The organism is Rhizobium sp. H4 (assembly GCF_003013335.1).
Lineage (GTDB): Bacteria > Pseudomonadota > Alphaproteobacteria > Rhizobiales > Rhizobiaceae > Rhizobium > Rhizobium sophoriradicis.
Window position 1 is genome coordinate 394742 of the sequence record NZ_PSOW01000001.1, and the last position, 110047, is coordinate 504788.

113 protein-coding genes and 5 pseudogenes (2 of these 118 cut by a window edge) are annotated in these 110047 nt (G+C 62.5%); 47 read left to right on the forward strand and 71 right to left on the reverse strand.

Annotation, left to right across the window (positions count from 1 at the left end):
• The 3 genes from C4N04_RS02015 to C4N04_RS31720 all read left to right on the forward strand — a co-directional run.
• Positions 1 to 608 carry the 3' portion of a uracil-DNA glycosylase gene (locus C4N04_RS02015; protein WP_077994845.1) on the forward strand. Its footprint begins 283 nt before the window's first position, so 608 of the gene's 891 nt are visible here — the last part of the coding sequence; its start codon lies off the left edge, out of view; the stop codon is at positions 606 to 608.
• 132 nt (positions 609 to 740) lie between these two features.
• Positions 741 to 932 (forward strand): hypothetical protein, encoded by a 192-nt coding sequence (locus C4N04_RS02020; protein WP_077994844.1) that lies wholly within the window; start codon positions 741 to 743, stop codon positions 930 to 932.
• A gap of 96 nt (positions 933 to 1028) precedes the next feature.
• A complete protein-coding gene (locus C4N04_RS31720; protein WP_164519028.1) occupies positions 1029 to 1175 on the forward strand; it encodes a hypothetical protein in 147 nt (48 codons plus the stop codon).
• Here C4N04_RS31720 and C4N04_RS02025 read toward each other — a convergent pair whose 3' ends face one another.
• Together C4N04_RS02025 and C4N04_RS02030 are read right to left on the reverse strand one after the other, a co-directional pair.
• Positions 1176 to 2048 carry a hypothetical protein gene (locus C4N04_RS02025; RefSeq protein ID WP_010060498.1) on the reverse strand — a complete coding sequence of 291 codons (873 nt, stop codon included), beginning with the start codon at positions 2046 to 2048 and terminating at the stop codon, positions 1176 to 1178. It lies immediately after the preceding gene.
• A gap of 233 nt (positions 2049 to 2281) precedes the next feature.
• Entirely contained in the window at positions 2282 to 3220 is a 939-nt protein-coding gene (locus C4N04_RS02030; RefSeq protein WP_106795332.1) for a DMT family transporter, read from the reverse strand.
• A gap of 219 nt (positions 3221 to 3439) precedes the next feature.
• Between C4N04_RS02030 and C4N04_RS32565 the strand changes: the two are divergent.
• The 3 genes and pseudogenes from C4N04_RS32565 to C4N04_RS02050 all read left to right on the forward strand — a co-directional run.
• Positions 3440 to 3595 (forward strand): annotated as a pseudogene (locus C4N04_RS32565) (chemotaxis protein); the annotation flags it as partial.
• 183 nt (positions 3596 to 3778) lie between these two features.
• On the forward strand, positions 3779 to 6427 hold the full coding sequence (gene pepN / locus C4N04_RS02045; protein WP_106795333.1) for an aminopeptidase N: 2649 nt from the start codon (positions 3779 to 3781) through the stop codon (positions 6425 to 6427).
• Positions 6428 to 6619: 192 nt separating this feature from the next.
• On the forward strand, positions 6620 to 8929 hold the full coding sequence (locus C4N04_RS02050; protein WP_077994840.1) for a PAS domain-containing sensor histidine kinase: 2310 nt from the start codon (positions 6620 to 6622) through the stop codon (positions 8927 to 8929).
• Here the strand turns inward: C4N04_RS02050 and C4N04_RS02055 are convergent.
• The 12 genes from C4N04_RS02055 to C4N04_RS02110 all read right to left on the reverse strand — a co-directional run bounded on the left by C4N04_RS02055 (position 8926) and on the right by C4N04_RS02110 (position 23271).
• Entirely contained in the window at positions 8926 to 11883 is a 2958-nt protein-coding gene (locus C4N04_RS02055; protein WP_106795334.1) for a bifunctional [glutamine synthetase] adenylyltransferase/[glutamine synthetase]-adenylyl-L-tyrosine phosphorylase, read from the reverse strand. The two genes, C4N04_RS02050 and C4N04_RS02055, sit on opposite strands and share 4 nt — an antisense overlap.
• A 135-nt stretch (positions 11884 to 12018) precedes the next feature.
• The gene (locus C4N04_RS02060; RefSeq protein WP_077994838.1) at positions 12019 to 13431 is read right to left on the reverse strand and encodes a HAMP domain-containing sensor histidine kinase; all 1413 of its coding nucleotides are present in this window, start codon (positions 13429 to 13431) and stop codon (positions 12019 to 12021) included.
• Complete coding sequence (locus C4N04_RS02065) at positions 13428 to 14174, reverse strand: response regulator transcription factor (protein ID WP_038692383.1); 747 nt, start codon at positions 14172 to 14174, stop codon at positions 13428 to 13430. The genes C4N04_RS02060 and C4N04_RS02065 overlap by 4 nt, the downstream gene beginning before the upstream one ends.
• Before the next feature lie 74 nt (positions 14175 to 14248).
• Positions 14249 to 15835 carry a Do family serine endopeptidase gene (locus C4N04_RS02070; protein WP_077994837.1) on the reverse strand — a complete coding sequence of 529 codons (1587 nt, stop codon included), beginning with the start codon at positions 15833 to 15835 and terminating at the stop codon, positions 14249 to 14251.
• A 205-nt stretch (positions 15836 to 16040) separates the two neighbouring features.
• The gene (locus tag C4N04_RS02075; protein ID WP_077994836.1) at positions 16041 to 16502 is read right to left on the reverse strand and encodes a cytochrome c-type biogenesis protein; all 462 of its coding nucleotides are present in this window, start codon (positions 16500 to 16502) and stop codon (positions 16041 to 16043) included.
• Positions 16503 to 16681: 179 nt separating this feature from the next.
• A complete protein-coding gene (locus C4N04_RS02080) occupies positions 16682 to 18676 on the reverse strand; it encodes a heme lyase CcmF/NrfE family subunit (RefSeq protein WP_096771069.1) in 1995 nt (664 codons plus the stop codon).
• Positions 18673 to 19134: a cytochrome c maturation protein CcmE gene (gene ccmE, locus C4N04_RS02085; protein ID WP_106795335.1), complete on the reverse strand. Its 462-nt coding sequence runs from the start codon at positions 19132 to 19134 to the stop codon at positions 18673 to 18675. Before ccmE ends, C4N04_RS02080 begins: the two co-directional genes overlap by 4 nt.
• Positions 19131 to 20261, reverse strand: a complete 1131-nt coding sequence (gene ccmI, locus C4N04_RS02090) for a c-type cytochrome biogenesis protein CcmI (protein ID WP_077994834.1) — start codon at positions 20259 to 20261, stop codon at positions 19131 to 19133. The genes ccmE and ccmI overlap by 4 nt, the downstream gene beginning before the upstream one ends.
• Before the next feature lie 98 nt (positions 20262 to 20359).
• Positions 20360 to 20785, reverse strand: coding sequence for a membrane protein (locus C4N04_RS02095; RefSeq protein WP_038687820.1), 426 nt, complete (start codon positions 20783 to 20785; stop codon positions 20360 to 20362).
• 118 nt (positions 20786 to 20903) lie between these two features.
• Complete coding sequence (locus tag C4N04_RS02100; RefSeq protein ID WP_038687818.1) at positions 20904 to 22307, reverse strand: HAMP domain-containing sensor histidine kinase; 1404 nt, start codon at positions 22305 to 22307, stop codon at positions 20904 to 20906.
• A complete protein-coding gene (locus tag C4N04_RS02105) occupies positions 22297 to 22968 on the reverse strand; it encodes a response regulator transcription factor (protein ID WP_009994275.1) in 672 nt (223 codons plus the stop codon). Before C4N04_RS02105 ends, C4N04_RS02100 begins: the two co-directional genes overlap by 11 nt.
• Before the next feature lie 54 nt (positions 22969 to 23022).
• Complete coding sequence (locus tag C4N04_RS02110) at positions 23023 to 23271, reverse strand: hypothetical protein (protein WP_009994276.1); 249 nt, start codon at positions 23269 to 23271, stop codon at positions 23023 to 23025.
• Positions 23272 to 23595: 324 nt separating this feature from the next.
• On the opposite strand from C4N04_RS02110, the gene C4N04_RS02115 reads away from it, so the two are divergent.
• Entirely contained in the window at positions 23596 to 24819 is a 1224-nt protein-coding gene (locus tag C4N04_RS02115) for an MFS transporter (protein ID WP_199852436.1), read from the forward strand.
• Positions 24820 to 25016: 197 nt separating this feature from the next.
• Here the strand turns inward: C4N04_RS02115 and C4N04_RS02120 are convergent, their stop codons facing one another.
• A complete protein-coding gene (locus C4N04_RS02120) occupies positions 25017 to 25322 on the reverse strand; it encodes a Dabb family protein (protein WP_039618754.1) in 306 nt (101 codons plus the stop codon).
• A gap of 20 nt (positions 25323 to 25342) precedes the next feature.
• Positions 25343 to 26028: pseudogene (locus C4N04_RS02125) on the reverse strand (hypothetical protein).
• Positions 26029 to 26184: 156 nt separating this feature from the next.
• On the opposite strand from C4N04_RS02125, the gene C4N04_RS31725 reads away from it, so the two are divergent.
• Positions 26185 to 26349, forward strand: coding sequence for a hypothetical protein (locus C4N04_RS31725; RefSeq protein WP_009993710.1), 165 nt, complete (start codon positions 26185 to 26187; stop codon positions 26347 to 26349).
• A 9-nt stretch (positions 26350 to 26358) separates the two neighbouring features.
• Here C4N04_RS31725 and C4N04_RS02130 read toward each other — a convergent pair whose 3' ends face one another.
• The 4 genes from C4N04_RS02130 to C4N04_RS02145 form a co-directional block, all read right to left on the reverse strand.
• Entirely contained in the window at positions 26359 to 26919 is a 561-nt protein-coding gene (locus C4N04_RS02130) for a TetR/AcrR family transcriptional regulator (RefSeq protein ID WP_077994832.1), read from the reverse strand.
• Between the two features lie 20 nt (positions 26920 to 26939).
• Positions 26940 to 27401 carry a nuclear transport factor 2 family protein gene (locus C4N04_RS02135; RefSeq protein ID WP_038687812.1) on the reverse strand — a complete coding sequence of 154 codons (462 nt, stop codon included), beginning with the start codon at positions 27399 to 27401 and terminating at the stop codon, positions 26940 to 26942.
• 77 nt (positions 27402 to 27478) lie between these two features.
• On the reverse strand, positions 27479 to 28411 hold the full coding sequence (locus C4N04_RS02140; protein ID WP_009993136.1) for a pyridoxamine 5'-phosphate oxidase family protein: 933 nt from the start codon (positions 28409 to 28411) through the stop codon (positions 27479 to 27481).
• A 35-nt stretch (positions 28412 to 28446) separates the two neighbouring features.
• Positions 28447 to 29058: a glutathione S-transferase gene (locus C4N04_RS02145; protein ID WP_077994831.1), complete on the reverse strand. Its 612-nt coding sequence runs from the start codon at positions 29056 to 29058 to the stop codon at positions 28447 to 28449.
• 150 nt (positions 29059 to 29208) lie between these two features.
• Between C4N04_RS02145 and C4N04_RS02150 the strand changes: the two genes are divergently transcribed.
• Positions 29209 to 30102, forward strand: a complete 894-nt coding sequence (locus tag C4N04_RS02150) for a LysR family transcriptional regulator (protein WP_077994830.1) — start codon at positions 29209 to 29211, stop codon at positions 30100 to 30102.
• Positions 30103 to 30105: 3 nt separating this feature from the next.
• Here the strand turns inward: C4N04_RS02150 and C4N04_RS02155 are convergent, their stop codons facing one another.
• The gene (locus C4N04_RS02155; protein ID WP_037113541.1) at positions 30106 to 30474 is read right to left on the reverse strand and encodes a DUF983 domain-containing protein; all 369 of its coding nucleotides are present in this window, start codon (positions 30472 to 30474) and stop codon (positions 30106 to 30108) included.
• Between the two features lie 213 nt (positions 30475 to 30687).
• On the reverse strand, positions 30688 to 32091 hold the full coding sequence (locus tag C4N04_RS02160) for a PLP-dependent aminotransferase family protein (protein WP_106795337.1): 1404 nt from the start codon (positions 32089 to 32091) through the stop codon (positions 30688 to 30690).
• 215 nt (positions 32092 to 32306) lie between these two features.
• On the opposite strand from C4N04_RS02160, the gene C4N04_RS02165 reads away from it, so the two are divergent.
• Both C4N04_RS02165 and C4N04_RS02170 read left to right on the forward strand, forming a co-directional pair.
• Positions 32307 to 33212, forward strand: coding sequence for a S1C family serine protease (locus C4N04_RS02165; RefSeq protein ID WP_010059187.1), 906 nt, complete (start codon positions 32307 to 32309; stop codon positions 33210 to 33212).
• 114 nt (positions 33213 to 33326) lie between these two features.
• Complete coding sequence (locus C4N04_RS02170) at positions 33327 to 33707, forward strand: VOC family protein (RefSeq protein ID WP_106795338.1); 381 nt, start codon at positions 33327 to 33329, stop codon at positions 33705 to 33707.
• Between the two features lie 90 nt (positions 33708 to 33797).
• On the opposite strand, the pseudogene C4N04_RS02175 reads toward C4N04_RS02170, so the two are convergent.
• Positions 33798 to 34142: pseudogene (locus tag C4N04_RS02175) on the reverse strand (LysR family transcriptional regulator); the annotation flags it as partial.
• 161 nt (positions 34143 to 34303) lie between these two features.
• On the opposite strand from C4N04_RS02175, the gene C4N04_RS02180 reads away from it, so the two are divergent.
• The 3 genes from C4N04_RS02180 to C4N04_RS02185 all read left to right on the forward strand — a co-directional run bounded on the left by C4N04_RS02180 (position 34304) and on the right by C4N04_RS02185 (position 36225).
• Positions 34304 to 34702 carry a hypothetical protein gene (locus tag C4N04_RS02180; RefSeq protein ID WP_096764237.1) on the forward strand — a complete coding sequence of 133 codons (399 nt, stop codon included), beginning with the start codon at positions 34304 to 34306 and terminating at the stop codon, positions 34700 to 34702.
• A 38-nt stretch (positions 34703 to 34740) separates the two neighbouring features.
• Positions 34741 to 34887: a hypothetical protein gene (locus C4N04_RS31730; RefSeq protein WP_170961464.1), complete on the forward strand. Its 147-nt coding sequence runs from the start codon at positions 34741 to 34743 to the stop codon at positions 34885 to 34887.
• Positions 34888 to 35127: 240 nt separating this feature from the next.
• Complete coding sequence (locus C4N04_RS02185) at positions 35128 to 36225, forward strand: fatty acid desaturase (RefSeq protein WP_039618733.1); 1098 nt, start codon at positions 35128 to 35130, stop codon at positions 36223 to 36225.
• 6 nt (positions 36226 to 36231) lie between these two features.
• On the opposite strand, the gene C4N04_RS02190 is transcribed toward C4N04_RS02185, so the two are convergent.
• Positions 36232 to 37146, reverse strand: a complete 915-nt coding sequence (locus C4N04_RS02190) for an SDR family oxidoreductase (RefSeq protein WP_106795339.1) — start codon at positions 37144 to 37146, stop codon at positions 36232 to 36234.
• An 88-nt stretch (positions 37147 to 37234) separates the two neighbouring features.
• On the opposite strand from C4N04_RS02190, the gene C4N04_RS02195 reads away from it, so the two are divergent.
• Entirely contained in the window at positions 37235 to 37813 is a 579-nt protein-coding gene (locus tag C4N04_RS02195) for a TetR family transcriptional regulator (protein WP_038687795.1), read from the forward strand.
• Here C4N04_RS02195 and C4N04_RS02200 read toward each other — a convergent pair.
• The 4 genes from C4N04_RS02200 to C4N04_RS02215 all read right to left on the reverse strand — a co-directional run bounded on the left by C4N04_RS02200 (position 37800) and on the right by C4N04_RS02215 (position 40479).
• A complete protein-coding gene (locus C4N04_RS02200) occupies positions 37800 to 38426 on the reverse strand; it encodes an exopolysaccharide biosynthesis protein (RefSeq protein WP_096764256.1) in 627 nt (208 codons plus the stop codon). The two genes, C4N04_RS02195 and C4N04_RS02200, sit on opposite strands and share 14 nt — an antisense overlap.
• A gap of 25 nt (positions 38427 to 38451) precedes the next feature.
• Positions 38452 to 38754: a hypothetical protein gene (locus C4N04_RS02205; protein ID WP_096764235.1), complete on the reverse strand. Its 303-nt coding sequence runs from the start codon at positions 38752 to 38754 to the stop codon at positions 38452 to 38454.
• Between the two features lie 42 nt (positions 38755 to 38796).
• Positions 38797 to 39780, reverse strand: a complete 984-nt coding sequence (locus tag C4N04_RS02210) for a TerC family protein (protein WP_038687791.1) — start codon at positions 39778 to 39780, stop codon at positions 38797 to 38799.
• A 222-nt stretch (positions 39781 to 40002) separates the two neighbouring features.
• Complete coding sequence (locus C4N04_RS02215) at positions 40003 to 40479, reverse strand: YcgN family cysteine cluster protein (protein WP_096771093.1); 477 nt, start codon at positions 40477 to 40479, stop codon at positions 40003 to 40005.
• 215 nt (positions 40480 to 40694) lie between these two features.
• Between C4N04_RS02215 and C4N04_RS02220 the strand changes: the two genes are divergently transcribed.
• The 3 genes from C4N04_RS02220 to C4N04_RS02230 all read left to right on the forward strand — a co-directional run bounded on the left by C4N04_RS02220 (position 40695) and on the right by C4N04_RS02230 (position 44328).
• The gene (locus C4N04_RS02220; RefSeq protein WP_039618723.1) at positions 40695 to 42878 is read left to right on the forward strand and encodes a transglycosylase domain-containing protein; all 2184 of its coding nucleotides are present in this window, start codon (positions 40695 to 40697) and stop codon (positions 42876 to 42878) included.
• Positions 42879 to 43199: 321 nt separating this feature from the next.
• Positions 43200 to 43787 (forward strand): DUF1214 domain-containing protein, encoded by a 588-nt coding sequence (locus C4N04_RS02225; RefSeq protein ID WP_009994723.1) that lies wholly within the window; start codon positions 43200 to 43202, stop codon positions 43785 to 43787.
• Positions 43780 to 44328 (forward strand): hypothetical protein, encoded by a 549-nt coding sequence (locus C4N04_RS02230; RefSeq protein ID WP_009994722.1) that lies wholly within the window; start codon positions 43780 to 43782, stop codon positions 44326 to 44328. The genes C4N04_RS02225 and C4N04_RS02230 overlap by 8 nt, the downstream gene beginning before the upstream one ends.
• Before the next feature lie 13 nt (positions 44329 to 44341).
• On the opposite strand, the gene C4N04_RS31735 is transcribed toward C4N04_RS02230, so the two are convergent.
• Complete coding sequence (locus tag C4N04_RS31735) at positions 44342 to 44509, reverse strand: hypothetical protein (RefSeq protein WP_183747672.1); 168 nt, start codon at positions 44507 to 44509, stop codon at positions 44342 to 44344.
• A gap of 976 nt (positions 44510 to 45485) precedes the next feature.
• Here C4N04_RS31735 and C4N04_RS02235 point away from each other — a divergent pair.
• A complete protein-coding gene (locus C4N04_RS02235; protein ID WP_179363885.1) occupies positions 45486 to 46535 on the forward strand; it encodes a DUF2336 domain-containing protein in 1050 nt (349 codons plus the stop codon).
• A gap of 8 nt (positions 46536 to 46543) precedes the next feature.
• Here the strand turns inward: C4N04_RS02235 and C4N04_RS02240 are convergent, their stop codons facing one another.
• The 4 genes from C4N04_RS02240 to C4N04_RS02255 all read right to left on the reverse strand — a co-directional run bounded on the left by C4N04_RS02240 (position 46544) and on the right by C4N04_RS02255 (position 51001).
• Positions 46544 to 46888, reverse strand: coding sequence for a DUF1491 family protein (locus tag C4N04_RS02240; RefSeq protein ID WP_038687782.1), 345 nt, complete (start codon positions 46886 to 46888; stop codon positions 46544 to 46546).
• A 61-nt stretch (positions 46889 to 46949) separates the two neighbouring features.
• A complete protein-coding gene (locus C4N04_RS02245; RefSeq protein WP_106795340.1) occupies positions 46950 to 48398 on the reverse strand; it encodes a methyl-accepting chemotaxis protein in 1449 nt (482 codons plus the stop codon).
• Between the two features lie 133 nt (positions 48399 to 48531).
• Positions 48532 to 49488 (reverse strand): peptidoglycan-binding domain-containing protein, encoded by a 957-nt coding sequence (locus C4N04_RS02250; protein WP_096764233.1) that lies wholly within the window; start codon positions 49486 to 49488, stop codon positions 48532 to 48534.
• Positions 49460 to 51001: a HAMP domain-containing sensor histidine kinase gene (locus C4N04_RS02255; RefSeq protein ID WP_106795341.1), complete on the reverse strand. Its 1542-nt coding sequence runs from the start codon at positions 50999 to 51001 to the stop codon at positions 49460 to 49462. The genes C4N04_RS02250 and C4N04_RS02255 overlap by 29 nt, the downstream gene beginning before the upstream one ends.
• Before the next feature lie 453 nt (positions 51002 to 51454).
• On the opposite strand from C4N04_RS02255, the gene C4N04_RS02260 reads away from it, so the two are divergent.
• Together C4N04_RS02260 and C4N04_RS02265 are read left to right on the forward strand one after the other, a co-directional pair.
• Positions 51455 to 51949: a DUF5330 domain-containing protein gene (locus tag C4N04_RS02260; RefSeq protein ID WP_039618715.1), complete on the forward strand. Its 495-nt coding sequence runs from the start codon at positions 51455 to 51457 to the stop codon at positions 51947 to 51949.
• Positions 51950 to 52341: 392 nt separating this feature from the next.
• Complete coding sequence (locus tag C4N04_RS02265) at positions 52342 to 52764, forward strand: SufE family protein (RefSeq protein ID WP_009987486.1); 423 nt, start codon at positions 52342 to 52344, stop codon at positions 52762 to 52764.
• 367 nt (positions 52765 to 53131) lie between these two features.
• Here C4N04_RS02265 and C4N04_RS02270 read toward each other — a convergent pair whose 3' ends face one another.
• The 9 genes from C4N04_RS02270 to C4N04_RS02315 all read right to left on the reverse strand — a co-directional run bounded on the left by C4N04_RS02270 (position 53132) and on the right by C4N04_RS02315 (position 60485).
• A complete protein-coding gene (locus C4N04_RS02270; protein WP_010060045.1) occupies positions 53132 to 53563 on the reverse strand; it encodes a MucR family transcriptional regulator in 432 nt (143 codons plus the stop codon).
• Between the two features lie 440 nt (positions 53564 to 54003).
• Positions 54004 to 54336 (reverse strand): monovalent cation/H(+) antiporter subunit G, encoded by a 333-nt coding sequence (gene mnhG, locus C4N04_RS02275; RefSeq protein ID WP_096771101.1) that lies wholly within the window; start codon positions 54334 to 54336, stop codon positions 54004 to 54006.
• Positions 54333 to 54686 (reverse strand): cation:proton antiporter, encoded by a 354-nt coding sequence (locus C4N04_RS02280; RefSeq protein ID WP_106795342.1) that lies wholly within the window; start codon positions 54684 to 54686, stop codon positions 54333 to 54335. Before C4N04_RS02280 ends, mnhG begins: the two co-directional genes overlap by 4 nt.
• The gene (locus tag C4N04_RS02285) at positions 54683 to 55156 is read right to left on the reverse strand and encodes a Na+/H+ antiporter subunit E (protein ID WP_106795343.1); all 474 of its coding nucleotides are present in this window, start codon (positions 55154 to 55156) and stop codon (positions 54683 to 54685) included. Before C4N04_RS02285 ends, C4N04_RS02280 begins: the two co-directional genes overlap by 4 nt.
• On the reverse strand, positions 55153 to 56703 hold the full coding sequence (locus C4N04_RS02290; protein WP_106795344.1) for a Na+/H+ antiporter subunit D: 1551 nt from the start codon (positions 56701 to 56703) through the stop codon (positions 55153 to 55155). The genes C4N04_RS02285 and C4N04_RS02290 overlap by 4 nt, the downstream gene beginning before the upstream one ends.
• A gap of 250 nt (positions 56704 to 56953) precedes the next feature.
• Positions 56954 to 57331, reverse strand: a complete 378-nt coding sequence (locus C4N04_RS02300; protein ID WP_038687763.1) for a Na+/H+ antiporter subunit C — start codon at positions 57329 to 57331, stop codon at positions 56954 to 56956.
• Positions 57331 to 57771 (reverse strand): Na(+)/H(+) antiporter subunit B, encoded by a 441-nt coding sequence (locus C4N04_RS02305; protein ID WP_039618707.1) that lies wholly within the window; start codon positions 57769 to 57771, stop codon positions 57331 to 57333. Before C4N04_RS02305 ends, C4N04_RS02300 begins: the two co-directional genes overlap by 1 nt.
• 4 nt (positions 57772 to 57775) lie before the next feature.
• Entirely contained in the window at positions 57776 to 60142 is a 2367-nt protein-coding gene (locus C4N04_RS02310; protein WP_106795345.1) for a putative monovalent cation/H+ antiporter subunit A, read from the reverse strand.
• 127 nt (positions 60143 to 60269) lie between these two features.
• Positions 60270 to 60485, reverse strand: coding sequence for a hypothetical protein (locus C4N04_RS02315; protein ID WP_010056887.1), 216 nt, complete (start codon positions 60483 to 60485; stop codon positions 60270 to 60272).
• A gap of 188 nt (positions 60486 to 60673) precedes the next feature.
• Here C4N04_RS02315 and msrB point away from each other — a divergent pair, with 188 nt between their 5' ends.
• From msrB to C4N04_RS02330, 3 genes and pseudogenes are all read left to right on the forward strand, one after another.
• Positions 60674 to 61087 (forward strand): peptide-methionine (R)-S-oxide reductase MsrB, encoded by a 414-nt coding sequence (gene msrB / locus C4N04_RS02320; RefSeq protein WP_008528859.1) that lies wholly within the window; start codon positions 60674 to 60676, stop codon positions 61085 to 61087.
• A gap of 52 nt (positions 61088 to 61139) precedes the next feature.
• Entirely contained in the window at positions 61140 to 61373 is a 234-nt protein-coding gene (locus C4N04_RS02325; protein ID WP_106795346.1) for a hypothetical protein, read from the forward strand.
• Between the two features lie 14 nt (positions 61374 to 61387).
• Positions 61388 to 61685, forward strand: a pseudogene (locus tag C4N04_RS02330) (DUF982 domain-containing protein).
• A 109-nt stretch (positions 61686 to 61794) separates the two neighbouring features.
• Here the strand turns inward: C4N04_RS02330 and C4N04_RS02335 are convergent.
• The 6 genes and pseudogenes from C4N04_RS02335 to C4N04_RS02355 form a co-directional block, all read right to left on the reverse strand.
• Positions 61795 to 63174: a DegQ family serine endoprotease gene (locus C4N04_RS02335; RefSeq protein WP_106795347.1), complete on the reverse strand. Its 1380-nt coding sequence runs from the start codon at positions 63172 to 63174 to the stop codon at positions 61795 to 61797.
• A 96-nt stretch (positions 63175 to 63270) separates the two neighbouring features.
• Positions 63271 to 63636 carry an SPW repeat protein gene (locus tag C4N04_RS02340; RefSeq protein WP_038687753.1) on the reverse strand — a complete coding sequence of 122 codons (366 nt, stop codon included), beginning with the start codon at positions 63634 to 63636 and terminating at the stop codon, positions 63271 to 63273.
• The gene (locus C4N04_RS31510) at positions 63630 to 63977 is read right to left on the reverse strand and encodes a DNA-directed RNA polymerase subunit omega (protein ID WP_158775526.1); all 348 of its coding nucleotides are present in this window, start codon (positions 63975 to 63977) and stop codon (positions 63630 to 63632) included. Before C4N04_RS31510 ends, C4N04_RS02340 begins: the two co-directional genes overlap by 7 nt.
• A gap of 108 nt (positions 63978 to 64085) precedes the next feature.
• Positions 64086 to 64430, reverse strand: a pseudogene (locus C4N04_RS02345) (NADH dehydrogenase ubiquinone Fe-S protein 4); the annotation flags it as partial.
• Positions 64431 to 64496: 66 nt separating this feature from the next.
• Positions 64497 to 65006 (reverse strand): Hsp20/alpha crystallin family protein, encoded by a 510-nt coding sequence (locus C4N04_RS02350; protein ID WP_038687750.1) that lies wholly within the window; start codon positions 65004 to 65006, stop codon positions 64497 to 64499.
• A gap of 88 nt (positions 65007 to 65094) precedes the next feature.
• Entirely contained in the window at positions 65095 to 65571 is a 477-nt protein-coding gene (locus tag C4N04_RS02355; protein WP_038687748.1) for an Hsp20 family protein, read from the reverse strand.
• A 214-nt stretch (positions 65572 to 65785) separates the two neighbouring features.
• Here C4N04_RS02355 and C4N04_RS02360 point away from each other — a divergent pair, with 214 nt between their 5' ends.
• Positions 65786 to 66007, forward strand: a complete 222-nt coding sequence (locus C4N04_RS02360) for a hypothetical protein (protein ID WP_096764224.1) — start codon at positions 65786 to 65788, stop codon at positions 66005 to 66007.
• 36 nt (positions 66008 to 66043) lie between these two features.
• Here C4N04_RS02360 and C4N04_RS02365 read toward each other — a convergent pair whose 3' ends face one another.
• From C4N04_RS02365 to groES, 5 genes are all read right to left on the reverse strand, one after another.
• Positions 66044 to 68251, reverse strand: coding sequence for an amylo-alpha-1,6-glucosidase (locus tag C4N04_RS02365; protein WP_106795349.1), 2208 nt, complete (start codon positions 68249 to 68251; stop codon positions 66044 to 66046).
• 15 nt (positions 68252 to 68266) lie between these two features.
• Complete coding sequence (locus C4N04_RS02370) at positions 68267 to 69361, reverse strand: glycosyltransferase family 4 protein (protein ID WP_106795350.1); 1095 nt, start codon at positions 69359 to 69361, stop codon at positions 68267 to 68269.
• An 88-nt stretch (positions 69362 to 69449) separates the two neighbouring features.
• On the reverse strand, positions 69450 to 69872 hold the full coding sequence (locus C4N04_RS02375) for a hypothetical protein (RefSeq protein ID WP_106795351.1): 423 nt from the start codon (positions 69870 to 69872) through the stop codon (positions 69450 to 69452).
• A 94-nt stretch (positions 69873 to 69966) separates the two neighbouring features.
• Entirely contained in the window at positions 69967 to 71595 is a 1629-nt protein-coding gene (gene groL, locus C4N04_RS02380) for a chaperonin GroEL (protein ID WP_077994808.1), read from the reverse strand.
• A gap of 51 nt (positions 71596 to 71646) precedes the next feature.
• Positions 71647 to 71961, reverse strand: coding sequence for a co-chaperone GroES (gene groES, locus C4N04_RS02385; protein ID WP_009985402.1), 315 nt, complete (start codon positions 71959 to 71961; stop codon positions 71647 to 71649).
• A gap of 280 nt (positions 71962 to 72241) precedes the next feature.
• Here groES and C4N04_RS02390 point away from each other — a divergent pair, with 280 nt between their 5' ends.
• Positions 72242 to 72514 carry an aspartate-semialdehyde dehydrogenase gene (locus tag C4N04_RS02390; protein ID WP_106795352.1) on the forward strand — a complete coding sequence of 91 codons (273 nt, stop codon included), beginning with the start codon at positions 72242 to 72244 and terminating at the stop codon, positions 72512 to 72514.
• A gap of 57 nt (positions 72515 to 72571) precedes the next feature.
• Here the strand turns inward: C4N04_RS02390 and C4N04_RS02395 are convergent, their stop codons facing one another.
• From C4N04_RS02395 to C4N04_RS02410, 4 genes are all read right to left on the reverse strand, one after another.
• Entirely contained in the window at positions 72572 to 73273 is a 702-nt protein-coding gene (locus tag C4N04_RS02395) for a pentapeptide repeat-containing protein (RefSeq protein WP_038692370.1), read from the reverse strand.
• Positions 73274 to 73460: 187 nt separating this feature from the next.
• Positions 73461 to 73976 carry a GNAT family N-acetyltransferase gene (locus C4N04_RS02400; protein WP_106795353.1) on the reverse strand — a complete coding sequence of 172 codons (516 nt, stop codon included), beginning with the start codon at positions 73974 to 73976 and terminating at the stop codon, positions 73461 to 73463.
• Between the two features lie 111 nt (positions 73977 to 74087).
• Positions 74088 to 74756 carry a hemolysin III family protein gene (locus C4N04_RS02405; RefSeq protein ID WP_038687739.1) on the reverse strand — a complete coding sequence of 223 codons (669 nt, stop codon included), beginning with the start codon at positions 74754 to 74756 and terminating at the stop codon, positions 74088 to 74090.
• 162 nt (positions 74757 to 74918) lie between these two features.
• Positions 74919 to 75338: a universal stress protein gene (locus tag C4N04_RS02410; protein ID WP_038687737.1), complete on the reverse strand. Its 420-nt coding sequence runs from the start codon at positions 75336 to 75338 to the stop codon at positions 74919 to 74921.
• A 282-nt stretch (positions 75339 to 75620) separates the two neighbouring features.
• Between C4N04_RS02410 and C4N04_RS02415 the strand changes: the two genes are divergently transcribed.
• Positions 75621 to 76481, forward strand: a complete 861-nt coding sequence (locus C4N04_RS02415) for a VOC family protein (protein WP_106795354.1) — start codon at positions 75621 to 75623, stop codon at positions 76479 to 76481.
• 9 nt (positions 76482 to 76490) lie between these two features.
• On the opposite strand, the gene C4N04_RS02420 is transcribed toward C4N04_RS02415, so the two are convergent.
• A complete protein-coding gene (locus C4N04_RS02420; protein ID WP_106795355.1) occupies positions 76491 to 76874 on the reverse strand; it encodes a hypothetical protein in 384 nt (127 codons plus the stop codon).
• 217 nt (positions 76875 to 77091) lie between these two features.
• Between C4N04_RS02420 and C4N04_RS02425 the strand changes: the two genes are divergently transcribed.
• Together C4N04_RS02425 and C4N04_RS02430 are read left to right on the forward strand one after the other, a co-directional pair.
• Entirely contained in the window at positions 77092 to 78261 is a 1170-nt protein-coding gene (locus C4N04_RS02425; RefSeq protein ID WP_010057635.1) for an AI-2E family transporter, read from the forward strand.
• Between the two features lie 19 nt (positions 78262 to 78280).
• Positions 78281 to 79573 (forward strand): FAD-dependent oxidoreductase, encoded by a 1293-nt coding sequence (locus C4N04_RS02430; RefSeq protein ID WP_106795356.1) that lies wholly within the window; start codon positions 78281 to 78283, stop codon positions 79571 to 79573.
• Positions 79574 to 79801: 228 nt separating this feature from the next.
• Here C4N04_RS02430 and C4N04_RS02440 read toward each other — a convergent pair whose 3' ends face one another.
• Positions 79802 to 80590 (reverse strand): polysaccharide deacetylase family protein, encoded by a 789-nt coding sequence (locus C4N04_RS02440; RefSeq protein ID WP_106795357.1) that lies wholly within the window; start codon positions 80588 to 80590, stop codon positions 79802 to 79804.
• Positions 80591 to 80681: 91 nt separating this feature from the next.
• Positions 80682 to 81071 (reverse strand): DUF930 domain-containing protein, encoded by a 390-nt coding sequence (locus C4N04_RS02445; RefSeq protein WP_010059182.1) that lies wholly within the window; start codon positions 81069 to 81071, stop codon positions 80682 to 80684.
• Between the two features lie 245 nt (positions 81072 to 81316).
• Between C4N04_RS02445 and C4N04_RS02450 the strand changes: the two genes are divergently transcribed.
• Positions 81317 to 83425 carry a S9 family peptidase gene (locus C4N04_RS02450; protein WP_106795358.1) on the forward strand — a complete coding sequence of 703 codons (2109 nt, stop codon included), beginning with the start codon at positions 81317 to 81319 and terminating at the stop codon, positions 83423 to 83425.
• A 199-nt stretch (positions 83426 to 83624) separates the two neighbouring features.
• On the forward strand, positions 83625 to 84143 hold the full coding sequence (locus C4N04_RS02455; protein ID WP_106795359.1) for a DUF1697 domain-containing protein: 519 nt from the start codon (positions 83625 to 83627) through the stop codon (positions 84141 to 84143).
• A 6-nt stretch (positions 84144 to 84149) separates the two neighbouring features.
• Here the strand turns inward: C4N04_RS02455 and C4N04_RS02460 are convergent, their stop codons facing one another.
• Complete coding sequence (locus C4N04_RS02460; RefSeq protein WP_106795360.1) at positions 84150 to 84779, reverse strand: TetR/AcrR family transcriptional regulator; 630 nt, start codon at positions 84777 to 84779, stop codon at positions 84150 to 84152.
• 218 nt (positions 84780 to 84997) lie between these two features.
• Between C4N04_RS02460 and C4N04_RS02465 the strand changes: the two genes are divergently transcribed.
• Together C4N04_RS02465 and C4N04_RS02470 are read left to right on the forward strand one after the other, a co-directional pair.
• Positions 84998 to 85945, forward strand: a complete 948-nt coding sequence (locus tag C4N04_RS02465; RefSeq protein WP_106795361.1) for a homocysteine S-methyltransferase family protein — start codon at positions 84998 to 85000, stop codon at positions 85943 to 85945.
• A 21-nt stretch (positions 85946 to 85966) separates the two neighbouring features.
• Positions 85967 to 86194 (forward strand): hypothetical protein, encoded by a 228-nt coding sequence (locus C4N04_RS02470; protein WP_010044445.1) that lies wholly within the window; start codon positions 85967 to 85969, stop codon positions 86192 to 86194.
• A gap of 16 nt (positions 86195 to 86210) precedes the next feature.
• Here the strand turns inward: C4N04_RS02470 and C4N04_RS02475 are convergent, their stop codons facing one another.
• Entirely contained in the window at positions 86211 to 87662 is a 1452-nt protein-coding gene (locus C4N04_RS02475; protein ID WP_106795362.1) for an MFS transporter, read from the reverse strand.
• Positions 87663 to 87899: 237 nt separating this feature from the next.
• On the opposite strand from C4N04_RS02475, the gene C4N04_RS02480 reads away from it, so the two are divergent.
• Positions 87900 to 89402 carry a protein adenylyltransferase SelO gene (locus tag C4N04_RS02480; RefSeq protein WP_106795393.1) on the forward strand — a complete coding sequence of 501 codons (1503 nt, stop codon included), beginning with the start codon at positions 87900 to 87902 and terminating at the stop codon, positions 89400 to 89402.
• 174 nt (positions 89403 to 89576) lie between these two features.
• Positions 89577 to 91916 (forward strand): glucose/quinate/shikimate family membrane-bound PQQ-dependent dehydrogenase, encoded by a 2340-nt coding sequence (locus C4N04_RS02485; RefSeq protein ID WP_106795363.1) that lies wholly within the window; start codon positions 89577 to 89579, stop codon positions 91914 to 91916.
• Between the two features lie 161 nt (positions 91917 to 92077).
• Here the strand turns inward: C4N04_RS02485 and bla are convergent, their stop codons facing one another.
• From bla to dmeR, 3 genes are all read right to left on the reverse strand, one after another.
• A complete protein-coding gene (bla, locus tag C4N04_RS02490) occupies positions 92078 to 92968 on the reverse strand; it encodes a class A beta-lactamase (RefSeq protein ID WP_106795364.1) in 891 nt (296 codons plus the stop codon).
• 83 nt (positions 92969 to 93051) lie between these two features.
• Positions 93052 to 94065, reverse strand: coding sequence for a CDF family Co(II)/Ni(II) efflux transporter DmeF (dmeF, locus tag C4N04_RS02495; protein ID WP_106795365.1), 1014 nt, complete (start codon positions 94063 to 94065; stop codon positions 93052 to 93054).
• 18 nt (positions 94066 to 94083) lie between these two features.
• A complete protein-coding gene (dmeR, locus tag C4N04_RS02500) occupies positions 94084 to 94356 on the reverse strand; it encodes a Ni(II)/Co(II)-sensing transcriptional repressor DmeR (RefSeq protein WP_039618663.1) in 273 nt (90 codons plus the stop codon).
• Positions 94357 to 94635: 279 nt separating this feature from the next.
• Between dmeR and C4N04_RS02505 the strand changes: the two genes are divergently transcribed.
• Both C4N04_RS02505 and C4N04_RS02510 read left to right on the forward strand, forming a co-directional pair.
• Entirely contained in the window at positions 94636 to 95130 is a 495-nt protein-coding gene (locus C4N04_RS02505; protein WP_106795366.1) for a GNAT family N-acetyltransferase, read from the forward strand.
• Positions 95131 to 95296: 166 nt separating this feature from the next.
• Positions 95297 to 95926 (forward strand): glutathione S-transferase, encoded by a 630-nt coding sequence (locus tag C4N04_RS02510; RefSeq protein ID WP_106795367.1) that lies wholly within the window; start codon positions 95297 to 95299, stop codon positions 95924 to 95926.
• Between the two features lie 62 nt (positions 95927 to 95988).
• Here the strand turns inward: C4N04_RS02510 and C4N04_RS02515 are convergent, their stop codons facing one another.
• The 3 genes from C4N04_RS02515 to C4N04_RS02525 form a co-directional block, all read right to left on the reverse strand.
• Positions 95989 to 96903, reverse strand: a complete 915-nt coding sequence (locus tag C4N04_RS02515) for a cytochrome c (protein ID WP_106795368.1) — start codon at positions 96901 to 96903, stop codon at positions 95989 to 95991.
• Between the two features lie 110 nt (positions 96904 to 97013).
• A complete protein-coding gene (locus C4N04_RS02520) occupies positions 97014 to 97454 on the reverse strand; it encodes a cytochrome c (RefSeq protein ID WP_077994789.1) in 441 nt (146 codons plus the stop codon).
• Between the two features lie 273 nt (positions 97455 to 97727).
• Entirely contained in the window at positions 97728 to 98762 is a 1035-nt protein-coding gene (locus C4N04_RS02525) for a LacI family DNA-binding transcriptional regulator (protein WP_106795369.1), read from the reverse strand.
• A 159-nt stretch (positions 98763 to 98921) separates the two neighbouring features.
• On the opposite strand from C4N04_RS02525, the gene C4N04_RS02530 reads away from it, so the two are divergent.
• The 6 genes from C4N04_RS02530 to C4N04_RS02555 all read left to right on the forward strand — a co-directional run bounded on the left by C4N04_RS02530 (position 98922) and on the right by C4N04_RS02555 (position 104988).
• On the forward strand, positions 98922 to 100496 hold the full coding sequence (locus C4N04_RS02530) for a sugar ABC transporter ATP-binding protein (protein ID WP_077994787.1): 1575 nt from the start codon (positions 98922 to 98924) through the stop codon (positions 100494 to 100496).
• Positions 100496 to 101506 (forward strand): ABC transporter permease, encoded by a 1011-nt coding sequence (locus C4N04_RS02535; protein WP_009994160.1) that lies wholly within the window; start codon positions 100496 to 100498, stop codon positions 101504 to 101506. The genes C4N04_RS02530 and C4N04_RS02535 overlap by 1 nt, the downstream gene beginning before the upstream one ends.
• 100 nt (positions 101507 to 101606) lie before the next feature.
• Positions 101607 to 102530 (forward strand): sugar ABC transporter substrate-binding protein, encoded by a 924-nt coding sequence (locus C4N04_RS02540; protein ID WP_009994161.1) that lies wholly within the window; start codon positions 101607 to 101609, stop codon positions 102528 to 102530.
• Positions 102531 to 102636: 106 nt separating this feature from the next.
• A complete protein-coding gene (locus C4N04_RS02545; RefSeq protein ID WP_106795370.1) occupies positions 102637 to 103641 on the forward strand; it encodes a Gfo/Idh/MocA family oxidoreductase in 1005 nt (334 codons plus the stop codon).
• A complete protein-coding gene (locus C4N04_RS02550; RefSeq protein ID WP_106795371.1) occupies positions 103638 to 104597 on the forward strand; it encodes a sugar phosphate isomerase/epimerase in 960 nt (319 codons plus the stop codon). Before C4N04_RS02545 ends, C4N04_RS02550 begins: the two co-directional genes overlap by 4 nt.
• Positions 104598 to 104700: 103 nt before the next feature.
• The gene (locus C4N04_RS02555) at positions 104701 to 104988 is read left to right on the forward strand and encodes a MurR/RpiR family transcriptional regulator (RefSeq protein ID WP_009995877.1); all 288 of its coding nucleotides are present in this window, start codon (positions 104701 to 104703) and stop codon (positions 104986 to 104988) included.
• Positions 104989 to 105054: 66 nt separating this feature from the next.
• Here C4N04_RS02555 and C4N04_RS02560 read toward each other — a convergent pair whose 3' ends face one another.
• Positions 105055 to 105690, reverse strand: a complete 636-nt coding sequence (locus tag C4N04_RS02560; RefSeq protein ID WP_039618653.1) for a LysE family translocator — start codon at positions 105688 to 105690, stop codon at positions 105055 to 105057.
• A gap of 130 nt (positions 105691 to 105820) precedes the next feature.
• Here C4N04_RS02560 and C4N04_RS02565 point away from each other — a divergent pair, with 130 nt between their 5' ends.
• Positions 105821 to 106513 (forward strand): YafY family protein, encoded by a 693-nt coding sequence (locus tag C4N04_RS02565; RefSeq protein WP_077994785.1) that lies wholly within the window; start codon positions 105821 to 105823, stop codon positions 106511 to 106513.
• 384 nt (positions 106514 to 106897) lie between these two features.
• On the opposite strand, the gene C4N04_RS02570 is transcribed toward C4N04_RS02565, so the two are convergent.
• Positions 106898 to 107743, reverse strand: a complete 846-nt coding sequence (locus C4N04_RS02570) for a metallophosphoesterase (RefSeq protein ID WP_106795372.1) — start codon at positions 107741 to 107743, stop codon at positions 106898 to 106900.
• 131 nt (positions 107744 to 107874) lie between these two features.
• Entirely contained in the window at positions 107875 to 108477 is a 603-nt protein-coding gene (locus tag C4N04_RS02575; protein WP_004672907.1) for a superoxide dismutase, read from the reverse strand.
• A gap of 212 nt (positions 108478 to 108689) precedes the next feature.
• Here C4N04_RS02575 and C4N04_RS02580 point away from each other — a divergent pair, with 212 nt between their 5' ends.
• From C4N04_RS02580 to C4N04_RS02590, 3 genes are all read left to right on the forward strand, one after another.
• Positions 108690 to 109016, forward strand: coding sequence for a hypothetical protein (locus tag C4N04_RS02580; protein WP_010059667.1), 327 nt, complete (start codon positions 108690 to 108692; stop codon positions 109014 to 109016).
• A gap of 195 nt (positions 109017 to 109211) precedes the next feature.
• Positions 109212 to 109865, forward strand: coding sequence for a class I SAM-dependent methyltransferase (locus C4N04_RS02585; protein WP_106795373.1), 654 nt, complete (start codon positions 109212 to 109214; stop codon positions 109863 to 109865).
• 58 nt (positions 109866 to 109923) lie between these two features.
• On the forward strand, positions 109924 to 110047 hold the beginning of the coding sequence (locus tag C4N04_RS02590) for a sulfite exporter TauE/SafE family protein (protein ID WP_106795374.1). The gene runs 608 nt beyond the window's last position; the window shows 124 of its 732 coding nt (coding positions 1-124); its start codon is at positions 109924 to 109926; the stop codon falls past the right edge of the window.

Here is a 110047-nt window from a genome sequence, read left to right on the forward strand (position 1 = left end):
TGCAGCAGGCGCGTTTCGTCGCCGAAAGCGCGCGCTCGCTTAGCGAACTGAAGACCGCGCTCGAAGCCTTCAACGGTTGCAATCTCAAGCACAGCGCCCGCTCGACCATCTTTGCCGACGGCGACGCCGAAAGCGGCATCATGGTGATCGGCTCGGCCCCGAGCGCCGAAGACGACCGAGAAGGCCTGCCTTTCTCGGGTAAGTCCGGCCAGTTGTTCGACAAGATGCTGGCGGCGATCGGGCTCGATCGCTCTAGCGTTCTGCTGACGCAAGTCATTCCCTGGCGCCCGCCAGGTAACCGGGCGGCATCGGCGGCCGAGATCGACATCTGCCGGCCCTTCATCGAACGACAGATTGCGCTCGCCGAACCGCAGGTGATCCTGCTGCTCGGCAATTTCGCGGCGCGATTCTTCTTCGGGGAAAACGATACGATTCACGGCCTGCGGGGCCGCTGGAAGGACATCGTCATCGCCGATCGTGCCATTCCGGCCATCGCCAGCCTGCATCCCCAGGATCTGTTGACCGCACCCGTCAACAAGCGGCTCGCCTGGAACGATCTTCTCGCCTTTCAGGCAAAACTCAAATCCCTCTCTCTGCTCAGAAATTAGTCGACGTTGAAGAATTTGTGAAGCGCGCCATGCATTTTTCGCATTGCTGCATCGCGTCAGCACGCATTGTAGAATCTATGCTGCACTGCAATATAGGCCTGTGTCTTGGGAGGAATCACAGGAACCAAGGCCATGAACAAGAGATTTCGTCCTATGCATTCCGGGTTTGAAACCCTTCGCCTTGCCGGCGACCAGCTTCGCTTCACACATGGCTACAGCCGCTTCGGTTTCGCCACGAACGAACAGATGATCGCCCGCGGTACCGGCATCAACAGCCGCACGGCGCGCCCGAACGCCATTTTCTCGGACTTCCAGCAATACTGAGCGGCGGCCGCTACAGCGCCGCGCATCTCGCCAGACGCGCAGATGATGCTGTAGCGCTTTGAATCTGCTGCCTTTTAAATGTCAGAGTAACCCACCATGTCAACGATCCTGCTATCGCTTCTGCGCAACATCGACACCTTCGAGCATATCCGCGTCGCTGTCTGCGCCGCGCGCGAATATGAGCGCGAGTTGTCGGTAAAGCCGGCCAATGCCGGCCCGGTCTCAGCAGCGATCGTGTTGTGATCACACCGTCAGTGGGTCGATCCGGGCCGTTGCCCATTCGAAGGCTTCGTCGACATAGGCGAACTTGACCGCCTGCCAGGCGCAATATTCCTCGACGAAATGCCGCGATAGCCAGAGATGCGCCTTACGCGGCTCATCATACCAGCCGACGCAGCCACGCTGTGCCGCCTTTGCCAGAAGGCGCTGCAGGTGCGTGCGCGACATCATGAAGTCGGCGGCAAGCGCACGGGTTTCGACGCGGCCGACGAGAAACTTGCCCGCCTCGGCGTCTTCCGTTTCCATCCTGGCGATGAAGTTGTCGACGACGAGGCCGCCGGCTTCCGTCCAGAGAAACAACGCCACCTGCGCCGGCGGCTCCCGCCACGCGGCATCTTCCAGGCAGTGGCGTGCAATGCGCGGCTGAACGAGCCTCATCAATGACGGGTTTGCCTGGAAAACCGCCGCCCGTTCACCGCCGTCGAGCAGATCGAGCGCGGCGAGATTGGCATGAATCCACGCCGACATCGCCTGGAGGCTGACATTGGCAGGCTCGAAATGGCGCGGCCGGCGCCGCTCGTCGCCCGGCGTATGGGTGATGAAGCGGTAGGTAAAGAGTTCTTCGATGAAGGCGAGCACGGTGTTGCGGCTCGCCACCTTGTGGGCGGTGATGCGGCCGGTCAGCCCAACTGCTGTAAGACCCGAGGTCGGGTCGCGCGGATCATATTCCAGATGGAGGGCATAGGCGGTCTGGGTCAGCAGCCAGCGCTGGTGGGAGGCGAGCAATCGCGCCAGACGCGGGCCGGCATCGAACATGCCGCGCGTCTGCCCGGCCAGAAAGCGAATACTCGTCAGAAAGGCGCAGTTCCCCGCCAATTGCTCCGCCGTGAACGCCATTATGCTTTTCTCCACCTCCGCTCGCAGACCAGCGTTCGGAGCAGTAATATCGAAAGCCGCGGTGGCAGCGGCCTGTCAGCCATGCACAGCGTTGAATAAATGATCGTATCTCATGTTCAACAACCATATTCCTGGGATCGACGCCATCCTAAGAATTGACCATTCCTTCGCCCCCGAGCAGCAGGTTTCGCGCGGCCGCAATCGCCGCGTTAAAATCCAGCCTGCCGTGAAGCTCAGGCCTGCGGCGTCGTCGCCTTGCGCGCCTCGCGCTGTTCGATGCCCAGCTGATGCTCGCGATAGATGATGAAGATACCGGCAGCAACGACGATGACCGTGCCGGTGAGCATGGTAAGGCTCGGCACGTCGCCGAAGACGAAGTAGCCGACGACGCCGCCAAGCAGGATCGACGTATACTCGAACGGCGCAATGGTGGAGACGTCGGCGTGGCGGTAGCTTTCGGTCAGCAGGATCTGCGCCACACCACCGCAAAAGCCGACAGCGACGAGAAAAAGTGCCGACGGCCACGGCAGGATGTGCCAGCCGAAAGGAAGCGAAGCCAGCGAGAAGACCGACGCGGTGAGCGAGAAATACAGCACGATCGTCGCCGTCTTCTCCTCCTCGACGAGGCGGCGCACCTGGATCATCGCCATGCCGCCCAGAACCGCCGAGAACAGCACGCAAAGCGCGCCGACGGCCTGTTCAGTTTCCATGCCGCCGTCTCGAAACAGCGTCAGCTTTGGCCAGGAGATGATGGCAACCCCGGCTATGCCGACCAGAACGGCGCTCCAGCGATAGATGCGCACGGTCTCGCCGAGAAAAACCGCGGCGAAGATCACGGCGACGAGCGGCAATGCGTAGCCGAGCGCGATCGCCTCCGGCAGCGGCAGATGCAGGAGGCCGTAAAAACCGAAAGCCATCGACAGTATGCCGATCGTGCCGCGCTTCAGGTGCCCGACCGGATTGGTGGTTTGAAAGGCGGCGCGCAGCTGTCCGATATAGGCGAGATAGGCCATGATCGGGAAGAGCGCGAAGAAGGACCTGCAGAAGGTGACCTGACCCGGCGGAATATCCGGGCCGGCCAGCTTGATGAAGGTCTGCATGGCGAGGAAGACCACGACCGATGAGACTTTCAGCGCAATGCCTCTCATCGGGTTTCTGAGAACCGAGTGCATGATCCTGGCTCTAATGCTGACTTGAACGAAGGGGAAACGCGTTCGACTCGGGAACGCAGCAGGTGACGCCCCATCGTAGCGAAAGAAAATCCCGCTGCATAATCCTTAAATCGGAATCGACGTCAGGATGACGCGGGAGTTCAAGGCTTACGGCATGCTTTGCGCGTCTGGAGAGGCCGGCATTCTCGTCGGCAAATCCTCGAGCAAAACCGGCAAATTCGGGCAAAAGGCAGCTACTACGACAATAGCGTTTCGATCGTCGCCTTCGCGCGCACCCTCGGCTACGAGGATTACGACGGGCTCGGCTGGACGGCGGCGTGGTGCAGCAGACCGCAAGCGACGCGTACGATCAAGGCCGCGCTCAATCAGAAATAGCAGACCTACTTCTGGCCCGCGCGTCCATCCGTTTCGAACAGGATATTTAGCCCGTAAACTTCGTGTTCGCGGGCAATTTGCTTTAACTTTGGTTCAGACTTTAATGTAATCATGCCCGGCAATTTAGGCAGAGCGCCCGCCTCTGTATCCGCGGTCGTCAAATAACGGTCTTCAGGAAACACCATGCGAACAGATACCGGCCAGGTCATTCATCTGGCAGATTACCGTCCCACCGACTTCGTGCTGGAACGCGTGGACCTGACCTTCGAACTCGACCCGACGGAGACCAAAGTCGAAGCCCGTCTCATCTTTCACCGCCGCCCGGGCGCCGACACTACAGCGCCGATCGTGCTCGACGGCGACGAGCTGACGCTGGCGGGGCTGCTGTTCGACCAGGTGGAGCTCGATCCCTCGCGTTATGAGGCAACGCCGGAAAGCCTGACGGTGCGCGACCTGCCGGAAAGCGCCCCCTTCGAACTGACGATCACCACGATCATCAATCCCGAGGCCAATACCCAACTGATGGGCCTCTATCGCACCGGCGGCATCTACTGCACGCAGTGCGAGGCGGAGGGCTTCCGCCGCATTACCTATTTCCCCGACCGGCCCGACGTGCTTGCGCCGTTCACTGTCAACATTATCGCCGACAAGGAGACCAACCCGCTACTCCTGTCGAACGGCAACTTCCTCGGCGGCGCCGGCTATGGCCCCGGCAAGCATTTCGCCGCCTGGTTCGACCCGCATCCGAAGCCCAGCTATCTCTTCGCTCTCGTCGCCGGTGATCTCGGCGTCGTCGAAGACACCTTCACCACCATGTCCGGCCGCGAGGTGGTGCTGAAGATCTATGTCGAGCACGGCAAGGAGCCGCGCGCTGCCTATGCCATGGATGCGCTGAAGCGCTCTATGGCATGGGACGAAGAGAGGTTCGGGCGCGAATATGATCTCGACATCTTCATGATCGTCGCCGTCTCCGACTTCAACATGGGCGCGATGGAGAACAAGGGCCTCAACGTCTTCAACGACAGATACGTCCTTGCCGATCCCGAGACCGCGACCGATGCCGACTACGCCAATATCGAAGCGGTCATCGCGCACGAATATTTCCACAATTGGACCGGCAACCGCATCACCTGCCGCGACTGGTTCCAGCTGTGCCTCAAAGAAGGCCTGACGGTCTATCGCGACCAGGAATTTTCCTCCGACCAGCGCTCGCGCCCGGTCAAGCGCATCGCCGATGTGCGCCATCTGAAGTCCGAGCAGTTTCCGGAGGATGGCGGCCCGCTCGCCCATCCGGTGCGGCCGACGACATATCGCGAGATCAACAATTTCTACACGCGGACCGTCTACGAGAAGGGCAGCGAAGTGACGCGGATGATCGCGACGCTGCTCGGCAGAGACGGCTTCAAGAAGGGTATGGATCTCTATTTCGACCGCCATGACGGCCAGGCGGTGACGATCGAGGATTTCGTCAAATGCTTCGTGGATGCGAGCGGACGGGACCTCACGCAATTCTCGCTCTGGTACCATCAGGCCGGCACGCCGCTCGTCACCGCATCGGGCAGCTATGATCCGGCGGCCGGCACCTTCACGCTGTCGCTCGAACAGATGACGCCCGCTACACCCGGCCAGTCGAGCAAGGAACCGATGTATATCCCGCTCAGCCTGGCGCTCTTCGGCGAGAACGGCGGCAAGATCGCGCCGAGCTCGGTCGACGGCGCCGAATATGCCGGCGAGGTGCTGCACCTAACCGGACGCACGCAGACGGCGGTGTTTCATGGAGTCGGCTCGCGCCCGGTCGTGTCGATCAACCGCAGCTTCTCGGCACCGATCAACCTGCATTTCGATCAAAGCCCGGCCGATCTCGCCCATCTCGCCCGCCATGAGACGGATCATTTCGCCCGCTGGCAGGCGCTGACCGATCTGGCGCTGCCGAACCTTCTGAAGGCTGCCCGCGACGCGCGCGAGGGCAAGCCGGTCGTCTGCGAGCCGACCTTCGTCGAGACGCTGATTGCGGCGGCCGCCGACGAAAGCCTCGAGCCGGCCTTCCGCGCCCAGGCGCTGGCGCTGCCGAGCGAATCCGATATTGCCCGCGAACTCGGCGGCAACAACGATCCCGATGCCATCCATGCCGGCCGGCAAGCGATCCTCAAACAGATCGCCGATGCCGGAAAGGAAGTCTTTGCCGACCTCTACGCGGCGATGGCGACCTCTGGCGGCTTCAGCCCCGATGCCAAGAGCGCCGGCCTGCGGGCGCTGCGCAATAGTGCGCTGACCTATCTCTCGCACGCCGAACAGACACCTGCGCGCGCCAAGGCAGCCTTCGACGCAGCCGACAACATGACCGACCTCAGCCATGCGCTGACGATCCTCGCCCATCGTTTCCCCGACAGTGCGGAGACAAGCGAGGCGCTGGCCGCCTTCCGCGATCGCTTTGCGGAAAACGCGCTCGTCATCGACAAATGGTTCACGATCCAGGCCGGCATTCCAGGCGTCAAGGCGCTGGACCGGGTGCGCGGCTTGATGGAGAACCCGCTTTTCAAGCGGACCAACCCGAACCGGATGCGGGCTCTGGTCGGAACCTTCGCCTTTGCCAATCCGACCGGTTTCGGCCGGGCCGACGGCGAAGGCTATCGTTTCCTCGCCGGTCAAATTCTCGAAATCGACGGCCGCAACCCGCAGCTCGCAGCTCGCATTCTCACCTCGATGCGCTCCTGGCGCTCGCTGGAGCCGACACGCGCCGATCACGCCCGCTCCGCGCTGATCGAGATCGAGCGGGCGCCCGACCTTTCCACCGATGTGCGCGATATCGTCGAACGCACGCTCAAGGGGTGATTTGCCTGGACCGGCCGGCGCGCACCACGCGGCGGCCGCCTCGCCCGGTGGTTCGAATCGCCCGAAAAACACAAAAATATAAATAGTTAACGGATTTTTACCTTTGCCTCTGGACAAGGCGAATCACCCATGATTCTCTAGGTCAGGTTCGAGCGAGCGGCGCGCGAATCACACGAGGGACAAGGCGAAGAGATGATGGACGTGCGGCGGGCAACCGTGGCCGGAGGACGGCTGCGTGTCGATTTTGACGGGCTGAAAGCCTGGCGAGACAGCCTATCCGGTCACCCGACATCGGAACCGCTCCTGCGTCATCTGCCGAAGGCAGAGCTGATCTTGAAGCGCGCCATTCCGGCATTGATCATCGCCTTCCTCACCGTCGTCGCCGCCTCCCATTTCTTTGGCATGATGAGCGAATATAGCCGGCTGGAGGCTTCCGCCCGCCATGCCACCGCGCTTTCGGCGGCGACGGCGTCGGCCGTATTTGCCGATACGGCCGACATTTTCGACAGTGGCGATATCGCGCAAGCGCAGGCCCGCCTCTCCAGGTACCTGCCGCAGGACCGGCTTGATAACGGCGCCTTCGTGCTGCTGGTGCAGGCCAGCGGCAAGGTTTTTGCCGCAACGACCGCCGGGCTTTCGCATGTCGGCAGCAATGTCGGCGATTTCTTCCCCGAGGTCTCGGCGATCCGGCGTTTCGGCGATCGGGCCGGCGTCATCGAAACGACTATCGGCGGCGTGCCGCACTATGCCGAGATCACGCTGATGGGCAATGCCGGCGGCTTCGTCGTCGCCGCCACCTCGCTTGAGGAGGTCGGCAGGCTCTGGCGCGAGGAGCTGGCGCTCAATGTCACGCTGTTTGCCGGCATCTCCTCGATCCTGCTCGTCATCCTCTATGCCTATTACACGCAGGTGAAGCGCGCCCGCGACGCCGATGACATCTTCCTGGAATCGAACCTGCGCGTCGAGACGGCGCTGTCGCGCGGCCGTTGCGGCCTTTGGGACTTCGATTTCGAAAACCGGGAATTCTTCTGGTCGCGCTCGATGTACGACATGCTCGGCCTGCCGGGCTCCGACAAGACGATGGGCTTCGGCGAAGCCGCGCGGCTGATGCATCCCGATGATGGCGGCCTCTACGAGATCGCCCGCGCCATCGCCAAGGGCCATTCCGGCCAGGTCGACCAGATCTTCCGCATGCGCCATGCCGGCGGCCACTATGTCTGGATGCGGGCGCGTGCTCAGGTGATCCGCAGCAATTCCGGCCGCATGCACCTGATCGGCATCGCCATGGACGTGACCGAACAGCACCGGCTCGCCCAGCGCTACGCGGAAGCCGATCAGCGCTTGGCCGACGCTATCGAATGCACCTCTGAGGCCTTCGTGCTCTGGGACAAGAACGACCGGCTCGTCATGTGCAACACGCATTTCCAGCAGGCCTACGGGCTGCCGGACAGCGTGCTGGTGCCCGGCACCGAGCGTTCGATCGTCAATGCCGCCGCCGCCCGCCCAGTCATCGAGCGGCGGATCGCCGATGCCGACGGCTCCGGCTATTCGCGCACGACGGAGGTGCAGCTCGCCGACGAGCGCTGGCTGCAGATCAACGAGCGGCGCACCCGCGACGGCGGCAAGGTGTCGGTCGGAACCGACATCACGCTGATGAAGCGCCATCAGGAGCGGCTGCGGGAATCCGAACGGCGGCTGATGGCGACGATCGGCGATCTTTCCGCCTCGCGCCAGACGCTGGAAATCCAGAAGGCCGAGCTGTCGACGGCCAACGCCAACTATCAGGCGGAGAAGGAACGCGCCGAGGCCGCCAACAAGGCAAAGTCGGAATTCCTCGCCAACATGTCGCATGAGCTGCGCACGCCGCTGAACGCCATTCTCGGCTTCTCTGAAATCCTGCAGAACCAGATGTTCGGGCCGCTCGGCTCGTTGAAATACAACGAATATGCCCGCGATATCCATGACAGCGGCAAACATCTGCTCAACGTCATCAACGACATCCTCGACATGTCAAAGATCGAGGCCGGCCATCTCCGGCTGCATTGCGAGCGCATCGACCTCGTGCCGCTGATCGAGGAAAGCCTGCGCTTCACCGCCATTCCGGCGGCGGAAAAGAACATCGTCATCGACCAGCGCATCTCCTCCGGCCTGACGCTGACGGCCGACCGCCGGGCAATGAAACAGGTGCTGCTCAACCTGCTCTCCAATGCGGTCAAGTTCACCGATAATGGCGGCCGCATCGCGGTGCGCACACGCCGCGTCGACGGCGCCGTCACCGTCACCATCGCCGACACCGGCATCGGCATCCCCCGCTCGGCGCTGTCGAAGATCGGCCAGCCCTTCGAACAGGTTCAGAGCCAGTACGCCAAGAGCAAGGGCGGTTCCGGCCTCGGGCTTGCCATCTCGCGTTCGCTGACCGCGCTGCATGGCGGCCGCATGAAAATCCGCTCGCGCGAAGCGGTGGGCACGGTGATCTCGCTGCGCATCCCGGACGACGTTTAGGCTTTGACCACACTCAGAAAAATCTTCCGAACCGCCTTCGAGAGCCGTTTCACTTCCCCCTCGAGCGTCCTGATATCGGGGCAGTCGCCGGCACGGCAGACGAGTTCGATGAGGCCGGCAGGCGCGTCGTTCGGATCGAACTCACCGTCGATGCAGAGACGAATCAATTGCGACAGGCTGGTATAGAGCGCGAAGGCTTCAAGACAGGTGTCGAGATCGTCCGCGGCCAGCAGCCGGTCGCCGAGCAACTTCAGAGCCTCGCCGGTGCTCTTGCCGCTGACAGCAACGCCGACGCCCCTGGTTGGCGCGATCAACACCAGATACTGGGCGATGAATTCGAGATCGATGACACCGCCGGGGATATGCTTCAGGTCCCACGGGCCCGAAGGCGGCTTTTCCTTGTCGATCAGTTCGCGCATCTCGGCCACGTCATGTGCCACCTTGACGATATCGCGATCGGCCGACAGCACCTCGCGGATGACATGCTCCGCTTCGGCGATCAGGCTGTCATCGCCTGAGATCAGCCGGGCGCGGCTGAGCGCCATATGCTCCCAGGTCCAGGCCTCCTCGCGCTGATATTTGCCGAAGGCATTGATGCGGGTGGCGACCGGCCCCTTGTTGCCGGAGGGACGCAGCCGCATGTCGACCTCATAGAGCACGCCTTCGGCCGTCGGCGCCGACAGGGCGGCGATCAGCCTCTGGGTGATGCGGGTGAAGTAGCGCGTCGCGTCGAGCGGCTTCGGCCCGTCGGATTCGGCGGCGGCGGCGTCATAATCATAAAGCAGGATCAGGTCGATGTCGGACCCCGCGGTCAGCTCGAAGCTGCCGAGCTTGCCCATGCCTGATATGGCGATGCGGCCACCGGGATAATCGCCGTGCGCCGCCCGCATCTCGCTTGTCACGGCATCGAGTGCGGCTGATATGATGAGATCGGCGAGATGGGTGAAGGCGCGGGCGGCCATTGCGCCGTTGATTGCGCCGGTGAGCAGGCGGATGCCGATCAGGAAGCGCTGTTCGGCGGCGAAGATACGCAGCCGGTCGAGCACCTCCTCATAATGGCGCGCCTGGACGAGCGAGCCGTTCAGACGCTCGCTCAGATAGTCGCGCGTCGGCAGTTCGGCCATCAGGCCTGGATCGAGCATGCCGTCGAAGACATGCGGCTCGGCGGCGATCACCTCGGCAAGCCGCGGCGCCGAGGACATGATGTTGACGATCAGCGACAGCAGCGCCGGATTGCTGCTAAGCAGCGAGAAGAGCTGGATGCCCGAGGGAAGGCCGGAGATGAAGCTGTCGAAGCGCAGCAGCGCCTCGTCGGCGCGCCTGCTTTCGCCGAAGACGCGCAGGAGCTCCGGCGCCAGCTCCGTCAGCCTTTCACGCGCCTCCACCGATTGCGTCGCGCGGTAGCGGCCGTAATGCCAGGTGCGGATGATGCGGGAAATGTCCGACGGCCTGGTGAAGCCGAGCTTCTTCAAGGTCTCCAGCGTATCCGGATCGTCGCCCTGGCCGGTGAAGACCAGGTTTCCGGTTTCGGTGGAAAGCCTGCTCTCCTGCTCGAAGAGGCGGGCATAACGCCGCTCCACCGTCTTCAGCACGCCGACCAGGCGTTCGGAAAAGCTCGGCGTGTCGGTAAAGCCCATCATGAAAGCGATACGCTTGAGATCAGCGTCGGTCTCCGGCAGAAGATGGGTCTGCTCGTCGCGCACCATCTGGATGCGATGCTCGACGTCACGCAGGAACCAATAGGCCTCCGTCAGCTCATCGCGGGTCTCGGCGTCGATCCATTTCGCCTTGGTGAGCTCGCCGAGCGTCTCCTCCGTCGACCGGCCGCGCAGCGCCGGCATGCGGCCGCCGGCGATCAGCTGCTGGGTCTGGACGAAGAATTCGATCTCGCGGATGCCGCCGCGGCCGAGCTTGACATTATGGCCCTTCACCGCGATCGCGCCATGGCCCTTATGCGCGTGGATCTGCCGCTTGATCGAATGGATATCGGCGATCGCCGCGTAATCGAGATATTTGCGGAAGACGAAAGGCGAAAGCCCGCGCAGGAACTCCCCGCCAGCGGCGAGGTCGCCGGCCACTGCGCGCGCCTTGATGAAGGCCGCCCGCTCCCAGTTCTGGCCCCTGCCCTCGTAATAGATCATCGCCGCATCGACCGGAATCGCCAGCGGCGTCGAGCCGGGATCGGGGCGCAATCGCAAATCGCTGCGGAAGACATAACCATCCGCGGTGCGCTCCTGCAGGATGCGCACTAGCCGGCGCATCATCCTCGGGAACACCTCGATAGCGTCATCTGGGTCGGGCACGATGCCGGCCTGTTCGTCGAAAAAGACGACGAGGTCGATATCGGAGGAATAGTTGAGCTCGCAGGCGCCGAGTTTGCCCATGCCGAGCACGATCAGCCCCGAGCCCTCGCTCGGCTTTGCCGGATCCCGCAGCCTGACTTTTCCGCTTTCATGCGCCGCCAGCAGCAGATGGTCGATTGCAGCGGCGACAGAGGCTTCGGCGAGCTCGCTCAGCCAGCCGGTCGTGGCCCGACCATCGACGATGCGCGAGAGATCGGCGAGTGCGACGAGGAAGGCAGCCTTGCGCTTGATGATGCGCAGCCTGCTCATCACCACCGATTCCGCCGGCGTCGCCCCCTCGCCGTCCGGCCGCCAGCAGTCTCGCGCTTCAGCGATCAGCGCTTCGATCTGCGGCTCCAAGGGTTGCGTGATGGCGCCGGCGAGGATGGCCGGGTCGAGATTGACGATTTCGCGCAGGTAGGGCGACAGCGTCAGCACGGCGGCGATGAAATCGCGCAGCCCCCCTTCGCTCTTCAGCATCGCGGCGACTGACGGCTCGCTTTTGCCGGCCTGCTGAAGATCGCTCAGCGCCAGCTTCAACTCCGTCTGGCTCAGCGGACGCAGCAGCCCTTCGGCGACGTCCTTCAGGCCATGCGTCGATTTCGTCAGCATAGGCTCTCCCTGGCTTTGGAGCGGAGGAAACGGCCGCCAGAATCACGGCCCCGCCGCTCGATCGGGATTAAACTAGGGTCTCGGCGCCAAACCGCCAATACGCGATTCAACCGATCGTGTTTCCGCACAAGTGGTTCAGGCAGCCTTGGCCGGGAAGATCATGCTGACGGTCAGTCCGCGCTGTTCCGGCTTGTCGGGATTGGTATCGGAGAGCTCCAGCCGGCCGTTGTGCAGTTCCATCACCGCCTCCACCAGCGAAAGTCCGAGCCCCGTGCCCGGTTTCGAGCGGCTTTCGTCGAGGCGGACGAAGCGCTTCACCACGTCGTCGCGCCGATCGGCCGGTACACCCGGCCCGTGGTCGGCCACCGACAGGCAGATGCCATCCGGGCGGCGGGCAAGCTTCAGCGACACCTCGCCCGCCCCTTTAGTATCGGAGGAGTATTTGATAGCATTGTCGAGCAGATTGAAGATCGCCTGGCCGATCAGCTCGCGATTCCCCTGCACCTCGATTCCGGGTTCGACGCTGGCGCTCAAGCCAAGTCCGGCCTCCTCTGCCGCCGGCTCGTAAAGCTCGGCGCTGTCGGAAACAATGGCCGACAGCTCGACCGGCGACATCTCCGCGGCGACCGATCCAGCCTCGACGCGGGAGATCATCAGCAGCGCGTTGAAGGTGCGGATCAGCTGGTCCGATTCGGAAATGATGCCTTCGAGCGCTGCGCGCCGCGTATCGCCGTCAGTCATATCGAGGGCGTCGGCGGCCTTATTGCGCAGCCGCGTCAGCGGCGTCTTGAGATCGTGGGCGATGTTGTCGGAGACCTGCCGCAGACCTTCGTTCAGCTTCTCGATGCGTTCGAGCATGGTATTCAAAGACATCGACAGCCGGTCGAATTCGTCGCCGGAGCCGCCAACCGGCAGGCGCTGCGACAGATCGCCTGCCATGATCTTCTTGCTCGCATCCGACATACGGTCGATGCGTTTCAGCGCGTTGCGGCCAATGCCGAACCAAATGATGATCGCGCCTAGACCCATGATCGCCAAAGCGACCATCAGCGCCTGGCGCACCAGCAACCGGAAACGCTCTGGATCGCCGAGGTCGCGGCCGACGAGAATTCTCAAGCCGTTGTCGAGCACGAAAATATTGGCGATCGCCTTGTGCCGGCGCTCGACACCTCCACCGTCCGTATAACGCTGATAGGCGAAGGGGGCCGAGATCCAGCCGACTTCCTCGAAGACACCCGGCTGCACTGAAGCGACATTGCCGGCGAGAATATCGCCCGAGGGACCGGCGATGATGTAGAGATTGGCCCCGGGCTGGCGGGCGCGCCGCTCCATGGTGCGCAGCAGAAGGTTCATACCGCCGGTGTCATAGGCGCGCTGCACCTGCTCTACCTCCTGCCTGACGGCATCGCGGATCTGGCCCGTCAGCAGCCGTTCCGACATCGCCGTCACATAGAAGACGAGCGTCGCGGCGCAGATTGCGAAAAGCAGAATGTAAAGTGCCGAAAGTCGGACTGCAGTGGACTTGAAGAGAACCCTGAAGCGGCTCATCCCTCGTCCTTGATCATGTACCCCGCGCCCCGGATGGTTTTCAGGAGCGGCTGGCTGAAGTCCTTCTCGATCTTCGAGCGCAGGCGCGAGACATGGACGTCGATGACGTTGGTCTGCGGGTCGAAGTGATAGTCCCAGACGTTTTCGAGCAGCATGGTGCGGGTCACCACCTGGCCGGCATTCTTCATCAGATATTCGAGCAGGCGGAATTCACGCGGCTGTAGCGGGATTTCCTTGCCGCCGCGGCGCACTTCATGGGAGAGCCGGTCGAGCTCGAGGTCGCCGACGCGATAGATAACGTCCTGCTCCGGCGTACCCTTGCGGCGGCCGAGCACCTCGACACGGGCCAGCAGTTCGCTGAAGGCATAAGGCTTCGGCAGGTAATCGTCGCCGCCGGCACGAAGACCGGTCACCCGGTCATCGACTTGGCCAAGCGCGGAGAGGATGAGCACCGGCGTATGAATGCCCTTGCGGCGCAGCTCACTGATGACGGAAAGACCGTCGCGGCGCGGCAGCATGCGGTCGATGACGATGACGTCATAGGTATTTTCCGATCCCATGAACAGGCCGCTCTCGCCGTCGCTGGCATGGTCGGCGACAATGCCCGCCTCGCGAAAGGCTTTCGTAAGGTAGGCCGCGGCTTCGAGATCATCTTCGATGATGAGAATCTTCATGCGGCCGACATTACCCACCGGCTGCGTTTCGGCAAGGCTCAAAGCATCTGGCTGCGGAGCGGCGCTCATCGGGATCATCCTTCAAAAATCAGAACAATCGAGCCGCGCGGAGTTTCCTCCGCACGGCTCCCGTTTTTCGCGGATCAGCCCTGGCCGTTGATCGGCAGAGCGACGAAACGGCTTCCTTCGCTCGACTGAATCTGGAAGAGCGCCCGGGTGCGGCCGTCCTTCTTGGCCTGGTTCAGCACCTTGACGACATCGGCGGGGGTGGAGACTTCCTGGTTGTTGACCGAGGTGATCTTCTCGCCTTCCTTGATGCCCTTGTCGGCAGCGTCGGAGTCCGGGTCGATGCCGGTGATGGCCAGGCCTTTGCCGTCATCGGAAGGGCCGACCGTCAGGCCGAGATCGGCGAGCGCCTTCTCGGACGCCGGCGCCTCGGGCTGCTGCGGCTGGTTGTTGTCATCGGCGCTAGCATCCTTCTGGTCGGCGGGCAGAGTGCCGAGTTCGACCTGGAGAGACTGCGCCTTGCCGGCGCGCCAGACCGAAAGTTCAACCTTGCTGCCCGGCTGCATCGCACCGATGCGGCGGCTGAGATCGCGCGCATCCTTGATGGTTTCGCCATTCAGGGCGGTGACGACGTCGCCGGCCTTCATGCCGGCCTTATCGCCCGGTGATCCCGCCTGCGGGGCGACGACCAGGGCGCCGCTCGGCTCGGAAAGGCCGATCGATTCAGCGATGTCCTTGGTCACCGGCTGGATTTGGACACCGAGCCAGCCGCGTGAAACCTGGCCGTCCTTCATCAGATCGGCGACGACATCCCTGGCAGTCGAGGCGGGAATGGCGAAGGCGATGCCGACGCTGCCGCCGGACGGCGAGAAGATCGCCGTGTTGATGCCGACGACTTCGCCGCTGAGGTTGAAGGTCGGACCGCCTGAGTTGCCGCGGTTCACGGCCGCATCCACCTGCAGGTAATCGTCATAGGGGCCGGAGCCGATATCGCGGCCGCGGGCCGAGACGATGCCTGCTGTGACCGTGCCGCCGAGGCCGAAGGGGTTGCCGACGGCGACGACCCAGTCGCCGACGCGGACATTGTTGTCGTCGGCCCAGTTGACATAGGTGAACTTCTTGCCCTTGCCGTCGACCTTCAAGACGGCGAGGTCGGTGCGCGGATCCTTGCCGATCAGCTTGGCATCGAGTTCGGTGCCGTCATTCATCACGGCGACGAAGGCCTGACCGTCGGAAACCACGTGGTTGTTGGTGACGATGTAGCCATCCTCGGAGATGAAGAAGCCGGAGCCCTGAGCGACCGGACGCAGACGGCCCTTGCCGGGGCCATTCGGACCGCCGGGGCCATTCTGGCCAAAGCGCCGCTGATGGCCTTGCTGGTCGTTCGGATCCTGGCCGAACTGGCGGAAGAAGCGCTTCAGCGGATGATCGTCAGGCAGATCATCGAAGCCGCGGCCGTTGAAATCGAAGGAGAAGCCGTCATTGTTGTCGGCGACGGGATTGACCCGGTTTTCGACGCGAACGGACACGACGGCGGGCGACACGGCATCGACGACATTGGCGAAGCTCGGAACGGCAGGCGCCTGAACCTTGACGGCTTCGGCATAAGACCGGGTGATTTCGAGCGGAACGCCGGTCGCGAGCACAGCGGCTGCGATACCGGCGACGGTAGAAGCCTTGAGCACAGTGGCGAGGGACGGACGTCCGTTGAAATTCTTCAGCATTGGAGCACCTTCTCTTGTTCTTGGATCTTCAGACCGGCAGCGCCGGATCAGTCGATGCGTCAAGATATAGGATGGCGCACCTTACTGCGAACTGTCCGGCCAATGAAAAATTGGTAATGTTTGGAATATTTCTGGCCGTTACTGCGCCCGGCCCTTCCCTGGGGTGTCCAAAGGATTCGGAAATATTCACCGGCTCGACGGGTTGTTATTTCTTTAGAAGCTCGTTCAGCCTCGCCTGTTCTTCCGGCGTCAGCTTGCTTCCCGTCGGCTTGCCGACCCTCTTGCGGGCAAAGATGACCAATGACAGACCGCCGGCGAGCACCAGCAGCACCGGCGCGCCCCATAGCAGCACGGTCTTCGGATTGAATCGCGGCTTCAGCAGCACGAATTCGCCGTAGCGCGAGACGATGTAGTCCAGCACTTCCTCGTCGCTGTCGCCGTCCTTGATGCGCTCGCGCACCAAGAGGCGCAGGTCTTTCGCCAGTTCGGCATTGGAATCGTCGATCGACTGGTTCTGGCAGACCATGCAGCGCAGTTCGGCCGAAAGGGTTCGGGCGCGCGCCTCCAGCGCCGGATCGGCCAGCACCTCGTCGGGATTGACGGCGAAGGCGGAGAAGGGTGTGAAGAGGGTGAAGAGAATGACGAGGAGCTGTGAGAGAAGCCGCATTCCCCTTCTCCCCTCGGGGAGAAGGTGCCCGACAGGGCGGATGAGGGGGCGGCCACTCGAAGCAAAAACGACCTTTCGCTTGCGCTCAAGCTCCTCACGGCTCTGCCGCTCGGCCCCCTCATCTGCCCTTCGGGCATCTTCTCCCCGGTGGGGAGAAGCGGAAAAGAGGTGCGAGCGCATCATTCCGCCGGCTCCATGGCAGGGGCCGCCGGTCTTGCCTTCGCCTTACGGCGCGGGGCGCCGACGCGCAGGCGGCGGTCGGAGAGCGAGACGAGGCCGCCGGCGGCCATGATCAGCGCGCCGCCCCAGATGCACAGGATGAACGGTTTCCACCAGATGCGCACGACGATACCGCCGTCCTTGGTGGCGTCGCCCAAGGAAACGTAGAGCTGGCTAAGGCCGAAGGTCAGGATGCCGGCCTCCGTCGTCGGCATCTGGCGGGCGGTGTAGAGCCGCTTGGCCGACCAGGTGTCGGCGACCGCGACACCGGCGCGGCGGATGCTGAAGTGGCCGCGCTCCTCGGTGTAGTTCGGCCCGGTCGCCGGCTGCATGCCGTCGAAATGCAGGCTGTAGCCGCCGGCATCCGTCGTCTCGCCGGGTTTCATCTCGATGACGTGCTCGGTCTGGAACGTCGTCACCGCGACGATGCCGAGCACGCTGATGCCGAGCCCGGCATGGGCAAGGGCGGTGCCGAAGGCCGAACGCGGCAGGCCGGTCAGACGCCGCCAGGCGACGTTGGCCGCCACCTTGCCGATGCCGGCGCGATACCAGAGATCGGCGATTGCGCCGAGAACCAGGAACAGGCCTGCGGCGAGCCCCAGCACGGAGAGTACCGGCCCACCATGTTGGAGATAGAAGAAGATCAGCGCGGCCGCGAAGGCGAGACCCGCCACAACATAGAGCCGCTGCAAAACGCCGAGCAGATCGCCGCGCTTCCAGGCCAGCAGCGGCCCGAAGGGCACGATGACGAGCAGCGGCGCCATCAGCAGGCCAAATGTCAGGTTGAAGAAGGGCGGCCCGACGGAGATCTTGTCGCCGGTCAGCGTCTCCAGGAGCAGCGGATAGAGCGTGCCGGTGAGCACCGTGCCGCAGGCGACCGTCAGGATCAGATTGTTGAGAACCAGGGCGCCCTCGCGCGAAATCGGCGCAAACAGTCCGCCGGCCGCAAGCTTCGGCGCCCGCAAGGCAAACAGCGACAGCGCCCCGCCGATAAAGATCAGCAGGATGCAAAGGATGAAGACGCCGCGGGAGGGATCGCTGGCGAAGGCATGCACCGAGGTGAGCACGCCGGAACGCACCAGGAAGGTGCCCATCAGCGACAGCGAGAAGGTCAGGATGGCGAGCAGCACAGTCCAGATCTTCAGCGCCTCGCGTTTTTCCATGACGAGGGCCGAATGCAGAAGCGCTGTGCCGGCCAGCCACGGCATGAACGAGGCGTTTTCCACCGGATCCCAGAACCACCAGCCGCCCCAGCCGAGCTCGTAATAGGCCCAGTAGGAGCCCATGGCGATGCCAAGCGTCAGACAGGTCCAGGCGGCCAGCGTCCAGGGCCGGACCCAACGCGCCCAGGCGGCGTCGATGCGGCCTTCGAGAAGAGCGGCAACGGCAAAGGAGAAGCAGACGGAAAAGCCGACATAGCCGAGATAGAGCAGCGGCGGGTGGATGGCGAGCCCGACATCCTGCAGCACCGGATTGAGGTCGCGGCCCTCGGCCGGGGCCGGATCAAGCCGCAGGAAGGGATTGGAGGTCAAAAGGATGAACAGGGTGAAGGCGAGCGAGATCCAGGCCTGCACGGCCAGAACATTGGCCTTCAGCGTCTCCGGCAGGTTGCGGCCGAAGACGGCAACCAACGCGCTGAATAGCACCAGGATCAGCAGCCAGAGCAGCATCGATCCCTCGTGATTGCCCCAGACGCCGGAATATTTGTAGATCAGCGGCACCAGCGAATGCGAATTCTCCCAGACGTTCTCGACCGAGAAGTCGGAGACGACATGGGCATAGGTCAGCACGGCAAAAGAGAAGGCGACGAGTGTAAACATCGCCAGCGAGCCTGATGTCGCCACATCCATCATCGCCCGGTCACGGCGGCGGGCGCCGATCACAGGCACGCTCGAGACGATCAGCGCCGTCGCCAGCGCCAGCACCAGGGCGTAATGGCCGATCTCGATGATCATGGCGTCGCCTTCGCCTCCTGGCCTTCCTGCCACAGACCCCGCGCCTTCAGCTTGTCGGCCACTTCCTTCGGCATATAGGTCTCGTCATGCTTGGCCAACACCGTGTCGGCGACAAAGACGTTGCTGCCTGAGGCAAACATGCCTTCGGTGACCACACCCTGGCCCTCGCGGAACAGATCCGGAAGGATGCCGGTATATTGGACCTTGACCGCATTGGCGCTGCCGTCGGTGACTGCAAATTCCACCGTCGAGCCGGCGCCGCGCACGACGCTGCCCGCGCCCACCAGGCCGCCGAGCCGGATGCGGGTCTCCGGCGCCACCGGCGTCTTCGCCAGATCCGCCGGCATGTAGAAATAGGCCACAGACTGGCTGAAGGCGAACATCACCAACAGCACCGCGGCAAGGATGAAACTCATCCCGCCCCCGATCACCGCAAGGCGCTTCTGCTTGCGCGTCATTGGGTCATACCCTCCGTGGCTATGCCAAGTTCACTGGCAAGCGCCAGCAATTGCCGACCTTGTTCCCCCGGCGGCGGAAAGGCCGCAAGCCCGCGCTTCAGGGCGTCGGCTGCGCGATCCTTGTCGTTCATTACGGCGTAGGAGCGGACGAGCCGCATCCATCCCTCGAAATTGTTGGGTTCGGCGCTCAGCTTGGCGTCGAGGCTTTCGACCATGCCGCGGATCATCTGCTGGCGGTCGCCGGCGCTCATGTTTTCGGCCGCCGCCACGTCTTCCGACGTTGGGCCGCTAGGCGCCGAAGGCTGGGCAGCCGCGCCGCCGTTCTTGGAGATATGTTCAGTGACCAGCGGCAGCCAGGGCGCATCGGCAGGCGATTGCTGCGCCAGCGCTTCGAAGGCCCGGCGCGCCTCGTCGGCTCGCCCCGCCTGCTCCATGCTGAGGGCGATATAGAAGCGGGCACGCGGATTGTTGGGTTCAAGCGTCAACGACTGTTCCAGCGCTTGGCGCGCCTCTTCGGTCACCACGCCTTCGGAGACCGCTATCAGCGTCTCGGCGAGGCCGTCGAGCCGGATCGGGCTCGGGCCGAGAAGCCGGATCGCATTGCGGTAGGCGACCTCAGCATCATTGACCCGCATCGTGCGGACATAGATCGGCGCCAGCACGTCCCAACCCTTCCCGTCATCGGGATTTTCGGCCAGATGCCGTTCCGCCTTGGCGATCAGCACCGCCACGTCATTGCCGGGATTTTCCAGCCGCGCTTCGAGCGGCTGCGAGGGCAGACCGGGCCTGCCCATCGTCACATAAAGACAGAGCCCGAGCACCGGCAGGATCAGGAGAACGAAGGCTTCGGTGACACGGTGATGGCGCGCGGGCTTCGGCGTTCCCTCCGGCTCGCCGGCGGAGACGGCGATCAGCCGCCGGCCGATTTCGGCCCTGGCATAATCAGCCTCCTCAGCTGTGATCAGCCCACCGGCAAGATCGCGGTCGAGTTCGCGCAGCTGGTCGCGATAAACTGCCGCCTCGCCGGCACGACTGTTCTCCGCCGCCTTCGCTCCACGCAGAAGGGGGTAAAGCAGGATGACGGCGACGGCTGCCGTCAGAACGGCAACGAGAATCCAGAACAGCATACCGGCCCAAATACGTGAAGCGTGGCGCTATTCCAACTGCCAAAGCCGGAATGACGAAGATTTGAGGCTATTCGCCGCAATTTAGCTTGGAACGAGCCTCACCCGAGCGGCGACCAGCTACCGTCGTCGTTGCGGCAGGCAGCGCCACGCGCCACGCTGTCCTTGCCGTCGACCGTCAGCGTATGGGTATATTGCCGGCAATTCTGCGAGCCGACCTGATAGGGTGCTGCCGCCACCACCTTGCCGGTGACGTCCTTGCCGCTCCAGACCACCGGCTGGCCGACTGCTGCCCCTTCCAACGCCCGATATTCCGCCTCGAGCGCCCGTTGCTTGTCGCTATCGCTCAAGCTGACGCCGCTGCGCCCGACGATGCCGCCCTGCAGCGCGGTGATGAAGGCGGCCGATGCCGAAGGTTTGCTGGAAAAAATGCCGCGCGAAGCAGCCCCCTTCGTCGTCGTGCAGCCGGTGAGCGCGACGGCGAGAAGCAGGATGGAAACGATCATCCCTTGCGAGCGTAGAATCATTGCGTCGAACCACGATCAGAGGTCAATTTCAGCCGATCGAAGTGCAGCGTCCCCGTGTCAGCATTAAGGCAAAGCATGCTATGCGTTTGCCAGTATCTTTGTGACATCAAGCAGTTGGTCATGCAACATCCTTTGTGACGCCGGGCAGGATAAGCTTCGCCTTCAGCCCGCCCCACTCGCCGCGGGACAGCTCGAGGCGCCCCTGGTATTCGTTTGAAATCTCAGTGACGATCGACAGGCCGAGCCCGGTTCCCGGCTTGCTTTCGTCGAGCCTGCGGCCGCGCTTCAGCGCCTCGCGGATCTGGTCGGGCTCCAGGCCCGGCCCGTCGTCCTCGACGGCGAGCTCCACCCAGTGGCGGCGGGCGCTGGCCTCTGCCCCTTTCACGTCCTCGCCGGCCTCGACGGCGGAGAGCCGCACCCTGCTCTTGGCGAAACGCGCCGCATTCTCCAGGAGATTGCCGACCGTCTCCTCGAGATCCTGCTGTTCCATGGCGACGGCCAGATGCGGCGGCGAAACGACGAGATCGAATTCGGTCTCGACATTCAGCCGGCGCATGACGCGCACCAGCCGCTCGAGCGCCGGCTCGGCATCGGTGCGCGCCAGCACGGATTCGCGCTGGGCGGCGATGCGGGCCCGGTTGAGATAGGACTGCACCTGCCCCTGCATCGATTCCGCCTGACTGCGCACCAGTTCGCCGTGGGATTTTTCGAGAACGCGCGCCTCGTTGAGGAGAACGGCGATCGGCGTCTTCAGCGAATGGGCGAGATTACCGACCTGCATGCGCGCCCGCTCGACGATGCGCCGGTTGCTGTCGATCAGCGCATTGACCTCGTTGGCGAGCGGCAGGATTTCGCGCGGGAAGTCGCCCTTCAACTGCTCGCTTTCGCCGGCACGGATGCGCTCCAGGGCGGCGCGCGCCTTGTCGAGCGGCTTCAGGCCGTAGAGAATGGCGAGCGCATTGACGATCAGGCTGCCGACGCCGAAACCGGCAAGCGCCAGATAGAGGCTGTGGGAAAAGGTGCGCACATCGTCCTCGACGACGTCGACATTGCCGGTGACGCGGAAGCGCGCCGCGCGTCCGTCGGTATCGAGCACCACTTCGGTTTCGGCGACCTGCACCCGGTTGCCGGAGGCGTCCGTCACCTGGTAATAACGCTCGTAATTCTTGTCGAAGGGCGCCTCGACGACGGAGGGAACCGGAATGAGCGCCGAGCCGAGCGAGGGCGAGACCAGCGGCGCTGTCGTATAAGTGCCGAGCGGCTCCACCACCCAGTACCAGCCGGTCTTCGGCTGGGCAAAACGCAGATCGCCGAGCTGCGGGCTGCCGCTCAACGCCCCCTGATCGCCGATCGTCACCGAATTGATGACGTTATAAAGCTGGGCCCGCAACAGATCCTGAAAACCGCGTTCGGCGCTCTTGCGGTAGAGCGTCGAGATGAGCAGGCCGATTACCACCAGGGCCACCGTCGACCAGACCGTGGTCAGCAGCAGCACACGTGCGGTGAGCGACTTAATTCGCATGTTTCGGCGCTTGGATGCGGTAGCCGAGACCGCGCACCGTTTCGATCAGGTCGACGCCCATCTTCTTGCGCAGGCGGCCGACGAAGACCTCGATCGTGTTGGAGTCGCGGTCGAAATCCTGGTCGTACATGTGTTCGACCAGCTCCGTGCGCGAGACGACCTCGCCCATGTGATGCATGAGATAGGCGAGCAGCCGATATTCGTGCGAGGTCAGCTTCAGCGGCGTGCCGTTAACCGTCGCCTTCGAGGATTTGGTGTCGAGCCGAACGGGTCCGCAGATGATCTCGGAGGAGGCATGCCCGGCCGCACGCCGGATCAGCGCCCGGATGCGCGCCAGCACTTCCTCGACATGGAACGGTTTGGTGACGTAATCGTCGGCACCGGCGTCGATGCCGGCGACCTTGTCGCTCCAGCGGTCGCGCGCCGTCAGGATCAAAACCGGCATGCCGCGGCCGGCGCCGCGCCATTTTTCGAGCACGGTAACGCCGTCCATCTCAGGCAGGCCGATATCGAGGATGATGGCATCATAGGGTTCGGTATCGCCGAGGAAATGTCCCTCCTCGCCGTCGAACGCCTGGTCGACGACATAGCCCGCCTCCTTCAGCGTGTCGGTCAGCTGCCGGTTCAGGTTGACGTCGTCTTCGATTACCAGGATGCGCATCGGTCCGCCTTCGTCCGCTTCAAATCGATCATGTTCTGAATAGACCGATTCCGCCTACATCGGAACCTTTACCGTCACCTTGCGCGGGCGCTGGCCGTTGCCCGACACCAGAACGGTGATGATGCAACTATCGCCCACCGGTTGCACCGATAAGAGCTGGCCACCCGTCTGCTCGACGACCTGGGCGGCAGCGGCGCTGCAATCGCCTGTCACACGCACGACAAGAGTGCCTGTGGCGTCCGGTGAGGGCGCCGATACCACCAGTCCGGCGGCCACTATTGCGACGCTCAGAGGAAAGGCCATGTGTTATGCTTTCAAGGGTAATTCCAACTTGATGCGACTATGTACTCACGCGACCTGAATGGCAAATGAATGCGCTGTAATGCCGGGTGTTTAGAACCGTTCTCGACTGTTGGCGGCAGCAGGTGTCAGCTGCTGAAAACCGATGCCGCGGCCGCTTTTTGCGCATGGGAAAAGTCTTCCCCAGGCGCATACGGAGGGCTGGGCGCGGATGCTTGGGTCAAGCCCGCGCGCGGCGGGCTGCCGGAAATTGCAATCACAGCTTTTACCGGCTGATTGAACCTGTTATGTCCTTGCGGCTCCCGCATTCAGGCCATTTCAGCACCAATGCCAAACTCCTTCCGCTTCCGCTCGGCGCAGACGGTCTTCGTGCTCGCCATCACCCAGGTGATCGGCTGGGGTACGACCTTCGACATGCTCGGGGTGATGGGCCGCATCGTGGCGCCCGACCTCGGCATGGCGAACGAGGTGGCGTTTGCCGGCCTGACGATCATGATGTTGGTCAGCGCCATCGTCGGCCCGGCGACCGGCCGCTGGCTTGGCCGTTACGGCGCCGCCCGGGTGCTTTCGGCGGCTTCCCTGACCTTTGCCCTCGGCCTCTGCCTGCTGGCAGCCGCCAACGGCGTCATTCTCTACGCCGCCGCCTGGATCGTGATCGGCGTCGGCGGCGCGCTCGGCCTGTCGGCGCCCGCCTATACCGCCGTCGTCGAGCGCGAGGGGATGGACGGCAAGCGCGTCATCGCCGTCCTGATGCTGTTCACCGGGCTTTCGAGCGCCATCTTCTGGCCGATCCTCAGCCTGCTCAACGAAGCCGTCGGCTGGCGCCTCACCTTCCTCATCTGCGCAGGCCTGCAATTCTTCATCTGCCTGCCGCTGCATCTTTTCGCCCTGCCGAAGCCGATCGCCGCGCATGTCGTCGGCGGCGCGGCCGAAATCGCGCCGGTGCCGCTGTCGAAGGCGGCCGGGCGCAAAGCCTTTCTGCTGATCGCCGCGACGACGACCCTTACCACCTTCGTCACCTTCGGCATCTCGCCCTCGCTGCTCGAGATCTTCCGCCAGTCGGGCGCCGCGCCGGCCTTGGCGCTGCAGCTCGGCTCGGCCCGCGGCGTGCTCGGCATTTCGGCGCGCTTCCTCGACATGCTGCTCGGCCGGCGCGGCAATCCCATCCTCAGCGCCGCCATGGGCATCGGCCTGATGCTGATAAGCTTCCTGATGATGCTGCTCGCCAGTCCGTCGACGCCGCTGCTCGTCACCTTCGTTGTGCTCTACGGCTTCGGCTCCGGCGTCATGGCCGTCGCCCGCGCGCTTCTGCCGCTGGCGGTGTTTTCGCCGCGCGAATTCGGCCTGCAATCGGCACGGCTGTCGCTGCCGCAGAACCTTGCCAATGCGATCGCCCCTGTTGTCTTCACTGCCATCCTCGACCGCGCCGGCCCCGGCCCGGCGCTTTTCGCCGCTGCCGTTCTCGCCGCCTTGTCGCTGATTCTGGTGCTGATGCTGATGACGCTGGTGCGCGGTACGCGGGCATCGCAGCCAAGCCCGGCCGCCTCATGACGCTTGGAATGGACGCCCTCTTCCGCTGACGATGGACCGTGCGTTTGACGAATCTTTTGAATCGCTTGCCGCCGATTTTGCGAAGATTGGATCCGGTGGCTCACGGCTGCATCAACATCCAGCGCGGCGAATCCGGAAAGCTGTTTATCCCTTTGAAATTTAACCCAAACACGTCCGGCAGCCGACGGCCTGCCGGTTCAGAGCGGCCGCGTCACCGCTGCGCGGCTGTCGTAGTCCGCGGCAATGCGCTTTTCCCGCAGCGGCCGCACACGCTCGATCGAGCGCTGATAATCGGGATGCGCCTTATAGGCAGCGAGAGCCGCTTCATCGTCGAATTCACCGTAGACGACAAGATCGATCTCGGTACCCAGCTGATCGGTCTTCACATTGGTGCCGATTTCCAGCAGCCGCGCGTGCGGAATGGCGGTCAGGATCGACAGTCCGGCCCTCACCTCCTCCAGATGTTCCTCCTGCACTGTGAAGAAAACGATATGGCGGATCACGCGGAAGCTCCTGTCAGATTTCAGAGGGTCGCCCGCGCGATAACACGCGGACCCCGGGCCTTCAACCGCACGCCCCGACCTGCGCGGCATCAGGACGCATCGCCGCATGGAAGGCCCTGGCGTAGCCCGCGAGCTTCTCGGCCCGGTCGGTGCCGTTGACGATGCGGCGCGCATTGACCCAGTCCTCGGTCGTCGCGTTCAGGTGATCGGCAAGTTTGTGTCCGGTAAAGCTGCCCTGCAGCATGCCTTCGATCAGGATGGTCACCGCCGCATCCATCTCCATCGCCCGATCAGGATCGGCAACGAGGTCGATGCCCGTCAGCACGCTCATCGCCTCGTAATTCCGCCTATGGGTGAGCTGCACCAGGCCACGCCCGAGCCAGCAGCGGCCATCCTCGTCCGGCCGCCAGTAGGGCGCCTTTACCCAGGAGAGCCTGCCGGCGGCAAAGGCCGCCTCCAGGATCTCGACGGCGCGAGTATCGCTTTCAGCCAACGTCTCGCGGACCGGCTGCATCGTATAGGCGGTCTCGTGGTAAGCGGTTGCGAGGATGTAGGCCAGCCACCGGCGGTCGGCCCGCGCAAACCGCTTTTCCCAGGCATCGAGAATCGCCGCAATACCCTCTACCTGAGGATGAGTTAGCCCTCCTTTAAAGAGCTCCTGGCACACCGCATCAAAAAAGAACATCCGATCCATGTGGACAACCATACCGCGCTTCCCGGCAATCTCGTGGTTAAAACCGTCTTAATCGATTAAAATCAACTTAATCGTTTGAAGTGCCTAAGCCCCTGATTTACACGGCTTTTATCTTGTGCAATTCATTTCCTTGCCCTGAAGCCTTACCACCACAAGAGGAGACTTCCGATGCAGACGCCTGCCGCCAATACCCAGACCACCATTCCCCAGCACGTCGTCGACCAGATGGAAAATGAGTGGCGCCAGATTCGCCTTGAGCGCGAGAACACCCCGCCCGACCCGGCAGCCTCAACCGCAACGCCGAGAGATACAGGCAAAGCGGCGCGGATGTAAGGTCTGCCCTCATCGCGTCGCAGCCTCAAGCCGCTTCGCCAACGTTTCCAGCGACCGGGTGAAGACCGCTTCATCTTTGAGCGCGCGCGACAGTACCAGCGCCCCTTGAATGCCGCAGATGCCTTCCTCGGCCAGCGTCTGCGCCTCCCGCTCGGCACAGCCTGCCCGCATCAGCGCCGAACGCAACGCCTCGATCCAGCGGATAAAATAGTCGCCGATCGCAGACGAAAACCGCTCACGGGTGTCGTCGAGCGCGAAGGCGCCGACGAGGCAGATGCGGCCGCCGGAGCGGAAATAGTCACCCACGTTGAGCCACATCGCCGCGATCGCCTGACGGGCATCGTCATTTCTGAGCGGCCGATAGACCGCCTGCTCGAACCAGGCGTCGATATCGGCGAGCACGGCGCCGGCCATCTCCTCCTTACCGCCCGGGAAGAAGTGATAAAGGCTGCCCTTGCCGATGCCGGTGCGTTCGGTGATGCGGCTGAGCGTGGCGCCCTCGTAACCGAGCTCGCGGAAGGTTTCCGCGAGCAGCGGCACGATGTCGGTGCGTTCATAGACGGTCTTCACCGGCCTGAATTCATCCTGTTCTAGAGGCCGAGCTCGGTCAGGCCGGGATGATCGTCCGGCCGTCGGCCGAGCGGCCAGTGGTATTTGCGCTCCGTTTCCCGGATCGGCAGATCGTTGATGCAGGCAAAACGGCGCTGCATCAAGCCGGCCGCATCGAATTCCCAGTTCTCATTGCCATAGGAGCGGAACCAGTTGCCGCTGTCATCGTGCCATTCATAGGCAAAGCGCACGGCAATGCGATTGTCGGTGAAGGCCCAGATCTCCTTGATCAGCCGGTAGTCCAGTTCCTTGGCCCATTTGCGGGTGAGAAAAGCGACGATCTCGGCGCGGCCGGTAATGAATTCGGCGCGGTTCCGCCAGCGGCTGTCCGGCGTGTAGACGAGCGAGACGCGCTCGGGATCGCGGCTGTTCCAGCCGTCCTCGGCGAGACGAACTTTCTGCGTGGCGGTCTCCAGGGTGAACGGCGGAATGAGGCTGGACATGATATCTCCTGTACTGAGTAGTTTCGAGTTTACCGATCGGTACCGGTTTTACAAGTCTTGTCGGGCGGCGATCGAGCTCAGACATCGGTGCGCCGGTTCCACCGCAGCGGCAGGGCATCCGGGCGCAGCACGATATCCTCCGGCGTGAAACGCCACAGCCTTTCCGCCCTGGGAAAGGCGGCGATGTCAGGCGAATCGAGCAACACCTCGACCCGTCCCGTCATCTGCAGCATGTCGCCGGTATCGAAATCGATGAAGACCAGCCCGGCCTTCGGATTGACCAGGAAATTGCCGAGCGTGTTGAAGAAACGATTGCCGGCAAAGTCGGGAACGGTCAGCGCGCCATCGGCGCCGAGATGCACGAACCCGGCATAGCCGCCACGATGGGAGACGTCGACCTGGCGTTCGCCATTCTCGCGGTCGACATAGGAAGCGACGAAAAACGTATCGGCATTCTCGACCATCCGCCGCGCGCGCTCGTCGAACTCATGGGACCGCAGCGGCGGCAGCGCTGTCGGCAGAGCGGGATCGCGAACGAAGGCGGCGGCGCGAGGCTGGATATATTGCGGGCAATTGCCGAAGCTCTGGCCGACGCGCAGGCGGAAACCATCGGCATCCGTCCTGCTGATGGCGCCGTTCAACCGGTTGCGCCGCCGGGTCTCGAGCTGAATGCCGAGCATCGCGATGGCGGCGCCATCCTCCATCCCGGCATCGGCAGGATCGGCCGACTCGCGCGGCAGGCGGACCTCAAGCGTCTCCGGGTCCGGCGAGGACATGAAACCCGGCTGCGCGGCCCGCACCGTCGCCCAGACGTCGCCCTTCGCATCGACCGTGCCGAGCACGACGAAAGGCAGCATCGGAAAGAAGGCGCGGTGCTGCTCGGGCATCGCCTTGCGGACGAAATTCCGCCCCGGCCCGTCCATCCGCTCGACGACGCCGACGCTGCGCTGCATTGCGAGTTCACCCTGATGCCAGGGCGATGGCGCATCCTCTCTTGACTTCTCCAGCATCACGGCCTCCTTTCAGGCACGATCGGGACGGATCTTTATGCGGCCAGTCCGATCTTCGTCTTGCGGAAGCTGACGAAACCCGGCAGCGCCTCGATGCGGGAAAGCCAGGCGCGCACGGCCTGATAGGGCGCGGTGTCGACATTGCCCTCCGGCGCATTGGCGATGTAGCTGTAAAGCGCGATATCGGCGATCGTCGGATTGTCGCCGAGCAGGAAGGCGCGGCCCGTGAGCTCCGCCTCGACCAGCGTAAGAATGCGGTGCGCCCGGGCAATCACCTCGTCGGCATGAAAATTGACGCCGAAGACAGTGACGAGACGGGCGGCGCAAGGCCCGTAGGCGATCTCGCCCGCGGCGACCGAGAGCCATTTCTGGATCCGTGCCGCCGCCAACATGTCTACCGGCAGCCAGTCGGTGCGGCCAAATTTGCGTGCGAGATAGACGAGGATGGCGGCGGAATCGGGAATGACCGCTCCATCGTCGTCAAGCACCGGCACCTGGCCAAAGGCATTGAGCTTCAGGAACTCAGGAGCCTTGTGAGCGCCGGCGGCCAAGTCGACCTCGACCAGTTCGTAAGGCACGCCGAGCAGCGACAGGAACAGGTGAACCCGGTGGGAATGGCCGGACAGCGGATGATGGTAGAGTTTCATGACGGTTCCTTTGTCTGATGGGGCGGGAACAAGGCCTCGGCCTTGCCGGCGATGGCCGTTCGAACCACCTGCAGGGAATTTACTGCCTTCCAATGAACTGCAGTAGGATGCTAATCTGGAAGGCATGTTCTCAATTGATGGAAGGATAAAATGGACCGCCTCGACGCCATGAGCGTGCTTCTTGCCGTCGTCGAGCAAGGCAGCCTGTCGGCCGCCTCGCGGCATCTGCGTTCACCGCTGGCGACGGTCAGCCGCAAGGTCTCCGAGCTCGAGGCGCATCTCGGCGCCAAGCTGCTGCAGAGAAGCAATCGGAAGATCACATTGACCGAGGCCGGACGCTCCTATGTGGAGGCGGCGCGGGAAATTCTCGACCGGGTGGAAGAGGCGGAACGGACGGCCGCCGGCGAATACAGCGCGCCGAAGGGCGAGCTGACGATGACCGCGCCGATCGTCTTCGGGCGGCTGCATGTCCTGCCTGTCGTGGTGGATTTCCTGAAGGCCTATGCCGAGATCAATCTGCGGCTGATGCTCGGCGACCGTCTGTCGAACCTTGTCGAGGATCATATCGACCTGGCGCTGAGGATCGGCACCCTGGCCGACAGCAACCTGATCGCCACGCGGCTCGGCGCGATCCGCCGCACCGTCTATGCCAGCCCGGATTATCTCGCGCGGCACCTGGCACCCCGGCAGCCGGGCGATCTCTCCGCACATGACTGCATCACCTTCGAGAACATGGCCGCGACTCGAAGCTGGAGCTTCACGGAGGGGAAGCGCGATCTTGCCGTGCCGATCCGCTCACGGCTCGCGGTCAACACCGCCGAGGCCGCCGTCGATGCGGCCGTCGCCGGTCTCGGCGTCACCCGCGTGCTCTCCTATCAGGCCGCCCGCGCCGCAGCGGCGGGCCTGCTGGTGCCGCTGCTCGAAGATTTCGAACCGCCGCCGGCGCCGGTGCAGCTCGTCTATCCCTCGCAGGGGCTGGTGCCGCTGAAACTGCGGGCGCTCATCGATTTCGCCACGCCGCGCCTGCGCGCGACGCTGAAATAGGCTCTAGGCGAGTTTGCCCTCTTCCGCCTTGTAGAAATATTGGCTGGCGACCAACCAGCCTTTCAGGGGCCTGAGTGGCGGAATGCAGGTGGCGAGCATGAAGGGGCCGGTGACCAGAAGCTGCACCCAGATCGGCGCCGAAAACGCCACCTCCAGCCAGACGCCAAGCAGGACGCTCGGTATGCAGGCGAAGCAGATGACGAAGAAGGCCGGGCCGTCGGCCGGATCGGCGAAGGCATAATCGAGGCCGCAGACCTCGCATTGCGGCTGCAGCGTCAGAAAGCCCTTGAACATATGGCCCTGGCCGCAACGCGGGCAACGTCCCCTGACGCCGGTCTGCATCGGAGGAAGCGGGGGATATTCGGTGTCCATGATAACCTCGTCTTCTCTGGCACGCGGCTCAATGCCGATCAATGCCACATAAATGCATGCATCCAATATAAATACATTACGCATCAATCACCAGTCAAATTGCCAGAATGCCGCAGATCCCCGTCGGCTGGCGACCGGGCAAACCGCAGACATCACATCATCGAAGGGACCAGACCAGCAGCGGGCCTGAGGGCAAGTTGAAAGCTGCCGGGATTAGAAGAACGACGCCGCCATTTCCGGCGGGCCTTCCAGCGCATGGGTCATGAATTCCAGTGCGCCGTGCAGTCTCTCCCGAGTGATCGGGCCGCCGAGGCAGACCCGCACCGCTTCCGGGGCGGCGCCCTCGACGGTGAAGGCATCGCTTGCCACGACGCCGATGCCGGAGGAACGCATATGACTGCCGAAGGTGGAACGGGTCCAGCCATTGGCGAGCGGCAGCCAGATGTTGAAGCTGATCGGATCGGCGCGGTAGCTGCCGGCAGGCAGGATGGCGGCGACCATCTGCTGACGGGCGGCGGCCTCGGCGCGGATGAAGCGCAGGATCGCATCGGCCGTGCCGTCCTCTATCCAGCGGGTGGCGAGTGCCACTGTCAAAGGCGAGGCCATGACGTTGTTGGCGCGCATAGCGCTGACGAAGGGCCATACGGCCTTGCTGTCGGGCGCCACGACATAAGCAAGGCGCAGGCCCGCGCCGAGGGATTTCGCCAGGCCGCCAATATGCCAGGTGAGGTCCGGCGCTAATGCCGCAAGCGGCGCCGGACCTTGCTGGGGAATGAAGCCATAGGCATCATCCTCGACGATCGGCAGCTGATGTTTGCGGGCGACGGCCGCGATTTCCTCGCGCCGACCGGTTGAAATGGTCAGTGTCAACGGGTTCTGAAGTGTCGGATTGAGATAGAGCGCCTTCGGCTTCAACCGTTCGCAGGCGCTGGCAAGGGCATCCGGCAGGATACCGTCCTCGTCCATCGGCACGCCGGCGAGGTTGAGCCGCAGCTGGGCGGCGATCGAGCGCATGCCGGGATAGGTGATGATTTCCGAAAGCACCGTCTCGCCCGGCTTTGCCAGCAGGCCGAAGATCGCCAACAGGGCCGGATGCGCACCCGGCGTGACGAAGATCCGCTCCTGCGAAGGCGTGAGCCCACGGCGGCCGAGCCAGACGGCGGCGGCGTCCTTATCGATGCCGGAGCCGCCGAAACCCTGGTAGCGCAGTAGCGGGATGAGACTTGCGGCCACCGCCGACATGGCCTCTCGCATGCCCGCGATCAGTTCCGGATCGTCTGGTTCCGGCGGCATGTTCATCGAGAAGTCGACGATCGATGCGCGGCGCGGATCGGGCGCCGCGTCAGGCGCGAAGTCCTGCTGCGCCTTGCCCACGCGGCCGGTGATGAAAGTGCCCCGGCCGACATGCGACTCGACAAGACCGCGCTTCTGCGCCTCGACATAGCCTCTGGCCACGGTGGTGAAATCGACATTCAGCCGCTTGGCGAGGTCGCGTTGCGGCGGCAGCCGGTCTCCGACCGCCAGATGGCCGCTGCGCAGATCCATTTCGATCAGATCGGCAATCGCCATGTAACGCGGGCTGCTGCTCCGGCTGAGATCGGGATGCCAGTCCTTCATGTCATGATCCCCGTCTGATTCCTGATAGGATTGACTGTATATTGTTGCGCAGCACCGCTGTCACCCCCAGATATTCCGGTCGCCTTCCCACGGCTTGGCATAGGGCTGCGGAAATTCCAGTCGCGCCAACCTTGCCGCCGCCCCTTCACCTTCTTACCTATTAAGGAGGCGCGCCGGCTTCCGGTCTCGCGCGGCGGCGCCCTCGGGATAAAAGCATGAATATCGATCCGATCCTGCGGTCCGTCGTGGCCGTCCGTTCCTCCATCCCAGAAGATGCCTTCACGGCGGAGACGCTGGGCACCGTCCGGGAGGGCAGCGGCGTCGTCATTCGCGACAACGGGCTGGTGCTGACCATCGGTTATCTCATCACCGAGGCTGAGGAGGTCTGGCTGACGACCCAGGACGGCCGGGTGGTTCCCGCCCATCCTCTTGCCTATGATCAGGAAAGCGGCTTCGGCCTGGTGCAGGCGCTCGGCGTTCTCAACGCCCCGGCGGTGGATTTCGGCGATGCGGCCGCCGCCAGGCCCGGCGATCCCGTCGTGCTTGCCGATGGGATCGGCGAGTTCGTCCAGGCAAACATCGTCGCCCGGCAGGAATTCGCCGGCTATTGGGAATATCTGCTGGACGAGGCGATTTTTACCGCACCGGCCCATCCCGCCTGGGGTGGGGCAGCGCTGATCGGCGCCGACGGCAAGCTGCTCGGCATCGGTTCGCTGCGCCTGCAGATGAGCCAGGACGGCGAGGTCGCCGACATCAATATGGTCGTGCCGATCGATCTGTTGCCGCCGATCCTCGACGACCTCTTGAACCGCGGTCAGGTCAACAAGCCGCCGCGGCCTTGGCTCGGCGCATTCTCCGCTGAGAGCAATGGCGGCGTGGTGGTGATGAGCGTCGCCGAAGGCGGTCCGGCCGCCGAGGCCGGTCTGCGTCAGGGCGATATCATTTCCGAGATCCGTGACGAAGAGGTTGACGGCCTTGCCGATTTCTACCGCAAGCTCTGGAGCAGCGGCCCGGCCGGCGCCGAGATTCCGATGCGGATTCTGCGCAACGGCCGGGAGGCCTGGCTGCGCGTCAAATCCGCCGACCGCAACAGCTTTCTGAAAAAGCCGCAACTGCAGTAAAGTCTTACCGGCCGAGTGCACGCGGCCGGACCTCCAAACGGATTCCACTCTTCTTTTGGCCGTTGAAAGATGCTGCTGTTCAATTAGTCTTGGGATGAACGGAGTTTGCAGACCATGTTCGATCATGTCTCCATCGGTGTCAAAGACCTCGAAAGAGCCCGCCGTTTCTATGATGCAGCGCTGGCGCCGCTCGGCTATGAGCGCCTCTCCAATTCCGATGGTGTGATCGGCTACGGTCCTGATGAGGTCGGCCTCTGGGTGATACAGGCCGAGCATCCCGTTGTCGCCGACATACAGTCCGGGCTGCATTTCTGCTTCGTCGCTCCGAACGAGGCCGCTGTCGACGCCTTTTACGCCGCCGCTATCGCATCCGGCGGCACCGACAATGGCGAACCGGGTATCCGGCCGGATTACGGCCGCTTCTATTACGCCGCCTTCGTCATCGATCCCGACGGCTACCGCCTCGAAGCCTATTTTCACAAGGGTGAGATATAGCAGGTTCCGAATTTCGAGCAATCCGAACGAAAAACCGCTTCACACTTTCCTGGAATTGCTCAGGCCGCGGCTCTTGAAATCGCCACGCGGCAGCAGGCGGGCGGCAAGCGGGCCGAAGAAGGCCGATTCGAGATTGTCGCACATGCCGATGCGGAACTCGCCCTGCCAGCTTGCCGGATCGAATTCGGCCTGCGGGCGGATGGCGCGTTCGATGCCCGACAGCGCATCCTCGATCGCCGGAGCAATGGACAGGGCGCGCAGCGTCGGCTGCAGGCCGCGACCGACACGCACGAACAATTCATCGTCCAGCGCCTCGCGCAGGCGGCGCAAGGCAGCCGACAGGCCGGGCTGGCCGAGCAGCAGCCGTTCGGCGGCGCGGCTGACATTGCGCTCCTGCATTAGCACCGAAAAAGCCAGCAGCAGGTTCGCCGTCACCCTGCTTGCAGCCGCAGGTCCGAGGACATCGGCCGTCCGGAGGCCCACCTATCAGGCGGCGGAATGACCGTTGCGCCCGCACCTTATCGGTGCGGGCTCTTCATAAGCAAAAACGAATATTCGCAACGAGAACCCCATTGCCTTGCCTCGGCGAAAGGCGCATGGTTTCGCCGTCGGCAGCCATTGTCCGGGCGCTGCCGACTGAGGGTTTTCATACCTTCGCCCCGACGAAAGGAGGACCGATGTCTTCCACTTCCAAAAAGCCGTACCTGACCTCGTCCGATCTCGACATGCTTCAGTCCGTACTCGACAATGCGGGCTACGAGGCCAGGATCGCGATCGACGGCGGCAAGGGCTGCAATGTCGCAGCGGTGCTGCTGATCAAGCTGTTTCAGGAGGGCGTAACGTCGCCCGCCAAGCTTTCGCAGGCACTCGAACACTACTTCGGCAAGCTGAAAACGCCGGCGAAACCAGCCACTCCGGTTTACGACCGTTATGCGATCCAGGGATTGCCCAGCGACAGGCGTAAGACAAACCTCAAACCCGACGCGCGAAGCTGAAAACGCGCTTTGTATTCGTCTGAATAGGAGATCGATCGATGGCAAAAGGTCAGTTGAGAAGCAATCGCGAGGCTCGCAAACCTAAGAAGGACAAGCTGGCGCCGAAGATGGCCGGCACGTTCGCAGGCCAGATGAAGGCCGCGACCCAGGCCGCTCCACACGGAAGCAGCGCGCCGAAGAAATAAGCGCGCGTCGAGCCCTCGGGTGGATCGCCCGTGGCCGCTTTCATGACAAACGCAGTCGGGATCGATTTGCGTATTGGGTGATGTGTGGCTAAAAGCGGCGGCGCGTCCTGCCGGGACGCGGGATCAGCGATGATCGTGTTTTCGAAAAAGCCGGAAGGTGCCACAGAGCATGACTCTTGTTCATATAATCAACCGCGTCGACGCTCCGTCGAGCGTCGCAGCCTTTTCCGGCGATATTTCGTGATCGAAGGCGCGCGCCGCTTCGAGAGCGAGGAAATCCGGCTTGCCGCCTTGGACGAGCCTTGTGAAAATCCGCAGAAACAACCGACAGCACTTTTCGCCGAAAAACCTTGGTTGAAGATCCTTGCAGGATATCGCCAGCCGAGGGCCACACGCAGTGCCTTTGAACTGGCCGTGACAGCTATTCCCTTTGCGCTGTTCTGGGCCGCCGCATGGGCGGCCGTTCGTTACGGCTTTTTGCCGGGCCTAATCCTCGTCGTTCCAGCAGCCGCTTTCCTGCTCAGGCTGTTCATGATCCAGCATGATTGCGGCCACGGCTCATTTTTCGCCCGCCGCCGCCTCGACGACTGGGTCGGGCGCGCGATCGGCATCCTGACGCTGACGCCTTACGACTATTGGCGTCGGGCGCATGCGGAACATCACGCCTCGGCCGGAAACCTCGATGAGCGCGGCGTTGGCGACATCGAGACGCTGACGATCGCCGAATATAACGCGCTGTCGCGCCGAGGACGGCTTGCCTACCGGCTCTACCGGCACCCAGCCGTCATGTTCGGGATCGGGCCGGCATGGCTGTTCATCTTCAAGCAGCGCCTGCCTTTCGGCATGATGCGCTCCGGCCCCCTGCCCTGGATCTCGACCATGGCGACCAACCTTGCCATCGCCCTGGTCGCCGCCCTATTGATTTGGGCGGGTGGTATCGTCCCCTTCCTGCTGGTCCACTTGCCGACCGTGCTTCTGGCGGGAGCCGCTGGTGTCTGGCTATTCTATGTTCAGCACCAGTTCGAGGAAACGCACTGGTCGAAGAAACCGGACTGGCAGTTCCAGCATGCGGCGCTTCACGGCGCCTCGCACTACGACCTGCCGCCGGTGCTGCGCTGGATCACCGGCAATATCGGCATTCACCATGTGCATCATCTGGCGAGCCGAGTGCCTTATTATCGGCTGCCGGAGGTGCTGCGGGACCATCCCGAGCTGGCCGGAATCGGCCGCATCACGCTCATGGAAAGCCTGCGCTGCGTCAAGCTGGTGCTCTGGGACGAACAGACAATGCGGCTGGTGTCGTTTCGTGAAGCGGCGCGGCTCAGAGCCGCAAACTAAAAGCGCTCAGCGGTAGCCGGTCACATCCGCCGGCTTGCCCGGCTCCTGCACTTCCACCAGGTAGCGCCAGCAATCCGGCCGGGAACCGTCGATGTCGTCGAAGCCGTAGATCTTGGCCACACCGCCGCTCGACAACGACTGGCCGTTCCAGCGAGCACGATCGGCATCGGCGGCGATGGCCGCTACCGCGCGGCCGACGAAGCGCGGCGTTTCGGAAATCGCGAAATGCGGCTGGACCTTCGTCGCGTCGCGCCAGTTCGCCTCGCTGACGCCGTAGGCATCCAGCATCATTTCGGAGCGCAGCCAACCTGGCGTGATCGAAATGGCGGTGGCGCCGTGTTTTCCCAGGTCCTGAGCATGCGTCCAGGCCATGCGGGTTACGCCCGTCTTGACAAGATCGTAGAAGGGCGAAAGCCGGTAATGCGTGGCGTTGTATTCCGCCGTACCGTCGGTCACCTCGACCAGCAGGCCGCCCGGCCGCTCGATCATCGGCGGCAGGGCGTAGTGGGCGGTGATCAGATGCGTTTCGATGCCGAGCCGCAGCATGCGCAGGCCCCTGTCGAGCGAATGCTCCCAGACTGATTTGTCCCATTCGAACAGATTCTCGCCGCCCCAGATGTCGTTGACGAGGATATCGAGCCGACCGGTTTCCGCCCGGATGCGGGCCACGAGCGCCTCGACCTCCGTTGCGACGAGATGATCGACCTGCACGGCAATACCATTGCCGCCTGCCGCGGTCACCAGCTCGGCCGTCTCCTCGATCGTCTCCGGCCTTCCATATTCGGATTGCTGCGTGCGCGTCGTTCGCCCCGTGACGTAGACGGTGGCACCGGCCGCGCCGAGTTCCACCGCGATGCCGCGGCCGGCGCCGCGTGTCGCACCGGCCACCAAAGCCACCTTCTCTCGCAAGTCCGCTGTCACGTTCCATCCTCCAAGGTAGAATTGAAAAACGCCTCTTGTATATAAACGAATGTTCGTTCATAAATAAGGCAGATGCAAGAGGAATTTCATGCCGCGCCGCCGCACGCTTTCCGATGAACAGCTTCTCGCCATGGTGCTGGCGCTGATCCATGCCGAGGGGCCGGATGCGGCGACCTTTGCGGCGGTGGCGAAGGCAAGCGGCCTGTCCGGCTCGACGCTGGTGCAGCGTTTTACGACGAAAGCGGCGATGCTGCGCGCGGCACTGCTCTATGCCTGGGACAGGCTGGACGCGGAAACCGCACGGCTTGCCGAGGCCGTGGCGAAAACGCCGGAGGGTGCCGTCGCCCTGCTCGTCGGTCTGTCGAAGGATTACGGCGACGATGCCGCCGCTTATGGCGAGGGATTGCTGGTGCTTCGCGAAGACTTTCGCGATCCGGTGCTGCGCGCCCGGGGAGCGGCCTGGGGCAAAGCGCTGACGGCGGCGATCGCACGCTGTTTCGGATCGGCGAGCGCGCCGGAGACCATCGCCCGCCTGATGCTGTCGCAATGGCAGGGCTCGCTCACCTGGTGGGGCTTTGGCGCAGAAGGGCGGGTGGATGAATATGTGGAGACGGAGCTGCGGCGGTTCCTCGCAGCGGTCCCGGTCCATTCGGCTAAGCGGCCGTGAAGATCATCGCCTTGATAAAATAAAGCAATGCGGCGGTGGCGACGATCGTCGCCGATGTGAGCAGCAGTCCGATCAAGGTGACGAGACCATCCCGCTCCATCAGGGCGACGGCCAGCACGACCAGCGAGACCACCGGCAGAATATTGCCGAAGGGGATCGGCAGCGCGATTACCACGGCAAGCAGGAAGACAGGAACGCCAAGAAGCGCCTGCACTGTCGGACCGGTGAGGACCTGCAGCCGGCCGGCGCGCACGAGCTTTTCCACCCGGGCGATCACCGGCACCGCCTGCCGGACGACAAGATCAAGCGCCGCGGGCGAAACCCGGCGATCCCTGAGGATGGCGGGCAACCAGATCTTCCGGCCACCGGCGACAATCTGGAGGGAGACCAGCGCCAGCGCGGTGCCGAAAACCATTCCGAACGGCCCGGGGATTGGGGTCAGCGCCGGGATTGCCAGGAACAGGATGGTGAAGGCGATGCTCGTCTGGCCCATCGCCTCCAGAGCCTCGCCGACGGAGAGGCCGCCTTTTACCCGGGCGATTTCCAACATCTCCCGAAGCCGCGCAGTAGCGACACCGCGCGGCGGTTGCCTCTTTCCGTCTTGATCAATCACACTGTCCATTTTCAGCTGGTTGCCGTCATGCACCCTCGCCGTCTCCCTTCAGGGCGCTGGCGAGGGCTGCGCATTGCGGGTCGCTGCCGTCGAGAAGCTCCGCCGGCGCGGTCTGGCCGAGCGCTATGCTGACGACTGTGGCCGCCGCCCAGACGTAGTCGCCGGCGGCGCGCTCGACGAGCCGCGGTCCCTCAGATGTCAGGCAAGCCTGGGACTGGCGGAAGATCTCCATGGGAAGCCAGGCGCGCTCAGCCTGTTGCTGTAGCTCGGCCTGCAGCGGACCGACGACAAGCAGGGCAAAAATCCAGCCGATGAAATCCGAAATCATATCTGTTCCTTCCTTTGTTTACGTATTGCTCGCAGAGCCCGCTCAGGCGGGCTGCCGCGGATCCCGCGTCTTGAGGAGGCTCCAGACCACGCCGGCAGCGATGATCGCGAAAGTGATGCTCAGCGAGAGCGCGGCCGGGAATTTTTCCAGGCCCAGCAGATCGGCGACGAAGATCTTCGAGCCGATGAAGATCAGCACGATGGCAAGCGCGGGCTTCAGATAGCGGAAGCGATGAATCATCGCCGCCAGCGCGAAATAGAGGGCGCGAAGGCCGAGGATCGCGAAGATGTTCGAGGTATAGACGAGGAACGGATCGGTGGTGATCGCGAAGATTGCGGGGACCGAATCCACGGCGAAGATGACGTCGGCCACTTCGACCATCACGAGCGCCATGAAGAGCGGCGTGATGAACCAGGTCATCGCTCCCGTCCTGGGGTTTGCCTTTCTGACGAAGAACCGTTCGCCGTGATGTTCCTCGGTGACGTTGAAACGGCTGCGCATGAAGCGAACGAGGACGTTCTTCGAGACATCAGGCTCGGCCTCCTTGACGAACAGCATCTTGATGCCGGTGACGATCAGGAACGCGGCGAAGATATAGAGAAGCCAGGCGAATTCGGCGACCAGCGTGGCGCCGACGCCGATCATGATGGCGCGCAGCACGATGACGCCGAGAATACCCCAGAAGAGCACGCGGTGCTGGTAGAGGCGCGGCACGGCAAAGAAGGAGAAGATCAGGGCAATGACGAAGACGTTGTCGAGGGCGAGCGTCTTTTCGACGACGAAGCCCGTCAGATAGGCAAGGCCGGCCTCGGAGCCGAGATACCACCATACCCAACCACCGAAGGCGAGGCCGAGCGCGATATAGAGGGCGGAAAGCCTGACGCTTTCGCCGACGCCGATTTCCTTGTTCTGCTTATGAAGAATACCGAGGTCGAATGACAGAATGGCGATGACAAGGGCGAAAAAGCTCGACCACATCCAGAGCGGCGTTCCCAGCCACTCGACGAACAAAAAAGACAGATTCAAGGATAATCCCCTGGTCGGCACTGGTTGTCGGAGAAGAGGTCCGACATCGCAAGAGTGCCGAAGCTCTCGCCAGAGGGGCCCGGACCAGCGGGTCGCACCGCAAGTGGGGTCTCACTTTTCAATAATCAAGCAGCGGCCGGCGTCAATTTTATATGTCGCGCCGGAGCCAAGGCGGGCGGGCGATATATCACACCGCAGGCGAAAGCCGGGCGCGCCGGCCGCTTACGCTTCTTCCTCGTCCTTCTCCTCGCCGACCGTCAGCGGCCAGTCGACGACGTAATCCTCAAGATCCTCGATATCGATCTCGGTTTCGCTGATCGCGCGGCCGCGCGCGGAAATGCCGGCCGCATGCACGGTTTCCGGGTCGCCGGAGACGAGCGGATGCCACCAGTAGAGATCGTGGCCCTCGTTGACCAGCCTGTAGCCGCAGGTGGGCGGCAGCCAGGCGATCTCAGGCACGTTCTCCTTGGTCAGTTGCACACAGTCCGGCACGAAATCCCAGCGGTTCTCATAGCTCGAGCAGCGACAGCTCTGGCCGTCGAGCAGCTTGCAGCTGACCGAGGTGAAATAGATATCGCCGCTATCCCATTCCTCGATCTTGTTGAGACAACAGAGGCCGCAGCCGTCGCAAAGGCTTTCCCATTCGGCCGCGGTCATTTCGGCCAGCGTCTTGCTCTTCCAGAAGGGCAGATCGTTCATCGTTCGTTTCTTGCAACAGCGGCCCGCAAATTCGCGTGACCACCGCTCTACTCTCTTGTTATCCGCCACAAAATCAATCAATTCTTCAGCATGCTCCTGGTACCGGAGAACTTTCTCCTGGTATCGGAGAGCTTTTCGGGCCATCGGGCCTCGCGCTTTCGCCGCTTTCCGGCTGCCGGACATGAGGCAGGCGCGATCAGGCGGGAATACAGGACGTGCAGGATCCGGACAACCCTGAAAAAGGGCCTGAAAACGAGACAGAAAAGCAGGCCGCTGACCCCGGCAGGCGGCCGGCGAAGAGCCGTCACATTCTGCTGCGCATCGATTCGTGGATCGATTCGACCGTCTGGAACGCCGGCTTCCGCGCCGCCGAGATCTGGGAAGACACCACTATCTTCTTCCGCCGTTTCCGCGTTCGCGGCTGGAAGCGCGTGGTCTTCGAACTGGCCGGCGAAGGGCTGACCCTCGGCACGGTCGGCGCGGTGCTGATGCTGGTGCTTGCCCAGCCGGCCTTCGAAGCGACCAAGGAGGACTGGCGCAACCGCGGCGATTTCGCCGTCACCTTCACCGACCGCTACGGCAACGTCATCGGCCATCGCGGCGTCATCCATCAGAATTCGGTGCCGATCGACGAGCTGCCGGATTCGCTGATCAAATCGGTGCTCGCCACCGAAGACAGGCGCTTCTTCGACCATTTCGGCATCGACGCCATCGGTCTCTTCCGCGCCATGGTCACCAACGCCCAGGCCGGCGAAGTCGTGCAGGGCGGCTCCACGCTGACCCAGCAGCTCGCCAAGAACCTGTTCCTTTCCAACGAGCGCTCGATCGACCGCAAGGTCACCGAGGCCTTCCTGGCGCTATGGCTCGAGGCCAACCTATCCAAGAAGGAAATCCTCTCCACCTATCTCGACCGCGCCTATATGGGCGGCGGCACGTTTGGCGCGGCCGCGGCGGCGCAGTTTTATTTCGGCAAGAACATCACCGACGTGAACCTTGCCGAATCCGCCATGCTCGCCGGCCTGTTCAAGGCGCCGGCGAAATATGCGCCGCATGTCAACCTGCCGGCGGCGCGTGCCCGCGCCAACGAAGTGCTGACCAACCTCGTGCAGAGCGGGCTGATGACCGAGGGCCAGGTGATCGCCGCCCGACGCAGCCCGGCGACCGTCGTCGACCGCAACGAGGTGGAATCGCCCGATTTCTTCCTCGACTGGGCCTTCGACGAGGTGCAGCGGCTTTCGCCGCGTTTCCACCAGCATTCGCTGATCGTGCGCACGACGATCGACATGGGCATCCAGAAGGCGGCCGAGGATTCGGTCGAGACGTCGCTGCGCGAATACGGCGAGGCCTACCATGCCAAGCAGGGTGCCCTGGTGATGATCGAAAACGGCGGCGCCGTGCGCGCCATGGTCGGCGGACGGGATTACGGCGAAAGCCAGTTCAACCGCGCCACCAGGGCGCTACGCCAGCCCGGCTCCTCCTTCAAGGTCTATACCTACGCCCTGGCGATGGAGAGCGGCATGACGCCGCAGACGACGATCGTCGACGCGCCGATCTACTGGGGCAACTGGAGCCCGCACAATTACGCCAACCGCTATGTCGGGCGCATCACGCTCGAGACCGCGATCGCCCAGTCGATCAACACCGTGCCGGTGCGGCTCGCCAAGGAGAAACTCGGCATTCAGCCGATCCGGGCGATGGCGAAAAACCTCGGCGTCGAAACGCCGATCCGCGACGACGTCACAATTCCGATCGGCACGTCTGAGGTGACGGTGCTCGACCAGGCGACAGCCTATGCCACCTTCCCGGCCGGCGGTTACCAGTCGCGCCGCCACGGCATCAGCCAGATCCTCGATTACGAGGGCGATGTGCTCTATGATTTCGACCGCGACGAACCGGCGCCCAAACGCGTGCTGTCGGAACAGGCCGACGCCTATATGAACCAGATGCTGTCGCGCGTTCCCTATGTCGGTACGGCGCGCAAGGCGGCTCTCGACAACGGCGTTTTGACCGCCGGCAAGACCGGCACGACCCAGGCCTATCGCGACGCCTGGTTCGTCGGTTTCACCGGCAACTACACCTGCGCCGTCTGGTTCGGCAATGACGACTACACCTCGACCAACGAGATGACCGGCGGCTCGCTGCCGGCGATGACCTTCAAGCGCGCCATGGACTATGCCCATCAGGGCGTGACGCTGCGCGCCATCCCCGGCGTGGAAAACCCCCTGCCCTCAGAAAAGGACCTCGCCAAGACCGTCGCCGCCAAGCCGCAGGACGGATTACCGCAGCTCATCAGGCCGCGCATGCTTTCGGTACAATCGACGAATATCCTCAAAGACCTCGGCAAAAAGCTGAAGGATGCCGCCCCGTTGGCGCCGGCGAAGCTGGCGAGCGCGGAGTAGCCCAGACCCAGGAAGATCGGCGAGACCAGCCCCTCATCCGGCTGCCGCCACCGACCGGGGTCGAGCCACGGGTCTCGACCCGTCCTTCGGCCCCCCCGGAAACGGGGCGAAGGGACCTAGCCGCAACCTCTCCGTCCCCACCGGCCTCTCGCAGGGCACATCCCCTCGCCCCGTTTACGGGGAGAGGGTTAGGGTGAGGGGCCGTGTTGCCGCATTCAGCACGGCCGCGGAGCAGATCGGCGTCCATGTCGTCGCACGCCATTCCACCCTGCCAGAATCAGTGGTAACCCTTTCATCCGATATGGTTTCCAAGGTCATAACGTGTTTCGATTCCCCCTTTTCATCCTGATCACGCTGATCGTCGCCTTTGGCGGCGGGATCATGATTTCGCTGTATGCGCTGGATGCGACGCAGGGTTTCGGAGCGATCAAGCTTGGCGCCTGGGAGGCTTTTCCGGCGTTGCAGACGGTTGATGCCGATCCTTACGCCAAGTCGCACCGGGCGCGCGCCGGCAAGCTGCTCTATGGCAGCGCCGAGGGGCTGACCTTCACGGCGAGCGTCGACGACGAGGGGGCGCGGCTGAATGCCGGCTGCCGCTACCGCATCAGCGGGCAGACGCCGCCCGCCCGGCTGTGGACGCTTTTTACCGCCGACAATGGCGGCAACCCGGCGGCGGTGAAGACTGGGCTTCCCTCGGCGCTGAACTCCTGGACGGTGCTGCGCCAGCCCGACAGCAGCTTCTCGATCGAGATCTCCGCCGTCGCGCAGCCGGGCAATTGGCTGGCCCTGCCGCAGGCCGGCACCTTCCGGCTGGTGCTGACCTTGTTCGATACGCCGACGGCCGGCAGTTCCGGCGTGATCGACCTCGCCATGCCCAAGCTCACCAAGACCGGATGCGGCAATGCTTAGGATCGTTTTCGCCATCCTGACCGGGCTTTTCGGCGCAGCGCTTCTGCATCTGGTCATCATCCTTTCGCTGCCGCATTTCACCGGCAGGGACGCGGCGACCCGGGTGCAGGCGGAAGGCGACCTCAACAATTTCTACCTGCTGAACGACCAGTATGACGAGGCCGGGCTTGCCAATGGCGACCCCTTCGTGCGCACCGCCGTCTGCTCCTTCGATGTCGAGGATGGGCCGGTGCATTTCACCGCCAGGGGCAACGTGCCCTTCTGGTCGATCGCCATCTACGACAGCGCCTCCAACGAAGTCTTCAGCATGAATGACAGGACTTCGGTCGGCGGCGCGCTCGATGTGCTGGCGGGCGGTCCGATCCAGCTGACGGACCTGCGCAAGAACCTGCCACGGGAGCTGGAACAGGCGATCCTGGTGGAAATGGCGCGGCCGGACGGTTACGCCGTGCTGCGGACGCTGGCGCCGCAGGCGAGTTTCGATGAGGCCGCACGGAACTTCCTGACGGAAGCCGGCTGCGAGCAGTTCAGCGCCCGCTAAGGTTGTACCGACGTTACTTCTTGCTGGCGCGCGGCGCGGGCGCCGGGCCATGTCTGGGGGGCTCGACCAGCCGCTCGTAGCGGACACCGGTGAACCAGAGGATCTTGGCTTCGCGGGGTTCCTTGTCCTGAGGACGCGGCGCCCGCGGTCGCCGATCCGCCAATGCGACTACTATTGCCATTCTCGTCTCCATGCACTGCCCGAGACGGATGAACTTGCGATGGATTTCACCCTGCCCGCCAATCTGCGGGCCGGCGCGTCCTGCGGTGCCGGCATGACCGAACCGAGGGCATTCGCGCCTTTCTCACGGCACCTGACTGAAATACCGTGATGCGGAGTTTCGACGATCCAACCACTCAAATCGCGTCGTTCCTGTCCGAATTGAGACACATGACAGTTAACAGTTTACTAATATTCAGCGGTTGCCAAACACAGTTCCCCTGACTTCCTCTTTAACGCATGAAGCGCCGGTTTGGTTTCATGCCGCCTGCGCGCGGGTTCTGGCACCCGTTGAAGGCTAAAATCGGAGATAATTCATATCGTTGGCAATGCAGCCACGACCCCGCGCGCCGGCGGCGCTGCAGGTGTTGCAAATATGCGGCAGACCGACATCCGTTGCGTCGCACCCCAGGATCGGGACGATCCGCCCTCAATCGGAGAGCGGGGTTGCGGCCATCGCCGACCCGCGAATCGTTCCAGACGCGAGCGGCAGCGAAGGCAACAAGCCCTGCCGGTGATTCCCATCCTTGTTCGAAGACTCGAATATCGCGGAGCTACCGCACCAACGGAATATCAGCAGCGAGAGCCTTAAGACGCCGTCTGCAGCACCAAGCAAGGTGTGCACTGGAGCGATGATGACAGCCACGCAAAAGCTGCTTCACGCCCGCAAGATGACAGCAGGACTAACTGTCGCTGCGGTCGAACGGGCGATCGGAAGCCGTCAGAGCAGGCCTTCAAAAAGCACGGGAATTTCTGTTGCCGGCTAATTATCCAGCAACACGTCACACGTGTGTATTTCTGTTACATTTTAATAAAATCTTCAGCATGCATTAACCGTACCGGTGTAGGATTTGTTCATATCCGTGCGGTCCGACCGGTGTCCCGCCAGCGCTATCGGCCCACGGTTTCCCTTGGTTCTGCGTTTTCAGGGTGTGCGTGTGCGTGACCGGTTTCGAGACCTCGAGGGCCCGTTGGCCGTCAGGAAAAAGGACGTGGTGTTAATGGCGACTGTCAGCAGTTTCGAGAGCCTGTCACATCCGACACGATCCGAATTGCGTCAATTCGCCGAGCTTTTCACACCGCTGTTCCAGGCCTCCTCCGATGAGGCCAAGCGCCAGGCCGTCGCCGCCCTTTCGCAATGCCAGACCATGCCGGCAGCCGTGGCGCTGTTCATCGGCAATCAGCCGATCGAGATCGCGGCGCCCTTTCTTGCCGCCTCCAAGGCCATTGCCGACGACACGCTGATCACCATTGCGCGCATGCAGGGCGCGGCGCATGTCAGGGCGATCGTCAGCCGCGAATCGCTCTCGCCGAAGGTCATCGACGCGCTGGTGGCGTTACGCCAGACCCAGCCGCGACCCGCGGCCCCTGCGGCGCCGATCACAGAATCGGAGGCCGTGCCGCTGTCGCCGGTCCCGGCCGAGAGCAACGAGGCCGAAGCGCTTGCGGAACAGCGTATCGCCAATGAAGAAGCGTTGCGCGAACGCATTCTCGACCTTGCCGGCCATCTCGGCCGCAAGGACGATGACAGGCTCGGTCTGCGCACGCTGACCGACATTCAGGAGGCGCTGCTGGTGCGCTTCGCCCGCCTGCGCGAGGCAACCCATTTCGCGACCGCGCTCGCCGATGCGCTTTCGGCCAGCCGCTGGCTTGCCGAACGCATCATGCTCGATCTATCGGGCCAGCAGCTCGCCACGACGTTGACGAGCCTCGGCATGGGGTTTCTCGACGCCGTCCTCGTGCTGGAAAGGTTCTATCCGCACCTGGCCGAACAGCAGCATAATGTCACGCGCGCCTGGATGGTGCTTGATGGGCTCGATCCGGAAGAATGCCACGAAAGGGTAGAGGCCTGGCGGCGCGCCGACCGCTACACCTACAAGCCGGAGGCGGCTGTTACGCCGGCCCGCGAGGAAACGGAGAGCCACCGCTTCGTCCGCCAGGCGCCGGTGCAGCGCGACATGCGCGTGCTCGGACGGCGGTCGCGCTGAGCTGACGCTCAACCTTTCCCCGCAAGCGGGATCATGTCGCCCAATTCCTCCGCCTCCAGTTCGACGATCCACAGATCGGGGTCGAAGCGGCGTTCGCGCTCCAGCATCGCCCGCACCGCCTCCGGCTCGCTGCGCGCAAGACGGATTTCGAACAGGCGATCGCGGATCTCGTCTTCGCCGAAGGCGGTCTGCGGCGCCGGCGCATAAAGCGTTTCCAGGCCGTCGCGAAAGTGCTGACGGATGAAGATCGCACCCGCCTCCTCGGCCCCCTTCTTCTCGACGGCGGCGAAATCGCCGCTGGCGAAGACCCGGCGCAAAAGGGAGGAAACGAAGATATCGGCGCGTAATCTCATCGGCGCGGTATAGACCGGCGCGCCGGCATCGGCAATCGGCGCTCGGATGTTGCCGGATGCGTCAAACCTTGACCGCCAGCCGCAATCCGCCCCAATGGCGGCCGCGCACGGTGATCGGCGCGGAAATATCCTTCATCATCACGAAATTGCCGCCGCCCATGTCGCGCCGATAGGTCTGGACGAGGAAAGGCGCGGTGCTGCGGCCGGCGGCCAGGCCGACACGATCGGCGAAGATGCGGCGATTGCGGCAGTTGGCAGTGTTCCAGACGGCGTCGCCCGGCCGCTGCGGCTGCGAGAACTTCCGGTTATGGGTCGGCAGATAGCCATTCTCGTCGATAGCCGCGCAGAAGGCGACGCGCTCGTCCAGGGCAAGGAGCGGCTCCTGGATCGGCGGCAGCAGGCGGTCGGTGAGCTCGGTGAAGGCCGCCATCATCTGGCCCGGATCGGTGCCCGGTATCGGCCGGTAGCGGCGGTCGAAGAGGGCGTCGAGGCCGATCTGGCCCTCGGCGACGGCCCGTTCGAATGCGGCTGATATCTGCTTTGCCACCGATTGCGCCTCCTCGATCCAGCGGCTGTCGGCGGTCTTTACGCCGGCGCTCGCCGTCAACTGGACCAAGGTTTCGGAGAGACCGACGACACTGTCGACCCGTTTTGCCGCCTGCTGCAGGGCGACATTCGAACCGGCGACCTCGCCGGACATCTCGCTGAGCTTTTCGACGAAACCGGCGCATTGCTGGTCGACCGCCTCGGTGGTGTTGGCCATGACGGTGGAACTGTCGAGGATGCGGGTGATGACATGTTCCATGCTTTCGAAGGCACCGCGCATCGCCTCGGACTTGTCGCGGACTCCGGCAGCACTATTGCGCGCATCGCCGCCGACCACCGACAGCCGGTCGATCTTCACCCGCAATTCGTCCAGCGTGTCCTGGATCGAGCCGGTCGCCTTCGAGGTCTGCAGCGAAAGCGCACGGACCTCGGCGGCGACGACGGCGAAACCCTTGCCGGCATCGCCGGCGCGCGCTGCCTCGATCGCGGCATTCAGCGCCAGAAGGTTGGTCTGGCGGGCAATGGTGCTGATCTCATCGGCGATCTTGTCGACATCGGCCAGCGACTTCGAAAAGCCGGCGATTTCGGCACCGATGACGTTGGAGGACTGAACCATGTGGCCGATCTCGGCGACGGAGCCGGACAGGCGGTTGGCCGATTCCTTCAGCATCTGGCGGGCTTCGGCCGCGGTGCGGTCGGTCTCGCGCAGCGACAGGGCGACAGAGCGGTTGGTTTCGGCAATCGAAAGCGCGGTGCGGGTGACATGATCGAAGGCGGAGGCATGGCGGGCCGACATCGCCGCCATGTCCTGAATGGCGCCGGCAATATCGACAAGATCGATGCCAAGCGTCGAGGCCTCCTCGGCAAGGCGCTGCAGGATGTGACGCAAGGCCGTGCGATCGGGGCCTTCCGCTTCGACGGCCGGTTCTCCGGCCAGATCGTCTATCGCCTTCAAAGCATGCATGACCGACGTTCCCCCGCCTCAATCGGCAAAGCTTCGATCAACATGGTTAATAAGTTGCAAACGGCGCCGGCGTCTTAGACTTAGGTTGTAGAGCCTCGAGCGAGGCTTGCGGCTGCACGCTGCGCGAAACGTCTCAGATCGCGCCGATTTCCTTGAGTTTTTTCAGCACCGCCTCGTTCGGCTCACCGTTTTCGGGCAAGTTGTAGTGCTTCTGGAAGTGACGGATGGCGGCGCGGGTCTGCTCGCCGGCAACACCGTCGACGCCGACATTGGCATAGGCCATGTTGGAAAGACCCTTCTGGATCTTCAACACCAAGTCGACAGTGGTGAGTTCGCTTGCCGGAAGCTGCTTTGCGGCTGATGGAGCCGTCTTGACGGTCTTTTCGGCGCTGCGAATCGCGGCGGCCACCGGGTCTTCCGCCGCCGCCTTCGAGCTCACATCCTCACGCGGTTTTTCCACGGGCACGGTCGAGGAGCCGGCGGCGTCGGTTTTCAGCGCCGCCAGCACCTCCGGCGTCGCTTCCCCGGTCTGGGCCATGCCGACGGTCTCCTGGAAGAAGAGGATGGCGGCGCTGGTGCGGGGACCGATAATACCGTCAGGAATGCCGTTATAGAGACCGCGGCGCACCAGCTGCTGCTGGATACCCATGACGAGCTCGCTCGGCTGCTGACTCGGTGCGGCCGGCGCCGGCGTGGCGCTGGTGGTGGTGGCGGCATCTTCAGGCCGTTCGATCCGGAAGGTGGTAACCTCGCCCTGCTGCTCTTCGGCTGGGCGGCGGGCGCCGAGCACGTTTGAAGACTGCGGGTCGCGCGTGCGCAAAATCGGATGCGGATGCAGGCCGGGCTGATACCAGAGCGCATTGGCCGCGACAAAGGAGAAGATGACGACGAAGGCGATCGTGCCGCCGGCAACCGACGGATTGCGGCCGATGACGCCGCCGAGCACAGATGCGCCCTGCAGACCGAGACCACCCAGCGCAGATGCTCCCTGCAGGCCGAGGCCGCCGAGAGCAGCCGCACCTGACACCACCAGGCCGGGCTGCTGCCGTCGGTTTTTTCCCTTAGGCGATTTTCGCTTGCGCGCGGCCATCGAAAAGCCCCTCTTCCAATTCTACCCCTGTTTTGACCACGTCTTTCAGCCGCGGCGGAAACTCGACGGTCGCGCCATGGCCGGCATCGTCTGCCCGCCTGGCGCCAGAACCATCCACCGCGATCTCGATGGTGATGATCGTACCCTCACCCGGCTGGCTGGCGATAGCAAAATTTCCGCCATGCAGCGCCACCAGCCCCTTGACCAGTGAAAGGCCGAGGCCGGTGCCTTCGAAGCGGCGGGTGTAATCGTTCTGGATCTGGACGAAGGGCTGCCCGAGCATCGCCAGCTTGTCGGCGGCAATGCCGATGCCGGTATCGCTGACCGTCAGCTTCAGGATGCCGTCGCGGGCCGCCGCATCGACGGAGACGACGCCACCGGCCTCGGTGAACTTGACGGCATTGCCGACGAGATTGATGAGGATTTGTTGGATGGCGCGCTGATCGGCGACGATCTCGCCGAGGCCGCGCTGGATCCGGCTCGTCAGGGTGACGCCCTTGGTCTTGGCCTGCAAGGCCAGCATCGATTCGCAGGATCTGACGGAGGCCGATATATCGAAGGCTTCGAGGATCAGCTCGTAGCGGCCGGCCTCGATTTTGCTCATGTCGAGCATGGTGTTGACGACGGAAAGCAGGTGCGCGCCGGATTCGCGCACGAGGCCGACATATTCCCGCTGGCGATCGTTTTCGAACTTGCCGAAATATTCGCCGATCAGAATGTCGGAAAAACCGAGAATGGCGTTCAGCGGCGTGCGCAGCTCATGGCTGACGGCGGCGAGGAAGCGCGACTTGGCATCGTTTGCCGATTCGGCATCAGCCGCGCGGCTTTGCGCCTCGGCCCGCAGCTGCTGCTCGACGGAGACGTCGCGCAGCTGGGCGATCACGGCGGTCAGGTCGCCATCGGCATCGCGCCGGGCGGTCATATCCATTCTGAGATAAGCGAACTGGCGCTGATCGCGCGAAACCGAAGGCCGGTCGAGACGCAGATCGACGCTTGCGGCATCCTCGCCGCGCCTGAGGCCATCGAGCGCCTGCAGGAACAGGATGCGATCGGAGACATGCACCTGCTCCAGGAAGCCCCTGCCCTTCGGATCGCGCATCCAGGCGAGGAAATCGCGGCGATCACGGCCGCCGATGGTGGCGACGCTGCCGTGCGGATCGAGGAACAAGACGAGACCAGGCGTGACGCTCAGGAAGAAGTCCTCGGCCGACTGCGTGGCGATGCCGGCCGACGAGCCCTGGCGGGCCAGCGCAATGCTGCCGACGGCGGAAAAGAGGAAGGCGGCGCAGACCATGGCGACACCGGCCGGCAAGGCGACGGCTGGGCTGGTAACCGCCGAAAGACCAACGGGCGCGGCGACGAGAGCGGCCGAAGACAGCAGCACCAAGCGGCGCAGAATCGCAAGCTCGCGTTGGCGCACGGCTTCACCGCCGCCCGTCCGAGAGAGCCAGCTTGTCGCCGCCCGGTCTACGAGCGCCGTCACCCAGCCGCCAATGTCACTCAATACTCGCACGCAATACCCGCCCGAAAAAGGCTGTCTGTCGATCCGGACAATAGGCCCCCGCGACTTAAGGAAAGGATAAGGCAAAAGCGCCGTTCACAGCCGGAAAGGGCAGAAATTCCCGTTTTGATGCATCGGAGAGGCCCTTTACTTTTTGTGGTTAATAGCCGGTAAGCAACGGAATTCCTTCATATTTCAGCACAGCGTTAACTCCTGTGGCAAGGCGAGCAGCCAAAAGCCCTGCAATTGCAAGGAGGTGCTGCCCTGATGCTTAACGGCGATCTCTCGCATTCGACTTAAATGCTGCTCAAATCCGGTTCGCTAAAATTTGAATTAAATTTGCCGCAAATGCGCGCGAGTTTCGAAAAGCGGCGTTCGCAACTAATCGATAGGGTGAAAGCACACCGGACAACCGGCCTGATTCGGCGAAAAGAACCGGACGGGAAAACAGGATGGGCAACGACAATGTGGTTTCTGATCAAAGGATCCTTCTGGTTTGGCCTTGTGCTCGTGCTTCTTTCCGTCTTCAGCACGGAGGGTTCCGACAAGCTCGCCAGCGGCCCGCAATTGCAGCTTTCCGACGCCTTTACGGCGGCGAGCGGCGCCTATGATTATCTGACCGGCATGTGCTCGGAAAAGCCCGAGGTCTGCGCCAAGGGCGCAGAGACCCTGACGGCGCTCGGATATCGGGCCCGCGAGGGCGCCCATGTCGCTTATGAATTGCTCGACAGCCAGTTCGCCGACGAACCGGCAACGACCGCAAGGCTTGCCGAAACGGCAAAGCGGTCGGCACCCGCCCTGCCTTCCCTCGCCACCCCCTCCGTCGAGGAGAAAGTGCGCGAGGCAAAGGCTGCGCTGAACCAGCCGATGCCCTACCGTCCGCCGGTCGATGATGAAACGGCCGCCGAGACGGTGGTAACCGGCGCGATCCCGCTGCCGACGCCGAAACCGGCGATCTGACGGTATTGCGAGGCGCCCGCCAGCAACGCATTTCGAATTCTTCGTTCTTGTTTGCCTCAATTCCGGACGAAACAGCTTAGCAGCCGGAATTGCCTGAGCTTGCATCGGTGGTCCGCAATGACGCGGAAATGCCCCATGCCTGACGTGCCTGCCCTGTTTAATTCAGCATCTTGCTGCGCCGTGAGGAAGCCCATCCCTCACGGCGTTTCTTTTGAGAACGAGTCACGCATCAATATGCGGCGGGGTCTTGCGACATGCGGCAAATCCGACGCCGCAACGCGCTTTAACGGTTCAAATCCGTCGGTCTTTCACCTATATGCAGTATTAGAGCATGTCCGTAGGCAGAATTGCCGTGCAGTTTCGCCGGCCATGCCGATGGTGAAAGGCTTTGTATGGCATCCCTCGACCAGATCATCGACGACTTTGCCTTCCTGGACGATTGGGAAGACCGCTACCGCTATGTCATCGAACTCGGCAAGGCGCTGCCCGAACTGGCCGAGGAAAAGCGCACCTCCGAGAACAAGGTCATGGGCTGCGCCAGCCAGGTCTGGCTGGTGACGCACACGTCGGGCGATCCTGATAACCCGATCATGAACTTCGAGGGCGATTCCGATGCCCATATCGTGCGCGGCCTTGTCGCCATCGTGCTTGCCACCTATTCCGGCAAGCCGGCATCCGAGATCGCCGCGCTCGATGCCTTCGAGATCTTCTCGAAGATCGGCCTGGTGGAGAACCTGTCGTCGCAGCGGTCGAACGGGCTGCGCTCGATGGTGAAAAGAATCCGGGAAGAGGCGAAAGTCCGTGCCGCTGCTTGAACGCGATTCGATTCGGGCCCGACGCGTGTGGCAGCGCCCTCTAATATAGTATATTAACACTTCCTTATAGTATAGGAATACATTCTACGCTGCACTTCCAAAGCATAAGATGCGGCGCCTCGTGATATCCCGCCCTCACCCGGATCATTTGCGATAGGCGCAAAATAGTCCGGAATATAATTTTCCCCGCCTGGAACAGGATAATGTCGGGCCTCCTCAGACTAAAGTCTGATTCCCGATGTCAATTCATAAGTCGGAACAGAATGTCGTCCAAATCGGCTCGCAGCTTTTGGAATCACATTCGCGATAAAGACAGAAAAGCCGGGCGCAAGACCCGGCTTTTGTCGTTGATGGCTTTCGAAAAAGCTCAGCCGCGGCCGCGCTTGCGGCGCTGACCCAGGCCCATCTCCTTTGCCAGGCGCGAACGCGCTTCGGCATAGGCGGGCGCTACCATCGGGTAGTCGGTCGGCAGGTCCCACTTCTCGCGGTATTCTTCCGGCGAGAGAGAGTGATGCGTCATCAGGTGGCGCTTGAGGGACTTGAAGTTGCCGCCGCATTCCAAACACGTAATCTGCTCGTCCTGTACGGACTTGCGGACAGAGACTGCAGGCTTCTGCTTTTCGACAACGGCCGCAGCGGGCTGCGGTACGGACGTGTTGCTCAGTGCCGAATGCACGTCGGAAATCAGGTTTGCCAGGTCGCTGACCGGGACAACATGGTTGCTGACATAGGCCGCGACGATGTCGGCCGTCAGTTCCACAAGCAGCTCCGGCCCATTGCCGGTCGCCATATCTGTCATATGTTTTCTCCTGTTAGCATGCTCAAACGATCTTTGACTGTCACGCCAAAGACCCGCCTCGTAGAAGCGAACAGCAAAAGCACAGGAAGCAATCTTCTGTTTCGAAAAACGTGAAATCCACCCCTAGATTCCGAAGTTCGAGACCTGTTCTTATACTGCCTGACCAAAAACCACTACGTCGTGCTCCAGGCGGTGGCCTCAGTTTAGACATTGAAAAATCAACACTGAGGGACTTGGAAGCAGTACGATTGTAATTCACAATCAGAATTCTACTTGCATTTTCAAATACCATCGTTTGGCCGAAAGGCCAATTATTATTTGTCGTTTTTCTTGAGAAAAAATGGCTGGCGAAGAATTATAGGACTTTAGGCCAAGCTTTACTCACAGCTTCCTGTGCATAAGTCGAACGTAAAACAGGTTAAGATGGCAATAGCAACCCCTCAGCGTTCGCGCATATCATCGCAGACGGAGATGGCGCCGAGATCGTGTCCCGATCGATGTGCCGCCCTGGCCAGCAAATGGGCGGAAACCGGCGCCGTCAACAGGAAGAAAACGAACCCGGCAAGGGCGCGGGCGATAACCGCCGGATCCTGCGAATAGAGGCCGGCGGCAAAGAGCAGCAGGCCGGAACCGACGGTGCCGGCCTTCGAGGCCGAATGCATGCGGGTATAGAGATCGGGCAGCCGGACCAGGCCGATCGCCGCCGCAAGGGCAAAGAGCGCACCGGCAACCAGCAGCAGCGCGGTGACGGCTGCGACGAGATAAGCCGTCATCGTCCCTTCCTCCTTGCCCGGCGCGTCTTTGCGCCGCCCGTTGCCGCGGACACCGATGGCGGCGATTTGATGTTGCCGCGCGACAGCACGAAGCGGGCGAAGGCGACGGTTGCCAGGAAGCCGACGAGGCCGAGCGAGATGGCGATATCGATATAGAGGGAGAACCCTGTCTTAACCGCGATGACGGCAATGAAGCCGATGGCGATGCCGGTCAGCATGTCGAGGGCGAGGATCCGATCCGGCAATGTCGGACCTGCAACGACGCGCCAGACGGTCAAGAGCAGCGCCAGACCGAGGATGAGGAGGGCGGCCGAGGATGCGACGGCAACGATGTCGGCGGGCGTGATCACCGGAAGGCCTCCATGATCTTGCGTTCGAAACCGTTGGCAATGCCGCGCCTTGCAGCCTCCAGATCCGAGCAATCGAGCGCGTGGACATAGAGGGTGCGGCGATCTGTCGAGACATCGACGGAAAGCGTGCCGGGTGTCAGCGTGATGAGATTTGCCAGCAGGGTGATCTCGAAATCGCTCGTCACCGTCAACGGAAAGGCGAAGATGCCGGGCTTCAGCTCCATATCCGGCGACAGAACCGTGAGCGTGACCTTCCAGGCCGACAGCGACAGTTCCTTGAGGAAGAGGGCAATGAGCGACAGCACCAGGCGGGTGCGACGCAGATATCCCCCGCCGCCGAAGGGTTCGCGGATGACGGCCAGCGCCAGAGCCGCCAGCAGGAAGCCGAAGACGAGATTGTGCAGCGAGGCGCTGCCGGTAACGGCAACCCAGGCGATGGCAAGCAGCAGGTTGAGGAGGAAAGCGATCACCGCTGAGCTCCTTCCGGGAAGACCGAATGGAGATAGGCCTGGGGATCGGCAAGGCCGGCGGCGGCCGCTTGCGACAGCGCCAGCAGCCGTTCCGGCAGGATGCCGAAGCCGATGGTGAGCACGGTCAGCGCGGCGACCGGCAGAACGGTGCGCCAGGAAGAGCGCGACGGCGCGAGCGTCATCGGCGCGGGACGCCAATAGGCAAGGAGAAAGAGCCGGCCAAAGGCGATCGTCGTCAGAAAACCGCCGGTCAAGATTGTCGCCGCCAGCCACCAGGCGCCGCTATCGAGCGAGGCCTTGACGAGCATGACCTTCGGCCAGAAGCCGGAAAAGGGCGGCAGGCCGCAGGCGGCCAGGAAAAGCACCAGTGAAAGTGCGGCAAAGCCGCCGCTTTGGCGATAAAGCCCGCCGAGGTCCGACAGGCAAAAGCCGCCGCCGCGCCGGGCGATCTCGCCGGCGGCAAGATAAAGCGCCGTCATCAGCACCATGGAATGGAGAGCGTAGAAAACCGCGCCGCCGATGCCGCCGGCATTGCCGAGCGCGACGCCGGCAAGCATGTTGCCGATGCCCGAAATGACGACATGGCCGAATAGCCGGCGGACATCGTTTTCGGCAAGCGCGCCGAGCGCGCCAACGAGAATGGTCGCGGCGGCCGCGAGCGCGATCACAAGGCTGAGTTCGGCGCGTTCGGCCGGCAGCAGCATGACCGTCACCCGAACCAGCGCGTAGATGCCGACCTTGGTCAGCAGGCCGGCAAACAGTGCCGAGACGGTGATGCGCGGCGTATGATAGGCGGCGGGCAGCCAGAAATTGACCGGGAAGGCGGCCGCCTTCATGGCGAAGGCAAGCAGGAAGAGGCTTGCCAGCGACATCAACGGCGCCGTGCCGCTGATGTCTCGCGCCTTCCCGGCGATATCGGCCATGTTGAGCGTGCCGAAGACGGCATAGAGAATGCCGACCCCCACCAGGAACAAGGTCGTGGCGATCAGGTTGAGCACCGCATATTTCAGCGCCCCGTCGATCTGCTGCCGTTCCGATCCGAGGATGATCAGTCCGAATGAAGACATCAGCAGCACCTCGAACCAGACATAAAGATTGAAGACGTCGCCGGTGAGAAAGGCGCCGGTGACACCGGCCATCAGCAGCATGAGCAGCGGAAAGAAGCCGTAGCGGCGGCCGCTTTCGCTGATATCGGCCAGCGCATAGATGCCGCCGGCTAGCCCCGCAAGGGCTGCGGCGAAGGCCATCAGCGCACTGAAGAGATCGACGGTGAAGGCGATGCCGAAGGGCGGCAGCCAGCGCCCCATGACCATGGTGAGCGGTCCTTCGGCCGCGACCTTGGCAAGCAGCGCCGCATCGATCAGCGCCAGCCCCGCGAGGCCCGAAATGGCCAGCCAGGACTGCAGGCGGGGATGGGCGCGCACCATCAGCAGGACAGCGCCGAGCGTGATGCAATGGGCGACCGGCAGAATGGCGAGCCAATGCGCTAGCGGCACCGGGGCGGTCACCAAGGCGGCGGAGAGATCGACGGTGATTGGGGCGGCCATCAGGTGCGGCCTCCGGGATGGTCGGGGGCGTGCCGCAGGGTACCCCCCTCTGCCCGGCCGGGCATCTCCCCCACAAGGGGGGAGATCGGCAAGAGGCGGCCGCTTCTCGATATGGTAATTTCACGCCAAGCAGCTTCGCCGATCTGAGGCATTTGACTGGAGCGAGACGAGGCTCCCAGCCGATCTCCCCCCTTGTGGGGGAGATGCCCGGCAGGGCAGAGGGGGGTGAGCATCCGCACCGGCATTCGCGTCAATACCCCAATGGTGGCAGCGGCCGGTCGTCGGGTTCGGCGGCACGCATTTCGCTGGTGTCGTCGGTGCCGAGATCCTGATAGGCGCGGTAGGTCAGCACCAGCAGGAAGGCCAGGAAGGAAAAGGAGATGACGATCGCCGTCAGGATGAGCGCCTGCGGCAGCGGATTGGCCGTGCCGGCGGGCAAGGTCTCGAGACCCGCCGGGATGATCGGCGGCACTTCGCGCGTCAGCCGGCCTGATGTAAAGAGCAGCAGATTGACGGCATTGCCGAGGATGGCGATGCCGAGCATGATGCGGATCGAGAATCGCGACAGCATCAGGTAGATGGCGGCGGCAAAGAACAGGCCGACGAGGATCGCCAGAAGGGGCTCCATCACTCCATCTCCTTTTCTTCCGATGCCACTTCCTTTTCTTCCAATGTGAGGGCGATCGAGGTGATGGCGCCGAGTACCACGAGATAGACGCCGAGATCGAAGAGCATGACGCTCGACAGCGGCACCTCGAGGCCGAGAAGGTTCGGGTAGATCCAGAGGCCGGTCATGAAGGGAACGCCGACGACGATCGAGAGAAGACCGGCCGCAGTCGAAAGGAAGAGGCCGCAGCCGGCAATCGACAGCGGGTGGAAGAACAGCGCCCGGTGAACGGCGGCAACGCCGCGGGCAATGCCGTAAATCGCCAGTCCCGAGGCGGCGATCAGCCCGCCGATGAAGCCGCCGCCCGGCTCGTTGTGGCCGCGCAGCAGCACGAAGACGGAAAAAAGCAGCATCAGCGCGGTGAGGAAGGGGGCGATGGTGCGGAAGATCAGGGTATTCATACGATCATTCCCCTGCCCCCACCGCATCCGGATCATTGGCGGCAAGCTTGCGCTCGGTGCCGGCGCGGATGCGGATCAGCGCCAGGATGGCAAGGCCGGTGACCGCGACGACGGCGATCTCACCGAGCGTATCGGTGCCGCGGAAGTCGACGATGATGACGTTGACGACATTGGCTCCGTGGGCGATCGATTTTGAATAGGCGTTGAAGAAGGCCGTCAGCGCATTGTTGAACGGTGCCTGCGTCGCCCGCAGCAGCAAGAGTGCAAAACCGAGACCGCAGACGAGCGCCAGTGCGCCGTCGAACAGCCTGCGGCCGAACGGCCGCCGGTCGGCCGGTGAAAGCTTGAGCCTTGTCATGACGAGGGCGAGGATGACAACCGAAAGCGTTTCGACCATGAACTGCGTAAATGACAGGTCCGGCGCCCCGAACAGCAGGAAGATGACGGCGACGGCGAATCCCTGGATACCGAGCGAGACGATCGCCGTCAGTCGGTCGCGGGCGATGAGCACGGCGACAAGGCCGAAAGCGGCGATCAGCAGGACCGCCCCTTCATGCAGCCTGACATCCGCGGGCCAGGCGGGAAAGCGCGGCAGTTCACCATAAACGATGGGCGGAACGATCAGGATGGCGGCGAGGCAGAGGAACGTGGAGGCGACATAGATCTCAAGCCGTCCCGGCTGGACGACACGCATGAGGCGGGCGGAGAAGCGCACAAGAGCCGATACGGCAAGATCGAAGCCATGATCCGGCCCCCGCCCGGCGGCGCGCAGGAAAACGGCCATCCAAAACCGCGCGCGATCGAGCTGCCAGTAGACGCCGATTCCGAGCGACACTGTCAGCAGCGACAGGATCAGGGGCAGGCCGATATGCGGCGCCAGCGAAATGGTGATTTCGACCCGGGTTCCGCGGATCGCGGCTGCGATCGGCGAAGACAGAGCGGCATGGGTGAAGCTCGAGAACACCGCCGACAACAGGCCGAGGACAGCGAGAGCGGCGGGGCCGAGCCAGAGTAGCACGGGCGCCTCGTGCGCGGATTTCGGCGTCTCGACCTTCTGGCCGAGGAAGGGTTTCAGCGCCACGGCAAAGGCGACGGCAAACATCAGCGCGTTGCCGAAGACGGCGATCGCCGTGAAGGTGATGGCGCGGATGTCGCCGCCGGCGAGCGCCGTATAGATCTCCTCCTTGGCGAGAAAGCCGAAGAAGGGCGGCAGACCGGCCATGGAGAAGGCCGCGGCAAGGGCGATGAGCCATGTCAGCGGCATCGCCCGCCTGAGGCCGCCGAGCCGGGTGATGTCGCGCGTGCCGGTTTCGTGATCGATGATGCCGGCGACCATGAAGAGCGCGCCCTTGAAGAGGGAATGCGCCACCAGATAGAGCGCCGCCGCCTCCACCGCGTGGTCCGAGCCGAAGCCGATCAGCATGACGAGCAGGCCGAGCGACGAGACGGTGGTATGAGCGAGCTTGAGCTTCAGGTCGGTCTGGCGGATGGCGAGCGCCGTGCCGACCACCAGGGTGAGCCCGCCGAAGAATGGTAGAAGGATTTCCCAGGCGGGCGTTGCCCCCATGACCGGGTTGAGCCGCATCAGTAGATAGACGCCGGCTTTCACCATGGTGGCCGAATGCAGGTAGGCCGAAACCGGCGTCGGCGCCTCCATGGCGTTCGGCAGCCAGAAATGAAAGGGAAACTGCGCCGACTTGGTAAAGGCGCCGCCGAGCACCAGAATGAGAGCGGCGAGATAGAGCGGGCTTTCGCGCAGGACATCGCCCGACACGATCAGCTGCGACATCTGCGTGACATCAGACATGTTCCAGAGGATGAGCAGGCCGGCGAGCAGGCACAGCCCTCCCCCGCCGGTGACGACAAGCGCCTGCAGAGCGGCGCGACGGGCCGCCTCGCGCTCGTGATCGAAGCCGATCAGCAGGAAGGAGGTAATCGACGTCAGTTCCCAGAACACGAAGAACATCAGGAAGCTGTCGGACACCACGATGCCGAGCATCGCGCCCATGAAGAGAAAGATGAAGGAGAAGAAGCGGCCCTGATCCTTGTGTCCCCTAAGGTAGGCGCCGGCATAGAGCACGATCAGCGTGCCGATGCCGGTGATCAGCAGCGCGAAGGCCAGCGACAGCCCGTCGAGGAACCAGGAAAAGGAGAGGTTGTAGCTCGGCACCCAGGCATAACCGCCGGTGACGGTCTGACCGCGTGCGACCTGCGGAAGCAGGCGCAGAAAATGCAGGAAGGCGAACAGCGGAGCGGCGGCCAGCAGCCAGGCACCGTTTGCGCCGAGAAAGCGGATGACGAAGGGAGCGGCAAGAGCGCCGGCGAGCGGCAGACACAGGGCCAGAAATGTCAGAGCCGTGACATCGGCCATGTCTCCTCCTCTACCGCCCAGACGGAAAGCCGATCTCAAATCGGCTTGTCTTCTGACTTAGGCGAAACGGCAAGGCGTCTCAAGCGATTTCGGTCGCAGCCAAACCACGCTGCAAAGTTCCAAGCCCTCAGGCCATCGATCGGGAAAGACGCGTCAGCAACCGGACGGCGCAGCCGTGCAAGACGAAGGCCACAAGCGCCAGCGGCCAGAGCAGGCAGGCGACCAGCCCGGCAAGACGATGGAACGTCAGGCCGTCATGATTGGCCCAGCCTTCCAGCATCGTGATCGCGATGGCGACCGCGGCCACGAGACCGTAGAGCAGGACGATTGCCGCTTCAAACACCAATGTTTCCTCAATGCACGTAACATTAACCCTAACAGAAAACCCTTAATGGATGTAAAAGAAATCGTCTTCCCTGAACTGCTGCATGCCGCGATTGTCACCGCAGGCGCTGAAGGCTTGATGAAGCAAGGACGGCGCACCACATTTCCTCGCAAGACGGAACCGCCCCTCGGCGAAAGGAGCACGTCATGTCCGAAACTGCAACCACCGCCAAGATCCATAAGACCGACGCGGAATGGAAAGAGCAGCTGACGCCCGAGCAATACCGCATCACCCGCCAGCACGGTACCGAACGCGCCTTCACCGGCCCCTACTGGGATTCCTTCGAAACCGGGCTTTACCGCTGCGTCGGCTGCAACGCGCCGCTTTTCCGCTCCGACACGAAATTTGATGCCGGCTGCGGCTGGCCGAGCTATTTCGAAGCAGTGTCGCCCGATGCGGTGACCGAGCATCGCGATACCACCTACGGCATGGTGCGCACCGAAATTCGCTGCGGCACCTGCGACGCCCATCTCGGCCACGTCTTCCCCGACGGCCCGCCGCCCACCGGCCTGCGCTACTGCATCAACGGCCACGCCATGGTGTTCGAGCCCGGGAAATAAGGCGTTCGGCTCTGAAAGCGGCCAAGGGGGATTCCGCACGCAGGAGCGGCCGATGGCGCTGCCCGACTGGCTGACCCTGCGGGAAATCACGCCTGCCGATCTGCCCTTTCTCCACCGCATTTTCGGCGATAAAGGCGCCAATTTTTTCTTCGTTCCTATTGAATTAAAAGCCCGCAAAAACCAATTAATCTGCCGCAAGCCGAGCGCCCCTAAGAGGCCGCTGCCTTATCGCCGATCACAGCTCGGAGGCCGCTTGGCGCAGATTGCTCGTTCAACATCGCGGTAGGGAAGGAGCGAATGATGAAACCCGATGTGTTCAAACAGCCTGTCACTATTTTTGTCGGCCTTGGATTTCCAGCGAAGGTCCGAACAGTCATGGAGGCGTATCGGCATCTTGCCGAATGGCCGGAGACATTCAGAGACCCCGCCCATTCTATTGCCCTCAAGGCCTGCACCGCCGCACTCCGCGGCGAAATCGAGGCGGAAACCGCCCGCGGCCTGTTCGTCGCGTTTGCTGAGAAACACGATCTGCTGGCGCCGGAGAGCAGCCTTGATGACGTCGCTTCCGCAGCGGAACAAGGAACCGCACGTTCGTTGAAAATCTTCGGGGCATGAGCGCCCGTCGGCGATTGGCCCGCGGTGTAGAAACACTACACTCAGCGGGCCGGCCAGCGCGTTAACATCACGAGAGGGACGCTCACCCTCATTCACCTGATGACCAAAAGAAAGCGCGCGCCATCCCGCAATAGTTCCAGGGCGGCTACAGCCGCCTTGCTGATGGTACGACGCAATTCTGTAACCGAGGAGACTGGGGTTCTGTTGACCGCGACGATTACGTCGCCTGCACGAAGGCCGGCGCGGTCGGCTCGGCTGTCAGCAGCCACGCTCTCGATCACGACGCCCGAGGCTCCAACTGCCCCGGATTCGGGTGCCGAGGCGTCCCGCAATATCGCACCGTCGAGCAGCGTCCCCGAGAGGTCAGAGGAGGTGCGACTTTCGCTCGTGGTGGTGACTTCAATCTCGCGCTGCTCGCTGCCGCGCTTCACGGTCAGCCTAATCTCGCTGCCCACTGGCGTGAGGCCAATGCGGTTCCTGAGGTCAGTCGCGCCACGCACCGCGTTGCCGTCCACGGCGGTCACCACATCGCCGGTTTTCAGTCCAGCCCGATCGGCGGCCGAGCCGGGTTCGACGTTGGCGACGAGCGCGCCGCGCAGGTCACCGAGACCGAGCGCGTCTGCCAGATCCGGTGTGATATCCTGGATGCCGACGCCCAATCGGCCACGCTGTACCTCGCCATGGGCGATCAGCTGCTTCATCACCGACACGACCATGGTGGTTGGCACCGCAAAGCCGATGCCGACATTGGCGCCCGCAGGACTGAGAATCGCGGTATTGATCCCGACCAGCTTGCCGTCTAGCGTCACCAGGGCACCGCCAGAATTGCCCGGGTTGATGGAGGCATCGGTCTGGATGAAATCTTCGTAGCCCTCGATGTTCAAGCCGCTTCGTCCGAGCGCACTGACGATACCAGATGTCACCGTCTGGCCGAGCCCGAAGGGGTTACCGATTGCGACGACGTAGTCCCCCACCTTGAGAGCATCGGAGTCTCCGATCTCAATGGCCGTAAGGTTCCGCGCATCGACCTCGAGCAGAGCAAGGTCGGTACCCTTGTCACTGCCGACAAGTTTCGCAGCGAGTTGCCGGCCATCCTTGAGCGTGACTGAAATGTCCGTACCCCCATCAACGACGTGGTAGTTCGTCAGGACGTAGCCCTTGGAGGCGTCCACGATGACGCCCGAACCGGCACTCATTCTGGCTCTCTGCTGCTGCTCCGGCAGATTAAAATACCGACGGAAATAGGGATCGCTGAATAGCGGATTGTTCTCGGAGGGGGAGCGCGAGAGGACGCCAATGTTGACGACGGCAGGCGTGATACGCTCCAGCATCGGTGCCAGCGTCGGCAAGGTGGCCGACGGTGCCGCTCCTGCTGTCTGTGCAACGCTCGGCGTGACTGCGAAAAGCGCGGCTCCAGCGGCAATGGCTACGGAAGCAACAATCGTGTGGAGTCTTGCGGAGAGATCAAACATCGGTTGCTCCTTGGATCTGACGGTTACTACTCCGACATCGTCCTTGGCACCGGGCAAAAGAACGGGCTCGGACACCCGAGCCCGTTCAGACCGGACTCATGCGGCCGACAGCGGATGGTTATGACTGAACCAGATGCTGCCTGCGGCCAGGACAGCGACTACAATGCCGGCAATCACATGCGCCCACATGGCTGCCGTCACGGCCGAAAAGCCGAGAATCCATGGAGCGACCAGGGCCCAAAGGCCGAGCACCAGGTTCGCCCACTCCTCCGCCTCATAAAACGCATAGAGAGCCGCGACGGCGAGCACGGTGATGGCAGCGCCGACAATCCATGCATTCCAGGCTGCAGAAGTTTCAGCGGCGAAGCCGAACAGCCAGGGTGAGATCAAGAGGCCAAGACCGGCAACGATATTGACGATATCGAAAGCCGTCCGGTTGTTAGAAGACAGAGACTTCAGCATCGGTCATTTCTCCTTCTTGTTTTGGTTGGATCATCAATGGACCGCCTCCTGTGGACAGGAGACGGCTGCGGCGCCAGTGGATCACCGTCACCGCAAGCCTCGGAAATCGTGGCGCGGGGAGCTGCAAGTGGGGCTGTTGCCGATATTCCCGCCAGGAACAACAGTCCGCCCTTCCTAAAGGCGTCGCCTGCGATCTCCTTAAATTTGAGCTCGGTCGGGCTTTCGGGCAGTTCGGGGACCGGCTTCGCACCACGCCCGAAACGACCGCGCGCGGCCGCAGCAACCGTTAAAGCAAACCTGTCGAGCTGGATTTTGTGGCAATCCACGACATGCGGGTTCATGGGCGCACCTCATGCTGCCTTGTGTTCGGGCAGATCATGACCCCGTCTCCCGCCCTCTCGTCCGGGCACGACCAGCCTCGGAGACAGCTGTGCGCCCGTGTCTGCCTGTCGTTGCAAGAAGTAATCGAGACCCTGCCGCTCCGCATAGCGAATGGCCGATTCGAGGGTCGGAAATTTCAACTCCACCTGCACCAGCGTCTCACCACTGCCGGTGTAGCCCAGCAGAGGCTCGATGAACGGAGCGCTGCAGCGATCGAAGACAAGCCGCCACTCCTTGGTCGGTGCGGTTGCCGACGTCATCACGGAGCAGGACGGTTTCAAGATGCGGGCAGTGGCATTCTCTGGAAACAGTGATCTTCCCGCAAGAGGATGGCTGCGCCGATTGTTGTTCGAGGCGCGGGGACCGCAGGACTTTAATTCGCTTTCCTTCTGTAATTGATGAACAGTTTCCACCGTTTATCCTCCCCATTCCGGCAAGGACAAGCGGCGGCCGCGGGGCGGCCGCCGCGCTCGTTTCGATCAGCTCCTGATGGCGATGCGCTTGACCTGTGACTGAGCCTTTTCGGTCTTTGGCAAGCTTACGGTCAGGACGCCGTTCTTGAAGGTGGCCTCGACCTGGTCTTCCCTAACCTCCATGCCGAGCGGGATACGTCGCTCGAAGCGGCCGTAGTAGCGCTCCGAGAACTGCTTCTCCTTGTCTTCCGTCTCGGAACGTTTTTCACCCTTCAGCGTCAGAACGCCGTCATTGAGCAGGACCTCGATGTCCTTCTCCTCGAGGCCGGGGACTTCCGCGGTCACCTTGATTTCCTTGTCGGTATCGGAGATTTCGACACTCGGCCAGCCGGCACCGAAGCCGCTGGCGCCACGCATTGACGGCAGCCCGGAGCCGAAGCCGCGGAAAACATCGTCGAACAGCCGATTGACTTCGCGATGGAGTGACAGGAAGGGATCGCGGTCATCGTCGCGAAAAAGAGTCGGAACCTGGTTGCCGTTGTTGCGACCCCAGGGAATCAAGTCACGGACACTCATGGTTTTACTCCTTTCTGGTGGTTGTTGGGCAAGCTCTCCACATGGCGCCAGCCATCTCGCCGATGGCTGCCTGCTGCCGGGGCAGAGCTCAAGCCGCGTGCTTGCCGGCTTCGATCTGTTCCGGTTCCGCCTTCGGCATCGCCTGAGCCGTTGCGATCTCAATTTGGCGCGGCTTCACCTCTTCCGGTGTTTCGCGCTTGAGACCGATGGTCAGCAGACCATTGACGAGCTCGGCATCCACAACCTTCACGTGGTCGGCGAGTTCGAACCGGCGATGAAACGGCCGTGTGGCAATGCCGCGATGCAGATACTGAACATCTTCACCATTCGCCTTCTGGCCGGAGACGACGAGCATGTTCTCCTCTTGACTGAGCGCCAATTCATCCTGTGAGAAGCCCGCCACTGCCATGGTGATGCGGTAATCATCCTCGCCGGTCTTGACGATGTCATAAGGCGGCCAGTTGTCGACTGTCTCGGCGCGGCGTGCAGCCTCGAGCGCATTCAACATTCGTTCGAAGCCGACGCTCGAGCGAAACAGGGGCGTGAAGTCGGAGTTTGTCCTCATAGCCATATCCTCCTCATAAGCAACATGGATACAAGGAGACGCCAAGAGCGACCGGCGTCTCCTGGACCTTCTGTCGACCCCTCTTCAGCGATCGACAATATTTATGTAATTCAGCGGCTTAACGTTTCAAGGGGATGGAATTTCGCAGAGGAAAATTGATTTCATTTATAGGCGCACCATATGCTGGGCGCAGCTTGAACCAGGAGAAATGGCTATGACAATGACTTCAGGCGACGTCATCGCCGTCCTTGGGCCTGCCGACAGCACGCTTGTAGCCGAGGTCATCGCAACAGGTGCAACGCAGGCCGAACTTGCCGAGGCATTTGCCTGGGCCAACAACGATGAGGCGCTAATCGGCGAAGGCCGACCTCTGCCGACCGGCCGGATTGCTGCGCTGATCGACCTGCTGAGGGCGGATGAAGAGGAAGAGGATTAGAGAGGCGGGGACCCGCCTACTCCAGACCGTGCTTCGTCATGCGGTGGTGAGCACCTGAACGTTGCCCCGACGATCGATGACATCGACCACGACCTGCCGTCCCGACCCCCGGATGGCGACGTCAGCCGAACCACTGCCGATCCACAGGTGCCGCAAGATCACCTCGTCGACGAACGAGGGAAGTTGCGGCAGATTGAAGCTGATTTGCATGCCATCCGGGTCGAAGTCGAGGCCGAGACAGGATTGCAGCAAAGACAGGGGCGCTGCAGCCGCCCATGCTTGAGGCGAGCAGGCAACCGGATAAAAGGTCGGCCCCCGTGCCCGCTGACGCGGCATGCCGCAAAGAAGTTCGGGAAGCCGCCTGAGCTCGATATAGCTGGCGGCTGCGAACAACCCTTCGAAGATGCGCGCCGCTTCGGTTCGATAGCCATAACGGGCAAGGCCAGTGGCGATCATGGCATTGTCGTGCGGCCAGACCGAACCATTGTGGTAGCTCATAGGATTGTAGCGTGCTTCGGTGGAGGGAAGGGTGCGAATGCCCCAGCCGCAGAAGGACGATGCACTCATCAGAGTGCGGGCAATCTGTGCCGCCCGTTCAGGATAAGCTATACCGGTGAACAGGGCATGGCCGGCGTTCGACGATCGAACCCGGCAGGGTCGTTTGTCCCCGTCCAGGGCCAGCACATATGTGCCGAGTTCCTCGTCGAAAAAACTGATGTCAAAGGCACGGCGCAGTCCTTCCGCCCGCGCGAGAAAGCTCGCCGCTCGTTCCGGCTTACCGATTCGCCGAAAGATTTCCAGGGCACTTAGCCAAGCCCCATAGACATAAGCCTGAACTTCGGCGATCGCGATCGGCCCCCTGGCCAATGTGCCATCGGCATGGAACACCGAGTCGTGGCTGTCTTTCCATGCCTGATTGATCAGGCCCTCTTCGGTCAGCCGACCATACTCGACGAAGCCGTCGCCATCGCGATCGCCGTATTCGTCGATCCATGTCAGCGCTGCCTCGATATGCGGCATCAGACGTTCGATAGTCGCAAGATCCGAGGTTCGTTTGAGATAATCGCCTGCCAGCATGACGAACAGCGGCGTCGAGTCGACGCTGCCGTAATAACGCCGGAATGGAACCTCGCCCAGCTCGGCCATTTCACCGTAACGCACTTCGTGCAGGATCTTGCCCGGCTCGGCGTCCGAGGCAGGATCGACGTTCGCCGCCTGGTTGGCGGCCAGATGACAAAGAACCCCGCGCGCAATCTCCGGATCGAGCCAAAGTGTCTGATGCGCGGTGATCAAAGCGTCGCGGCCGAAGACGGTGCTGAACCAGGGAATTCCAGCGTAGGGATAGGGACCTTCCGCCGTGTCGGTCATCAACATGTAGAGGTCGGAGACGCTGCGCCGCGAAACTTCGTTGAAGATCTCGTTGGAAGTTGCAATTAAAGCCGCGCGCGAGGAAGAAGCGCGCAGCGCACGGCGTGCATCCCGCAGCGCCAGGAAGAAAGAATAATGGGCAGGTTGATCGGCGGAGGTCTGGTCGCAGCCGATGGTGATGAAGAGCGATCTGGACTCGTGCGGATCGAGCTCGAAATCGTAGGTCACAAGATCGCTGCGGATTTCCGAGGGCTCAGGTACAAAGGAAAGTCGCGTCGACCGCTTGTGATCGTCCAGGCCGATATAGGAAAGGAGGATGCAAGCCGGCTCGATTACGGCGGGAAGATCGCGGCCTCTCTTTGCTCTTGCCGTTCCGCGGACTTCGAAAAGATCGGCGAAATCCGCCTGGAACGCGATCTGGATGCGGACATGTTGGCGCCGTTCGTCATAATTCCGCACAGCCACCCGCTCATAACAGCGGTCATTCCACAGAAACCGTGACCTGCGCAGGTGAATCAGGTCATGGCCCATGACCAGCTTTCCCCTGTCATCGAACAGGTCAGGATTGGTGAGGTCGCAAGTCAGCGTGGCGTTGTCATCTCGAAGGGTCGACGACAAAAGCATCGGCCGCTGTCCATTGATCGTCAGGTAGAGATGCGAGAGATAACGGGTATCCCGGTGGTAAAGACCTTCTGGGCTTCCAGGCCCGGATAGAGCGTCGCCATTGTAGTCGAAGACGGCGAACGTATCGCCGTGCTTCAGGGTACGCGGCCGGCGCTCCTGTAGCGATGCGGCAGCCGGAATGAAGAACTGGGCGACCGCCGCCGGGCGTAGTGATGCAGTGGCGGCGTCGATGCCCGCAGAAATGTTCGACATGTCTCCTCCTTGGCGTCAGGCGACAGCCTGCAGGTCGGGCGCCTGACCATTCGACCGGCGGATTGGCGCCGCTTTGGTGCGAACACCCGGCAAGTTGCGATAGATGTCGAGATAGTCGAACGCCATCCGCTCCGCAGTGAAACGCTTTTCGAATGCGCCCCGCACTCTGCGTCGATCCAGCCGGAGCGCCCATTCGACGTTCTCGGCCGCCTCGGTGACACTGTCGACCAGAATGCCGGAGACGCCATTGTCAATGACCTCGGGAACCGAGCCGCAGCCGAACGCGATCACCGGCGTGCCGCAGGCCATTGCCTCGATCATCACCAGTCCAAAGGGTTCCGGCCAGTCGATGGGGAAGAGCAGCGCGCCTGCATTGCCAAGGAAGTCAGCCTTCTGGTGTTCGTTGATCTCGCCGATGTATTCCACATGCGGATGGCTCTTTACCATCGGCTCGATCACGGTTTCCCAATAGGCTCTGTCGACATTATCGATCTTGGCGGCGATCTTCAGCGGCATTCCGACCTTTGCCGCGATCTGGATCGCGCGGTCGGGGCGCTTTTCCGGAGAAATCCGCCCGAGGAAGGCAAGGTAATTGCCCTTCGGATTCTCCGTGAAGGGAAGTAGATCGGCCGACAAACCGTGATAGACCGTGCCGCGCCAGTTGACCGGTGGCATCGGGCGGCGCTGATCATTGGAGATCGACACCAGCGGAACGTCCGGGAACGCCGTGTAAAACGGCTTGAGATCAGGCAGGTCTAGCCGTCCGTGCAGTGTGGTAACCGTGCGATCGGCGAAATCGCGGATCAGCGGGAAATGCAGGAGATCGATGTGGAAATGCAGCACGTCGAACTCATGCGCGCGCTGACGGATCTCCTCCAGCATCACGACCTGATGCGGCAGATGGTCCTTGACCGTCGGATTCAACCGAAGTGCGACGTTCGCACACGGCAGCAGTCTCGCGCGGGTGACGGAATCGCCGCTGGCAAACAGCGTGACCTCGTGCCCCTGGCCGGCGAGTTCTTCAGTAAGATAAGAGACGATCCGCTCCGTTCCGCCGTAGAGCTTTGGCGGAACGCTCTCGGCAAGCGGTGCAATCTGAGCGATCTTCATTGGCAAAACCTCCTCAGTTGAGCAAAGAGTCGTCGGCAAAAATCATGCCTGCGTCCTCAAGGGAGCACGCGTCAGGTCAGCTGGAGGGTCAGCTCTCAAATGGCTGGTAACGCCGTCCTCCTCTCGAATAGCTGCAAAAGCCGAGCCCCGGCAGCCGGCGTGCCGCCAGCCTGTGGCGACGGGCCCTGCGGGACCCAGAGGGAGCGGACGAACCCTGCTCCCCGGATTGCCGATCACCCTTATCCAGCGTCTTCAGCGCTTCGAGGATCTCGTCATAGGAGACGGCTCTTTCCGCCCCGGGATAAAGGCGAAGAGCAGGTATGGATTCGATGGCGAAGATATCGGATGCCCAGGAGGCGAGAATCGCCCGCTTTTCGTCATTGCTGATGTCGGTGGCGGTCAGCACGTCACGCGGGTGACTGAAATGTTTCGCTGGATGAAGCAGATGCCCCGCGCTGATCGCTGCCCTGGCTTGCTGCTCGATGGAATTGCTGGTGCTTTCCTTTCTCATGGCTTGGCTCCACTGATGTTGACCGATGGAACTTCATGCATTCTCATTTTGGTGGCGAGGCCCGCCCCGAGGGCAGGACGGGCCAGGCGATCGCTTAGAAGTCCATGCCGGCGCCGGCCGGCATTGCCGGTGCGGCGTCTTTCTTCGGCTTCTCGGCGATCATCGCTTCCGTCGTCACCAGCAGGCCGGCAACGGAGGCGGCATCCTGTAGTGCGGTGCGAACGACCTTGGCCGGATCGATGACGCCCTGCGCGTAGAGATCGCCATATTCGCCGGTCTGGGCGTTCCAGCCGTAAGCGAATTCGCTCTTCTCCCGCAGCTTGCCGACGATGATCGAACCTTCCGCGCCTGCGTTTTCGGCGATCTGGCGAACCGGCGCCTCGATTGCACGACGAACGATGTCGACGCCGACGCGCTGGTCATCATTGGCGGTCTTGATAGCGTCGAGCGCCTTGACCGCGCGCAGCAATGCCACGCCGCCGCCGGGCAGGATGCCTTCTTCGACCGCCGCGCGGGTTGCATGCAGCGCGTCGTCGACGCGGTCCTTCTTTTCCTTCACTTCAACTTCCGTCGAGCCGCCGACGCGGATGACGGCAACGCCGCCGGCGAGCTTGGCAAGACGTTCCTGCAGCTTCTCGCGGTCGTAGTCGGAGGTGGTCTCTTCGATCTGGGCGCGGATCTGAGCGGTGCGACCGTCAAGTTCCGCCTTCGAACCGGCACCATCGATGATGGTGGTGTTTTCCTTCTCGATCGCCACCTTCTTGGCCCGGCCGAGCATGTTGAGCGTCACATTCTCGAGCTTGATGCCGAGGTCTTCGGAGATGACGGTGCCGCCGGTCAGGATGGCGATGTCTTCGAGCATGGCCTTGCGGCGGTCGCCGAAGCCGGGGGCCTTGACGGCAGCGATCTTCAGGCCGCCGCGGAGCTTGTTGACGACGAGCGTTGCAAGCGCTTCGCCTTCGACATCTTCAGCGATGATGAGGAGCGGCTTGCCGGACTGAACGACAGCTTCGAGAACCGGCAGCATCGACTGCAGGTTCGACAGTTTCTTCTCGTGGATCAGGATATAGGGATCCTCGAGCTCGACCCGCATCTTGTCCTGGTTGGTGACGAAGTAGGGGCTGAGATAGCCGCGGTCGAACTGCATGCCTTCGACGACTTCGAGTTCGGTTTCGGCGGTCTTGGCCTCTTCGACCGTGATGACGCCTTCGTTGCCGACCTTTTCCATCGCTTCGGCGAGATAGCGGCCGATCTCGGAATCACCGTTGGCTGAAATAGTACCGACCTGGGCAATTTCGGAATTGTTGGAGATCTTGCGGGCGTTAGCCTTCAATTCCGCGACCACCGCGTCGACGGCAAGATCGATGCCGCGCTTCAGATCCATCGGGTTCATGCCGGAGGCAACCGCCTTTGCGCCCTCCTTGACGATCGCCTGGGCGAGAACGGTCGCCGTCGTGGTACCGTCGCCGGCGAGATCATTCGTCTTGGATGCTACTTCACGCAGCATTTGGGCACCCATGTTTTCGAACTTGTCTTCGAGTTCGATTTCCTTGGCGACCGAAACGCCGTCCTTGGTGATGCGCGGCGCGCCGAAGGACTTGTCGATCACAACGTTGCGGCCCTTCGGGCCGAGCGTTACTTTCACCGCATTGGCCAATACATCGACCCCACGCAGCATGCGTTCACGGGCATCGCTATGAAATTTGACTTCTTTCGCAGCCATTCTGTAACTCCTTCAATAGGCAGCTTTTTTGACTAATGCGCGGAAATCGCCTCAGGCGGCGATCTTTTCGGCGGCCCGGGCCTCGATGATGCCCATGACATCGCTTTCCTTCATGATCAGCAGGTCTTCGCCATTGATCTTGATCTCGGTGCCGGACCACTTGCCGAACAGGATGCGGTCGCCGACCTTGACGTCGAGCGGCTGGACCTGGCCAGCATCATCGCGCGCGCCGGGGCCGACGGCGATGACCTCGCCTTCCTGCGGCTTTTCCTTGGCGGTATCGGGTATGATGATGCCGCCCTTGGTCTTTTCCTCGGAATCGACGCGGCGGACGAGAATGCGATCATGAAGCGGTCGGAACGACATGTTTTCCTCCAATGGACAAACAATAATGATGTTGTTCCCCTGGCCGGACCGGATGACCAGTCCGGGCGGGTGCAAAACCTCGATCGAGCGTTCTGCGCGCAATGATCTGGTTTTGCGCTTTTCCCATTTCAAGAGGGCGCCATAAAAAAATTAGCACTCACTCGGAGTGGCTGCTAACATCCTGTAAAGGAACAATAAACAGGGTGGACGCGTTCAGAAATCCGTTGATGGCCGCAAAATTTTGCGCCACCTTTCGAGCGTCATGAAACGGAGATGAAGCATGCAATTTTCATCAGATCTGGAGCGTCAGCTGAACGGCTATGGACTGACCACCGCGCATATCCTCTATCGCATTCCTGATTTTGAATTCGTGCTGCAGACCTATGTCTGGCAGGATTACGACCTCGCCCCGGACTTTCCGGAAATGCACAAGTTTCTCGATTTCTGGCAGTCGACGCTCGACGGGCCGCTACACTCCGTTCGCTACACCCATCAGCAACTGATCGGACCTAACGAATGGCGCCGCGTCATGGGCGAGTTCAAGCTCCACTAGCTCCGGCATCCATCGCAGTCGATAATCCGGCCGCGCGATCCTGCGAAGCCCGACCGATCACTCGTGCTCTGCAGGGCATGGCCAGGTTGCCGGCGCCGAGAGGCCGGGCGGCAGCTTGGTCGAGGCATCGCCGCAGGCGAGCTCGATCTGCGCCTGTTCGAGCCCGGCGGCAGCCGAGAGGTCGAGGCCCTCGATGCGGGTCAGGAACATGAAGGCGCGCTCGAATGTCGCCGGACCTTCGAAGGTGGCGTTGGAGAGATCGGCGCGGGAGAGATTTGCGAAGGAGAATTTCACCCCCGTCAGCACTGCCTTGTCGAAATCGGCGCGGCCGAGTTCGGCCTTTTCGAAGCTCACGCCGGCGAGCCGGGCGCCGCCGAAATTGGCGCGCTGCAGCTCAGCGCCGGCGAAGGAAGCGCCTTCGGCGGCAATATTCGCGAAACTGGCGCGATAGGCCTCGACCTTGGCGAAGTTGGCCCCTTCGGCATGTGAGCCTTCGAGCGAGGCACGCACCAAAGTCGCCTTCTCCAGATTGGCGGATTTGAAATTCGCACCGCTGAGATCGGTCAGCGAGAAATCGGTGCTGAAGAGATTGGCGCCTTCGAGATCACTGCCCTGCAGCATCAGGTTTTTCTTCGAGCATTCCTGCCAGTCGAGCTTCGGCGAGGCCGTGCTGCCGCAATCGGCAGCGCGCGTAGAGATCGGAGCGGCGGCGAGAAGAAGGAAGGCAAGGAGGCCGAGCGCCGATCGATGCATTGCCATTGAACTGTTGATCTCCATGACGCTTATCACGCCGCCTCTCGCGAAGCAGGCGCTCCCATTTCTACACAGCTCAGAATACAATAAAAAGATGGCGAACGCGCCGGCAATGATTTGCGGGGTCACTCCGTCCGAAGCGTTCATCCGCTTTGCCCGGGCAAGCGGCCATCCGGTCTTCCAAGCCAGGCGGTCAATCCGTTTTGGAGGGCAGACGAAGCTCCATGCAGGTGAGATCCAGCCAGCGGCCGAACTTGGTGCCGACCTCGGAAAATCTGCCGGCGATGCGGAAGCCGAGCTTCTCGTGCAGCCGGATCGAGGCGGTGTTCTCAGCCTCGATGCCGGCGATCATCACGTGGACATTGCCGGCGGCGGCACGCGCGATCAATTCGCGCATCAGGGTCTCGCCGATACCGGCGCCGCGGCAATCCTTGTCGACATAGACGGAATGTTCGACCGTATGGCGGTAGCCGTCAAAGGCGCGCCAATCGCCGTAGGAGGCGTAGCCCGCGACCTTGCCCGACATTTCGGCGACAATGACGGGAAAGCCGCGCCCCTTGCGCGCCCTCAGCCATTCCCGCCGGTTTTCGAGATCGACGAGCGTCTCGTTCCAGATCGCCGTCGTGTGCTCGACGGCGTGATTGTAAATCTCGCGGATGGCGGGAAGATCGGCTTCGGTGGCGTCGCGAATGAGGACGGCGTCTGTCATGGTTGGTCCGGTTTGATTGGCTATCTGGGGTGGCATACGCCGCGGTTCAGAAGATGTAAACGGCAGATGGTAGAGACCGCGGTTGCGGGACAAGTTGCGCCCGGCCGCCGCTCAGAAACCCGATGCCGACAGGCTGAAACAGGTGAACACCGCCGAATAATGCACGGCCGCGGCGATGACGACGAAGCCATGCCAGATGGCGTTCTGGAAGCGCAGTTTCTCCCAGACATGAAAGATGACGCCGAGCGAGTAGAGGACGCCGCCGATGACGATCAGCAGCATCGAGGCGGAGGGGATGCGCGCGGAGACAGGCCCGGCGACCAGCACGCCGCTCCAGCCCATGGCGAGGTAAAGCAGGATGGCGAGACGGTCGTAGCGGCCGGGAAAGGCGCATTTCAGGACGATGCCGACGGCGGCGAACAGCCAGATCGCCACCAGCATGTACAAGAGCAGCGGATCGTCGGCGCCGCGTTGGAGGAAGGGTGTATAGGTGGCGGCGATCAGGATGAAGATCGCCGAATGATCGAAGCGGCGCAGGAACCATTTCGTGCGCGAGACCGGCCAGAGATTGTAGGAAAAGGAAATGGCAAGCGTCAGCACCAGTCCGACGCCATAGATCCAGGCGGCGGCGAGTGCGCCATAGGAGCTCCAGACCGTGGCGTAGAAGATCAGAACGGTGGCGCCGATCAGCGCCAGCACGAGGCCGACGCCATGGACGATGCCATCGGCGATCAGCTCATATCTGTCGTAAGCCCAGCGAATGCCGTTGAACTCAGCCATGCGCGCCAATCCGTTTCGTGCCCGATGGTGATGGTCGCATTGAACCGATGGCGGCGCAACAGCGGCACGTCGCGCAGGCGGTAAATCTTCGTGACAGACCGCACGACATCTTCCCCGCCTCGACGGCGCGAAAGAGCACTCGGAAAATGGAGCGGCGCAGATTCAGATCTTCTGCCGCTCGACTAGCACTGAGCACTTGGCGTGACGCACGACGCGGTCGGCCGTGGCGCCGATAAAGTAGTTGGAAAAATCCGGAATATGCGAGGCGAGGATGATGAGGTCGGCGCCATGGCTTTCGGCGGCCGCGATAATGGCCTTGGCCGGCGGACCGTTGCGGATGTCGATCTTTGCCGCAATTCCGGTGGTAGCAACCAGCCCTTCCAACTTGTCGCGACTGTCCTTCAATGCGTCCTCGAGCATATTGGCCGGGAGCTCGATCGCGACATAGGTCGGCACATCCTCGACGACGTTGAGGGCGACGATCTCGCCGCCGTCATCGAGCAGCGACGCGGCCTTGCGAAGAATGTTCTCTCCCCTGTCGAGGCGGCCGAGCGCGATCGCCACGATAATCTTCCTGTACATGGCTTCCCTCCATGACTGAGATGCATAAGCTTGCTCTAATAAAGATATGGGCGCATTGACTCCGATCAAGGCCGGCTCGCGTCATCGTCAACAGCTACTCAACGCTTCATCCTCAAAAACGAGCCTTCTGTGAACAATCCAGATGAGCCATATAGAGGTCAAGTACGGCAACCCGAGGAGATCAGGCGAATGAACCGGCGACACTTTCTCGGGTTTGCTACAGGCGGCATGGTTGCCGCCACCGCCGGTGCGCCTTCAATTTCAGAGGCAGGAGAATTATTCATGACGACCGAGACATCCTATGCGCTGACGCGGCCTGCCTATATCGACCAATCGCATCTCGTCGTCCGAGACCTCGCGCTTGTGTCCGGCTTTTATCAGTCGATGCTCGGCCTGAAAGTCATCGAAAAGACGGCAAGCGGCGAAGTCCTCGGCGTCGGCGGGCAGCCGCTGCTGACGCTGACGACCGCCGGCAATGCCGCAATCGCGCCGCGAAACGCCGCAGGCCTGTTCCACACCGCCTTCCTGATGCCGGACCGCACCGAACTGGCGCGCTGGCTGCGGCATGCGGCGCATAACAATGTCGTGCTTGACGGCGCTTCCGACCATCTCGTCAGCGAGGCGATCTATCTTTCAGACCCGGAAGGCAACGGCATCGAAATCTATGCCGACCGGCCGCACCAGGGATGGAAGTTTCATCAGGACGGCATGGTGGAGATGGCGACGCAGCGTCTCGACCTGCAGGCGCTTTACGACAGCGCGCAGGACGATCGCTGGGACGGCATGGCGCAGGGGACGGCGATCGGCCATCTGCATCTGCAGGTCGGCGATATCCCGCAGGCCGACGCCTTCTATCGCGACGTGCTCGGCCTCAAGCTGATGGCCCGCTATCCCGGCGCCAGCTTCTTTGCGACCGGCGGCTATCACCACCATCTCGCCGCCAATATCTGGAACAGCCGGGGTGCGGGCCCGCGCGCCGACAATATGACCGGCCTGTCCGATTACAAGATCCGTTTCAACGACAAGGCGACGCTCGATGCGGCGGTCTCGAAGCTCGACGCACTGGAGATCAACAGCGAGAAGCGCGATGGCGGCGTCTTCCTCCGGGATCCCTGGGGCATCGGCTTGACGCTGTCGGCCTGACCGGGACGGCTATTGGACCTTCTCGGTTCCCGATGGCGTCGTCACCCCGGTCGGCCCGCCGCCGTTGCCACTCGGCGCCAGCGAACGGTCTGTTGCTTCCGGCGGCCGTGCAGGGCCGGAGGCCGGGTCATCGTTGAACGTGCCGGGACCGGACGGCTGCGTATTGATCGGATCCGGTTTCGTCGACGCCGTCGCCGTCGGATCGTTATTGTCGGGGTCGGGCCAGATCGCAACACTGACGCCGGCAATGATGAGAACGGCCGCGCCTGCCGCAAGGACCGTCCAGGCCCACCAACGCCGTTGGTCGGCGGCTTTTAGGCTGCTCTCGTCGGCGTAAGGGGGATTGGTCGAATAGGTCTCGGTGGTTTTCGTCCGATCGGGATCTTCGGTCATGAGCTATCTCCTTCCGACGTCGAACGCCCGCCACTGCAAGCTTGTTCCGGCGATGCAATTCAACTCGCTTGCTTGCCGGCGCGGGGCGGAGGTCCTCTCGCCTGACCGCGCACGCCTGCAACGGGCGCCATTTGCGGCATCGCGGTGACCTTGCGGAACCGGAACCGAAGCAGCGCGTTCTTGTGGCGAAGCAATGGGGCTTCGGGGACCTCACCGCATGGGCATCGCCAACGGCATCCGCAAACAGGCAAAGAAGATCGCCGACGGCGAACGCCGCACCAGCACCTGGGCAAAGACATTGCAGGAGGCGGCGGAGGAGCTGCCACCACCTGCGCCGGTGCGTCGTGTGGAAAAGGACGGGCTGGATATCAGCACGGCCTGGGCGATCATCGGCATCTTCGCCATCCTCGGGCTGGCGGCCGTCTATATGATGTCGCTGATCCTTATCCCCATCACGCTTGCGGTGGTCGTCGGCATGATCCTCGGCCTCGCCGCCGAAAATCTCAGCAAGATGGGAGTGCCGCGGCTCGCCAACGCCTTTCTGCTGTCAAGCGGGGTCGCTCTTGTCATCGCGCTGCTGGCCAACTCGCTTGCGGATCCGCTGACGACGCTTGCCAATGAAGCGCCGGCTTTCGTCGAGCGCACGATCAGCCGTATCATGCCTTATCTGGAGCGCATCGAATGGTTGCACATCACGCCGGCGACATTCGAAAGCGGGCCGATGTCAATCGGTGCGCTGCTCGAAAACACCGGCAACGTCCTGCATGTGGTGACCACGAGCCTGACGCCGGCGCTGGTGCAGGGGCTGATCTTTTTCGCCGCGCTGCTGCTCTTCCTCGCCAGCCGGGTCAATCTGCGCAAGACGATCATCATGACCTTCCGTACCCGCCCGCAGCGGCTGGCCGCGATCCGCATCATCAATGCCGTCGAACAGGTGCTCGGCTTCTACTTTGCCACCGCCTCGCTGATTTATGTCGGGCTTGGCATCGTCATGACCATTATCGCTTATGCGAGTGGGTTGTCGGCGCCGGTGCTGTGGGGCTTCTTCGCCTTCCTGTCGAGCTTCATTCCCTATCTCGGCATCACGCTGATGACGCTGTCCGTCGCCATCGCCGGCATCATCACATATGACGGCTTCATCGTCGGCCTGATGCCGGCCGCCGCCTTCTTCACGGTGCATCTCGTCATGGAAAACATCATCTTCCCAGCGGTGATGGGGCGACGGCTCGAAATCAACCCCTTCATCGTCTTCATCGCCATTCTGTTCTGGACGTGGATGTGGGGTGCGGTCGGAGCGATGCTGGCGCTGCCGCTGTCGTTGATCGTCATGACCATTATCGAGGAGTTGTTGATCGAGGAACGACCGCAGCCGCAATTGCCGAAGTGATCAAGCGAGGAGACATCCGTTGGCATCCGATCCCGATCTCGACGAATCCGATCATGACCAGGTCGCCAGCGGCTGTTCGCTTTGGGGGAGGAATGCCATCCGTCCGGAGTGGCGTCCGGTCGAGCAGAGTGCTTCTGCCGATGTGGCGGTGATCGGCGGCGGCATCACCGGTGCGCTGATCGCAGAACATCTGACGGCGCGGGGCTTTTCCGTTGCTATCATCGACCGGCAGGAGCCGGGCTTTGGCAGCACCGCCGCCAGCACGGCGATGCTGCAATGGGAAATCGACAGCACGCTCAGCGAGCTGGAGACCTGGTATGGCTTCGAGCGTGCGGCCGGCATCTATCGCCGCAGCGCCGCTGCCGTCGCCGGCCTTGCCAAGTTGATCGCCGTAAACGGCATCGCCTGCGGTTTTCGGTCGCGCAACACGCTCTATCTCGCCGCCAATCAGGAAGGTGCCCGCGACCTGCAGGCGGAGCGCCAGCTGCGCCGCCGGGCCGGCCTGCCCGGCGTCTATCTCGAACATCCCGATCTCTTCACCCAGTTCGAGCTCGATCGCGATGGCGCGATCTATTCGCCCGGTTCGGCGGAAGCCGATCCGCTGCTGCTCACCTGGGCGCTGATCGCAATCGCTGTGCGCCGCGGCGCGCAGTTGCTCAAGGCTTCGGTGACCGCGTTGCACAGCGACGGCGATCACGTCACGGCCGACACCGATGGTGGCCATGTCATCCAAGCGCGGCATGTTGTGCTGACCACCGGCTACTCGATGCCGGGTCTCGAGATGCCGAAGCTGCACCGCGTCAGTTCGAGCTGGGCGTTCGCCACCGTGCCCCAGGACCCGGCAAGGCTCTGGCGCGACAGGGCGCTGATCTGGGAGGACAGCCATCCCTATCTCTACATGCGCACGACAGCGGATCACCGCATCGTCGCCGGTGGTGAAGACGACGGCACCGTCAATGCCGCGGTGCGCGAGCGGAAGCTGCCGGCGAAGATCCGTGTAATTCAGGCGAAGATGCAGCGGCTCTGGCCGAGGGCCGACACCCGCATCGCCCATGCCTGGGGCGGAACCTTCGGCGAAACCGCCGACGGCCTGCCGCTGATCGGCCCGGTACCCGGCATGCCGCATGTGTTCGCCGCCTATGGCTACGGCGGCAACGGCATTACCCTTTCCTATCTCGCTGCCCAGATGATCGGCGCGATGATTGCCGGCATGCATCGCGACTGGTTCGAGGATTTCGCGCTCGATCGCGACGGGCCGGGGCTGCGGCGGTTTGGGGAAGATGGGGCGCGAGCGGGGAGTGAACTGCGGTAGAGGCCTTGTAGTGGCTGTCGTGCCGTGGCCGCCCCCTCTGCCCTGCGGGGCATCTCCCCACGAGTGGGGAGATCGGCTGGGCTTGGTGACCTCCCCAAACAACTGGCATCGCGGCTCGGCAAAACGGTAGAGAGGCGGAAGGTTTGGCTACTTGCCAATCTCCCCACCTGTGGGGGAGATGCCCGGCAGGGCAGAGGGGGGCGGCCACGGCACACCTTCAATAGCGAACTACTCCGTCGTGCGATCATCCCCCATATCCTCGACATCATCGAGGCGAACAAACTCCGTGCCCTTCACCTTCAGATCGACCAGCGCCTTTGCTACCCCCTCGCCCGCCGCATGGGTCGGCTGGTTGATGTGGGAGATGACGACGTCACCGTCCTTGGCCGAGGCGATGCGCTTTTCGGTAATTGCAGCGCCGAGCAGCGAGCCGCCGTCGCCGTTCACCGAATAACCGGCGATGCGGTAGCCGAAGGCGCGGATTTCGCCGATTGCCGAAAGGTCATATTTGGCGGTCGAGCCGCGGAACCAGTGCGGTGCGGGAATACCGGATGCGAGCATGGCGGCAGCGCCGCCTTCGACTTCCTGTCGGACGGCCTGCGGCGAGCCGGCGGACGCTATGCCATAGACCCGCGTCGGCGTATCGACGGCGGGAATGTGGTTCTCACCATGATTTTCGAGTTCGAAGAGATCCGGGTTCTGCAGGAAGACGGCGAGCGCGGCGGGATTGCGCTTCAGCCAGCGGGCGGTGACGAAGATCGTCGCGGGAATGCGCTCGCGCACCAGGGTCGACAGGATGCGCTCGTCCGCCTGCCCCATGCAGGCATCGAAGGTCAGCGCAATGCGAGCATGGCCCTCGATGTTGGAGCGGGCAATATGCAGATGCGGCTCGACGAGCTTTACCGCCGGACCCTTGGTCACCGGAACGGCGGCAGCCGGCAGCAGCGGCGTTTCGGCCGCGCACACCGTGGAGAGGCCGGCCAGAAGAAACGCCGAAGCAAGCAAGATGCGGTTCATGGAAGGACTTCTACGATTCGATCGGCCGAGTTTAGCGACGGCATTCGTCCACCACCATGTGGCCGGTCAGCGCAGCCAAGGCGACAGGCGATCAATCGTAGAGATAATATTTTTCCCACTTCTCGCGCGGCACCTTGTCGCCGATCTGGTAATCGAGCTGGCGCACGTTGATATGCTGCGGACCGGTGATGCAGGTGTAGGAGAGATGGTACCAGTCGCCCTTGCTGCGGAAGACCGCGCCCGGCGCCTGCAGCGAATTGTCGCCGGCGATCGGATCCTTGAAGGTATAGGCGATCACCTTGTCGGGCTTGAAGCCGGTGCTGTCCTGGTTGATGCGGCTCATCGCCTCGGTGTCGCAGCTCTGCTCCAGGCGGGTCGAGGGATCGAGTTTCTCCAGCTGCTTCTTGATGGCGGGATCGACGGCAAAGGCGGGGGCGGCAAGAGCGGCCAGGGATACAAACAGGAGCAGACGTTTCGGCATTGCGGAGAAAATCCCTTACTGTTGTCCATTCTTCACCCTGCCAGAGGCGCGGCTTGCCGGGGGCTCGGCAGGTGTAACTTTCACGCAGCGATAGCGGACTTTCTTAAACTTTGTGGTGACATCAAGGCAGGGCGGGCCGAACCGTTGCCTCGTCTGTGGAAGGCTCCCTTCCTCCTTGACGCTTGATCCGGAACCGGTGCGCCTCTATCTCTTGCCAACCCCACCTTCCCACCGGAGCCAATTCCTTGTCCGTTTTCGACAACCTGCCGACACCGCCTGCCGCCCCGAAGAAGCCCGTCTCCGATACGCGCCACGGCATTACCCGCACGGACGATTATGCCTGGCTGCGCGCCGACAACTGGCAAGCGATGTTCAAGGATCCCTCGATCCTCGATCCCGAGATCCGCCGGCATCTCGAAGCTGAAAACGCCTATATGAATGCGGCGATGGAAGACACCAAACCGCTGCAGAAGGTGCTGTTTTCCGAAATGCGCGGCCGCATCAAGGAAGACGACAGCTCGGTGCCGGTGAAGGACGGCGCCTATGCCTACGGCACATCCTACGTGACCGGCGGCGAGCAGCCGCGCTACTTCCGCATCCCCCGCGACGGCGATGTCGCCGACGAGACGATCCGCATGGTGCTGCTGGACGGCGACAAGGAGGCAACGGGCAAAGCCTATTTCCGCCTCGCCGGGCTCGACCACTCGAGCGACCACGGCCGCGGCATCTGGGGTTATGACGATAAGGGCTCGGAATTCTTCACGCTGAAGGTGCGCGACCTCTCGACCGGCCAGGATCTCGACGACGTGATCGAGAATACCGGCGGCGGCGGCGTCTGGGCGCCCGACGGTAAGAGCTTCTTCTATTCGGCGCTCGACGAGAACCACCGGCCCTCGAAGGTGTTCCACCATATTGTCGGCCGGCCGCAGTCGGAAGACCGGCTGGTCTATGAGGAAGCCGATGCCGGCTTCTTCATGGGCGTCGGCGGCTCGCTGCTCGACGACTTCATTTACATCGACATTCACGATCACGAGACCAGTGAATACCGGCTGCTGTCGACCAAGGATCTGACGGCCGAGCCGAAGCTGGTGGCGGCGCGCGAGGAAGGTATCGAATATTCGCTAACCGAGGGCGGCGACATCTTCTATATCCTGACGAATGACGGCGGCGCCAAGGATTTCAAGATCATGGAAGCGCCTGTGGACAATCCGGTCAAGGAAAACTGGCGCGAAGTGGTTCCCCATAAGCCCGGCACATTGATCATCAGCCACATGGCCTATGCCCGCCATCTCCTGTGGCTGGAGCGCAAAGACGGGCTGCCGCGGATCATCATCCGCGACCGGTCGACCGGTGAGGAACACGCGATCGCCTTTGCCGAGGAAGCCTATTCGCTGGGGCTGTCGGGTGCTGCGGAATACGACACGGATGTCATCCGCTTCTCCTATTCCTCGATGACGACGCCATCGCAGCTCTACGACTACAACATGGTGACGCGCGAGCGCACGCTCTTGAAGACGCAGGAAGTGCCGTCGGGCCACAATCCCGAAGACTACGTCACCCGCCGGGTCTTCGCCCCCGCCTGGGATGGCGAGACCGTGCCGGTCACCCTGCTCTACCGCAAGGACACGCCGCTCAATGGCAGCGCCCCCTGCCTGCTCTATGGCTACGGCGCCTACGGCATCACCATTCCGGCCGGCTTCAACACCAATTGCCTGTCGCTCGCCGACCGCGGCTTCGTCTATGCCATCGCCCATATCCGCGGCGGCAAGGACAAGGGCTTTGCCTGGTACGAAGACGGCAAGATGGACAAGAAGACGAACAGCTTCAAGGACTTCGTCGCCGCGGCCGATTATCTGAATCAACAGAAGTTCACCTCTTACGCGAAGATCATCGCTGAGGGCGGCTCGGCCGGCGGCATGCTGATGGGCGCCGTCGCCAACATGGCGCCGGAAAAATTCGCCGGCATCATCGCCGCCGTTCCCTTCGTCGACGTGCTCAACACCATGCTCGACGACACCTTGCCGCTGACGCCGCCGGAATGGCCGGAATGGGGCAACCCGATCGACAGCCGCGAAGAATACGAGCAGATCGCCGCCTATTCGCCCTATGACAATGTCGGCCCCAAAGCCTACCCGCCGATCCTGGCGCTCGGCGGCCTGACCGACCCGCGCGTCACCTATTGGGAGCCGGCCAAATGGGTGGCGAAGCTGCGTGAGCAGACGACCGGCGCGGCGCCGATCCTGCTCAAGACCAATATGGACGCCGGCCACGGCGGCGCCTCAGGGCGCTTCCAGCGGTTGGAAGAGATTGCGTTTGAGTATGCGTTTGCGATCAAGGTGGCGGGGAAGGTGTGAATTTTTAGGGGGGTGCCGTGGTCGCCCCCTCTGCCCTGCGGGCACCTCCCCCACAGGCGGGGAGATCGGCAAGTAGCCAAACCTTCCCGCCTCTCTGACCGTTTCGCCCAGCCGCGACGCTGGTTGTTTGGGAAGCCAGCAAGCCCAGCCAATCTCCCCACCTGTGGGGGAGATGCCCGGCAGGGCAGAGGGGAAGGAAATGCCCATCTACATCGCCCTCCTCCGCGCCGTAAACGTCGGCGGCACTGGATCGCTCCCGATGGCGGAGCTCACAGCCATCTGCGAAGACCTCGGCTTCACCGACGTGAAAACCTACATCCAGAGCGGCAATGTACTCTTCCGCTCGGCTGAATCCGAAACGGCGGTGGAGGAAAAGCTCGACGCAGCCCTCGGCAAGACGATGGGCAAGCGGCCAGGCGTGATCGTGCGAACCCGGAAGGAGCTCGACGCGATCGTCGCCGACGCACCCTTCCCCGACGCCAAACCGAACTTCCTGCTCGTCTATTTCCTGCCCGAAAGAGCCCCTGCCGATGCACTCGAAAATATGGTGGCGCCCGACGGCGAGGAGGCAAAACTCGCGGCCCGCGAAATCTATGTGCACTATCCCAATGGCTCCGGCCGCTCGAAGCTGAAGCTGCCGGCGCTGAAACCAGCGACCTCGCGCAATCTCAATACCGTGCGCAAGCTCGCGGAAATGGCCGCAGCGATGGAACGTTAACGGCAGCTAGGCCTTCGGCATTTCCGCGGCCGGCAGGAAGAGCATCTTTACGAAAGTCCTGAGCATCAGCACCTGTTCGGCCAGCGTGTTCGGCTCCTTCAGTGTCTTCGACAGGACGATGCCGCCTTCCAGGACTGAGGACACCATATCGGCGAGCTGGTCGATATTGACGGGTTCGCGCGGCGGATAGACCTCCATGATATCGCGAAGCATGCGGCTGAAACGGCGCCGCCAGGCAAGCACCGCATTGCGGTTGGTTTCCTGTATCTCCCGGTCGAACAGCCGCTCGTAATAGCAGACGGTCGCCACAAGGCAGCCGGGATGGCCGTTCGGCAGATCCGAGAGCAATTCGGAAAGCAGCTTCAGCCCGAGCAGGAAAGATTGCAGCGGATCGTCCACCAGATCCCTGGCGCGGCTGAAGATCTCGTCGTAGATGCGCTCGTCATTTTCGATGTAGCGGTTGAGTAGCGCCTTGGCGAGCTCGTTCTTGTCCCTGAAATGATAGAAGAAGCCGCTCTTGGTGATGCCGGTCTCGGCAATCAGCTCCTCGATGGAGGTGCCGGCGAACCCCTTCTGCAACACAGCCGCTTCGGCCACATCGAGGATGCGGGTCCTGGTTTCCTCGCCCTTTCGCATGTCCCCTCCTGTACCGGCGGTACAGTTTTGATCGGCGCACGGTCAGAACTTGCCTGCGTCCCCGGCAGCTTCGGTTACGCCAAGCGATTGAAATTAACCGGCAAAAGCCAAAACCGCCGGCAGTATACCGCAAGTCGCCTAGTTTGGCAGCCGATTAAGCGCGAGAACTTTCGTTCGACGACAGCTGTTTCGGCTGCCGCGAGGAAAAGGCTTCAACAATGGCAAAGTACAGAAACGGTCTGCCGCAGCTCAAAGGCGGCACCTTCATTACCGATGGCGGCATGGAAACGACGATGATCTTTCAGGAAGGTATCGAGCTTCCGCATTTCGCCGCTTTCATATTGCTGGCTTCCGAAGACGGGCGGCAGCGGATGCGGAATTACTATCGCCGTTATCTCGATATCGCGCGCCGGCACGGCACGGGCTTCGTGCTCGACACCGCGACATGGCGGGCCAATCCGGACTGGGGGCAGAAGCTCGGCTATACCCCTGAAGCCCTGAAGGCGGCCAACGAGGAAGCCGTCGACCTGCTCGCCGGTTTACGCAGCGCCTATGAGCGGCCGGAGCAGCCGATCGTCATCAGCGGCGCGATCGGCCCGCGCGGCGACGGCTATAAGGCGGGCAGCATGGATGCCGCCGAAGCGGAAGACTACCACGCTTTCCAGATCGGGGCTTTCGCCGGCACCGAGGCCGACATGGTGACCGCCTTCACGCTGACCAATATTGACGAGGCGATCGGCGTGGCGCGGGCTGCACAGTCGTTCAACATGCCCTCGGCCATCTCCTTCACGCTGGAGACGGATGGCAGACTGGTGACCGGCCGCAGCCTTCAGGATGCCATCGAGACCACGGATGCGGCGACCGGCGGGTCGCCGGCCTATTACATGATCAACTGCGCCCATCCCTCGCATTTCGAAGGTGCACTCGATCCGGGCAGCGCCTGGGTGAAACGCATTTCCGGCATTCGCGCCAACGCCTCGACCATGAGCCACGAACAGTTGGACAATAGCGAGACGCTGGACGCGGGCGATCCCGAGGATCTCGGCCGCCGTTACCGCAAGCTCATCGGCCGCATGCCTGCGGTGCGCGTGCTCGGCGGCTGCTGCGGCACCGACCACCGCCATGTCGCGGCGATCTGCGAGGCATGCCTGCCGCAGGCGGCGTAACGACCTGAGAGGGAGGAGAGAATGACGATTGGGGGCACAATGATGCGTGAGCACCGCTGGCACGATCTGTGGCTTGCGATCACGGGACGGCAGAGGCGCACTGAGCCTGAGGCGGCCGTGGAGGTGGCACTGCGGGATAGTGATCTCGACTTCGGGAGCTTCGACGGCCCAATGACCTACGGGCTCGAGGCGGACCGGCGCGAGGGCCGGCCCTTGCGACGCAGGCTGCGGGAGCCGGTCGGCTTCTGACGAAGGAAAGGCGGCGTCAGCTTTTGGCGGCGCCTTTCGTGCCCTTCGCCTTGTAGCCGCTGATCTCCTCGCCGGCGGTCGCGGAGAAACGCAAGTTCCAGAAGGTCGCGGTGATCGAGATGAGCGTGACGACGACAAAGGCGGTGGAGAAATCGCCAAGCGAGGGCGTTTCGGTGCCGCTGAAGGCCATCGAGCCGTGCAGCGCCAAGGCGCCGATGCAGATGCCGAGCGACAGCATCAGCTGCTGGAAAGTGGTGTAGAAGCTTGTGGCCGAGCTCATCCGCTCCTTGTCGATCTCGTCATAGGCAATCGTGTTATAGGCGGTGAACTGGAACGACAGGAAGAAGGCGCTGAGTATCAAGACGATGAAGATCAGCGGCATCGGCCAATCCGGCCGGAAGGCGGCGCAGAGGCCGTAACCGACCGTGCCGAAGATGCCGTTGAGGACGAGGCTGCGGCGGAAGCCGAGCCGGCTGAAGACGAATTTTGCCATCGGCTTCATGGCGAGCGCACCAAGTGCTGTGGCGATGACGATCTGGCCGGCGGCGGCGGCCGACAGGCCGAAGCCGATCTGGAAGAGCAGCGGCAGCAGGAAAGGCTGTGCGCCCTGGGTGATGCGGGTCAGCGAACCGGCTATGACCGAAGTGCCGAAGCTCGGCACCTTCATCAGCGAGAAATCCAGAATCGGCGACGGATGCCGGCGGGCATGCCTGAGATAGGCGATGCCGAAGATGAGGCCGACGGCGATCAGGAAGAGCGAGAAGGCGCCCTCGCCTTCATGGCTCGACATTTCGAAGCCGAAAAGCAGCGAGCCGAGCGAGAGGCCGGAGAGCACGAAGCCGATCGTATCGAAGGGACCGCTCGCCTTGCCTTTGACCTCGTCGATATAGATCGAGACGAAGATCATGCCGATGATGCCGATCGGCACGTTGATGTAGAAGATCCAGCGCCAGTCGAGATAGGTGACGAAGAAGCCGCCGAGCGGCGGGCCGACGATCGGGCCGATCAGCGCCGGCACCAGCAGCCAGGACATGGCGCTGACCATATCCTTGCGGTCGACGCTGCGCATCAGCACGAGGCGGCCGACCGGCATCATCATCGCGCCGCCCAGGCCCTGCAGCAGCCGCGCCAGCACCAGGAAGGACAGCGTCGGCGCTAAGGCGCAGAGGATGGAGCCGATGACGAAAACGGCGATTGCCGCGCGGAACACGGTGCGGGAACCGAAACTGTCGGCCATCCGGCCGCTCGCCGGAATGAAGATCGCCAGGCTGAGGAGATAGGAGGTGAGAGCGATCGACATGGCCGGGGCGCTGACCGCGAAGTCGCGCGCCATGGTCGGCAGCGCCGTCGCCAGCACGGTCGCATCGATATTTTCCATCAGCATCGCACTCGCGACGATCATCGCGATCACCCGGAAATTGGGCGCGGCGCGCCGAACCATAGGCGCCTGGTAAATCTGATCCGACATCGTCCGGGATCACTCGCGGTGGCGCGGCGGAGCACACGAGGCTGCAAGGCCGCGGGGGATGACATGGCGTAATGCCAAGGGGAGACGATCTGGTATACGCCCGCGATCATGGCGGCGCTATGTCCTTTATGGCAAAGCAGCTTTGACGAGAGAGAAAAGCAGATCACGTTTGCTTGCATCGGCCTCATGCTTCGTGAAGAGCTTGCGCCGCAGGCCACCCGGCCCTACCTATCAATCATGACCTCCGCCCTCGAGAAAAACCGGCCCGGTGCGGCCTTCGCCTTCGACAACAGCTATGCCGGCCTGCCGCAACGCTTTTTTGCGGCGCAAGTGCCGACGCCCGTGGCGGAGCCGTGGCTGATCAAGCTCAACGAACCGCTGGCCGCCGAGCTCGGGCTCGACGTCGAGACGCTGCGGCGCGACGGCGCGGCGATCTTTTCCGGCAATCTCGTTCCCGAAGGGGCGCAACCGCTGGCCATGGCCTATGCCGGCCATCAGTTCGGCGGCTTCTCGCCGCAGCTCGGCGACGGCCGGGCGATCCTGCTCGGCGAAGTGGTCGACCGGAGCGGCAGGCGTTTCGACATCCAGTTGAAAGGCGCCGGACCGACGCCCTTTTCGCGCCGCGGCGACGGGCGGGCGGCGCTCGGGCCGGTGCTCAGGGAATACATCATCAGCGAGGCTATGTTTGCGCTCGGCATTCCGGCGACGCGAGCGCTGGCGGCGGTGACGACGGGCGAGCCGGTCTACCGCGAAGAGGTGCTGCCGGGCGCCGTCTTCACCCGGGTCGCAGCCAGCCATATCAGGGTCGGTACATTCCAGTTCTTCGCCGCCAGGGGCGATACCGACGGCGTGCGGGCGCTTGCCGATTATGTCATCGACCGGCATCACCCGACCCTGAAAGAAGCCGACAATCCCTATCTCGCGCTGTTCGAGGCAGTCTCCGAGCGCCAGGCGGCGCTGATCGCCCGCTGGCTGCATGTCGGCTTCATCCATGGGGTGATGAACACGGACAATATGACGATCTCCGGTGAGACGATCGATTTCGGCCCCTGCGCCTTCATGGATGCCTATGATCCGGCGACCGTCTTCTCGTCGATCGACCAGCATGGCCGTTACGCCTATGCCAACCAGCCGGCCATCGGCCAATGGAACCTCGCGCGGCTCGGCGAAACGCTGCTGCCGCTGATCGACGCCGAGCCCGACGGCGCAGTCGATAAGGCGAATGGCGTGATCCGGGCTTATGGCGAGCGGTTCCAGGCGCATTGGCTGGCCGGTATGCGGGCGAAGATCGGCCTCGCCGGCAAAGAGGACGGCGATCTCGAACTGGTGCAAGCGCTGCTGTCACTGATGCAGGCGCAGGGCGCCGATTTTACCCTGACCTTCCGGCGGCTGTCGGATCTGGCCGGCGATGATGCCCTGGAGACAGCCTTCGCCGCGAGCTTCCGGGAGCCGGATTCCTGCGGCACCTGGCTTGCGCAATGGCGCGAGCGGCTGTCACGCGATCGCCGAAGCGACGGCGAGCGCGCAGCCGCCATGCGCAGCGTCAATCCGGCCTTCATTCCGCGTAATCACCGGGTCGAACAGGCGATCGAGGCAGCGGTCGAGAACGGCGATTTCTCGCTGTTCGAGGCGCTGCTGAGGGTGCTCGCCAATCCCTACGACGACCAGCCGGATTTTGCCGCCTATAGCGAGCCGCCGAAGCCGCACGAGCGGGTGCTCGCGACTTTCTGCGGGACGTGAGCACGGTTAAATCCCTATCGTTCGAGCCGGCGGCCGGCATTCCTACAACCAGACCGTGATTTCACGCTGCGGCAAATGCAGCCGTTGAAAGGCATCTCTCTCGCGCTATCTGGCTGACCGGTGGGGCTTTTCCGCCCCTCCTTCACCCGGCGGATCTCAACGGGAGACAGCCTTATGGCGATCGTCATCACCTCCATCCTCTTCATCATCATCGGGCTGGCGCTCGGTGGCGGCGGGTTCTGGCTCGTCACGCTCGGCGGCAGCCCCTTCTATCTGTTCGCCGGCCTGATGTTTCTGATCACCGCCGGCCTGCTGCTGATGCGCAAGGCGGTGGCGCTCTGGGTTTATGCGGTGCTCGTCGTCGCAGCACTCGCCTGGGCGGTGTGGGAGGTCGGTTTCGACTGGTGGCAGCTCGGACCGCGCGGCGGCATGATCATCCTGCTCGGGCTCTGGCTGCTGACGCCGTGGATCCGCCGGCCGCTCGGCTTTCGCAGCCCGACGGGCATAACCTACGGCGCCAACCCCTGGCCGCTTGCCGTGCCCGTTGTTCTCGCCATCGCCGTCGCCCTCTATTCGATGACGACGGATCCGCACGATCTTGCCGGCGACCTGCCTACGGATGAGGTCGTGGCCAGCCCCGCCTTCGGCGGCAGCGTGCCGGATGGAGAATGGCATCAGTACGGCCGCACGCCGTTCGGCCAGCGTTATTCGCCGCTCGACCAGATCACTGCCGAAAACGTCTCCACCCTCAAAGAGGCGTGGCGATATCAGACCGGCGACGTCAAAAGGCCGGAGGACATCAGCGAGACCACCTATCAGGTGACGCCGCTCAAGGTGAAGGACACGCTCTATCTCTGCACGCCGCATAACTGGGCGATCGCGCTCGACGCCAAGACCGGCAAGGAGAAATGGAAATATGACTCCAATTCCGGCATGAACCCCAACCGGCAGCACCAGACCTGCCGCGGCGTCACCTATTATGCCGATCCTGAAGTCGCCGCCGGCCAGCCCTGCGCCGAGCGCGTCTATCTGCCGACCTCGGATGCCCGGCTGATCGCGCTCGACGCCGCGGACGGGAAGGTGTGCACCAGCTTTGCCGATCAGGGCGTACTGCATCTCGAAACCGGCATGCGCTTCAACCCGGCCGGCTATTATTATTCCACCTCGCCGCCGGTCGCGGTGGCCGGCAAGATCATCATCGGCGGGGCGGTGAACGACAATTACTCCACGCAGGCGCAGTCGGGCGTCATCCGCGCCTTCGACATCAAGACCGGCGCTCTGGTCTGGAACTGGGATTCCGGCAATCCCGATGTGACGACGCCGATCGCGGCCGGCCAGACCTACACGACCAATTCGCCGAACAGCTGGTCGGTCTTCAGCGTCGACGAGGCGCTCGGCATGGTCTACATCCCACTCGGCAATCAGGTGCCCGACCAGCTCGGCATCAACCGCAGCGACAATGTCGAGAAATTCTCCTCCTCGATCGTCGCCCTCGATATCGCCACCGGCCAGCTGCGCTGGGTGCGCCAGACCGTGCATCACGATCTCTGGGACATGGATGTCCCGGCCCAGCCGGCACTGATCGACCTGACGAAAGAAGATGGCAGCGTCGTTCCCGCCCTGGTCGGCCCGACCAAGCAGGGCGATCTCTACGTGCTCGATAGGCGCAGCGGCGAGCCGATCATCCCGGTCAAGGAAATCCCGGCCCCCGGCGGCGCGATCTCGGGCGATCATACCTCGCCGACCCAGCCGATCTCCGACCTCACCTTTTCGCCCGAACCGCTCAAGGAAAAGGACATGTGGGGGGTGTCGCTGTTCGACCAGCTCGTCTGCCGCATCGATTTTCACCGCTACCGCTATGAGGGCCGCTATACGCCGCCGTCACTCGAAGGGACGATCGTCTATCCCGGCAATTTCGGCACCTTCAACTGGGGCAGCGTCGCGGTGGATCCGGAACGGCAGATCATGTTCGGCATGCCGACCTATCTCGCCTTCACCTCGCGCCTGGTGCCGGCTGCCGAGATTCCGCCACGCGGCCAGGACGAGAAGGGCAGCGAACAGGGGCTCAACCGCAATGACGGCGCGCCCTACGGAGTCTTCATGGGCCCCTTCCTCGGCCCGCTGCAGATCCCCTGCCAGGCGCCGCCATGGGGCTATGTCACGGGCGTCGATCTGCGCACCGGCAAGATCGCCTATATGCATAAGAACGGCACCGTGCACGACATGACGCCGCTTCCGCTGCCCTTCAAGGTGGGCGTGCCCGGCATTGGCGGGCCGATGCTGACCAAAGGCGGCGTCGCCTTCTTGGGCGCCGCCGTCGACAACTACCTGCGCGCCTATGACGTGACAAATGGCCGAGAACTCTGGCAGGCGCGGCTTCCCGCCGGCGGCCAGGCGACGCCGATGACCTATACGACTGACGACAACAAACAATATGTCGTCATGGTCGCCGGCGGCCACGGCTCGGTCGGCACCAAGCCCGGTGATTATGTGATTGCTTATACGCTGCCGTGAGCTACCGTGCCGCGCCCGTCACATTTCATTTCTGACGATACCGCATGTGGCAGCGCATTTTGGTGCGGGAGCGCGCCGCAGCTTAGCCCCTCCCACTTGTGGGGAGGGGTTGGGGAGGGGTTTTCACCCGCACTCCGGACAGCCGTCGCATCTTTCCTATTTCAAACCATCTCCACAATCATCCGCCCAACCTCCGCAAAGACCGGGTTCAGCTCCTTCACCGGCGCGGTCGCCTCGGCGATATAGACGGCGGCGACGATCGGGCCGCGGTCGGGGGGCCAGATGACCGCGATGTCGCCGAGGGAGCCGTTCGGGCCGGTGCCGGTCTTATCGCCGACCTTCCAATCGGCCGGCAGGCCGGCTCTCAGCCGCTCCTTGCCTGTCGTGCTTGCCACCAGCCAGTTGATCAGCCTGTCGCAGGAGGCTTCGGTCAGCACCGAGCCGAGCGTCAGGTTGCCGAGCGTATCGAGCATTGCATCCGGGGTGGTCGTGTCGCGCGGATCGCCCTTCCGGCCCTCGTTCAGCGTCGGTTCGGTGCGGTCGAGACGCGTCGTCCCGTCGCCGATCGAGCGCAGCCAGTCGGTCAAAGCGGCCGGACCGCCAAAACTTTCGAGCAGCAGGTTGCCGGCGGTGTTGTCGCTGACCGTCACCGCCGCATCGCAGAGTTCGGCGATCGTCATGCCGTCGGCGCCTGCGTGTTTTTCGCTGATCGGCGAATAGTCGACAAGCTTGTCCTTGCCGTAGGTCACCCGCCGGTCGAGGCTCTCGTCACCCTTGTCGACGCGGGCCAGCACGAAGCCGGCGGCCAGCGCCTTGAAGGTGCTGCACATCGGAAAGGCTTCGCTGCCGCGATAGCCGAAGGAGATGCTGGTCTGGGTGTCGAGCACCGAGACGCCGAGGCGCCCGCCGGTGCGTTTTTCCAGCTCGGCCAGGCGGCGCTCGACATCGTCGTCGCCCTCCTCGCTCTTCTCCTCGGCATTGACGGGAAACGTGAGGGCAGGCAGGCACAAAGCCGAGCCGATCAGCATGCGGCGGGTAAGGCTGAGATCCATGAAATTCCTCCGGCGGTGAGGAGGACAGAGCTAAGGCGCGATTGCGGCGGCATCTCGTCATCGCGGCGGCGTCCGCACTGGAATTATGCCGCCCGCGTCACCTCGACCGTCACATGCGACAATTCCGACAGCGCCGAAAGCCGAGCCTTGTAGAAGGCCGGATCGCGCGGCTCGGGGGTGAGGATCGCGACGATCGCGGCATGGTGGCCGGGGCCGACCTGCCAGACATGCAGATCGGTGATCCGGTCTTCCTCCGTCTCGATCGCCTCGCGAATGTCAACCGGCAGCGTCTCGCCGTGCGGGACGACGTCGAGAAGGACGCCGCCCGAGGATTTCATCAGGCTCCAGGACCAGTTGGCGATGACCAGGCCACCGACTATGCCCATGATCGGATCGAGCCAGAGCCAGCCATAGAGGCTGCCGAGCGTCAGCGCCGCGATGGCAAGCACGGAGGTCAGCGCGTCGGCGACGACATGCAGATAGGCGGCGCGGATATTGTTGTCGTCGGTTTTGCCGTGGTGGGCATGGTCGCCATGCCCGTGATCGTGATGGCCCCGATGGCTATGCCCGTGATGGTCATGTCCGTGATGGCCATGCCCGTGATGAGCGTGATGACCGTGGTCGTGGCCGCCGCCGGCGAGCAGCCAGGCACTGGCGAGATTGACGGCAAGGCCGATCACCGCGACGGCGATCGCCTGGGCAAAGCCGATCGGCACCGGATTTGCAAGTCGCAGCCAGCTCTCCCATGCCATCAGCAAAGCGATCAAAGCCAGAATGATGGCGCTGGCGAAACCGGCGAGATCGCCGAGCTTGCCGGTGCCGAAAGTGAAGCGCGGATTGCGCGCCTGCCGGCGGGCGAAGAGATAGGCGAGCGCCGAAATCAGCAGCGCGCTGGCATGGGTCGACATGTGCCAGCCATCGGCCACGAGGGCCATGGAGCCGTAGATCGTGCCGGCGACGATTTCGGCCACCATCATCAGCGTCGTCAGTCCGATCACCAGCCAGATCCGCAGCTCATTGCGCTGATGGTCGGCGCCGAGGAAGACGTGATCGTGTTCGAGGACGGTCATCTGGGCTTTCCCGATCCCGGCATTCATTCCAGGCTCCTTCTCTCATCAGCGGATATAGGTTCGCAACACTTCCGAAATTTCCTCGACCGCCTCGGCCCGTGCCGCGTCATCGGCAGCATTCAGCACATGCTCGCGCAGGTGATCGTCCAGCACCTCGCCGGTCAGACCGCTCAAAGCGCCGCGGATCGAGGCCAGCAATTGCAGGATTTCGCCGCAGGGGCGCTCGGCCTCGAGCGCCCGCTCGACCGCCTCCATCTGCCCCTTCAGGCGGCTGATGCGGGCGATGAGCTTCTTTTTCTGCAAAGTGGTATGGGACATGGTCGACCTTCTATAACATAGGGGGGTATACTATCAAGCGCACAGATGACATCAATGAGCGTGACAGCGTGTTGAGCGCCACGCTCCAACGCCATTGACAAATGCCGCGTTTGCGGCGATTGATGCGCCATGATCAAAAACGCGCACCAGAGCCGCTCGTATTTTTGGCTGTACCTGTAAAGGGCGGCCGGACAGATCATATTGTCAACAAGCCGCCGTCAGGCGGCTTTGTTGTATCGGCAGCGTCCTGACGGCAGATTATCAAAGGACGCGAAGACCATGACCGAAATCGAAGACAGCGAAATTTCACTGATGCGCCCATCGGTGGTGACGATCCGCACCGCCAAGCCGCGCGACCTGCCCGAGCTCAACGAGATGATCGCCCTGCTTGCCGCCCATCACGGCGACGCGGCGGCGACGACGCCGGAGCAGCTCGAGCGCGATCTGTTCGGCCCCCTGCCCTGGATCCAGGCTCTCGTTGCCGAGACCGGCGAAGGGCTGATCGGCTACGCCATCCTCGTGCCGCTCTACAGGGCGCAGGAGGGAAAACGCGGCATGGACCTGCACCATCTTTTCGTCCGCGACGGCCATCGCGGCCACGGCACCGGTCAGTTGCTGGTCGACCGGGCCCGCGAAACCGCCCGCAATGCCGGCTGCGGCTACCTCTCCGTCAGTGCGGCGACCGGCAACGTCCTGGCGCACCGCTTCTACGAACAGCTGGATTTCACGCCGCGGCCGGTGACCGGCATGCGCTACATGCAGTCGATCGCATAGGGTGGCCAGATCGAAGGTCTAGATTCCTGGCTCATGGGCGAGAGCGAGTTACGCTTGCCAGCTAGAGCGGCGCGCATCTATTCAGACGCAGGGTGGGGTTCGGATCGAGTCGGAAGGCCCCGCTTCAGTACTGCTGATACTTTATCGAATCGCGTTAGGAGCATTCATGGCTGATTTCAAACTTCATTGCTTCGCTCTCTCCGGGAACTCTTACAAGGTCGCACTCTTCTTTGCGCTTGCCGGCATCGAATGGGAAAGCATTTTCGTTGATTATCTGGGCGGCGAAACGCGTACTGAAGAATGGCGAAAGACGATCAACGAACAGGGCGAAGCGCCGGTGCTCGAACATGGCCAAGCGAAGATCAGCCAATCGGGAGTCATCCTGGACTACTTGTCAGAGGTGACAGGCAATTTTGGGGCGCAGACGGCCGAAGAACGACGCGACATCATGCGCTGGATCCTCTTCGACAATCATAAATTCACCAGCTATTACGCGACGCTGCGGTTCATCTATGGCCTTCAGAAGAGCGGCGAGACGCCCGTCGTCGAGTTTCTAAGGCTGAGAGCCAAAGCTGCCTATGCGATTGTTGACGAACACTTAGCCCAGCGGGCCTTCATGGTCGGCGACCGGCTGACGATCGCAGACCTCTCTTTGGCGGGCTACGCCTTCATGCCGGAGGATACCGGAATCGATCACAGTGCCTTTCCGGCTATCGCAGCCTGGAAAGATCGCATCAGCAGCATGCCGGGCTGGCGCCACCCCTATGATCTCATGCCCGGTCCCACTTCCCTATAAACAGGGTCGACTTTCCGAATGCAGCGGCCGCAAAAACCGCTGCACACTCTGCGCGACATGCTTCAGCGCCCCGGCACAGCCTTGAGATAGGCGGCGATCGCCTCGCGGTCGGCAGCCGGCAGATGAGCAATGCTCTGCTGCACATCGACCATCGAGCCGCCGACACTATCGAAATCGGGGGTGAAGCCGGTTTCGAGATAGCTGGCGATATCCGCCTCGCTCCAGCCGCCGATGCTCTCGGAGGCCGGCGTGATATTGGGTATGCGGCCCCTGCCTTCCGGATTGGGCGCGCCGGCGAGCCACTGATCGGCCTTAAAGCCGCCCAGCGCATCCCGCGGCGTGTGGCATTCGCCGCAATGGCCGGGGCCTTCGACGAGATATTGGCCGCGCTTCACCTTGTCGTCGCTGTTGGCGAGCGCGACGCGCGGCTGATCGTTGAAATAGAGAAATTTCCAACCGCCGAGCGCCAGCCGGATGTTGTAGGGGAACGGCAGCTCATGCGGGGGCGCGACGTTGGCGCTCTTCGGCAGGGTTTTCAGGAAAGCGAAGAGATCGTTGACGTCCTTGTCGCTCATGCGGGAATAGGAGCCATAGGGAAAGGACGGGTAGAGATGCTCACCATCAGGTCCGACGCCGCGCTTCATCGCATTGCCGAATTCGGCCAGCGTCCAGGCGCCGATGCCAGCTTTTTCATCGGGTGAGATATTCGGCACGTGGAAGGTGCCGAAAGGGCTCTTCAGCGCCAGGCCGCCTGAAAGCGTCAGCTTCGCATCGCCTTCGGAGCCGGGAGCGGCATGACAGCTGACGCAGCCGCCCGCCCAGAAGACCATCTCACCATTGGCAGGATCCGGCGCGCCGAGGCCGGCCCAGTGGCTCTCCGGCAGCGGATCGGGCGCGGTCACCAGATAGAAGGCGGCACCGCCGAGGACGGCGATGCCGATCAGACAGAGCAGTAACCGGATGAACCTGCGGACCATGCTCCGCCTCCCCTTTTGCCGAGATTTCCCGGGCGGATATCAAGACGACCCGCGTCGGCGGCAAGGCCGGCGCGGATCGCATAAGGATCCAGATCAAAATGGCCTATCGCTCACTCCTTGAGGCGATAGGCCTTGTGACAGCCGCCGCAATTGGCGCCGAGGGTGTTCATCGTGGCGCCGACGGCAGCGGCATCGGCCGGAAGCTGAGCGAGCGCGGTTTCGGCATCGGTGGAGAGCTTGGCGGCGCGCGCCTTGAAGTCATCCATGTTTTCCCAGAGCTTGGGGCTGACCTCGGGATCGTTCATATCGCTGCCCGGCTTGAACTGATCGGGGAAGACCTTGGCAGTCGTGGCAATCGTCGTCAGCGCCGCCTTCACCGCCTCGGCATCATAGGGCTTGGTGCCCTTGGCGATGGCGGCCAGCGCGCCGGCCGAACCGCCGATCTGCTTCATCAGGGCAATGCGCGAATCATGTGTCCCGTCGGCGGCGGTCACGGAACCGAAGGCTATTCCTGCCATCGCTGCGGCGGCAGCTACTGCTTTCCAATTCATATGTTCCTCTCCAGTTTTCTGAGGGCCAAGGCGGCCGCTGGCCAATCTGCCCCGGGAGCATGACAAAATCCATGCGTCCAGGTGGTCACGTTTTGCCGGGTCACCATAAAAACAACGTGATAAACAGCGAACAGACCAGGGCTGCCATGCCGACAAGACGACAGCCAGCCTACCTGCCTGAACCTCCTGATCGGCGGCAAAACGCGGCAACATTGCGATGCCGAGAGCGGACAGAGCGGCACGACGTGATCGTCGAGATCCTGTGGTGGAACTTCATATATTGGTGGCAGTATAGAATTCAAACGGGACGATGTGCTGCGACACGGTTGGCGATCGGCCGGCATCGAGAGCTTCCGCCATTGCCCGCACCAGGGTCTCTCCCAGCAGCTTTGCCGGATGAGACAGGACGACCCTGATCAGCCCCTCAGCAAGACCGGCTCTCGTTTCATTCGTCAGCTCGTGTGCTATGACCACCAGGCGTTTGGCTGACGGCCCACCATCTTCCCGAAGGGCTCGCATCACACCGGTGATGCCGCCACCGGCAACGTAGAGTCCGACCCAATTCGGCTCAATCTGCAGAAGGCGGCGCGTTGCTTCATAAGCGATTTCGGGCTCTTCAAGCGTGGCAACCGTCTCCAGCATCTGGAAGCCCGGCGCACTCTCCCGGAAATACGATCGAAAGCCCATCTCATTCAGTTCTTGGGCGAGATATCGGTGACTGCCGACGAAGACGGAAACCTTGCCGCCAATGCCATTCAGCCCGGCTATGAACCATGCGGCCGTGCGGCCCTTTTTGATGCAGTCGTTGCCGACATAGGCTGCGCGGGAGGCAGTGGAAATATCGGAAATCATGGTCACAACAGGAATGTTCTCTGCTGCAAGACCATCGACGGCATGGTTCACCTGCGGGTGGTCTGAGGTGATCATTCCAATGACGTCGGCTTCGCGACTGAGAGCGTAAATCGCCTCGGCAGCCTTATCGGGGGCAAGATCGTCCATGAATCTAACGATGGCCCTGCCATGGGCGTCGGGAAATGCTTCGGTCGCCGCAACGAGAATGTCGCTCCACATTCGATAAAGCTTGCGGTGAGACTGCTTGAGAAGAAAACCGAATTTGATCACCGGCTTGTCGTGCTCGAGTCGGCGAGCGATGGCCGTCACCCCATGAAAGCCGATCTGCCGGGCGGCGTTCAGAACCCGCTCCGCCGTCTGCGGGCGCACCGGATCGCGTCCGTTCAGCACGCGATCGACCGTTGAAATGCTCACATTCGCGGCCTTTGCCAAGTCAGGGATCGTTGGGCGAGACATAATAAACCTCTCATAATCTGACGCTATTTATGAGAGGTTTTGGGAGAAAAATCCACCGGTTCGTTGACACTCTGCTGAATTTTCGCAATTTCATCTTCCAGCAAAGCCAGTTTGGCGGGAGAGCTTGGGAGAGCTCTCTCATCTGGAGGAAATACTCTCATGTCTGCGACCTTGCAAAGGGTGGCGCCGCTTTCGGGCGGCGAAGGCCATCGCACGCCTATAGATAGCGCAGCCGGCTTCGTTCTTGAAATGCGCTCAATCACCAAGGCCTTTCCCGGTGTTCTCGCGCTCGATGGCATGAGCCTGAAGGTTCGTGCCGGCACCGTCCATGTTCTCGTCGGGGAGAATGGCGCGGGCAAGTCGACGCTCATGAAGATTCTAAGCGGCATCTACGCGATCGACGGCGGAGAGATCCTTTTCAGAGGCGAAAAGCTCGACCATCAGAGCGCCGCAGCCGCGCTGGACCGAGGGATCTCGATGATCCATCAGGAACTCAGCCCGGTGCTCGACATGACCATCGCCGAAAACATCTTTCTCGGCCGCGAACCCACTTATAGCAGGACGGGCGTTTTGTCCCGGTTCGTCGATTTCGATCGCATGAATTCAGATACGCAGACGCTGCTCGATCGCCTGGGTCTGAAATACAGCCCCCAAACCAAGATGCGCGACCTGTCCATCGCGACGATGCAACTCATCGAGATCGTCAAGGCGATTTCGCGCGAGGCCTCTCTCGTCATCATGGACGAACCGACGTCGGCGATCAGTGACACGGAGGTCGCGATGCTGTTCAGACAGATCGCAGACCTGAAAGCAGCAGGCGTGGCGATCATCTACATCACCCATAAGATGGACGAGATCTTCCAGATCGCCGACGACATCACGGTAATGCGTGACGGTCAGTTCGTAGCAGCCGCCCCGGCGAGCGAATACGAGCCGGCAAAGCTGATTTCTCAAATGGTGGGCCGCACGATCTCCAGCATCTTTCCGAAAGAGGAGGTGCCGATCGGCGATATCGTCCTTTCCGTCGAGAACCTCTCGCGGGACGGCATTTTCGAAAATGTCAGCTTCGAGGTACGGGCCGGCGAGATCATTGGCCTTTCCGGTCTGATCGGCGCCGGGCGGACGGAGGTAGCCCGGGTGATCTTCGGCTTGGACGCCGCGGATGCGGGCGTCATCCGTTTGAATGGAAAACCGCTAAGGCTCACGTCTCCGAAGGATGCCATCGCCAACGGCATCGCCATGGTGTCAGAAGATCGCAAGGCGGAAGGTCTGGTGCTTTGCCGGTCCGTCGGCGAGAACATTTCGCTCGCGAACCTCAAAAAGTTTGCTTCCGGCCTTTTCATCAGCGAGCGGCAGGAAGAGACAGCTTCCCAGCGCATGATCAAGATGCTCCAGATCAAGACGCCCGATACGGCAATGATCGTGGAGAACCTCAGCGGCGGCAATCAACAGAAAATCGTTCTCGCCAAGTGGCTGCTGGGTGATCTGAAGCTGCTCATTCTCGACGAACCCACACGAGGCATCGACGTCGGGTCGAAATCCGAAATTCACAGACTGATGACCGAGTTCGCTCGTCAGGGGCTCGCGATCGTCATGATCTCATCCGAACTGCCCGAGATCCTTGGCATGAGTGATCGCGTGGTGGTGATGAGCGAAGGCCGGGTCACCGGCGAACTAACAAGAGCCGAGGCCACTCAGGAAAACATCATGCGCCTCGCCACGGGAGGACACTGATGAGTATTGAACGCGCAGACGCGGCGGTGAAACGAGAAGGCCAGGTGATTTCAGGCTCTCGGAACATGAGCTTTTCCCAGATCTACCGCAAATACGGCACAATCCTGATCTTCGTCGGTATCTGCGTCCTTGCCTCGATCCTGAGCCCGACATTTCTGACAGAAGCCAACCTCACCAATGTCCTGCGTCAGGTCGTGGTGGTGAGCCTTCTTGCGTGCGGCGTTACCTTCATCATCATTCTGGGACATATCGACGTCTCGCTGGGATCTGTCCTAGCGCTCTGCGGCGTCTTGGCGGCCAGCGTGATGGCCATGACCGGAAGCGTCATTCTGGCGGTCGCCGCGGGCGTTGCGGTCGGGATCGTCACCGGCGTCATCAACGGCTTCGTCATCACCTTCTTCCGCATCCCGTCATTCATCATGACATTGGCCATGACGACGGTGGCACGCGGCACGGTGCTGCTTTACACGGGCGGTTCGCCGGTGACGGGACTGGGCGACTTCAAAGTGATCGGCCAGGGCTCGCTTGGCCCGGTGCCGATTTCTGTAATCATTCTCGCGGCGGTCGTCGTCCTATCCTGGGTTCTTCTCAACAAGACCAAGTTCGGCCGATACGTCTATGCAGTAGGCGGCAATGAGCGTGCCGCTCGCGCTTCCGGCATCAATCCGGACAGCATCGTCGTGAAGGCCTTCATCTTCAACGGCATCCTGTGCGCCGTCGCAGGCATCGTCCTCATGTCTCGCATCAATTCCGGTCAGCCGGCCGGCGGCGTCGGCTACGAGTTCGATGCGATCACCGCGGTGGTCGTCGGCGGCACCAGCCTGATGGGCGGCACCGGAACCATCACCGGCACGATCATCGGCTCGATGATCATCGGCGTCATCAACAACATGCTCAATCTCATGAATGTCAGCTCGTACTGGCAGCAGATCATCAAGGGTTTGATCATCGCGATCGCCGTGATCCTCGATGTCTGGACCAAGTCTGCCCGCAGCAAAAAGAAGGCATGACCGACGTTCTTCGGCGGGCCAGCGCCTGCTCCGGAACCACCTCTTTGTCGGCGGGGATTTCCCGCATCCGGAATGAACCTGAAACTCTATGGGAGGACCTATGAAAGCCATTTCCAAACTCGCTGTCGCGTGCGCCATATCCGTTGCCGCGATCTCCAGCGGCGCTGCATTCGCCGCGGACAAGTTCGTCGTCGGTTACGCCAACATGGCGGATACGGACGTCTTCGTCATGGCGCGCAAAAACGCCTTCATCGAAGCGTCGAAATCCGATCCGGCAGTCGAAGTGAACTTCTCCGACGCCAACAACGACGTCAGCAAGCAACTCGATCAGATCGACAACTTCATAGCGCAGAAAGTCAACGCGATCGTCGTCGTCCCGGTCGACTACCAAGGCATCGTACCCGGCGTCGAGAAGGCGAACCAGGCTGGCATTCCCGTCATTGCTCTCGGCATCCAATCGGCAGGCGGCAAGTACACGTTCGTCGGCTCGAAGAACATCGATGCCGGCCGCCTTCAGGGCGAGTACATGAAAGAACACCTGCCGAAGGACGCCAAGATCCTCTACCTCGAAGGCACGCCGGGGCTCTCGCACACGCAGGAGCGCAAGAAGGGCTTTGAGGATGCGCTCGGCCGTTCCGACGTGGCCACTCTCGCCAGCCTCTCGGCCAACTACGACCGCGCTGAAGGCATGAAGGTCACCGAAGACTGGATCCAAAGCTTTCCGAAGTTCGATGCAATCGTCGCAGCCAACGACCAGATGGCGCTCGGCGCGCTGGAAGCACTTCAGGGCGCCGACCGCCTCAAGGGCGTGATGATCTCCGGTGTCGATGGCACGGCCGATGCTCTGAACGCAATCAAGTCCGGCACCATGTCGCAGACCATCTTCCAGGATGCTGCAGGCCAGGCGAAGGCCGCCTTCGAGGTCGTGGAAGGCCTGAAAAAGGGCGAGGATGCTCCGGCCGAAAAACTGGTGCCGTTCGCTTCGATCACCAAGGACAATGTTGATCAATACGCCAAGAAGTAAGCCCTCCCAAGGGTGCGTGCCGGGATGGGGTTCCCGGCACGCATTTCGCACATGGCGCAATGCTTGCCGCAAATCACTGATCCTCTAACGACAGGAAAATATCGAAATGACAATAAGGATCGCCGTCATCGGGGCAGGACTGATGGGAGCCGATCATGCGAAAATCGTCGCGGAAGATCTGCCAGGGGCGAGCCTCCAGGTCGTTTGCGACATGGATGCGGACCGCGCCCGCAAGGTCGCGGACGCCTACAGCGCTCACGATGTCGACTCCGACCCCAACCGGGTCGCCGCTCGTCGCGACGTGGACGCAGTGATCATCGCAAGCCCCGATTTCACGCATGCACCCCTGTCGCTGTCCTGCATAAGAGCCGGCAAACGGGCTCTTTGTGAAAAGCCGCTGTCGCAGTCCTCGAACGAATGCCTGGAGATCATGCAGGCGGAAGAAGCCGCGGGATCAAAATTCATAATGCTCGGCTTCATGCGCCGCTTCGATCAATCCTATGTCGAAATGAAGCGGGCTCTGGCGCATGGCGCAATTGGCCGCCCCCTGATGATGCACAACTTTCATCGCAATGTCGCTACGCCCGCGTCGGACTTCACCGGAGCGATGGCGATCACCAATTCCGCTCCCCACGAATTCGATGTCGTCCGACATGTCCTCGACACTGAATACGTCTCGATCTCCGCCTTCCAGCCGAAGCGCTCCGACGCGCTGGTCGCACCGGTCTATATGGTGCTCGAAACGGCGGATGATCAACTCGTCAATATCGAGATCAACAATAACGCAGCCTATGGATACGACGTCCGCGCGGAACTGGTGGGCGAGAAGGCGACCATCGCCATGAACGCTGTCAACTACACCCGCGTCGACCGAGAACTCGGACAAAGCACAAGCTACGAGGCGGATTGGCGCAGCCGCTACGCCGAAGCCTACCGCCGCCAGAATCGCGCTTTCGTTCGGTTCGTCGAGACCGGTATCTTCCCGCACATCGCGTCGAGCAGTTGGGATGGATACTGCGCCGCGAAGGTCGCCGAAGCCGGCGTCAGGGCCTTGAACGACGGTCGCAAGATCCCCGTCGAAATGATTGCTAAACCGGAGTTTTACGCATGAAGCTCGGATTCGTATCAGACAGCCTCGGCGGCCTGCCCTTCGAGGCGATGTTGGATCACGCTAAAAGACTGGGAGTCTCCGGCGTCGAGGTCAACACCTGCGGCTGGTCGACGGCGCCGCATTTCGATCTGTCGACGATCCTGCGGGACAAGAGCGCGCAGAAATCATTCCTCGGAGCTTTCGCCGACCGGGAACTGGAAGTGATAAGCCTGAACGCAAACGGAAATCCCCTGCACCCGACCGATCTTGCCCAGGGACGAGGTTTGGAGGATACGATCCGCGCAGCCGGCGCGCTGGGGATCAAGACGGTCTGCGCGATGTCGGGACTTCCAGCCGGGAATGCCACCGATACGATGCCGAACTGGGTGGTCTCTTCGTGGCCGCCGGAGACGCAGGCGATCCTTCGCTACCAGTGGGAGGAGAAGCTCCTCCCGTACTGGACCAAGATCGTAGGGCTCGCCAGGGATCACGGTGTGGAACGCATCGCGCTGGAACTGCATGGCAATCAGTGCGTCTATAACGTCCCCTCGTTGTTGAAGCTGCGCGAAGCCGTTGGCCCGGTCGTCGGCGCCAACCTGGACCCGTCGCACCTCTTCTGGATGGGTGCCGATCCTCTTGTCGCCGCAGAAGCGCTCGGCCGCGCCGTCTACCATGTGCATGCCAAGGACACCTTTCTCAACGAACCGAAGCAGGCCGTCACAAGCCTTCTGGAGAATGGCAGCCTGATGGACATCCCGGCGCGCAGTTGGTCCTACATCACGCTGGGCTTCGGCCATGGCGAAGAATGGTGGCGGCAGTTCTGCTACCGACTGAAGATGGCCGGTTACGACGGCTGGCTCTCGATAGAGCATGAGGACGTGCTTCTGAACAGCCTCGAAGGGCTCGAGAAGTCCGTCGCTCTGTTGCAGGGCGTGATGCCGGTCGCTGCCAGCGATTTCAAGCCGCAGGCGATCTAGTGACGAAAACGCGTCCGATTTCACGTCGCGCATCGCATGTGAAGCGCCGCCTCCGGGCCTCATCCGAGATTGCCAGAAGGCGGTTCTTTTGAAAGCGAGTGCAATGCGACAGGATCGGGTCCCGCCTCCTCCCTCGACACTGCAGGAACTGAAGTGCCTGATCGCCAGCCGGCAGTTCGTATTTACCGTCGGTCTCGAACGCGTCGCAAGGGAGATCCTGGAAAGGCCGGAATTGCTGGCCTTTGAAAGTGCTGCCGGAGTCGCACGCAGGTGCCGCGTTTCTCCTACAACGGTCCATCGACTAGTACGACACATCGGGTTCAAAACATTCGGCGAGTTTCGCGCGATGATAAGAGAACATCTCCGCACGACCACCGCTAGTCGTCACTGAAGTCGCGGCGGCAATCGGCAGAGCGGCAAGGGCTTGGCGATCGGGCTGCTGTGGGAACTTGGAGGCTCAGGCGCTTTTCCAGCCCTGCCAGAGGCTGAGGGCGGAGACTGCAACCAGTAGCAGTCCGGCGCAGCGGCCGACGAAGGCCGTCGCATCGGGGTTTCCGACGAGAAGATCGCGGCTGCGGCCGGCCGTCATCGCCAGCGTGCCGTAAATGGCGAACTGGGTCGCGATCGTCATGGCCCCCATGATGAGGCCCTGCATCCAGACCGGGCCGTATTCCGGTTTCAGGAACTGCGGATAGACGGCGAACATGAAGATATAGGCCTTGGGATTGACCAAACAGGTGACGGCGCCTTGGCGGAAAGCCCGCCAGCCGGAGCCCGCCGTTGCTGGCCCGACCGCCTCGACGGTGATCGAACTGCGCATCAGCGAAATGCCGATCCAGATCATATAGGCGACGCCGGCAAAGAGCAGGACGTTGAACAGCTGCGGCAGCATGGTGACGAGCACGCCGACGCCGGCCGCGCCATAGGCCGAGTGCACTGCGCCACCCGCCATGATGCCGCCGGTTGCTGCCAGCCCCCGCCGGATACCGCCGGTCAGCGCATTGGCGAGCACGAAGAGCATGTCCATGCCCGGCACGATGATGATACCGAAGAGAAGGGTGAAGAAGAGCCAGAGGTTTTCGTGGTAATTCATGTCAGTTACCGCCTTGTCGTTCCGGGGGCCGTTTCGAAAGACCCTGATAGATTTCAATCCGATAGGCGGCTCTATACGCAAACCCAACTGACAGTGTATTGTCAGGAGCGTGAGGGATGGGAGGGGCAAAATGCGCAAGGCCTCGCGGCTTTTCGAGATCATTCAGATCCTGCGGCTCGCCAGGAAACCGATGACGGCAGCTATGATGGCCGAGACGCTCGAGGTGACCGTGCGCTCGATCTATCGCGACATCGCCGCACTCCAGGCGATGCGCGTGCCGATCGAGGGCGGGCGCGGCATCGGCTATATCATGCGGCCCGGCTTCGACCTGCCGCCGCTGATGTTTTCGATCGAGGAGATGGAGGCGATCGTGCTGTCGCTGGCGCTGCTCGATCGCACCGCCGACGAGGAACTGAAGCAGGCCGCGCGCCGGGTCAACCAGAAGATATCAGGCGCCGTGCCGGCGCCGCTGCGCCAGGCAATGGACAATAAGGTGCTTTATGCCTGGGGCTCGACCGCGCAGCCGGCGGGTTTCGACCTGGCGATCGTGCGCCGGGCGATCCGCGACGAACGCAAGCTGATGCTCGGCTACCGCGACGAACTCGGCCGCGCCACCGAGCGGACGATCCAGCCGATCGCGCTGATCTATTATTCGCAGACCGCCAACATCGTCGCTTGGTGCGAACTGCGCCAGGCGATCCGCAATTTCCGCAGCGACCGGGTGGAGCGCTGCGTGGTGGGTGAGGATTTCTTCAAGGGCGACGGTGACAGGCTGCGGGAATTGTGGACGAGTGGGTGGAGTGAGAAGGCTGTGTCGGGGTGAATGGCAGGCGTTTGTGCGAACAGGTCTGGGGGCGTTGAGACAGGAACAGGAGGTCAGTGTCATGCGGGCCAGGGACGCGCATCGTGCCTGGCAAATCTTCGACATCCGCCAAAGGACTGCCGACATCTGCCCACTCCACCGTCATCCTCGGCCTTGAGCCGAGGATCCACCTTCGTCTCTATCAGCACCGGGCATGGATCCTCGGCTCAAGGCCGAGGATGACGGAGGGTGGGATTGCGTTCCGCCAAACTCACCGTTGGGGCGTTGGGCGCTTCTTCAGAGAGGCACCCCGCATACCTTGGTTTTGTTACTGTTATAGAGCCGTTGAAGCGCGGCATGACATAAGGAAAAGTTGGCCGACTTTATCGGCAGTCTCTCCCAGGCCTAAAAAGCCAGCGTCCGGCTCTCCTCGCGTCCGAAGCCGCGGATTTCGAGGCGATCGGGGTGAACCTCGACGATGGCGAAGGCGTTTTCGGTCTCGGTGTCGACCACGCCCTTGAAATTGACGAAGTGGCAGGCGCCGGCCTTGCCGTAATTGCCGACATGGTCGTGACCGTTGAGGTAGGCGACGACATTGCGCTCAGAGGCGAGCAGCGCGACGATGCGTTCGCTGTCCCACATGCCGTGTTCACTGGGCGGATGCACGGGATAGTGATTCATGACGATCACCTTTTCGCCGGTCTTTGCCGCTTCTGTGATTTGATCGCGAAGCCAGGCGAACTGCGCGTCGCTCAGCGCGGCATTCCAGCGATGGGCATTGCTGGCGCCTTTCTCCTCCAGCTCGGCCAGCATCCGTGCGGCAAGGGCGCGGTGCGGATGGCCTTCGGGCGGCGCGAAGGTGCTGACCTCGTTGCCGTCGAGCACGATGAAGCGCCAGCCGTGACGGCAGAAACTGTAATAGGGCGACGGCATGCCGAGACGTGTGGCGACTTCGGAGCGATGCCCCGCGGAGACAGAGAAATCATGGTTGCCGAGCAGGAAGAGCGCCTCGTGCCTCAGCTTCTCATAGATCGGCTGGATATCGTCGAAGCTTGAAAAGCTGCGGTCGATGACATCGCCGAGCGTCATCACGAAGCTCAAATCTTCGCCGTTGAAGATTTCGATCGCCTCGGCAACCTTGGCGAGGCTGTTGGCGTAGTAGCGGTCCATGGCCGCATGCGGAGGGATGGCCGCATATTGCGGATCCGCGATGATGCCGAAGCGGAACAGGGGAAGAGCGGACGAGGACATGGGGCGTGATTAGGTTCGGCCGGTGACAGGGATGTGACGAGCTTGAAAACAAACACCCGGCGTTCGGAGGAACGCCGGGTGCAAAAAAAGAGGCTGAGAATCGCCGTCGATGGCGGCGAGCCTGGTGCCGCTTACTTCGTGGCTTCTTCGTAGCGTTCCAGGACGTAGTCCCAGTTGATCAGGCTGTCGATGAAGGCTTCGAGGTATTTCGGGCGGGCGTTGCGATAGTCGATGTAATAGGAGTGTTCCCAGACGTCGACGCCGAGGATCGGGGTGGCGCCGTGAACGAGCGGGTTTTCGCCGTTCGGGGTCTTGGAGATTTCGAGCTTGCCGTTCTTGACGGAAACCCAGGCCCAGCCGGAGCCGAACTGGGTGGCGCCGGCATTGGCGAAATCGGCCTTGAACTTGTCGTAGCCGCCGAGATCGGAGGCGAAAGCCGCTTCGAGCTTGCCCGGCAGCTTGTTGCCGCCGCCGCCCTTCTTCATCCACTTCCAGAAATGGATGTGGTTGTAGTGCTGGGCGGCGTTGTTGAAGAGGCCGGCGTTGGTGCCGAAGGACTTCTTGACGACGTCTTCGAGCGACAGATCCGAAAGGCCGGCTTCAGCGGCGAGCTTGTTGCCGTTGTCGACATAGGCCTTATGGTGCTTGTCGTGGTGAAACTCCAGCGTTTCCTTCGACATGAAGGGGGCAAGGGCTTCGTAATCATAGGGAAGTTCAGGCAATTCGAAAGCCATGTCAGATCTCCTCTTGGCAATAGATTGCGTCATCGGCAGGTGAGGCGGAACATAGGAGGGGAACGGGGGAGAGGCAACCGGCGAAATATCAAAAAACGACCGGCCGGAGGAAAATTTGCCTCAGTTTCAGGGCTGGATTCGAGCATGCAAATCGACCGGCAGGCCGCCGCGAAAACCGCTTACCGGCGACAGACATCAATGGAGAGCTTGACATGAACAGGAATATAATCCCGCTTCTCGCCATGGCCGCGCTTCCGTTTCTTGCGGCTGCGGCGGGTGCCTCTTCGGACGAGGCCTGGAAACAGCTGGCCGCCGACGTGGAAGCCAAGTGCAGGAAGGCCGCGGTCGCAATCGAGAAGCCAGTTGCCGCCGTCGACCCCTTCGGCACATCACATTACGGGCTCGCCCTGGTGACGGGAAAGCCGAAGGGGGCCAAGGGGCTCGTCGTCCAGATCTGCGTCTATGACAAGCAGGAGAAGTCGGTCGAGATCGGCAGCGCGATGGATGCCAAGAAACTTGGGCTGACCTTGGCTAAATAGTCGGTCGCCGTAGCTGTTGTGGCTTCCGTCGCATTCCGAGCGGAACCCGAGCCTACCCTTGCGAGTTGAAGTTCCGGGTTTTTACAGCGTCGGGCGTCTGTGAGAGGCGTCGAGGCGCTCTATGTTTGTGATAAATGCATGATCCTTTTAAAAAATTGATTCCGATCTTGGGGTTGTGCGCAGGGAGGTTTAGACATGTCGGAGCTTCGCAAGCGGGCGGAAGATCAGCAGAAAATCTATCAGCGCTGGGCACCGGTCTATGATCGCGTCTATCGCGGCATCCTGCGCGACGGCCATCGCAAGCTTGCCGCGCTTGCCACCGCGGCCGGCACCGATATTCTGGAAATCGGCACCGGCACCGGCCTGACGCTCGCCCATTATCCCAGCCGCTGCCGGGTGACCGGCATCGACATTTCCGAACATATGATCGCCCGGGCGCGCGAGAAGGTGCGTCGCGAACACCTTCAGCATGTGCAGGCGCTCGAGGTGATGGATGCGCATGCGCTGCGCTTTGCCGACCAGTCCTTCGACGTGGTTTGTCTGCCCTTCGTCATCACGCTGATTCCCGAGCCCGAGCGGGCGCTCGACGAGTGCGCCCGGGTGCTGCGGCCGGGGGGCGAGATCATCCTCGCCAGCAAGCTCGGCGACGGCGCCGGCCTGCAGGGGGCGATCGAGGCGGCGGTGGCGCCGCTGGTGCGTCACATCGGCTGGTCTTCCGCCTTCCGCATCCATCGCATCCTCGCCTGGGCCGAGCGTCGCGGCGATTTTTCGGCGACCGATATTCTGCCGGTCTTTCCGAACGGCTTTTTCAAGATCGTCCGGCTGAAGCAGCGCGGACTTTCCGCCTGAGCAAAAGTTTTTTCCCGCATCGCGGATTCTGATGCTACCGTTCGTCTGAGGGGACCGCATGACATCGGATATCTTGTTCTTCATCGCCGTTGGCTTCTGCGCGCAGATCGTCGATGGCGCACTCGGCATGGCCTTCGGCGTGCTGTCGACGACAAGCCTGCTGGCCTTCGGGGTTCCGGCGG

What these genes read in the sequence shown, in the direction of transcription:
- C4N04_RS02140 (WP_009993136.1), bottom strand. Translation starts at nt 28,411, where the DNA reads ATGCTGGAGAAGTCAAGAGAGGATGCGCCATCGCCCTGGCATCAGGGT.
- C4N04_RS02470 (WP_010044445.1), top strand. Translation starts at nt 85,967, where the DNA reads ATGACGATTGGGGGCACAATGATGCGTGAGCACCGCTGGCACGATCTG.
- C4N04_RS02115 (WP_199852436.1), top strand. Translation starts at nt 23,596, where the DNA reads ATGCCAAACTCCTTCCGCTTCCGCTCGGCGCAGACGGTCTTCGTGCTC.
- C4N04_RS02510 (WP_106795367.1), top strand. Translation starts at nt 95,297, where the DNA reads ATGGCTGATTTCAAACTTCATTGCTTCGCTCTCTCCGGGAACTCTTAC.
- C4N04_RS02410 (WP_038687737.1), bottom strand. Translation starts at nt 75,338, where the DNA reads ATGTACAGGAAGATTATCGTGGCGATCGCGCTCGGCCGCCTCGACAGG.
- C4N04_RS02415 (WP_106795354.1), top strand. Translation starts at nt 75,621, where the DNA reads ATGACGACCGAGACATCCTATGCGCTGACGCGGCCTGCCTATATCGAC.
- C4N04_RS02540 (WP_009994161.1), top strand. Translation starts at nt 101,607, where the DNA reads ATGAAAGCCATTTCCAAACTCGCTGTCGCGTGCGCCATATCCGTTGCC.
- C4N04_RS02065 (WP_038692383.1), bottom strand. Translation starts at nt 14,174, where the DNA reads ATGAGCGCCGCTCCGCAGCCAGATGCTTTGAGCCTTGCCGAAACGCAG.
- C4N04_RS02205 (WP_096764235.1), bottom strand. Translation starts at nt 38,754, where the DNA reads ATGATTTCGGATTTCATCGGCTGGATTTTTGCCCTGCTTGTCGTCGGT.
- C4N04_RS02400 (WP_106795353.1), bottom strand. Translation starts at nt 73,976, where the DNA reads ATGACAGACGCCGTCCTCATTCGCGACGCCACCGAAGCCGATCTTCCC.
- C4N04_RS02475 (WP_106795362.1), bottom strand. Translation starts at nt 87,662, where the DNA reads ATGTCGGATCAGATTTACCAGGCGCCTATGGTTCGGCGCGCCGCGCCC.
- msrB (WP_008528859.1), top strand. Translation starts at nt 60,674, where the DNA reads ATGTCCGAAACTGCAACCACCGCCAAGATCCATAAGACCGACGCGGAA.
- C4N04_RS02050 (WP_077994840.1), top strand. Translation starts at nt 6,620, where the DNA reads ATGATGGACGTGCGGCGGGCAACCGTGGCCGGAGGACGGCTGCGTGTC.
- C4N04_RS02545 (WP_106795370.1), top strand. Translation starts at nt 102,637, where the DNA reads ATGACAATAAGGATCGCCGTCATCGGGGCAGGACTGATGGGAGCCGAT.
- C4N04_RS02325 (WP_106795346.1), top strand. Translation starts at nt 61,140, where the DNA reads ATGGCGCTGCCCGACTGGCTGACCCTGCGGGAAATCACGCCTGCCGAT.
- C4N04_RS02460 (WP_106795360.1), bottom strand. Translation starts at nt 84,779, where the DNA reads ATGCGAAAGGGCGAGGAAACCAGGACCCGCATCCTCGATGTGGCCGAA.
- C4N04_RS02270 (WP_010060045.1), bottom strand. Translation starts at nt 53,563, where the DNA reads ATGACAGATATGGCGACCGGCAATGGGCCGGAGCTGCTTGTGGAACTG.
- groES (WP_009985402.1), bottom strand. Translation starts at nt 71,961, where the DNA reads ATGTCGTTCCGACCGCTTCATGATCGCATTCTCGTCCGCCGCGTCGAT.
- C4N04_RS02535 (WP_009994160.1), top strand. Translation starts at nt 100,496, where the DNA reads ATGAGTATTGAACGCGCAGACGCGGCGGTGAAACGAGAAGGCCAGGTG.
- mnhG (WP_096771101.1), bottom strand. Translation starts at nt 54,336, where the DNA reads ATGACGGCTTATCTCGTCGCAGCCGTCACCGCGCTGCTGCTGGTTGCC.
- C4N04_RS02575 (WP_004672907.1), bottom strand. Translation starts at nt 108,477, where the DNA reads ATGGCTTTCGAATTGCCTGAACTTCCCTATGATTACGAAGCCCTTGCC.
- C4N04_RS02390 (WP_106795352.1), top strand. Translation starts at nt 72,242, where the DNA reads ATGCAATTTTCATCAGATCTGGAGCGTCAGCTGAACGGCTATGGACTG.
- C4N04_RS02365 (WP_106795349.1), bottom strand. Translation starts at nt 68,251, where the DNA reads ATGTCGAACATTTCTGCGGGCATCGACGCCGCCACTGCATCACTACGC.
- C4N04_RS02420 (WP_106795355.1), bottom strand. Translation starts at nt 76,874, where the DNA reads ATGACCGAAGATCCCGATCGGACGAAAACCACCGAGACCTATTCGACC.
- C4N04_RS02580 (WP_010059667.1), top strand. Translation starts at nt 108,690, where the DNA reads ATGAACAGGAATATAATCCCGCTTCTCGCCATGGCCGCGCTTCCGTTT.
- pepN (WP_106795333.1), top strand. Translation starts at nt 3,779, where the DNA reads ATGCGAACAGATACCGGCCAGGTCATTCATCTGGCAGATTACCGTCCC.
- C4N04_RS02560 (WP_039618653.1), bottom strand. Translation starts at nt 105,690, where the DNA reads ATGAATTACCACGAAAACCTCTGGCTCTTCTTCACCCTTCTCTTCGGT.
- C4N04_RS02485 (WP_106795363.1), top strand. Translation starts at nt 89,577, where the DNA reads ATGGCGATCGTCATCACCTCCATCCTCTTCATCATCATCGGGCTGGCG.
- C4N04_RS02230 (WP_009994722.1), top strand. Translation starts at nt 43,780, where the DNA reads ATGCTTAGGATCGTTTTCGCCATCCTGACCGGGCTTTTCGGCGCAGCG.
- C4N04_RS02525 (WP_106795369.1), bottom strand. Translation starts at nt 98,762, where the DNA reads ATGTCTCGCCCAACGATCCCTGACTTGGCAAAGGCCGCGAATGTGAGC.
- C4N04_RS02305 (WP_039618707.1), bottom strand. Translation starts at nt 57,771, where the DNA reads ATGAATACCCTGATCTTCCGCACCATCGCCCCCTTCCTCACCGCGCTG.
- C4N04_RS02340 (WP_038687753.1), bottom strand. Translation starts at nt 63,636, where the DNA reads ATGCTGAAGTCTCTGTCTTCTAACAACCGGACGGCTTTCGATATCGTC.
- C4N04_RS02170 (WP_106795338.1), top strand. Translation starts at nt 33,327, where the DNA reads ATGTTCGATCATGTCTCCATCGGTGTCAAAGACCTCGAAAGAGCCCGC.
- C4N04_RS02060 (WP_077994838.1), bottom strand. Translation starts at nt 13,431, where the DNA reads ATGAGCCGCTTCAGGGTTCTCTTCAAGTCCACTGCAGTCCGACTTTCG.
- C4N04_RS02075 (WP_077994836.1), bottom strand. Translation starts at nt 16,502, where the DNA reads ATGCGGCTTCTCTCACAGCTCCTCGTCATTCTCTTCACCCTCTTCACA.
- C4N04_RS02080 (WP_096771069.1), bottom strand. Translation starts at nt 18,676, where the DNA reads ATGATCATCGAGATCGGCCATTACGCCCTGGTGCTGGCGCTGGCGACG.
- C4N04_RS02215 (WP_096771093.1), bottom strand. Translation starts at nt 40,479, where the DNA reads ATGAACGATCTGCCCTTCTGGAAGAGCAAGACGCTGGCCGAAATGACC.
- C4N04_RS02350 (WP_038687750.1), bottom strand. Translation starts at nt 65,006, where the DNA reads ATGAGTGTCCGTGACTTGATTCCCTGGGGTCGCAACAACGGCAACCAG.
- C4N04_RS02405 (WP_038687739.1), bottom strand. Translation starts at nt 74,756, where the DNA reads ATGGCTGAGTTCAACGGCATTCGCTGGGCTTACGACAGATATGAGCTG.
- C4N04_RS02505 (WP_106795366.1), top strand. Translation starts at nt 94,636, where the DNA reads ATGACCGAAATCGAAGACAGCGAAATTTCACTGATGCGCCCATCGGTG.
- C4N04_RS31720 (WP_164519028.1), top strand. Translation starts at nt 1,029, where the DNA reads ATGTCAACGATCCTGCTATCGCTTCTGCGCAACATCGACACCTTCGAG.
- C4N04_RS02565 (WP_077994785.1), top strand. Translation starts at nt 105,821, where the DNA reads ATGCGCAAGGCCTCGCGGCTTTTCGAGATCATTCAGATCCTGCGGCTC.
- C4N04_RS02240 (WP_038687782.1), bottom strand. Translation starts at nt 46,888, where the DNA reads ATGAGATTACGCGCCGATATCTTCGTTTCCTCCCTTTTGCGCCGGGTC.
- C4N04_RS02310 (WP_106795345.1), bottom strand. Translation starts at nt 60,142, where the DNA reads ATGGCCGATGTCACGGCTCTGACATTTCTGGCCCTGTGTCTGCCGCTC.
- C4N04_RS02550 (WP_106795371.1), top strand. Translation starts at nt 103,638, where the DNA reads ATGAAGCTCGGATTCGTATCAGACAGCCTCGGCGGCCTGCCCTTCGAG.
- ccmE (WP_106795335.1), bottom strand. Translation starts at nt 19,134, where the DNA reads ATGACGCGCAAGCAGAAGCGCCTTGCGGTGATCGGGGGCGGGATGAGT.
- C4N04_RS02020 (WP_077994844.1), top strand. Translation starts at nt 741, where the DNA reads ATGAACAAGAGATTTCGTCCTATGCATTCCGGGTTTGAAACCCTTCGC.
- C4N04_RS31510 (WP_158775526.1), bottom strand. Translation starts at nt 63,977, where the DNA reads ATGAACCCGCATGTCGTGGATTGCCACAAAATCCAGCTCGACAGGTTT.
- C4N04_RS02160 (WP_106795337.1), bottom strand. Translation starts at nt 32,091, where the DNA reads ATGAAGGACTGGCATCCCGATCTCAGCCGGAGCAGCAGCCCGCGTTAC.
- C4N04_RS02025 (WP_010060498.1), bottom strand. Translation starts at nt 2,048, where the DNA reads ATGGCGTTCACGGCGGAGCAATTGGCGGGGAACTGCGCCTTTCTGACG.
- groL (WP_077994808.1), bottom strand. Translation starts at nt 71,595, where the DNA reads ATGGCTGCGAAAGAAGTCAAATTTCATAGCGATGCCCGTGAACGCATG.
- C4N04_RS02070 (WP_077994837.1), bottom strand. Translation starts at nt 15,835, where the DNA reads ATGCTGAAGAATTTCAACGGACGTCCGTCCCTCGCCACTGTGCTCAAG.
- C4N04_RS02355 (WP_038687748.1), bottom strand. Translation starts at nt 65,571, where the DNA reads ATGAGGACAAACTCCGACTTCACGCCCCTGTTTCGCTCGAGCGTCGGC.
- C4N04_RS02260 (WP_039618715.1), top strand. Translation starts at nt 51,455, where the DNA reads ATGTGGTTTCTGATCAAAGGATCCTTCTGGTTTGGCCTTGTGCTCGTG.
- dmeF (WP_106795365.1), bottom strand. Translation starts at nt 94,065, where the DNA reads ATGAATGCCGGGATCGGGAAAGCCCAGATGACCGTCCTCGAACACGAT.
- C4N04_RS02530 (WP_077994787.1), top strand. Translation starts at nt 98,922, where the DNA reads ATGTCTGCGACCTTGCAAAGGGTGGCGCCGCTTTCGGGCGGCGAAGGC.
- dmeR (WP_039618663.1), bottom strand. Translation starts at nt 94,356, where the DNA reads ATGTCCCATACCACTTTGCAGAAAAAGAAGCTCATCGCCCGCATCAGC.
- C4N04_RS02335 (WP_106795347.1), bottom strand. Translation starts at nt 63,174, where the DNA reads ATGTTTGATCTCTCCGCAAGACTCCACACGATTGTTGCTTCCGTAGCC.
- C4N04_RS02425 (WP_010057635.1), top strand. Translation starts at nt 77,092, where the DNA reads ATGGGCATCGCCAACGGCATCCGCAAACAGGCAAAGAAGATCGCCGAC.
- ccmI (WP_077994834.1), bottom strand. Translation starts at nt 20,261, where the DNA reads ATGCTGTTCTGGATTCTCGTTGCCGTTCTGACGGCAGCCGTCGCCGTC.
- bla (WP_106795364.1), bottom strand. Translation starts at nt 92,968, where the DNA reads ATGGATCTCAGCCTTACCCGCCGCATGCTGATCGGCTCGGCTTTGTGC.
- C4N04_RS02245 (WP_106795340.1), bottom strand. Translation starts at nt 48,398, where the DNA reads ATGCATGCTTTGAAGGCGATAGACGATCTGGCCGGAGAACCGGCCGTC.
- C4N04_RS02110 (WP_009994276.1), bottom strand. Translation starts at nt 23,271, where the DNA reads ATGGCCTTTCCTCTGAGCGTCGCAATAGTGGCCGCCGGACTGGTGGTA.
- C4N04_RS02520 (WP_077994789.1), bottom strand. Translation starts at nt 97,454, where the DNA reads ATGAATTGGAAAGCAGTAGCTGCCGCCGCAGCGATGGCAGGAATAGCC.
- C4N04_RS02375 (WP_106795351.1), bottom strand. Translation starts at nt 69,872, where the DNA reads ATGAGAAAGGAAAGCACCAGCAATTCCATCGAGCAGCAAGCCAGGGCA.
- C4N04_RS02300 (WP_038687763.1), bottom strand. Translation starts at nt 57,331, where the DNA reads ATGGAGCCCCTTCTGGCGATCCTCGTCGGCCTGTTCTTTGCCGCCGCC.
- C4N04_RS02055 (WP_106795334.1), bottom strand. Translation starts at nt 11,883, where the DNA reads ATGCTGACGAAATCGACGCATGGCCTGAAGGACGTCGCCGAAGGGCTG.
- C4N04_RS31725 (WP_009993710.1), top strand. Translation starts at nt 26,185, where the DNA reads ATGCAGACGCCTGCCGCCAATACCCAGACCACCATTCCCCAGCACGTC.
- C4N04_RS02440 (WP_106795357.1), bottom strand. Translation starts at nt 80,590, where the DNA reads ATGAACCGCATCTTGCTTGCTTCGGCGTTTCTTCTGGCCGGCCTCTCC.
- C4N04_RS31730 (WP_170961464.1), top strand. Translation starts at nt 34,741, where the DNA reads ATGGCAAAAGGTCAGTTGAGAAGCAATCGCGAGGCTCGCAAACCTAAG.
- C4N04_RS02585 (WP_106795373.1), top strand. Translation starts at nt 109,212, where the DNA reads ATGTCGGAGCTTCGCAAGCGGGCGGAAGATCAGCAGAAAATCTATCAG.
- C4N04_RS02135 (WP_038687812.1), bottom strand. Translation starts at nt 27,401, where the DNA reads ATGTCCAGCCTCATTCCGCCGTTCACCCTGGAGACCGCCACGCAGAAA.
- C4N04_RS02250 (WP_096764233.1), bottom strand. Translation starts at nt 49,488, where the DNA reads ATGGCCGCGCGCAAGCGAAAATCGCCTAAGGGAAAAAACCGACGGCAG.
- C4N04_RS02100 (WP_038687818.1), bottom strand. Translation starts at nt 22,307, where the DNA reads ATGCGAATTAAGTCGCTCACCGCACGTGTGCTGCTGCTGACCACGGTC.
- C4N04_RS02480 (WP_106795393.1), top strand. Translation starts at nt 87,900, where the DNA reads ATGACCTCCGCCCTCGAGAAAAACCGGCCCGGTGCGGCCTTCGCCTTC.
- C4N04_RS02265 (WP_009987486.1), top strand. Translation starts at nt 52,342, where the DNA reads ATGGCATCCCTCGACCAGATCATCGACGACTTTGCCTTCCTGGACGAT.
- C4N04_RS02395 (WP_038692370.1), bottom strand. Translation starts at nt 73,273, where the DNA reads ATGGCAATGCATCGATCGGCGCTCGGCCTCCTTGCCTTCCTTCTTCTC.
- C4N04_RS02465 (WP_106795361.1), top strand. Translation starts at nt 84,998, where the DNA reads ATGGCAAAGTACAGAAACGGTCTGCCGCAGCTCAAAGGCGGCACCTTC.
- C4N04_RS02095 (WP_038687820.1), bottom strand. Translation starts at nt 20,785, where the DNA reads ATGATTCTACGCTCGCAAGGGATGATCGTTTCCATCCTGCTTCTCGCC.
- C4N04_RS02370 (WP_106795350.1), bottom strand. Translation starts at nt 69,361, where the DNA reads ATGAAGATCGCTCAGATTGCACCGCTTGCCGAGAGCGTTCCGCCAAAG.
- C4N04_RS02150 (WP_077994830.1), top strand. Translation starts at nt 29,209, where the DNA reads ATGGACCGCCTCGACGCCATGAGCGTGCTTCTTGCCGTCGTCGAGCAA.
- C4N04_RS02195 (WP_038687795.1), top strand. Translation starts at nt 37,235, where the DNA reads ATGCCGCGCCGCCGCACGCTTTCCGATGAACAGCTTCTCGCCATGGTG.
- C4N04_RS02145 (WP_077994831.1), bottom strand. Translation starts at nt 29,058, where the DNA reads ATGAAACTCTACCATCATCCGCTGTCCGGCCATTCCCACCGGGTTCAC.
- C4N04_RS02555 (WP_009995877.1), top strand. Translation starts at nt 104,701, where the DNA reads ATGCGACAGGATCGGGTCCCGCCTCCTCCCTCGACACTGCAGGAACTG.
- C4N04_RS02360 (WP_096764224.1), top strand. Translation starts at nt 65,786, where the DNA reads ATGACAATGACTTCAGGCGACGTCATCGCCGTCCTTGGGCCTGCCGAC.
- C4N04_RS02165 (WP_010059187.1), top strand. Translation starts at nt 32,307, where the DNA reads ATGAATATCGATCCGATCCTGCGGTCCGTCGTGGCCGTCCGTTCCTCC.
- C4N04_RS02445 (WP_010059182.1), bottom strand. Translation starts at nt 81,071, where the DNA reads ATGCCGAAACGTCTGCTCCTGTTTGTATCCCTGGCCGCTCTTGCCGCC.
- C4N04_RS02570 (WP_106795372.1), bottom strand. Translation starts at nt 107,743, where the DNA reads ATGTCCTCGTCCGCTCTTCCCCTGTTCCGCTTCGGCATCATCGCGGAT.
- C4N04_RS02105 (WP_009994275.1), bottom strand. Translation starts at nt 22,968, where the DNA reads ATGCGCATCCTGGTAATCGAAGACGACGTCAACCTGAACCGGCAGCTG.
- C4N04_RS02515 (WP_106795368.1), bottom strand. Translation starts at nt 96,903, where the DNA reads ATGGTCCGCAGGTTCATCCGGTTACTGCTCTGTCTGATCGGCATCGCC.
- C4N04_RS02155 (WP_037113541.1), bottom strand. Translation starts at nt 30,474, where the DNA reads ATGGACACCGAATATCCCCCGCTTCCTCCGATGCAGACCGGCGTCAGG.
- C4N04_RS02030 (WP_106795332.1), bottom strand. Translation starts at nt 3,220, where the DNA reads ATGCACTCGGTTCTCAGAAACCCGATGAGAGGCATTGCGCTGAAAGTC.
- C4N04_RS02455 (WP_106795359.1), top strand. Translation starts at nt 83,625, where the DNA reads ATGCCCATCTACATCGCCCTCCTCCGCGCCGTAAACGTCGGCGGCACT.
- C4N04_RS02290 (WP_106795344.1), bottom strand. Translation starts at nt 56,703, where the DNA reads ATGGCCGCCCCAATCACCGTCGATCTCTCCGCCGCCTTGGTGACCGCC.
- C4N04_RS31735 (WP_183747672.1), bottom strand. Translation starts at nt 44,509, where the DNA reads ATGGCAATAGTAGTCGCATTGGCGGATCGGCGACCGCGGGCGCCGCGT.
- C4N04_RS02180 (WP_096764237.1), top strand. Translation starts at nt 34,304, where the DNA reads ATGGTTTCGCCGTCGGCAGCCATTGTCCGGGCGCTGCCGACTGAGGGT.